The 115,343-nt window shown below is 71.5% G+C and carries 90 protein-coding genes and 1 pseudogene (1 of these 91 cut by a window edge); 39 read left to right on the forward strand and 52 right to left on the reverse strand.

The features are described from left to right. Window positions 1-45: 45 nt before the first annotated feature. The 8 genes from AC5P1C_RS10415 (at window position 46) to AC5P1C_RS10450 (ending at window position 27,774) form a co-directional block, all read left to right on the forward strand. Window positions 46-15,012 carry a non-ribosomal peptide synthetase gene (locus tag AC5P1C_RS10415; protein ID WP_493865436.1) on the forward strand — a complete coding sequence of 4,989 codons (14,967 nt, stop codon included), beginning with the start codon at window positions 46-48 and terminating at the stop codon, window positions 15,010-15,012. Then, window positions 15,009-22,067 carry an amino acid adenylation domain-containing protein gene (locus AC5P1C_RS10420; RefSeq protein WP_493865437.1) on the forward strand — a complete coding sequence of 2,353 codons (7,059 nt, stop codon included), beginning with the start codon at window positions 15,009-15,011 and terminating at the stop codon, window positions 22,065-22,067. The genes AC5P1C_RS10415 and AC5P1C_RS10420 overlap by 4 nt, the downstream gene beginning before the upstream one ends. Next, window positions 22,068-23,072, forward strand: coding sequence for a 3-oxoacyl-[acyl-carrier-protein] synthase III C-terminal domain-containing protein (locus AC5P1C_RS10425; RefSeq protein ID WP_493865438.1), 1,005 nt, complete (start codon window positions 22,068-22,070; stop codon window positions 23,070-23,072). Window positions 23,073-23,094: 22 nt separating this feature from the next. Continuing rightward, on the forward strand, window positions 23,095-23,355 hold the full coding sequence (locus AC5P1C_RS10430) for an acyl carrier protein (RefSeq protein ID WP_493865439.1): 261 nt from the start codon (window positions 23,095-23,097) through the stop codon (window positions 23,353-23,355). After that, complete coding sequence (locus AC5P1C_RS10435; protein ID WP_493865440.1) at window positions 23,352-24,530, forward strand: acyl-CoA dehydrogenase family protein; 1,179 nt, start codon at window positions 23,352-23,354, stop codon at window positions 24,528-24,530. The genes AC5P1C_RS10430 and AC5P1C_RS10435 overlap by 4 nt, the downstream gene beginning before the upstream one ends. Beyond that, window positions 24,527-25,612 carry an HAD-IIIC family phosphatase gene (locus AC5P1C_RS10440; RefSeq protein WP_493865441.1) on the forward strand — a complete coding sequence of 362 codons (1,086 nt, stop codon included), beginning with the start codon at window positions 24,527-24,529 and terminating at the stop codon, window positions 25,610-25,612. Before AC5P1C_RS10435 ends, AC5P1C_RS10440 begins: the two co-directional genes overlap by 4 nt. A 56-nt stretch (window positions 25,613-25,668) precedes the next feature. Beyond that, complete coding sequence (locus tag AC5P1C_RS10445; protein ID WP_493865442.1) at window positions 25,669-26,556, forward strand: 3-hydroxyacyl-CoA dehydrogenase family protein; 888 nt, start codon at window positions 25,669-25,671, stop codon at window positions 26,554-26,556. Window positions 26,557-26,715: 159 nt separating this feature from the next. Then, window positions 26,716-27,774, forward strand: coding sequence for a vWA domain-containing protein (locus tag AC5P1C_RS10450; RefSeq protein ID WP_493865443.1), 1,059 nt, complete (start codon window positions 26,716-26,718; stop codon window positions 27,772-27,774). Between the two features lie 132 nt (window positions 27,775-27,906). Here the strand turns inward: AC5P1C_RS10450 and tpg are convergent, their stop codons facing one another. The 3 genes from tpg to AC5P1C_RS10465 all read right to left on the reverse strand — a co-directional run bounded on the left by tpg (window position 27,907) and on the right by AC5P1C_RS10465 (window position 31,680). Further along, window positions 27,907-28,464 carry a telomere-protecting terminal protein Tpg gene (tpg, locus tag AC5P1C_RS10455; RefSeq protein WP_493865444.1) on the reverse strand — a complete coding sequence of 186 codons (558 nt, stop codon included), beginning with the start codon at window positions 28,462-28,464 and terminating at the stop codon, window positions 27,907-27,909. 10 nt (window positions 28,465-28,474) lie between these two features. Further along, entirely contained in the window at window positions 28,475-30,748 is a 2,274-nt protein-coding gene (tap, locus tag AC5P1C_RS10460; RefSeq protein ID WP_493865445.1) for a telomere-associated protein Tap, read from the reverse strand. A gap of 230 nt (window positions 30,749-30,978) precedes the next feature. After that, the gene (locus AC5P1C_RS10465) at window positions 30,979-31,680 is read right to left on the reverse strand and encodes a haloacid dehalogenase type II (RefSeq protein ID WP_493865446.1); all 702 of its coding nucleotides are present in this window, start codon (window positions 31,678-31,680) and stop codon (window positions 30,979-30,981) included. Between the two features lie 94 nt (window positions 31,681-31,774). On the opposite strand from AC5P1C_RS10465, the gene AC5P1C_RS10470 reads away from it, so the two are divergent. Further along, window positions 31,775-32,305 (forward strand): CGNR zinc finger domain-containing protein, encoded by a 531-nt coding sequence (locus AC5P1C_RS10470; RefSeq protein ID WP_493865447.1) that lies wholly within the window; start codon window positions 31,775-31,777, stop codon window positions 32,303-32,305. Window positions 32,306-32,373: 68 nt separating this feature from the next. Then, window positions 32,374-33,081, forward strand: a complete 708-nt coding sequence (gene thpR, locus AC5P1C_RS10475; RefSeq protein WP_493865448.1) for an RNA 2',3'-cyclic phosphodiesterase — start codon at window positions 32,374-32,376, stop codon at window positions 33,079-33,081. On the opposite strand, the gene AC5P1C_RS10480 is transcribed toward thpR, so the two are convergent. Further along, window positions 33,045-33,665 carry a CGNR zinc finger domain-containing protein gene (locus AC5P1C_RS10480; RefSeq protein WP_493865449.1) on the reverse strand — a complete coding sequence of 207 codons (621 nt, stop codon included), beginning with the start codon at window positions 33,663-33,665 and terminating at the stop codon, window positions 33,045-33,047. The genes thpR and AC5P1C_RS10480 overlap by 37 nt on opposite strands. A 150-nt stretch (window positions 33,666-33,815) precedes the next feature. On the opposite strand from AC5P1C_RS10480, the gene AC5P1C_RS10485 reads away from it, so the two are divergent. Further along, the gene (locus AC5P1C_RS10485) at window positions 33,816-34,559 is read left to right on the forward strand and encodes a metallophosphoesterase (protein ID WP_493865450.1); all 744 of its coding nucleotides are present in this window, start codon (window positions 33,816-33,818) and stop codon (window positions 34,557-34,559) included. A 149-nt stretch (window positions 34,560-34,708) separates the two neighbouring features. Here the strand turns inward: AC5P1C_RS10485 and AC5P1C_RS10490 are convergent, their stop codons facing one another. Then, the gene (locus AC5P1C_RS10490) at window positions 34,709-34,897 is read right to left on the reverse strand and encodes an antitoxin (protein WP_493865451.1); all 189 of its coding nucleotides are present in this window, start codon (window positions 34,895-34,897) and stop codon (window positions 34,709-34,711) included. Between the two features lie 190 nt (window positions 34,898-35,087). On the opposite strand from AC5P1C_RS10490, the gene AC5P1C_RS10495 reads away from it, so the two are divergent. Beyond that, a complete protein-coding gene (locus AC5P1C_RS10495) occupies window positions 35,088-36,653 on the forward strand; it encodes an oleate hydratase (protein WP_493865452.1) in 1,566 nt (521 codons plus the stop codon). 237 nt (window positions 36,654-36,890) lie between these two features. Here the strand turns inward: AC5P1C_RS10495 and AC5P1C_RS10500 are convergent, their stop codons facing one another. Both AC5P1C_RS10500 and AC5P1C_RS10505 read right to left on the reverse strand, forming a co-directional pair. Further along, window positions 36,891-37,199 (reverse strand): hypothetical protein, encoded by a 309-nt coding sequence (locus AC5P1C_RS10500; RefSeq protein WP_493865453.1) that lies wholly within the window; start codon window positions 37,197-37,199, stop codon window positions 36,891-36,893. A gap of 100 nt (window positions 37,200-37,299) precedes the next feature. After that, window positions 37,300-37,530, reverse strand: a complete 231-nt coding sequence (locus tag AC5P1C_RS10505) for a hypothetical protein (RefSeq protein ID WP_493865454.1) — start codon at window positions 37,528-37,530, stop codon at window positions 37,300-37,302. Between the two features lie 115 nt (window positions 37,531-37,645). Here AC5P1C_RS10505 and AC5P1C_RS10510 point away from each other — a divergent pair, with 115 nt between their 5' ends. Beyond that, window positions 37,646-38,665: a YdcF family protein gene (locus AC5P1C_RS10510; protein ID WP_493865455.1), complete on the forward strand. Its 1,020-nt coding sequence runs from the start codon at window positions 37,646-37,648 to the stop codon at window positions 38,663-38,665. Window positions 38,666-38,703: 38 nt separating this feature from the next. Here the strand turns inward: AC5P1C_RS10510 and AC5P1C_RS10515 are convergent, their stop codons facing one another. Continuing rightward, a complete protein-coding gene (locus tag AC5P1C_RS10515) occupies window positions 38,704-39,504 on the reverse strand; it encodes a LysR family substrate-binding domain-containing protein (RefSeq protein ID WP_493865456.1) in 801 nt (266 codons plus the stop codon). Between the two features lie 58 nt (window positions 39,505-39,562). Here AC5P1C_RS10515 and AC5P1C_RS10520 point away from each other — a divergent pair, with 58 nt between their 5' ends. Both AC5P1C_RS10520 and AC5P1C_RS10525 read left to right on the forward strand, forming a co-directional pair. Then, on the forward strand, window positions 39,563-39,955 hold the full coding sequence (locus AC5P1C_RS10520) for a DUF5997 family protein (protein WP_493865457.1): 393 nt from the start codon (window positions 39,563-39,565) through the stop codon (window positions 39,953-39,955). A 101-nt stretch (window positions 39,956-40,056) separates the two neighbouring features. After that, the gene (locus AC5P1C_RS10525; RefSeq protein ID WP_493865458.1) at window positions 40,057-40,821 is read left to right on the forward strand and encodes a YqjF family protein; all 765 of its coding nucleotides are present in this window, start codon (window positions 40,057-40,059) and stop codon (window positions 40,819-40,821) included. 255 nt (window positions 40,822-41,076) lie between these two features. Here AC5P1C_RS10525 and AC5P1C_RS10530 read toward each other — a convergent pair whose 3' ends face one another. From AC5P1C_RS10530 to AC5P1C_RS10545, 4 genes are read right to left on the reverse strand one after another with little or no spacing between them, the layout of a single operon-like run. Then, window positions 41,077-42,228 (reverse strand): XdhC family protein, encoded by a 1,152-nt coding sequence (locus tag AC5P1C_RS10530; RefSeq protein WP_493865459.1) that lies wholly within the window; start codon window positions 42,226-42,228, stop codon window positions 41,077-41,079. After that, the gene (locus AC5P1C_RS10535; protein WP_493865460.1) at window positions 42,221-44,356 is read right to left on the reverse strand and encodes a xanthine dehydrogenase family protein molybdopterin-binding subunit; all 2,136 of its coding nucleotides are present in this window, start codon (window positions 44,354-44,356) and stop codon (window positions 42,221-42,223) included. Before AC5P1C_RS10535 ends, AC5P1C_RS10530 begins: the two co-directional genes overlap by 8 nt. After that, complete coding sequence (locus tag AC5P1C_RS10540) at window positions 44,353-45,345, reverse strand: FAD binding domain-containing protein (RefSeq protein WP_493865461.1); 993 nt, start codon at window positions 45,343-45,345, stop codon at window positions 44,353-44,355. Before AC5P1C_RS10540 ends, AC5P1C_RS10535 begins: the two co-directional genes overlap by 4 nt. Next, entirely contained in the window at window positions 45,342-45,896 is a 555-nt protein-coding gene (locus AC5P1C_RS10545; protein ID WP_493865462.1) for a 2Fe-2S iron-sulfur cluster-binding protein, read from the reverse strand. Before AC5P1C_RS10545 ends, AC5P1C_RS10540 begins: the two co-directional genes overlap by 4 nt. A gap of 222 nt (window positions 45,897-46,118) precedes the next feature. On the opposite strand from AC5P1C_RS10545, the gene AC5P1C_RS10550 reads away from it, so the two are divergent. Beyond that, window positions 46,119-46,709, forward strand: a complete 591-nt coding sequence (locus AC5P1C_RS10550) for a TetR/AcrR family transcriptional regulator (RefSeq protein WP_493865463.1) — start codon at window positions 46,119-46,121, stop codon at window positions 46,707-46,709. Here the strand turns inward: AC5P1C_RS10550 and AC5P1C_RS10555 are convergent. After that, the gene (locus tag AC5P1C_RS10555; RefSeq protein WP_493865464.1) at window positions 46,660-48,156 is read right to left on the reverse strand and encodes an MFS transporter; all 1,497 of its coding nucleotides are present in this window, start codon (window positions 48,154-48,156) and stop codon (window positions 46,660-46,662) included. The genes AC5P1C_RS10550 and AC5P1C_RS10555 overlap by 50 nt on opposite strands. 106 nt (window positions 48,157-48,262) lie before the next feature. On the opposite strand from AC5P1C_RS10555, the gene AC5P1C_RS10560 reads away from it, so the two are divergent. Beyond that, complete coding sequence (locus AC5P1C_RS10560) at window positions 48,263-50,578, forward strand: FUSC family protein (RefSeq protein ID WP_493865465.1); 2,316 nt, start codon at window positions 48,263-48,265, stop codon at window positions 50,576-50,578. Window positions 50,579-50,592: 14 nt separating this feature from the next. On the opposite strand, the gene AC5P1C_RS10565 is transcribed toward AC5P1C_RS10560, so the two are convergent. After that, a complete protein-coding gene (locus AC5P1C_RS10565) occupies window positions 50,593-51,291 on the reverse strand; it encodes a TetR/AcrR family transcriptional regulator (protein WP_493865466.1) in 699 nt (232 codons plus the stop codon). Between the two features lie 106 nt (window positions 51,292-51,397). Between AC5P1C_RS10565 and AC5P1C_RS10570 the strand changes: the two genes are divergently transcribed. Continuing rightward, the gene (locus AC5P1C_RS10570) at window positions 51,398-52,387 is read left to right on the forward strand and encodes an NAD(P)-dependent alcohol dehydrogenase (RefSeq protein ID WP_493865467.1); all 990 of its coding nucleotides are present in this window, start codon (window positions 51,398-51,400) and stop codon (window positions 52,385-52,387) included. Here AC5P1C_RS10570 and AC5P1C_RS10575 read toward each other — a convergent pair. Together AC5P1C_RS10575 and AC5P1C_RS10580 are read right to left on the reverse strand one after the other, a co-directional pair. Beyond that, entirely contained in the window at window positions 52,361-53,275 is a 915-nt protein-coding gene (locus tag AC5P1C_RS10575) for an NsdA family TPR-like regulatory protein (RefSeq protein ID WP_493865468.1), read from the reverse strand. The genes AC5P1C_RS10570 and AC5P1C_RS10575 overlap by 27 nt on opposite strands. Before the next feature lie 50 nt (window positions 53,276-53,325). Further along, complete coding sequence (locus AC5P1C_RS10580) at window positions 53,326-54,690, reverse strand: NAD(P)-binding domain-containing protein (RefSeq protein WP_493865469.1); 1,365 nt, start codon at window positions 54,688-54,690, stop codon at window positions 53,326-53,328. 150 nt (window positions 54,691-54,840) lie between these two features. Here AC5P1C_RS10580 and AC5P1C_RS10585 point away from each other — a divergent pair, with 150 nt between their 5' ends. Next, the gene (locus AC5P1C_RS10585) at window positions 54,841-55,242 is read left to right on the forward strand and encodes an ArsR/SmtB family transcription factor (RefSeq protein WP_493865470.1); all 402 of its coding nucleotides are present in this window, start codon (window positions 54,841-54,843) and stop codon (window positions 55,240-55,242) included. Between the two features lie 91 nt (window positions 55,243-55,333). Here AC5P1C_RS10585 and AC5P1C_RS10590 read toward each other — a convergent pair whose 3' ends face one another. From AC5P1C_RS10590 to AC5P1C_RS10605, 4 genes are all read right to left on the reverse strand, one after another. Then, a complete protein-coding gene (locus tag AC5P1C_RS10590) occupies window positions 55,334-56,092 on the reverse strand; it encodes a hypothetical protein (RefSeq protein ID WP_493865471.1) in 759 nt (252 codons plus the stop codon). Between the two features lie 119 nt (window positions 56,093-56,211). Beyond that, window positions 56,212-56,877 carry a thioredoxin-like domain-containing protein gene (locus AC5P1C_RS10595; protein ID WP_493865472.1) on the reverse strand — a complete coding sequence of 222 codons (666 nt, stop codon included), beginning with the start codon at window positions 56,875-56,877 and terminating at the stop codon, window positions 56,212-56,214. Window positions 56,878-57,018: 141 nt separating this feature from the next. Continuing rightward, on the reverse strand, window positions 57,019-57,417 hold the full coding sequence (locus AC5P1C_RS10600) for a hypothetical protein (protein WP_493865473.1): 399 nt from the start codon (window positions 57,415-57,417) through the stop codon (window positions 57,019-57,021). 64 nt (window positions 57,418-57,481) lie between these two features. Next, a complete protein-coding gene (locus tag AC5P1C_RS10605) occupies window positions 57,482-58,561 on the reverse strand; it encodes a cation diffusion facilitator family transporter (protein WP_493865474.1) in 1,080 nt (359 codons plus the stop codon). Between the two features lie 67 nt (window positions 58,562-58,628). Between AC5P1C_RS10605 and AC5P1C_RS10610 the strand changes: the two genes are divergently transcribed. Then, window positions 58,629-58,988 (forward strand): ArsR/SmtB family transcription factor, encoded by a 360-nt coding sequence (locus tag AC5P1C_RS10610; RefSeq protein ID WP_493865475.1) that lies wholly within the window; start codon window positions 58,629-58,631, stop codon window positions 58,986-58,988. Between the two features lie 6 nt (window positions 58,989-58,994). Here AC5P1C_RS10610 and AC5P1C_RS10615 read toward each other — a convergent pair whose 3' ends face one another. Next, entirely contained in the window at window positions 58,995-60,404 is a 1,410-nt protein-coding gene (locus AC5P1C_RS10615; protein WP_493865476.1) for a PepSY-associated TM helix domain-containing protein, read from the reverse strand. A gap of 397 nt (window positions 60,405-60,801) precedes the next feature. Here AC5P1C_RS10615 and AC5P1C_RS10620 point away from each other — a divergent pair, with 397 nt between their 5' ends. Continuing rightward, window positions 60,802-61,095 carry a hypothetical protein gene (locus tag AC5P1C_RS10620; protein ID WP_493865477.1) on the forward strand — a complete coding sequence of 98 codons (294 nt, stop codon included), beginning with the start codon at window positions 60,802-60,804 and terminating at the stop codon, window positions 61,093-61,095. Window positions 61,096-61,270: 175 nt separating this feature from the next. After that, window positions 61,271-62,164, forward strand: a complete 894-nt coding sequence (locus AC5P1C_RS10625; protein WP_493865478.1) for an SAM-dependent methyltransferase — start codon at window positions 61,271-61,273, stop codon at window positions 62,162-62,164. 33 nt (window positions 62,165-62,197) lie between these two features. On the opposite strand, the gene AC5P1C_RS10630 is transcribed toward AC5P1C_RS10625, so the two are convergent. The 4 genes from AC5P1C_RS10630 to AC5P1C_RS10645 form a co-directional block, all read right to left on the reverse strand. Beyond that, window positions 62,198-62,617: a hypothetical protein gene (locus tag AC5P1C_RS10630; RefSeq protein WP_493865479.1), complete on the reverse strand. Its 420-nt coding sequence runs from the start codon at window positions 62,615-62,617 to the stop codon at window positions 62,198-62,200. A gap of 174 nt (window positions 62,618-62,791) precedes the next feature. Further along, complete coding sequence (mgtE, locus tag AC5P1C_RS10635) at window positions 62,792-64,159, reverse strand: magnesium transporter (RefSeq protein WP_493865480.1); 1,368 nt, start codon at window positions 64,157-64,159, stop codon at window positions 62,792-62,794. 102 nt (window positions 64,160-64,261) lie between these two features. Further along, window positions 64,262-64,681, reverse strand: coding sequence for a DUF6010 family protein (locus tag AC5P1C_RS10640; RefSeq protein WP_493865706.1), 420 nt, complete (start codon window positions 64,679-64,681; stop codon window positions 64,262-64,264). Window positions 64,682-64,837: 156 nt separating this feature from the next. Beyond that, window positions 64,838-65,962, reverse strand: a complete 1,125-nt coding sequence (locus AC5P1C_RS10645) for an NAD(P)/FAD-dependent oxidoreductase (RefSeq protein WP_493865481.1) — start codon at window positions 65,960-65,962, stop codon at window positions 64,838-64,840. A gap of 276 nt (window positions 65,963-66,238) precedes the next feature. Here AC5P1C_RS10645 and AC5P1C_RS10650 point away from each other — a divergent pair, with 276 nt between their 5' ends. Continuing rightward, on the forward strand, window positions 66,239-66,550 hold the full coding sequence (locus AC5P1C_RS10650) for a GH36 C-terminal domain-containing protein (protein ID WP_493865482.1): 312 nt from the start codon (window positions 66,239-66,241) through the stop codon (window positions 66,548-66,550). A gap of 22 nt (window positions 66,551-66,572) precedes the next feature. Here the strand turns inward: AC5P1C_RS10650 and AC5P1C_RS10655 are convergent, their stop codons facing one another. Both AC5P1C_RS10655 and AC5P1C_RS10660 read right to left on the reverse strand, forming a co-directional pair. Then, window positions 66,573-67,712, reverse strand: coding sequence for an FAD-dependent oxidoreductase (locus AC5P1C_RS10655; protein ID WP_493865483.1), 1,140 nt, complete (start codon window positions 67,710-67,712; stop codon window positions 66,573-66,575). A gap of 138 nt (window positions 67,713-67,850) precedes the next feature. After that, complete coding sequence (locus AC5P1C_RS10660) at window positions 67,851-68,438, reverse strand: TetR/AcrR family transcriptional regulator (protein WP_493865484.1); 588 nt, start codon at window positions 68,436-68,438, stop codon at window positions 67,851-67,853. 98 nt (window positions 68,439-68,536) lie between these two features. Between AC5P1C_RS10660 and AC5P1C_RS10665 the strand changes: the two genes are divergently transcribed. The 3 genes from AC5P1C_RS10665 to AC5P1C_RS10675 all read left to right on the forward strand — a co-directional run bounded on the left by AC5P1C_RS10665 (window position 68,537) and on the right by AC5P1C_RS10675 (window position 71,971). Continuing rightward, complete coding sequence (locus AC5P1C_RS10665) at window positions 68,537-69,586, forward strand: NAD(P)-dependent alcohol dehydrogenase (protein WP_493865485.1); 1,050 nt, start codon at window positions 68,537-68,539, stop codon at window positions 69,584-69,586. Window positions 69,587-69,771: 185 nt separating this feature from the next. After that, entirely contained in the window at window positions 69,772-70,863 is a 1,092-nt protein-coding gene (locus AC5P1C_RS10670) for a lytic polysaccharide monooxygenase auxiliary activity family 9 protein (RefSeq protein WP_493865486.1), read from the forward strand. A gap of 196 nt (window positions 70,864-71,059) precedes the next feature. After that, entirely contained in the window at window positions 71,060-71,971 is a 912-nt protein-coding gene (locus AC5P1C_RS10675; RefSeq protein WP_493865487.1) for a calcium-binding protein, read from the forward strand. Between the two features lie 231 nt (window positions 71,972-72,202). Here AC5P1C_RS10675 and AC5P1C_RS10680 read toward each other — a convergent pair whose 3' ends face one another. Further along, window positions 72,203-72,829, reverse strand: coding sequence for a TetR/AcrR family transcriptional regulator (locus tag AC5P1C_RS10680; RefSeq protein WP_493865488.1), 627 nt, complete (start codon window positions 72,827-72,829; stop codon window positions 72,203-72,205). A gap of 404 nt (window positions 72,830-73,233) precedes the next feature. Here AC5P1C_RS10680 and AC5P1C_RS10685 point away from each other — a divergent pair, with 404 nt between their 5' ends. Then, complete coding sequence (locus tag AC5P1C_RS10685) at window positions 73,234-74,412, forward strand: alanine--tRNA ligase-related protein (protein WP_493865489.1); 1,179 nt, start codon at window positions 73,234-73,236, stop codon at window positions 74,410-74,412. 57 nt (window positions 74,413-74,469) lie between these two features. Here AC5P1C_RS10685 and AC5P1C_RS10690 read toward each other — a convergent pair whose 3' ends face one another. Then, the gene (locus AC5P1C_RS10690; RefSeq protein WP_493865490.1) at window positions 74,470-75,384 is read right to left on the reverse strand and encodes a LysR family transcriptional regulator; all 915 of its coding nucleotides are present in this window, start codon (window positions 75,382-75,384) and stop codon (window positions 74,470-74,472) included. Window positions 75,385-75,600: 216 nt separating this feature from the next. Between AC5P1C_RS10690 and AC5P1C_RS10695 the strand changes: the two genes are divergently transcribed. From AC5P1C_RS10695 to amaB, 3 genes are read left to right on the forward strand one after another with little or no spacing between them, the layout of a single operon-like run. Then, a complete protein-coding gene (locus AC5P1C_RS10695; protein WP_493865491.1) occupies window positions 75,601-76,800 on the forward strand; it encodes an NAD(P)/FAD-dependent oxidoreductase in 1,200 nt (399 codons plus the stop codon). A gap of 40 nt (window positions 76,801-76,840) precedes the next feature. Continuing rightward, entirely contained in the window at window positions 76,841-78,238 is a 1,398-nt protein-coding gene (gene hglS, locus AC5P1C_RS10700) for a 2-oxoadipate dioxygenase/decarboxylase (protein ID WP_493865492.1), read from the forward strand. A 35-nt stretch (window positions 78,239-78,273) separates the two neighbouring features. After that, window positions 78,274-79,806: an L-piperidine-6-carboxylate dehydrogenase gene (amaB, locus tag AC5P1C_RS10705; protein ID WP_493865493.1), complete on the forward strand. Its 1,533-nt coding sequence runs from the start codon at window positions 78,274-78,276 to the stop codon at window positions 79,804-79,806. Between the two features lie 95 nt (window positions 79,807-79,901). Here the strand turns inward: amaB and AC5P1C_RS10710 are convergent, their stop codons facing one another. After that, a complete protein-coding gene (locus AC5P1C_RS10710; protein ID WP_493865494.1) occupies window positions 79,902-80,027 on the reverse strand; it encodes a hypothetical protein in 126 nt (41 codons plus the stop codon). Window positions 80,028-80,408: 381 nt separating this feature from the next. Between AC5P1C_RS10710 and AC5P1C_RS10715 the strand changes: the two genes are divergently transcribed. Continuing rightward, complete coding sequence (locus AC5P1C_RS10715; protein WP_493865495.1) at window positions 80,409-81,761, forward strand: ABC transporter substrate-binding protein; 1,353 nt, start codon at window positions 80,409-80,411, stop codon at window positions 81,759-81,761. A 24-nt stretch (window positions 81,762-81,785) separates the two neighbouring features. Here AC5P1C_RS10715 and AC5P1C_RS10720 read toward each other — a convergent pair whose 3' ends face one another. Continuing rightward, window positions 81,786-82,856 carry an endonuclease/exonuclease/phosphatase family protein gene (locus tag AC5P1C_RS10720; RefSeq protein ID WP_493865496.1) on the reverse strand — a complete coding sequence of 357 codons (1,071 nt, stop codon included), beginning with the start codon at window positions 82,854-82,856 and terminating at the stop codon, window positions 81,786-81,788. 137 nt (window positions 82,857-82,993) lie between these two features. On the opposite strand from AC5P1C_RS10720, the gene AC5P1C_RS10725 reads away from it, so the two are divergent. Then, window positions 82,994-83,314 carry a cupin domain-containing protein gene (locus AC5P1C_RS10725; protein ID WP_493865497.1) on the forward strand — a complete coding sequence of 107 codons (321 nt, stop codon included), beginning with the start codon at window positions 82,994-82,996 and terminating at the stop codon, window positions 83,312-83,314. Between the two features lie 26 nt (window positions 83,315-83,340). Here the strand turns inward: AC5P1C_RS10725 and AC5P1C_RS10730 are convergent, their stop codons facing one another. Beyond that, a complete protein-coding gene (locus AC5P1C_RS10730; protein ID WP_493865498.1) occupies window positions 83,341-83,913 on the reverse strand; it encodes a cysteine hydrolase family protein in 573 nt (190 codons plus the stop codon). A gap of 17 nt (window positions 83,914-83,930) precedes the next feature. Beyond that, a complete protein-coding gene (locus AC5P1C_RS10735) occupies window positions 83,931-84,335 on the reverse strand; it encodes a RidA family protein (protein ID WP_493865499.1) in 405 nt (134 codons plus the stop codon). A 79-nt stretch (window positions 84,336-84,414) separates the two neighbouring features. On the opposite strand from AC5P1C_RS10735, the gene AC5P1C_RS10740 reads away from it, so the two are divergent. Further along, window positions 84,415-84,975, forward strand: a complete 561-nt coding sequence (locus AC5P1C_RS10740; RefSeq protein WP_493865500.1) for a 2'-5' RNA ligase family protein — start codon at window positions 84,415-84,417, stop codon at window positions 84,973-84,975. Window positions 84,976-84,985: 10 nt separating this feature from the next. On the opposite strand, the gene AC5P1C_RS10745 is transcribed toward AC5P1C_RS10740, so the two are convergent. The 9 genes from AC5P1C_RS10745 to AC5P1C_RS10785 all read right to left on the reverse strand — a co-directional run bounded on the left by AC5P1C_RS10745 (window position 84,986) and on the right by AC5P1C_RS10785 (window position 96,727). Then, complete coding sequence (locus AC5P1C_RS10745; RefSeq protein WP_493865501.1) at window positions 84,986-86,236, reverse strand: cytochrome P450 family protein; 1,251 nt, start codon at window positions 86,234-86,236, stop codon at window positions 84,986-84,988. 70 nt (window positions 86,237-86,306) lie between these two features. After that, window positions 86,307-87,608, reverse strand: coding sequence for a cytochrome P450 (locus AC5P1C_RS10750; protein ID WP_493865502.1), 1,302 nt, complete (start codon window positions 87,606-87,608; stop codon window positions 86,307-86,309). After that, window positions 87,605-88,261, reverse strand: coding sequence for a GTP-binding protein (locus AC5P1C_RS10755; RefSeq protein WP_493865503.1), 657 nt, complete (start codon window positions 88,259-88,261; stop codon window positions 87,605-87,607). Before AC5P1C_RS10755 ends, AC5P1C_RS10750 begins: the two co-directional genes overlap by 4 nt. Further along, complete coding sequence (locus AC5P1C_RS10760) at window positions 88,239-88,601, reverse strand: DUF742 domain-containing protein (RefSeq protein WP_493865504.1); 363 nt, start codon at window positions 88,599-88,601, stop codon at window positions 88,239-88,241. The genes AC5P1C_RS10755 and AC5P1C_RS10760 overlap by 23 nt, the downstream gene beginning before the upstream one ends. Then, a complete protein-coding gene (locus AC5P1C_RS10765) occupies window positions 88,598-89,044 on the reverse strand; it encodes a roadblock/LC7 domain-containing protein (protein WP_493865505.1) in 447 nt (148 codons plus the stop codon). Before AC5P1C_RS10765 ends, AC5P1C_RS10760 begins: the two co-directional genes overlap by 4 nt. Beyond that, on the reverse strand, window positions 89,041-90,606 hold the full coding sequence (locus tag AC5P1C_RS10770) for an ATP-binding protein (RefSeq protein WP_493865506.1): 1,566 nt from the start codon (window positions 90,604-90,606) through the stop codon (window positions 89,041-89,043). The genes AC5P1C_RS10765 and AC5P1C_RS10770 overlap by 4 nt, the downstream gene beginning before the upstream one ends. A 276-nt stretch (window positions 90,607-90,882) precedes the next feature. Continuing rightward, window positions 90,883-91,548, reverse strand: coding sequence for a M15 family metallopeptidase (locus AC5P1C_RS10775; RefSeq protein WP_493865507.1), 666 nt, complete (start codon window positions 91,546-91,548; stop codon window positions 90,883-90,885). Between the two features lie 323 nt (window positions 91,549-91,871). Next, a complete protein-coding gene (locus AC5P1C_RS10780; RefSeq protein ID WP_493865508.1) occupies window positions 91,872-94,937 on the reverse strand; it encodes an AfsR/SARP family transcriptional regulator in 3,066 nt (1,021 codons plus the stop codon). 164 nt (window positions 94,938-95,101) lie between these two features. After that, entirely contained in the window at window positions 95,102-96,727 is a 1,626-nt protein-coding gene (locus AC5P1C_RS10785; protein WP_493865509.1) for an MFS transporter, read from the reverse strand. A gap of 206 nt (window positions 96,728-96,933) precedes the next feature. On the opposite strand from AC5P1C_RS10785, the gene AC5P1C_RS10790 reads away from it, so the two are divergent. Beyond that, entirely contained in the window at window positions 96,934-97,146 is a 213-nt protein-coding gene (locus tag AC5P1C_RS10790; RefSeq protein ID WP_493865510.1) for a DUF4287 domain-containing protein, read from the forward strand. 5 nt (window positions 97,147-97,151) lie between these two features. Here AC5P1C_RS10790 and AC5P1C_RS10795 read toward each other — a convergent pair whose 3' ends face one another. Both AC5P1C_RS10795 and AC5P1C_RS10800 read right to left on the reverse strand, forming a co-directional pair. After that, window positions 97,152-98,693 carry an FAD-dependent oxidoreductase gene (locus AC5P1C_RS10795; RefSeq protein WP_493865511.1) on the reverse strand — a complete coding sequence of 514 codons (1,542 nt, stop codon included), beginning with the start codon at window positions 98,691-98,693 and terminating at the stop codon, window positions 97,152-97,154. A gap of 72 nt (window positions 98,694-98,765) precedes the next feature. Continuing rightward, the gene (locus AC5P1C_RS10800) at window positions 98,766-99,680 is read right to left on the reverse strand and encodes an AurF N-oxygenase family protein (protein WP_493865512.1); all 915 of its coding nucleotides are present in this window, start codon (window positions 99,678-99,680) and stop codon (window positions 98,766-98,768) included. Window positions 99,681-100,269: 589 nt separating this feature from the next. Here AC5P1C_RS10800 and AC5P1C_RS10805 point away from each other — a divergent pair. Further along, a complete protein-coding gene (locus AC5P1C_RS10805; protein ID WP_493865513.1) occupies window positions 100,270-101,649 on the forward strand; it encodes an alpha-amylase in 1,380 nt (459 codons plus the stop codon). Between the two features lie 2 nt (window positions 101,650-101,651). On the opposite strand, the gene AC5P1C_RS10810 is transcribed toward AC5P1C_RS10805, so the two are convergent. Further along, entirely contained in the window at window positions 101,652-102,080 is a 429-nt protein-coding gene (locus AC5P1C_RS10810; protein WP_493865514.1) for a nitroreductase/quinone reductase family protein, read from the reverse strand. Between the two features lie 173 nt (window positions 102,081-102,253). Here AC5P1C_RS10810 and AC5P1C_RS10815 point away from each other — a divergent pair, with 173 nt between their 5' ends. After that, window positions 102,254-102,721 carry a nuclear transport factor 2 family protein gene (locus AC5P1C_RS10815; protein WP_493865515.1) on the forward strand — a complete coding sequence of 156 codons (468 nt, stop codon included), beginning with the start codon at window positions 102,254-102,256 and terminating at the stop codon, window positions 102,719-102,721. Here AC5P1C_RS10815 and AC5P1C_RS10820 read toward each other — a convergent pair. Next, on the reverse strand, window positions 102,702-103,952 hold the full coding sequence (locus tag AC5P1C_RS10820; RefSeq protein ID WP_493865516.1) for an MFS transporter: 1,251 nt from the start codon (window positions 103,950-103,952) through the stop codon (window positions 102,702-102,704). The two genes, AC5P1C_RS10815 and AC5P1C_RS10820, sit on opposite strands and share 20 nt — an antisense overlap. Then, window positions 103,949-104,545: pseudogene (locus tag AC5P1C_RS10825) on the reverse strand (ATP-grasp domain-containing protein); the annotation flags it as partial. The gene AC5P1C_RS10820 and the pseudogene AC5P1C_RS10825, both read right to left, overlap by 4 nt. On the opposite strand from AC5P1C_RS10825, the gene AC5P1C_RS10830 reads away from it, so the two are divergent. Beyond that, complete coding sequence (locus AC5P1C_RS10830) at window positions 104,480-105,700, forward strand: acyl-CoA dehydrogenase family protein (RefSeq protein ID WP_493865517.1); 1,221 nt, start codon at window positions 104,480-104,482, stop codon at window positions 105,698-105,700. The pseudogene AC5P1C_RS10825 and the gene AC5P1C_RS10830 sit on opposite strands and share 66 nt — an antisense overlap. A 131-nt stretch (window positions 105,701-105,831) precedes the next feature. Here AC5P1C_RS10830 and AC5P1C_RS10835 read toward each other — a convergent pair whose 3' ends face one another. Continuing rightward, complete coding sequence (locus AC5P1C_RS10835; RefSeq protein WP_493865518.1) at window positions 105,832-107,196, reverse strand: FAD-dependent oxidoreductase; 1,365 nt, start codon at window positions 107,194-107,196, stop codon at window positions 105,832-105,834. Between the two features lie 317 nt (window positions 107,197-107,513). Between AC5P1C_RS10835 and AC5P1C_RS10840 the strand changes: the two genes are divergently transcribed. Both AC5P1C_RS10840 and AC5P1C_RS10845 read left to right on the forward strand, forming a co-directional pair. Continuing rightward, the gene (locus AC5P1C_RS10840) at window positions 107,514-108,473 is read left to right on the forward strand and encodes an SMP-30/gluconolactonase/LRE family protein (protein WP_493865519.1); all 960 of its coding nucleotides are present in this window, start codon (window positions 107,514-107,516) and stop codon (window positions 108,471-108,473) included. Window positions 108,474-108,568: 95 nt separating this feature from the next. Beyond that, on the forward strand, window positions 108,569-110,014 hold the full coding sequence (locus AC5P1C_RS10845; protein ID WP_493865520.1) for a glyceraldehyde-3-phosphate dehydrogenase: 1,446 nt from the start codon (window positions 108,569-108,571) through the stop codon (window positions 110,012-110,014). 73 nt (window positions 110,015-110,087) lie between these two features. On the opposite strand, the gene AC5P1C_RS10850 is transcribed toward AC5P1C_RS10845, so the two are convergent. From AC5P1C_RS10850 to AC5P1C_RS10865, 4 genes are all read right to left on the reverse strand, one after another. Then, window positions 110,088-111,350 carry a PucR family transcriptional regulator gene (locus tag AC5P1C_RS10850; protein WP_493865521.1) on the reverse strand — a complete coding sequence of 421 codons (1,263 nt, stop codon included), beginning with the start codon at window positions 111,348-111,350 and terminating at the stop codon, window positions 110,088-110,090. 74 nt (window positions 111,351-111,424) lie between these two features. Further along, a complete protein-coding gene (locus AC5P1C_RS10855; protein WP_493865522.1) occupies window positions 111,425-114,031 on the reverse strand; it encodes a helix-turn-helix transcriptional regulator in 2,607 nt (868 codons plus the stop codon). A gap of 183 nt (window positions 114,032-114,214) precedes the next feature. Next, window positions 114,215-115,111, reverse strand: a complete 897-nt coding sequence (bdeA, locus tag AC5P1C_RS10860) for a bis(hydroxyethyl) terephthalate hydrolase (protein ID WP_493865523.1) — start codon at window positions 115,109-115,111, stop codon at window positions 114,215-114,217. 145 nt (window positions 115,112-115,256) lie between these two features. After that, a protein-coding gene (locus AC5P1C_RS10865) for a collagenase (protein WP_493865524.1) crosses the window boundary here: on the reverse strand, window positions 115,257-115,343 show its 3' portion. Its footprint extends 2,256 nt past the window's final position; 87 of the gene's 2,343 nt are visible here — the last part of the coding sequence; its start codon lies beyond the right edge, outside the window; the stop codon is at window positions 115,257-115,259.

Genomic DNA, 115,343 nt, shown 5'->3' on the forward strand with positions numbered 1-115,343 from the left:
GGGGCGTCTCGCTTTTGCCCCCACTAGATGGGAGTGCGGTTCTCCGTGGCTACCTCTCTGAACGAACTCGGCCGCTTCGCCTCGTCGCACTGGTCCGGCTCGGATGAGCCGGGAGACCCCCGGTCCGTTGGTGACTCGGTGGAGTTTCACCTCGACCGCGACCTCCTGCGCATGGTCGAGGAGTTGGCCGACGAGCGTGACACCACGGCGACTTTGGTGCTGCAGGCGGCGTTCACGGTCCTGCTGCACCGCCTCGGCGTGCCGTCAGTGATTCCGGCGGGCGACGAGTCGTCGTTCGCCGCGCTGGTGACGCGTATGCGGGATCGGGTCGCGAGCCCGATGCCCTCTGAGGACTCCCACTCCGGGCTCGGCCCTCTGTCTGTCGCCCCCGGAGAAGCCCTCGGAGAAGGGCTGGTCGGCACAATCCGGTACGACGGTGACATGTACGGCCGGGCGGCTGCTGAGTCGCTCGCGGAGCGGTTCGTGCAGATCATTCGCCAGGTGGTGGCGGATCCCGGCCTGCGGAGCGGAGCGGCCGGGGTGTCGCCGGCGCCAGTTGGTCGGCGCGAGATCGAGATGTGGGAGCGTCGGTACCCGGGTTTCGCTGAGGTGTGGCCACTGACGGCGCTGCAAGAGGGGCTGCTCTTCCACACGCTCCTCGACGACGCGTCGCAGGGGACCTACCAGATGCAGTTCGTCATCGCGCTGCGCGGACCGGTGGCGGCCAAGCGCATGCGGGCGGCAGGGCAGGCACTGCTCGACCGGTACGCGAATCTGCGGACGGCATTCGTGCCGGGATCCGGCGGGGAATCGGTGCAGGTGGTCGTCGACGGGGTGGAGCTGCCGTGGCGTGAGGTGGACCTGGCGGCCGTAGGGACGCAGACGGAGATCGCCGCGGGCGCGGCTGTGCCGGGTCCGGCGGTCGCCGCCTTCCTCGCACAGGACTTGCGCAGCCACTTCGATGTGACGGAGCCGCCGTTGCTGCGAATGGCGCTGGTGAAGGTGGGCGCCGAGCGCTTCGAGTTGGCACTGACGGCACATCATCTGCTGTTCGACGGTGGATCGCTGCCGCTCCTTGTGCAGGATCTTCTCCACCTCTACGCGGCTGCCGGGGACGCTTCCGCGCTGCCGCCCGTGGCCGAGTACCGGGACTTCCTGGTGTGGTCGTCAGGGCAGGACCGGGAAGCGGCGGCTCGTGTGTGGGCCGAGGAGCTTGCGGGGGTGGAAGACCCGACCCTGCTGGCTCCAGTGATCGAGGCCCGCTCCGGATCCGGATCCGAAGCGAGCGGGGACGCGTCCGCAGGGGTCAGTGAAGTCGAAGTCCCCCTGACCTCGGCCGAAGCGCGTCGACTTCACCTGCACGCCGCCGAGTTGCATGTGCCGTTGGACACCGTCGTACAGGGCGCCTGGGCGCTGCTCCTCGCCGGGCTCACCGGGCAGCGGGACGTGGTGTTCGGGACTACCGTGCCCGGACGTCCGCAAGCGGTGCCCGGCGTGGCCTCGATGGCCGGGTTGTTCGTCAACACGCTCCCGGTGCGGGTCCGGCTCACACCCGCAGACACCGTGGCCGATCTGCTGCGTGGCATGCGGCAGCGGCAGGAGGCGCTCTCCGGCCACTACTGCGGCCTCGCCGACATCCATCGGGCCACGGGCAAGAGCGTCCTGTTCGACACGCTGGTGACGTCCGAGTCGTACGCGGTGGGCATCCGCGGCGTGGACCTCCAGGGCGATGGCGACGAAGGCTTCGAGATCACCGGTGTTCGTTCGTCCGCCGGTACCCACTATCCGCTGACGGTCACCGTCGACACCGAGCCACACCTCCAGGTGGCCGTGCAGTACCAGCGCCACCTCTTCGACCACAGCGGCGTCGAGACCGTCGCCGAGCGGCTGGCCCGCCTCCTGCGGCAGATCGCCGCCGACCCCGAACTGCCCCTCGCCCACCTCGACCTGCTCGGCCCCGCCGAGCGGGATCTGCTGCTGCACGGGCACAACGCCACCGCCGTGCCCGTCGAGGCGGCCACCGTCCCCGGACTCTTCGAGCAGCATGCCGCCGCGACACCCGACGCGGTCACGGTCGAGTACGGCGACACGTCGCTGACGTACCGCGACCTGGACGCGCGCGCGAACCGGCTCGCACGCGAACTGATCCTGCACGGCGTGGCGGCGGAGACCGTGGTGGCGGTGTCGCTGCCGCGCTCCCCCGACCTGGTGGTGGCGTTCCTCGCCGTGATGAAGGCGGGCGGCACCTATCTGCCGGTGGACTCCGCGTACCCCGCGGACCGGATCGCCTACATGGTGGAGGACTCCCGCACCCTGCTGGTCCTGGCGGCAGGGGCCACGGTGGACGCGCTGCCCGAACTCGCCGTGCCCGTACTGCGGTTGGACGAGCCCGCCACCGCCGCGGCGATCGCGCGGCACGACGGCACTCCGGTCACCGATGAGGAGCGGCCGGGCGGACCGGTGTCCGTCGCGAACGCCGCGTACGTGATCTACACGTCGGGTTCGACCGGGCGGCCGAAGGGCGTGGCCGTCACTCACTCCGGGGTGGCCAGTCTGGTCGCGACGCAGCAGACGCGGCTCGGCCTGACGGCCGCGAGCCGCGTGCTGCAGTTCGCATCGCCGAGCTTCGACGTCTCGGTCTACGAGGTGTGCATGGCTCTCTTCACGGAGGCCACCCTCGTGCTCGCCCCGCAGGAGCAACTCGCCCCGGGCGGGCCGCTGATCGACACGATCGCCGGTCGGCACGTGACCCATGTGTTCCTGCCGCCCGCCGTTCTCGGGGCGCTGCCGTCCGGCTCTCTGCCCGGGGTGGTCTCCCTCGCCGTGGGTGGCGACGCGGCCACGCCGGAGCTGGCGACGGGCTGGTCGCAGGGCCGGGACCTGGTCAACGCCTATGGGCCGACCGAGACCACGGCGATCGTGACCTTCAGCGATCTCCTTACGGCCGACGGCCGCACTCCCCCCATCGGCCGACCGGTCGCCAACACCCAGGTGTACGTCCTTGATGACGCGCTGCGGCCAGTGCCACCCGGTGTGGCGGGCGAGATGTACGTGGCGGGCGAGGCGCTCGCGCGCGGCTACCTCGGCCGCCCGGGTCTGACCGCCGGACGCTTCGTGGCCTGTCCGTTCGGCGCGTCCGGCCGCCGGATGTACCGCACCGGCGACGTCGTCACTTGGGCCCCCGACGGCCAGCTCGTCTTCCACGGTCGCGCGGACGACCAGGTCAAGATCCGCGGATTCCGCATCGAACTCGGCGAGGTCCAGGCCGTGTTGGCCACGCACCCGGGCGTGGACCGGGCCGTCGTCGTCCGTCACGAGCGGGACGGCGACCGGCGCCTGGTGGGCTATGCGGTGCCCGCCGATGCCACCACCGTGCCGACCTCCGCCGAGCTGCGCGCCCATGTGGCGGCGCGGCTGCCCGAGTACATGGTGCCGTCGACCGTGCTGACCCTCGCCGAGGTGCCGCTGAATCCGAACGGAAAGCTGGACCGGCGCGCGCTGCCCGCGCCCGACTACATGGCGGGGGCGAGCACCGGGCGCGCGCCTCGCACGCCCCAGGAGGAGTCCCTGTGCGAGCTGTTCGGGGACATCCTGGGGGTCGAGCGGGTCGGGATCGACGACAGCTTCTTCGATCTGGGCGGACACTCGCTCCTCGCCACCCGGCTGGCGAACCGGATGCGCTCGGCCCTCGGGGTGGAGCTGCCGCTTCGGGTGGTGTTCGAGTCGCCGACCGTGGCGTTGCTCGCGGAGCACCTGGGTTCGGGGAAGCGGTCGTCGCGTCCGGCGCTGCGGCGGGCCCAGGTGACGCCGGAGCGGGTGCCCCTGTCGTACGCGCAGAGCCGGCTGTGGTTCCTGGACCGCTACGAGGGGCCTTCGGCCACGTACAACTTGTCCTACACGCTGCGGCTGAGCGGTGAACTCGACGCGGAAGCACTCGTGTCGGCGGTGCGGGACGTGGTGGTGCGGCACGAGAGCCTGCGGACCCTGTTCGTGGCGGATGGCCAGGGGGTCGCGTCGCAGGTGGTCGTGGAGGAGGGCGACCTCGTCCTCGATGTGCCGGTGCGCCATGTGGCGCCGGACGCCGTGACCGCCTCGGTGGCGGGAGAGGTCGCCCATCGGTTCGATCTGTCGGCGGAGATACCCGTGCGGGCGTGTGTGCTGCGGTCGGGTGCGGACGAGCACGTACTTGTCCTGGTGCTGCACCACATCGCCGCCGACGGCGCGTCGATGCGGCCGCTTGCCCGGGATCTGGCCACGGCGTACGACGCGCGTGAGCGCGGTGAGGCGCCCGCATGGGCCGACCTTCCGGTGCGGTACACGGACTACGCCTTGTGGCAGCGGGAGCTGCTGGGGCAGGAGACTGACCCCGAGAGCCTCGCGACCGCCCAGCTGGCGTACTGGCGCGCGGAACTCGCGGGAGTGCCGCAGCCGCTGCGGCTTCCGCTCGACCGGCCACGGCCGCCGGTGGCGAGCCACCGGGGTGACACGGTCGCCTTCGCCCTGGACCCCGACGTACTCGCACAGCTCCAGGAGTTGGCGCTCGCTCAGGGCGCCACCGTGCCGATGGTGCTGCAGTCCGCGCTCGCGGTGCTGCTGCACCTGATGGGCGGGGGTGACGACCTGACGATCGGCGCGCCGATCGCCGGGCGCACCGATGAGGGGCTCGCCGATCTGGTCGGGTTCTTCGTCAACACGTGGGTGCTGCGGGCCGACCTCTCGGACAACCCGCCGTTCGAGTCCCTGGTGCGGCAGGTGCGGGACAAGGCCGTCAGCGCCTACGACCACCAGGATGTGCCCTTCGAGCGGCTCGTCGAGGCCCTCAATCCCGAGCGCTCCACCGCCCACCACCCGCTGTTCCAGGTCATGTTCGCCTGGCAGGGCAATGGCCGCGAGAACGTCGAACTGGGCGGCCACCAGGCCCTGTTCGCGCCCGTCCCGACCGCGACCGCCAAGTTCGACCTCCTCTTCAGCATGTCCGAGGGGTCCGGGGGCGGGATCTCGGGCGAGGTCGAGTACGCCACCGACCTCTTCGACCGGAGCACGGCTGAGGCGCTGGCGGCGCGGTTCGTGCGGATGGCAGGGAAGTTGGCCGCCGAACCCGGGCTGCGGGTCGGGGCCGTGGACGCACTTGGGGTCGGTGAGCGGGAGCGGCTGCTGCACGCGTTCAACGACACGGCCGCTGTCACGCCGGACCTCACGGTGCCCGGCCTCTTCGAGCAGCACGTGATGGCCACGCCGGACGCTGTCGCGGTCGTGTGCGGCGACGTGACGTTGACGTACGGGGAGTTGAACTCCCGCGCGAACCGGCTCGCCCGGGAACTGGTCCGCCACGGTGCGGGTCCGGAGCAGCTGGTGGCGCTCGCCCTGCCCCGCTCGGCCGACCTGGTGGTGGGGCTGCTCGGCATCTGGAAGGCCGGCGCGGGGCACCTGCCCGTCGACCCCCGCTATCCGAGCCGTCGGCTCGGCCACGTCCTGGCCGACGCACGCCCCCGGTGCCTCCTGACCGACTCGGCGACGCAGGGCATCCTGCCCACGGACGCCTCGGACGCCACGGACGCCGACGGGCCCGTCCGGCTGCTCGTCGACGAGCTGGACCTCGACTCCGGTGACGGCGCGGACCTGCGGGACGACGAACGCGCGGGCCCGTTGTCGCCGCAGAACCTCGCCTACGTCATGTACACCTCCGGCTCCACCGGCGCCCCGAAGGGCGTCGCGATCACCCACCACGGCGTCGTGAACGGCGTACTGCGCCTCGCGGGGCCGGCCGGCGTCACGGCCGGGACGCGGGTCCTCGCCGGGACATCGGTCGCCTTCGACGTGTCGGTGTTCGAGATCGTGACGGCGCTGTCGACCGGCGGCTCGGTCGAGGTGGTCCGGGACGTCCTGGAGCTCGGCGAGCGTGCCGAGTGGACCGGCGCGGTGATCAGCACCGTGCCTTCGGTCTTCGCGGAGCTCCTCGACGACATCGCCGACCGTATCGACGTGGCCACCCTGGTCTTCGCGGGCGAGGCGCTGCCCACCGCGCTGGTGGCTCGGGTCCAGGCCGCCCTGCCGGGGGTGCGCGTGGTCAACTCCTATGGGCAGAGCGAGAGTTTCTACGCGACCGTGGCCGAGCTACCGGCCGGGCACGAGGGCGTGGACCCGGTCGCGGGCGGCGGCGCGCCGATCGGCCGCCCGTTGGGGAACATGCGCACCTACGTCCTCGGGCCCGGCCTGGAGCCGGTGCCGGTGGGCGTGGTCGGCGAGCTGTACGTCGCGGGCGCGGTGGGCCGCGGCTATCACGGGCGCCCCGCGCTCACCGCGGAACGGTTCCTGGCCGACCCGTACGCTCCCGAGCCGGGCGCGCGGATGTACCGCACCGGCGATCTGGCGAGCTGGGACGAGCAGGGTCAGCTGCACTACGCGGGTCGCGCCGACGCACAGCTGAAGATCCGCGGGCTGCGCATCGAGCCCGGCGAGGTCGAGGCCGCCCTGGCCGCCCACCCCGGTGTGGCGCAGGCCGCGGTGGCCGCGCGCGCGGGCCGTGGGACCGGCAAGCAGCTCGTCGCGTACCTGGTGCCCGCACTCGGCGCGGGCGCGGGCGGGGGCGACATCGCCCTCACCCCCGGGGTGTCTGCCGGCGAGGTGCGCAGGTTCGCGGCACAGCGGCTGCCGGAGTTCATGGTCCCGGCCGCGTTCGTCGTCCTGGACCGGCTGCCGCTGGCTCCCAACGGGAAGCTGGACCGGGCGGCTCTGCCCGACCCCGAGTTCGGCGGCGGCAGCTACCGTGCCCCGCAGTCGCCGGTGGAGGAGATCCTGGCATCGGTGTACGCCGAGGTGCTCGGCGTGGACCGGGTGGGCGCCGACGACGACTTCTTCACCGTGGGCGGGGACAGCATCCGCTCCATCCAGGTGGTGTCCCGGGCTCGGGCCCGCGGCGTCGAGGTCACACCGCGCCAGATCTTCGAGGCCCGCACGGTGGCCGGTCTCGCCCGACTCGCCTCGCAGCGACGATGGGGCGCGGCGGATACGGCGGGGACGGCGCTCGATGAGTTCGACGGCGGCGGTGTCGGCCCGATGCCGCTGCCGCCGATCGCCCATCACATCCGCGAACTCGGCGGCAGCTGGGACCGGTTCACCATGTCGGCGTTGGTCGAGCTGCCCGAGGGAATCGACCTGGCGGGCCTTGCGGCCACGCTGGGCGCGGTCCTCGACCACCACGACGTACTGCGATCACGCCTGGAGTCCGCCGGTGACGGGAGCCTGAGCGTCGCGCCACCCGGCTCGGTGGACCCCGCGGCGCTGATCCTCCGCGTCACGTGCGACGGCCGCTGGGGCGAGGAGTGGCAGCGGGACGCGCAGGCCGAACTCGACGCCGCCACCCGGCGGTTGAACGCCGCTGCAGGGATCATGATGCAGGCCCTGTGGTTCGACCCGGCGCCCGGCGGAGCGGGCCGGCTCGTCCTTGTCCTGCACCACCTGGTGGTGGACGGGGTGTCGTGGCGCATTCTGCTGCCGGACCTCGCCGCCGCGTGGTCCGGGGTCCGCGAAGGCCGGGCCCCGGTCCTGCCGCGGGTGGCGACCTCCGCGCGGCGCTGGAAGCACGCGCTCGCGGCGGAGGCGACCGACGAGGCCAGGGTCGCGGAGCTGGAGCTGTGGCGGTCCGTCCTGGACGCGCCGGACCCGGTCCTCGGCTCCAGGCCGCTCGACGCCGCCGTGGACCGCATGGACACCGTGGACACCGTGCGGGTGCGGCTCTCGGCCCCGGTCACCGAGGCGCTGCTCACCGCGCTGCCCGCCGCGTTCCGCTGCGGCGTCCAGGACGGACTGCTCGCGGCCCTTGCGGTGGCCGTCGCGCGCAGGGAGGCGGCACGCGGCGACGGCGTACCGGCCGATCCACCCGATCCGGCGCGACCAGCCCAGTCGGCAGAGTCGGCAGCACGACCCGTCCCGTCCGTGCTGATCGGTGTAGAAGGGCACGGCCGCGAGGAGGGCGCCGTACCCGGCGCGGACCTGTCCCGCACGGTCGGCTGGTTCACGAGTCTGTTCCCGGTCCGCGTGCACCTCGCCGGATGCGATCTCGACGAGGTGCTCGCGGGCGGACCGGCCGCCGGATCCCTCCTGAAGACCGTCAAGGAACACCTCCTGGCCATCCCCGACCACGGCCTCGGCTTCGGCTTGCTGCGTCACCTGAACCCGCGGACGGCCGCCGAACTACGGCAGTACCCCGCGCCGCAGATCGAGCTCAACTACCTGGGCCGCTTCTCCGCCGCCGACATGCCGGAGGGCCTGCGAGGCCTCGGCTTCCACCAGGTCTCCGGAGCCGTCGAGCCGGTCCCCGCGCCGGACAGCGGCATGCCCGCACTGGCCGCACTGCACATCGAGGCGCTCGCCACCGACACCGCTGAAGGACCGGTCCTGGAGGCCGAGTTCGCCTTCGCCTCCGGAGTGCTGGCGCGCGAAGAAGCCCAGGATCTCGCGGAACAGTGGCAGGCGGCTCTGGAAGGACTGGCCCGGCACGTCACCGCTGCGGGCACCGCTGGCGGGCTCACGCCCTCGGACCTGCCGTTGGTGGCGGTGGGGCAGCGCGAGATCGAGCAGTGGGAGGGCGCCTACCGGGGCCTTGCCGACGTCTGGCCGCTGACGCCGCTGCAGTCGGGCTTCGTGTTCCATTCTCTCCTGGCCGACGCGTCGTTCGACGCGTATCACATGCAGCTGGTGTTCCACCTGAGCGGGCACGTGGATCCGGAGCGGATGCGCACGGCCGGTCAGGCACTTCTCGACCGGTACGCCGCGCTGCGGGCGGCCTTCGTGCCCGGCGAGAGCGGCGATCCGGTGCAGCTGGTGGCCACCGGCGTGACGCTGCCGTGGCGGCACATCGACGCGAGCGGCCTGGACGAGACGGGGCGCGCCGCGGCCGTCGAACGGTTCCTTGCCGATGACCTGAGCAGCCCCTTCGATGTGACCGCGCCGCCGCTGCTGCGGATCGGTCTGGTGAGCCTGGGCGCGGACCGCTCCGAACTGATCCTCACTGCCCATCACCTGCTGTTCGACGGCTGGTCGTTCCCGCTCCTGATCGAGGACCTGCTGCGGTTGTACGCCTCCGAGGGCGACGTCTCGGTGCTGCCGCGGGCCCCCGAGTACCGGGACTTCCTGCGGTGGCTCTCCCAGCAGGACCAGGACGCGGCCGCGCGCGCCTGGGCCCGGGAACTCGATGGCGTGGACGGCCCGACCCTGCTGGTGTCACCGGGCGCTGCCGCACCCGAGAAGCCGGACGATTCCCCGGCGAGCGCGGTCCGCCACGGGCAGGTGGAGGTGGCGCTGCCCGCGGACACCGCCCGGGAGCTGTCCCGGCGGGCGGCCGGGCTCGGGATCACCCTCAACACCGTGGTGCAGGGGGCCTGGGCCATGCTGCTCGCCCGTCTCACCGGGCGCCAGGACGTGGTGTTCGGCGCTACGGTGTCCGGCCGTCCCGCCCAAGTGCCCGACGTGGACACGATGGTGGGCCTCTTCGCCAACACCCTTCCCGTACGCGTGCGGTGTGCCCCCGGCGCTCCCCTCGCCCAGCTCCTCACCGACCTGCAGCAGCGTCAGGCCGCGCTGCTCGACCATCACCACTACGGCCTGAGCGAGATCCACCGGGCGACCGGCACGAGCGAACTGTTCGACACGCTCGTGGTGTTCGACTCCTATCCCGTGGACAGCCTCGGCCTGAGCGAGGCCCACACCGCGTCGGGCATCGAGGTCACCGGCCTGCGCCCGCTGGCCGGCACGCACTACCCACTGACGGTGAACGCCGCCGTCGATCCCCACCTGCGGCTGACGCTACAGCACCAACCGGACGTCCTCGACCGGGACACCGTGCGACGGATCGCGGACCGATTCCAGCGGGTGCTCGCCCAACTGGCTACTGATCCAGGCCTGTTGGCCGGGCAACTGGACGTGCTCGACCGGGACGAGCGGGAGTGGGTACTGCACGGCTTCAACGACACCGAGGCACCCACCCCCGACGCGACGGTCCCCGACCTCATCGCGCGGCAGGCGGTGCGCACCCCGGACGCTCCGGCCATCGAGCACGGCGACCTCACGCTGTCCTACCGGGAGCTGGAGGCGCGCACCAACCGGCTGGCCCACGAACTGATCGCGCGCGGGGTAGGCCCGGAGACCGTCGTGGCCCTGTCCCTGCCCCGGTCCGCGGACCTGTGGGTCGCCCTGCTCGCGGTACTCAAGGCGGGCGGCGCCTACCTGCCGATCGACCCGCGCTACCCCAGCGCACGCCTGGCCCACATCCTGGCCGACGCGCGGCCGGTCCTGCTGCTCACCGACACCGGGACCCGCGACACCCTGCCCCAGAGCGACATCGACGTACCGCAACTTCTGCTCGACGAGCTGCCGTTGCCCACGGGGGGCGGCGCCTCACGGCCCGAGGTCGCGCTGCACGGCGACAACGCGGCGTACGTGATGTACACCTCCGGCTCGACCGGTACACCCAAGGGCGTCACGGTCACCCACACCAACATCGTCAACGGAGTGCTCCGGCTCGCCGAACGCACCGGCATCACGAAAGGCACCCGCACCCTGTCGGGCACGTCGGTCAACTTCGACGTCTCCGTGTACGAGACCGTGACCACCCTCGCCCACGGCGGCACCGTCGAGGTCGTCCGTGATGTGCTCGCCATCGGCGAGGGCGGCGGATGGAGCGGCGGCGTGCTCTCCACCGTGCCCTCGGTCTTCGCCGAGTTGCTCGACACGGCCGAGGGCAAGGTCACCGCAGACACGGTGGTGTTCGCCGGCGAGGCGCTGCCCGGGGCCCTGGTGCGCCGGGTACGTGAGGCCCTGCCCGGCACCCGCGTCGTCAACGCGTACGGCCAGACCGAGTCGTTCTACGCCACCACCCACTGCGTGGAACCCGGCGAGGAGCCCACGGTCGCCGCGCCGATCGGCTCCCCGCTCGGCAACATGCGCACCTACGTCCTGGGGCCGGGCCTGGAGCCGGTGCCGGTGGGCGTGGTCGGTGAGCTGTACGTCGGGGGCAGGGTCAGCCGCGGCTACCGCGGGCGTCCGGACCTGACGGCCGAGCGTTACGTGGCCGACCCCTACGCTCCCCGGCCGGGCGCACGGATGTACCGCACCGGCGATCTGGCTCGCTGGAACGACCAAGGCCTGTTGGAGTACGCGGGCCGCGGCGACTCCCAGGTGAAGATCCGCGGCTTCCGTGTCGAGCCCGGCGAGATCGAGGCCGTCCTGACCGCCCATGAGGGCGTCGACCAGGCCGCCGTACTGGTCCATGCCCCTCAAGTCCGTGCCCCTCAAGAGGCCGACGGCGCACACCTGTTGGTCGGCTACGTCGTGCCCTTCGAGGGGGTGCGGGAGCCGACCTCAGCGGAGCTGTGGGATTTCGTCGCCGAGCGGCTTCCCGCGTACATGGTCCCGGCCGCCTTCGTGGCACTCGACCGCCTGCCTCTGGCCCCCAACGGAAAACTCGACCGCCAGGCGCTCCCGGCCCCCGAGTTGACCGGCACGGCTCCCTACCGGGCGCCGCGCACCCCGCGGGAGGAGCTCCTGTGCGAGCTGTTCGCGCAGGTCCTCGGGGTCGAGAAGGCGGGGATGGACGACAACTTCTTCGCATTGGGCGGGCATTCGCTGCTGGTCACGCGGTTGGTCAACCGGATGCGTTCGGTCTTCGGCGCCGAGGTCTCCGTGCGGGCGGTGTTCGAGTCGGCGACAGTGGCGCAGCTGGCGCGGCACATGGACGCGGGAGTGCGGCCGTCCCGCCCGGTGCTGCGGCGGGCCACGGCGCGACCGGAGCGGGTCCCGCTGTCGTTCGCGCAGCGCCGCCTGCGGTTCCTGGACGAGCTGGAGCCCCTGTCGACGTACCACCTGCCGCTCGTGGTGCGCCTGAGCGGTCAACTGGACGTACACGCGCTGTCGTCGGCGGTCCGTGACGTGGTCGCGCGGCACGAGAGCCTGCGCACGCTCTTCGTGGCGGACGCCAGGGGTGTGGCGGCCCAGGTGGTGGTGCCCGCGGACGACTTCGTGCTCGACGTTCCGGTGCGCGACGTGCCGCCCGGTGCGATGACGGACGCGGTGTCCCAGGAGGTGGGCCGTCCCTTCGACTTGGCGGCGGAGATACCCGTGCGGGCAAGCGTGCTGCGGTGCGGCGCCCGAGAGCATGTGTTCGTCCTGTCGATGCACCACATCGCGGCCGACGGGGAGTCGATGGCCCCGCTGGCACGGGACTTCACGGCCGCGTACACCGCGCGCCTGCGCGGCCAGGTGCCGCGGTGGGCGGACCTGCCGGTGCAGTACGCGGACTACGCGCTGTGGCAGCGGGAGCTGCTGGGAGAGGCGGACGACCCCGACAGCCGCATCGCGGGTCAACTGGCGTACTGGCACAAGGAACTCGCCGGGGCTCCGCAACTGCTCCAGCTTCCCCTCGACCGGCCGCGGCCGCCGGTGGCGAGCCATCGGGGGGACACGGTCTCCTTCGCCATCGAGGCCGACGTACACGCCCGGATCGAGGAGCTGGCGCGGGCGCAGGGCGCCACGGTGCCGATGGTGCTGCAGTCCGCCCTGGCGGTGCTGCTGCATCTGATGGGCGGCGGCGATGACGTGACCCTCGGCGCGCCGATCGCCGGGCGCACCGACGAGGGGCTGGCCGATCTGGTGGGATTCTTCGTCAATACGTGGGTGCTGCGGGCCGCGCTCGCGGGCGACGCGTCGTTCGAGTCCGTGGTGCGGCAGGTGCGGGACAAGGCGGTGAGCGCCTTCGACCACCAGGACGTGCCGTTCGAGCGGCTCGTGGAGTCACTCAATCCCGAGCGGTCCACCGCCTACCACCCGCTGTTCCAGGTGGCGTTCTTCTGGCAGAACGAATGGGCCGGTCTGGAACTGCCCGGTCTGCGGGCCGTCCCCGAACCGGTCGTCACCGGCACCGCCAAGTTCGACCTGCTGTTCCAGGTCGAGGAGCCGGCCGCGCCGGACGGCTCCGCCGGACAGCCCGGACACGGGCTGCGCGGGCTCGTCGAGTACGCCACCGACCTGTTCGACCGCGGTACGGCGGACGCCTTGGCCGCACGGTTCGTGCGCCTGGTCCGGGAGTTGGCGGCCGACCCGCTGACGCGCCTCGACGCGCTGGACGCGCTGGTGCCCGCCGAGCGGGACCTGCTGCTGCGCGAGGTCAACGAGACGGCCGTGGACACGCCGCGGACGACGGTGTCCGCGCTGTTCGAGCAGCGGGCCGCGGAAGCACCGGACGAGCTCGCGGTCGTGAGCGGCGAGGAGTCACTGACCTACCGGGAGCTGAACGAGCGCGCCAACCGGCTCGCCCGGGAGCTGGTGCGGCGGGGCGTGGGACCCGAGTCGGCGGTGGCCGTGGCGGTGCCCCGGTCGGCCCCGTACGTGGTGGCGGTGCTTGCCACCCTGAAGGCGGGCGGTGCCTACGTCCCCTTGGCGCACGACCACCCCGCCCAGCGGCTGGAGTTCATGCTCCGCGACGCCTCCCCGGCACTGGTGCTCACCACCTCCGCCGCGGCGTCCGCGCTGCCGCAGGGTGCCTGCCCGCGGCTGGTCGTCGACGACCCGGACACCGCCGCTGCCGTTGCCGCCCACCCGTGCGGCGACCTCCCCGACGCGGGCGGCCCGGACCGGCTGGCGTACGTCATCTACACGTCGGGGTCGACCGGGGTGCCCAAGGGCACGGGGGTCAGCCATGGTGCCGCGGTGGACCTCGCCGTGGATCGGCGCTGGCGCGGCGGGGCCCAGGACCGGGTGCTGATGCACTCGGCGACGACGTTCGACATCTCCGGCTACGAGATATGGGTGCCGCTCCTGAACGGCGGCCGGATCGTGGTGGCCCCGCCCGGGAAGCTGGACGTCGACGCGCTCGCCACGGTCATCGCCGAGCAGCGGGTGACCGCACTGACCATGTCCGCCGGGCACTTCTCGGTCATCGCCCATGAACGCCCGGACAGCTTCGCCGGAGTGCGGGAGGTCCTGCCCTGTGGCGAGCCGGTGCCCCCACAAGCGGTGACACGGGTCCTTGCGGCCTGCCCTGGTGTCACGGTCACCAACGCCTACGGACCGACCGAGGCGACGATCTTCGCCACCACGCACAGCGTCACCGCCGCCGACCGGGTCGGTACGGCCTTTCCGGTGGGGCGACCCATGGACAACACGCGCGCCTACGTCCTGGACGAGCGTCTGCGGCCCGTCACACCGGGCGTCGAGGGCGAGTTGTACCTCGCGGGTTCGGGCCTTGCGCGGGGCTATGCGCACCGGCCGGGGCTCACGGCCGGGCGCTTCGTGGCCTGCCCGTACGGCGGCGCGGGTGAGCGCATGTACCGGACGGGGGACGTGGTGGTGTGGACGGCGGACGGCGAGCTGGTGTTCAAGGCCCGTGCGGACGACCAGGTGAAGATACGCGGCTTCCGGGTCGAGCCCGGCGAGGTGGAGTCCGCGCTGCTGGCTCATCCAGCCGTGGCCGGGGCGGCCGTGATCGCACGGCCTGCCCCGGGCGGCACCGGGGGCCTGCAACTGATCGCCTACGTCGTGGCGGCCGACGCTCCGGACTCGCCCGTCGGTCCCGAGGAACTGCGCGGGCACCTGGCACGCGGCCTGCCGGATTACATGGTGCCGTCCGCCTTCGTCCAGCTCGACGACCTGCCGCTCACCCGGCACGGCAAGGTGGACCGTCACGCCCTGCCGAGTCCCCCGAGTCCCGGGGCCCGGCCCCGGGCCGCCGTGGTCCTGCCCCGTACGGCGACCGAGCAAGCTGTCGCAGCGATCTGGGCCGACCTGCTCGACAGGGACGAGATCGGCGTACACGAGAAGTTCTTCGAGGCCGGCGGATCCTCCCTCTCCCTCCTCGCGCTGAGCAGCCGCCTGGCCGAACTGAACCTGAACACGGTGCCGTTGAGCGCCTACTTCGAGCACACCACGGTCGAGGCGATGGCCCGCCTGCTCGACGCGGCCGACGAGCCCGACGGCACGACCGCCCGCGAAACCACTGACGAATTGGGGTATGAACTATGACGCACCCGAGCCCGACCCCGACTCCGTCCGGGGGCGCGCCCCTCGGCCAGGAGGCCGTGGCGATCATCGGTGTCGCCATGACCCTGCCCGAGGCCGACGACCTGGACACCCTGCACCAGAACCTGCTCGGCGGGCGGATCAGCGTGCGGGCACCGGGCAAGGACCGGATCCACTACGCCGCGGGGCGCACCGACGTCGACTACGTGAAGATGGGCTACCTGAACCGGATCGACCTCTTCGACCACCGGTTCTTCGGCCTCTCGCGGCGCGAAGCGGAGTTGATGGACCCGCATCAGCGCCTGACCGCCCAGCTCGCCCACCGGGCGATCGAGAACGCCTGTTACGCGCCCGGCGACCTGAAGGGCTCCAACACCGCGGTCGTCCTCAGCGCACCCGAACCCCACTACGCGAGCCTCTACACCGATGAGGACCCGCAGCAGATCCTCGGCTCGCACCCGTCGGCGGCGGCCGGGCGCATCGCCTACCTCCTCGACCTGGCCGGGCCCACGCTGGTCCTGGACACCGCGTGCAGCGGCAGCCTCACCGCGATCGCGGTCGCCGTGGACCAGCTGCGCAACGGACAGGCGGACCTGGCGCTCGCGGGCGGGGTCAGCGTCTTCCCGGTCATCGCGCCCGAGCACGAGCGCGTGCCCACGCCCGGCCTGGAGTCTCTTGAGGGCGTGTGCCGCCCCTTCGACGCACGGGCGGACGGCGCCACCGGGGGTGAGGGCGGCGGGCTCGTCCTCCTCAAGCGGCTGAGCGACGCGATCACCGACGAGGACCACATTCACGGCGTGCTGCGCGGCATCGCCGTCAACCACAACGGCTTCCGCGCCACCAGCATGAGCGCGCCGAGCGCCCGCGGTCAGGCCCAGGTACTCGTCGAGGCGTGGCGGCAGGCCGGACCCGGCGCGCTGGACTACATCGAGTGCCACGGATCGGGCACCCGGCTGGGCGACGTGATCGAGGCCGAAGGGCTGCGGCAGGCCTTCGGCGAGGTGGACACGGACGGCCCGTGCGGGATCAGCGGGGTCAAGGGCAACATCGGCCATCTCAACCACGCGGCCGGCATCGCCGGGCTCTTCAAGGTCCTGGCCGGGCTGCGGTACGAGACCCGATATCAGAACCCCAACTTCGAGACGCCCAACCCGCTGATCGACTTCACGGGCCCGGTCCAGGTCGACACGCAGGCCACCGCCTGGGAGCGCACGACGGACAGCGCCCGCCGGGCCGGTCTGAGCTCCTTCGGCCTCACCGGCACGAACGTGCACGCCGTCGTCGAGGAGCCGCCCGCCGTGGCCCAGGCCTCGGCACGGCGCGACGGCGTCGCCGAACTGGTCACCCTCTCCGCCAAGTCGCCCCACGCCCTGCAGGCCTACGCCCAGCGCGTCGCCGACTTCCTCGACCGGTCCGGGCAGCACCTGCCCGATGTGGCACACGCGTTGAACCGTGGCCGCGACGACCACCCCTACCGCTGGGCCGCCACCGCCCACGACACCGAGGAGCTGGCCGCCCGACTGCGCACGCCGCACCCCGGCGATCGCGAGCAGACCACCCAGGCGCCCGTGGTGCTGCTCTTCTCCGGTGACGCCGAGCTCGGCGAGGAGACCTGGACGGGCCTGCGCGCGGCCTTCCCCGAGCGGGCCGACGAGGTGGACACCGCCGGGGACACCGACGACGCCTCACCCGGCGCCCGGCTGCTCGCCCGCCAGCACGCGGCGTACCGCCTGGCGCGCTCCCTCGGGCTGACCGAGGCACGCCTGGTCGGCAACGGCATCGGCAATCTCGTGGTGCGGTCCGTCCAGGACCCGGCGACGGCGGCCGAGGCACGGAGCAAGGCGCTGGACGCACCGCTCACCAGTCAGGTCAACAAGGAGGGGCTGAGCCGTGCGGTGCGCAGCCTCGCCGACGAGGGCGCCGTCCTGGTCGAACTGGCCGCGGACGGCACGCTGTCGCGCGAGATCGCACGGATCGCGCCGGAGCTGCCGGTCGTCCGTCTCTTCGCGGACCCCACGCGGGAGGGCGTGCTCTCCGCGCTCGGCCGGCTGTACTCGCTCGGCGCGGACCTCGACTGGAACCGCTACTACGAGGACACCGACGCACACCGCATCGAGGTGCCGACCTACCCCTTCGACGTCGACGAGGTGTCCTGCTGGTGCCGTCCGCCCGGTGCCCCGGCGCTGCCCGCACGCACGAGTGCGACGGCTACCTCCGAGCAGCCCACGCCCCAGCAGGGTGGTGCCGAACCAGCGGAAACCGAACGGGAGTTGGCGGAGATCTGGGGTGGCGTCCTCAAGGCCGGCGAGGTGACGGCGGACTCCAACTACTTCGAGCTCGGGGGCACGTCGATCGCGGGCATCATGGTGCTGCGCAAGGCGCAGGACCTGTTCGGCGTGCGCCTTTCCTTCGCCGACCTGCACGAGTACCCCACGCTGCGCGAACTGGCCACGCGGATCGACGTGCTGCGCGCTGCGGGCCCGGAGCGCGACGACTGGACGATCACGCCGATAGCGCGCCCCGGCCGGCTGCCGCTCTCGTTCAACCAGGAGCAGCTGTGGTACCTCGACCAGCTGAAGCCGGGCACCGCGCTCTACAACATCCCCGTCAACCTCCGCTACATCGGCCCCTTCGACCTCGACGCGTTCCGGGGCGCGCTGTGTGACGTGGTGACCCGGCAGGAGGTCCTGCGCACACGCATCCTGGACGAGGACGGCAGGCCGTACGCGCTCGCCGACCTGCCCGAGCCGCAACTGACCTTCCGCGATCTGACGGCGCTGCCGGACGCGGAGCGCCGCGCCGAGGTGACACGGGCGATGACGGCGGAGGCGACGGAGCCGTTCGACATGGCGCGTGGACCGCTCTTCCGCACCGTGGTGATCAAGTTCGACGAGCAGGACCACGTGGTGGCGCACACGTGGCACCACATCGCCTTCGACGGCTGGACCCCGGCCGTCTTCTACCGCGAGCTCGCGGCCTGCTACGCGGCCCGCCGCGGCCTCCCGGGGCCCGAGCTGCCCGAACTACCCGTCCAGTACGCGGACTTCGCGGCCTGGCAGCGGAGGTGGCTGGACGCGGAGCGCATGGAGCGCGGCCTCGACTACTGGCGTACGCAGCTGCGCGGCCTGGACGCCCCCGAGCTGCCGCTCGACCGTCCGCGCCCCGCGGTGCAGTCCTTCGCGGGCGACAGCGTGCGCTTCTGCCTCGACGACGAACTCGCCCGGCAGCTGCGCGCCTTCAGCGTCCGCGAGAGCACCACGAGCTTCGTCACCATGCTCGCCGTGATCGACGCGGTCCTGCACCTGTGGGCGGGCCACCGGGACGTGGTGGTGGGGGCGGCGACCACGGGCCGGTTCAACGCCGCCACGCACGACCTGATCGGCTACTTCAACAACCTCCTGCCGTTCCGTACGCGGGTGGACGAGGGCCTGAGCTTCCGCGAGCTGGTGGCGCGCTGCGCGACCACGGCGACCGGCGTCCTTGACCACGAGGAGATCCCCTTCGCGAAGATCGTCGCCGACACGGACCATCGCGATCCCTCGCGCCACCCGGTCTTCACCGTCTGCTACACCCACCAGAACACCGCCACGGCCCCCTTCGACCTGGCGGATCTCACCGCAGAGCGCGTCGGGGAAGAGCTCTCCACGGTCTCCGGGATCGCCCCCGGGACGTCCAAGTTCGACCTCACGTTTGGCCTGTACGACCAGGACGGCGGTCCGATGGACGGCTACCTGGAGTACGCGGTCGACCTGTTCGACCCCGCCACCGCGCGCCGCCTGGTCGACCTCTTCCAGGAGATCGCCGCGGCGGCGATGCGCGAGCCCGACCGGCCCCTGGCCGAACTCCTGGAGGACCGCGGGCCCTCGCTCCTGGCCGGGCAGCCGTTCGCGTCGCCCGACGAGCGGCTGATCAGCGACGTCTTCGCGGAGCACGCCGCGCGGCGCCCGGACGAGACCGCCGTCGTCGACGCGGTGGGCGAGCACACCTTCGCGGAGATCGACCGGCGGGCGAACCGGGTGGCGCGACGCCTCGTCGAGCGCGGCGTCGGCCCGGACGTCGCCGTCCCCGTGATCGCCGAACGTGGCGCGGACCTGGTCGTCGGCTGGCTCGCCGCCCTCAAGGCGGGCGGCGCGTTCGCGTCGGTGGACCCGAGCGTGCCGGAGCGCCGGGTGCGCTCCGTCCTCGCCGGGATCACCGCGCCCGTCCTGCTCATGGGCACGGGCATGGAGGGCTACGAGGACGCCGGCTTCCCGGCGCTGCGGATCGCCGACGTGGACGCCGAGGACGCGGGCGCGGACAACGACGCCGCGCCGCCGCAGCGGGCGGGGACCGCCAACCTGGCCTACGTCGTGCACACTTCGGGCTCCACCGGCCACCCGCAGGGCTGCGAGGTCGAGCACCGCGTCCTGATCAACCTGCTGCGCTGGTTCGGCGAGGAGGCGGAGCTCACCACCGACGACCGGATGGTGCAGCTGGCCGCCGCCGGGTTCGACCTGGCCGCGTTCGAAGTCCTGTGCGCCCTCTACCACGGGGTGACCCTGTGCTTCGTACAGGACCGGTTGCAGACCCCGGAGAACCTCCTCGCCGACTTCGCCCGGCTCGGCGTCACCGTGGCCGGAGTGCCGACCCCGCTCGCCGAGCTGATCCTGACCGAACTCCCCGATGTGCCGGGCCTCAAGCTGCGCTTCATGCTCACCGGCGGCGACGCGCTGCGGCTGCGTCCGCCCCGCCGGACGCCGTTCACCCTGCTCAACGTCTACGGGCCCACCGAGTGCGGGCTCTGCGCGACCGCGGGCCGGGTGGCCGTCGCCGAGTCCGGAGCCGAAGGGCTGCCGGACATCGGGCGGACGCTGCCGGGCGCCCACGTGTACCTCTTGGACTCCCGGGGGCGGCCGGTGAAGCGGGGCGAGCGGGGCGAGGTCTACCTCGGCGGCGTCAACGTCGGCCGCGGTTACCACGGCAAGCCCGGCGTGACCGCGGTCCGGTTCGTGGCCAACCCCTTCACTGACGAGCCCGGCGCCCGGATGTACCGCACCGGCGATCTGGCCCTGATCCGCGACGACGGGACCCTCGAGTTCCAGGGGCGCCAGGACCACCAGCTCGAACTGCGCGGCCAGCGCGTGGAGCCCGCCGAGATCGAGCGGACCCTGATGGACCATCCGCGGGTCCGCGACGCGGTGGTCGTCGCCGAGCGACAGCCCTCCGGCGCCCTGCTCCTGGTGGCCCATGTCGCGGGTGAGGACGCCCCTGAAGAGGCCGAGTTGACGCAGTGGGTGGCCCGCGCGCTGCCGGAGTACATGGTGCCCGGCCGGGTCGAGCGCCATGCCGACCTGCCCAAGACAAGCAACGGAAAGCTCGACCGCACATCGATGAAGGAGACCAACGTGCCCGACCACGACACGATCGACGAGCTGACCTCGGTGACCACGGCGGCGACCCCAGGGGCGTTCATCGGCGCGGCCGGGCGTGAGGCCGAGCGGATCCTCGGTGACATCTGGACCGATCTCCTGGGCATCGACCGGGTGGCACCGGGCGACAACTTCTTCAAGATCGGCGGCGACTCGCTGCTCAGCGTGGCCATCGCATCGCGCGCCACGCGAGCCGGACTGCGCCTCACCCCGCACGACGTGCTCGAACACCCGACCCTGCGCGAACTCGCCGCGTACGCCGGGCAGGTCTCCCCGCCCAGCACCGCACCCGCGACGGCCGCGACGGCCGCCGCACCCGCGTCATCGGTGACCGAGCCGGTGCCGCCGAGCCCGCTGGTGCAGGCCATGCTCGCCACGTCGGGCTACGCGGCACAGGACTTCATCAGGCCCGTGATCCTGGAGACCGCCCCGGGCATCCGCGGTGACGCGGTGCGCGCCGCCTTCGAGCGCCTCGTCGAGGTCCAGGAGCCGCTGCGCTACCGGTTCCGCCACAACAGCCTCGGCTGGCGCATCGAATGCGCCGAGCGCGAGACCGCCCCGGTCGTCGACGTCAGGGTGCTCCCGCCGCTGGACGAGGAGCAGCTCGACGCCTATCTGCGGGCCGACCTGGACGAGCTCCTCGCGGGCGTCGACCTCGGCCGGGGTCCGCTGCTGCGGGCCAGGTTCTACGACCGCGGCGCCGACCTGCCGGGGGTGATCCTGTTCGTCATCCACCACTTCGTCTACGACGCCCTGTCGTTCGTGCCGCTGATCGACGACCTGAACGCGGCGTTCGACGGCCAGGCCCCGGCCATCGCCCGCCCGGCCGCCTGGCGGCAGTGGACGCGCCAGCTGCGGTCGATGTCCGCGTCCGACGAGGTGGCCGGTGAACTTCCGTACTGGGAGGGCATCCTGAGCGCCGGGGCCGGGACGGAACCGGTGGCCGAGAACGGCACGGCGGGCCAGCCGCCGAGCCTGGTCAGCCGCACGGTCGAGGGCCGGGTCGCGTCGCAGCTGTCCGACAGCGGGCCCGCCGGCCAGCAGGCCGCGCTCGCCGCGGTCGCCGTGGCCTGGTCCCGGTGGCGCGGCAGGCCCGACGCCTTCCTGAGCGCGCTGGGCATGGGCGCCGCGCCCAACGCGCTGTGGCACGGCGACCGGAGCGTGTCCTTCGGCTGGTTCACCCATCTCTTCCCGGCCTTCCTGCGGGTCGGGCCCGATGCCGGGCCAGCCGATCTCCTGCCCGCGGCCGGCACCGCTCTGGCCGTTCCCAACGACGGCATCGGGTATGGCGTCCTGCGCCACCTCAGCCCGCACACCTCCCAGGTCGCGCGGCTGCGCGACCTGGCCGAGCCGCAGCTCCTCGTCGAGCACCTGGCCAACGCCAACAACGGGCTCGCCAAGCTGGCCGGGGCCTCGATCCGGATGCGGTCGATGGCCCTGTCCACCCTGCCGGAGTCGCTGCTCGCGCAGGTGCCGATCGTGGTCGAGAGCCATGTGATCGACGGGACACTCGAGATCGGTGTGGTGTCGCGGGGGTCGGTGGCCGACGCCGACATGGAGAAGTTCGCCGACCACTTGGTCGAGGCATTCACCGAGCTCGCCGCCGCGGAAGGCACCGAAGGCGCGGGCGACACGGGCAGGAGCCGCTGAATGGCCCCGGCAACGGCACTCAACGCGGTGGCCCTGCACCAGCCGGACGGTGTGCTGCCCGTCGCGGAGCTGCCCGGCCTCGACCAGCTCGGCGAGGCCGAGCGGGTGACCTGCGCACAGCTCGGCATCGACGAGGTCCGCGCGGACGACTCACTGTCCGCGTTCGACCTCGCCGCCCACGCCGCCCAGCGGGCCCTGGCGGATGCCGGGCTCGCGGCGGACGACCTGGGCGCCCTGATCCTGATCGACGCGCGTGCCCCCGAGAGGCTGATGAGCTCATCGGCCACCCGGTTGCAGGCTCTGCTCGGCGCCCGGCGGGCGGTGACGTTCTCCGTCGGCGGCCTGGGCTGCGTCTCGCTCACTCCGGCGCTGCTCGCGGCCCGCGGACTGCTCGCCGCGGACCCGGACCTGGAGCACGTCCTGGTGGCACACGGCAGCAAGCCGCCCACCCCGCAGCGCTACCGGCATCCGGTGACCGTGAGCGGCGACGGCGGCGCGGCCGTGGTGATCTCCCGCAGCGGACGGGTCCGCGTCCTCGACATCGTCCAGGAGACCAACGGCGATTACTGGGACCTCTTCCACGTCGACTACCGGGACCGGCCCACCGGCCAATGGCGCGAGAAGTGCGGCGACCTTCCCACGTACTCCTTCAAGCTCGCGGTGGAGACCCGCAACCGTCTGCGCGCCCTGCACCAGCGCCTCCTGGAACGCAACGGGCTCACGACGGCGGACATCGACTGCTATCTCAGCCACAACCTCTCCACGGGCGGCTTCCGGTTCACCGAGGAGGCACTCGACATCAAGATCAGCACGACGTGCTCCGACAACCTCCGGCGGTACGGGCATCTCGGCCCGAACGACGTCCTGTTGAACCTCCACACGGAGCTCGAACGCGGCGGACTCCAGGACGGACAGCGCGCCGTCCTGCTCAGCGCGAGCCCGGCCGCCGCGTGGAGCCTGCTGCTCGTGGAGATCGGCGACGCCGCGGCAACCCACTACTTGTGAGACCAGAGGAGAGAGATCACCCATGACGACAGCACCCGCGACGACCACGATCGAGGACGTCCTGTCCTTCCTGGCTGCCGCACTCGGCACCGAAGTCGGCCCGGACGAGGACTACTTCGCCTCCGGACTCGCCGACTCGCTCTTCGCGCTGGAACTGGTCACCTTCGTGGAGCACCGCTTCCGGCTGACCGTGGAGGTCGAGGACCTGTCCATCGACAACTTCCGTACGGCCGCGCGCATCATGAGCTTCGCTCAGGCGCAGGGCGGTGCGGCGGCATCATGACGTTCGCCGCCGAGCCGACCGGCGTCCCCGACGCGGGGGAGTTCGCCGCCGCCGTCCGGGGCGAGGCCGCCGACTGGGACCGCTCGGGCGCCCTTCCCGAGCGGGTACGCAAGGCCGTCGCGCGGGCCGGGCTCTTCGGGGTCGGGCTGCCCGAGCGCTACGGCGGCGCCGGAGGCGACCCCGGCGAACTCGGCGCGGTCTGCGCCGAGATCGGCGGGGTCTGCAGTGCGCTGCGCGGCCTGCTCACGGTGCAGGAGATGGTCGCGGCGGCGCTGCTGCGCTGGGGCACGGCCGCCCAGCGCGAGCAGTGGCTGCCCCAGCTGGCCCGCGGCGACCGCTTCGCCGCCTTCGCCGCGACCGAGGCGGGGGCGGGCACGGACCTCGCCGGCGTAGGGACACGCATCGACGAGGACGGCGACCACCTGCTCGTCACCGGCCGCAAACTGTGGATCACCTTCGGCAGGACCGCCGATGTGTTCCTGGTCCTGGGCCAGATCGCCGGACGCCTCTCGGCGGTGCTCGTCGACGGAGACCGCGCCGGTGTGCACCGCGAGCCCGTCGAGGGCCAACTGGGCATGCGCGCCGCCGAGATCGCCCACGTCGGCTTCGACGCGGTACGGGTCCCGCGGGACCGCCTGGTCGGTCCGCCCGGCATGGGGCTCTCTCATGTCGTGGGCACGGCCCTCGACCACGGGCGCTACACCGTGGCCTGGGGCTGCGTCGGGATGGCCGAAGCCTGCATCGACACCGCGGCCGACCATGCGGTGCACCGCCTGCAGCGGGGCGTCGCCCTGGCCGAGCACCAGCTCGTACGCGCCGAGCTCGCCCGCGCCGCCGTCCGATCAGTCGCCGCCCGTGAACTGTGCGCCAGGGCGGGCCGGTTGCGCGGGCAGGGCGATCCGTCGGCGGTGGCGGAGACCGTGGTCGCCAAGTACGCGGCGGCCGGCGCCGCCACCGATGTCGCCGGGGCGGCCGTGCAGACCCTGGGCGCCGCGGGGATCGCGCCGGACAGCCTGGCGGGCCGGTTCTTCCGGGACGCCAAGGTGATGGAGCTCATCGAGGGCTCGCAGTTCGTGTCGGAACTCCACATCGGGGACCGGCTGTTGCGCCGCCACGGATATCGGCCCGCACCCACCGCACGTACCCGCACAGTGATCCAGGAAGGACCGCGATGACCACCCAGGCCCACCCGACCGACACCTCCACCCACACCGAGGGGCCCACGCCCGCGCCGACCGTGAAGTGCCTGGTGTGGGACCTCGACGACACCGTATGGAACGGCACCGTCCTGGAGGGCGACGCCCCCCAGCCCTTCCCCGAGGTCCTCGCCACGCTTCACGCCCTGGACGAGCGCGGCATCCTGCACGCCGCCGCGAGCCGCGGCGACCACGACACCGCCACCGCCCACCTCAAGGCACTGGGCATCGAGGAGCTGTTCACGGTCCTGGAGATCGGCTGGGGCGCCAAGTCCGATGCCGTACGCCGCGTCGCCGAGGCCCTCAACATCGGCATCGACACCGTGGCGTTCATCGACAACGACGCGGTGGAACGCGCGGAGGTGGCTGCCGCCCACCCCTCCGTCCGCGTCCACCCGGCCGAGCAGGCTGCCACGCTGCCCGAACTGACCGCCTTCCAGCCTCCGTTCGTCACCGACGAGAGCCGCGGCCGCCGCCACCTCTACCGCGGAGAGCTGCGCCGCAAGCGCGCCCAGGACAGCCACACCGGGCCCGCCAAGGACTTCCTGGCCACCCTGGGTCTGGTCCTCACCGTGCGCCCGGCGACCGAGACGGACCTCGAGCGCGCCCATGAGCTCACCGTCCGCACCCACCAGCTCAACACCACGGGCCGCACCTACGACCTGGACGAGCTGCGCGAGCTGACCTCCTCACCCTCACACCAGGTCCTGGTGGCGAGCCTGGAGGACCGCTTCGGGTCGTACGGCACGATCGGCCTCGCCCTCACCGAACTCACGGACACCGACAGCATGTTGAAGCTGCTCCTGCTTTCCTGCCGGGTCATGTCACGCGGTGTCGGCCCTGCCCTGATCGGCCACATCGTCCGGGACGCGCTCGCCGGCGGCCGCCGCCCGGTCGCGGAGTTCGTGCCCACCGAGGTGAACCGGGTGATGCTGGTCAACCTGCGCTTCAGCGGCTTCGACGTCGTCGAGCGCACCGGCGACCGGGTCCTCCTCGGCTTCGACACCGAGCAGCCGCCACCCGCCCAGGACCGTGCGGTACGCGTCGTCACCACGGCCTGATCCCACCCTTCCCACCGCCCCTCCCGACCTTTCCTCCCGCCGCCCCAGGAGATTCCGTGTCCCACGCCACCCCTCCCCCCATCCCGAGCCGTACGGTCGGCGTCGTCGGCGCAGGCACGATGGGCGTCGGCGTCGCCCACTGCCTGGCGGCCGCAGGCCATGAAGTGACCGTCGTGGACCCCGTGCCGGAGGCGCTGGCCTCCGCCCCCGAGCGGCTGCGCGCCGGACTGCGCATGGCCACCCTGCTGCGCCGCGCACCGGCCGACGGGTCCGGGCCCACGCTGCAGCGGGTGCGCTTCAGCGCCGACCTGACCGAGCTGCGCACCGCTTCATTCGTCGTCGAATGCGCCCGCGAGAGCATCCCCGTCAAGCAGGAGGTCTTCCGCTCCCTCAACGCCGTGCTGCCGGCCACCACAGTCATCGCGACCTGTACGTCCGCGATCCCGGTCGGCCTGCTCGCCGAGCACATCGACGAACCGGGCCGGGTCCTGGGCATGCACTTCATGAACCCGGCCTACGCCAAGGACTCCCTGGAGATGATCCGCGGCGACCACACCAGCGAGCAGACCCTCGACGACGCCCATGACCTGCTGCGGAGCATGAACAAGGAGGGCATCGTGGTCGGTGACGCACCCGGCTTCGTCTCCAACCGCCTGTCGCACGGCACGTACAACGACGCGGCCGGTGTGGTCCAAGCGGGCACCGCCGACGCGGCCACCGTGGACCGGCTCTTCCAGGAGTGCTTCGGCCACACCATGGGCCCGCTGCGCACCGCCGACCTGATCGGCCTGGACACCGTCGTGGACACCCTGCACGTCCTGCACGAACTCACCCGCGACGCCCGCTTCATTCCGTGCACGTTGCTCACCGACCTGGTGGCTGCGGGCCGACTCGGCCGCAAGAGCGGGCAGGGCTTCCACACGTACGCGACGGCGAAGGGCTGACGCCAACAGGCAGGCCATGGATCATCGTGGCTCACTCGCCCGTAGGTGCCGGCACCAGCCGCTCTCCGAGCCTGCGGGTGATGGCGCGTCAAAGGCCATTGTCAGTGCCTCCGCATAGAGTGAAATCACTCGGGAAGCCCTCGGAGAAGGAGCACAAACATGTCCGCCAACAGGATCCAGCACAAGGTGAATCACGTCGCGCTGGTAGTGGACTGCTCGGGATCCATGCGTCCGCACGAGAATCAACTCATCCGCGTTGTGGACGAGTTCGTAGCGGGTTTGAAGGCCGAGTCGGACAGCCTCGGCCACGAGACCCGGATAAGCCTCTACTCCTTCGACCACCGGGTGGAGAACCTGGTGTGGGACATGGACGTGAAGCACCTGCCGTCCATGCGAGGCCTCTATCAGGTCAACAATGGCGCTACGGCACTCATTGAGGCTTCAGTGAAGTCCCTGGACGACCTGGGACACATATGGGAGGAGTACGGCGAGCACAGCTTCCTCCAGATCGTCGTGACGGACGGCGAGGAGAACGCCTCCGGCGGAGACAGGCGGCACGACGGCGACATGACCATCCTCGGCCCCTGGCTCGACAGGATCGCCGCGAAGATGGGCGGGCTTCCGGGCCACTGGACCTCCGCGATCCTCGTCCCGAACTCCCTGGCCAAGCGCACCGCCCAGAACTACGGCTTCCCGGCCGGGAACATCGCCATCTGGGACGCGGATTCGCAGGAGGGCGTCGAGGAGGCGATAGGCACGGTGCGCGCTGCCGCCACGAGCTTCCTCCGGGCCCGCGAGCAGGGTGTGCGCGGAACGAAGAATCTGTTCGCCGTCGGCCAGGACATATCGGTCGACGAGGTGCGTGCGAATCTCGAACCGATTCCGGCCGACAGGTACCGACTCCTGAAGGTCGACAAAGAGGCCGAGATCCGCCCCTTCGTGGATTCACATCCGGGTGTGACGTACGAACGTGGGGCGTGCTACTACCAGTTGGGCGCACGGGCACAAGTCCAGGCGAACAAAGAAGTCATCGTGGTCGAGAAGGACACCGACCGCGCCTATACGGGCGACGCGGCGCGCAGCCTTCTGTTCGGCTCGGGAATCCAGGGAACCGTCTCCGTGAAGGCGGGAAACAATCCCAAGTTGGAGGTCTATGTGCAGAGCCGTTCGGTGAACAGGAAACTCAAGCCGAAGACGCGCCTCCTCATCATGCTCTGAGCGAAGGTCTGCATTAGCGGTTCGATCCCTACGACCCCGCTTGGGCTTGCTCCCGGCTCGACCTCTGGGCCGGGAACCGGCTCGTCCTCGTCAACTTCTCACCGCTGCTGGGCTGTCGAAGCATCGATGGGATCACAGGTCGAACTCGAGGTGTTCGATGTCCGTGAAGCGCACCTCCTCCAGGGAGCCGGCGCGGCGGCCGCTGTCCTGGAAGTAGATGTCCTTGAGTGCTTCGGCGGCGATCTCCCGGAGTTCCTGTTCGCCGGCGCCTGCTTCCTGGGCCGCGAAGAGGCGGGCCGCGTACTGCGGGGGGAGGGCCACGGTCAGGTGGCGGATACGGTCCTGGTCGGTGGAGCCGATCGGGGCGGTGTAGCCGAGGCGGGCGCGGGTGTCGATGACGATGCCGGTGGTGCTTGCCGCCTTCGCGCGGGCCTTTGCCCTCACCTGTGGCTGCCACCGTGCCTTCACTTCGCGCTCCAAGCGGGCCGCCAGGTCCGGGCGCGGCTTTTTGATCTGGTCCTTCACATACCGTTCGACGGTGCGCTGGGAGACCCGCAGCATCTGCGCGACCGCCCGGGTGCCCTTGTACTGCTTGACCAGGTAGCGCATCTGGGCACCCGCGCTCTTGGGCACAGGGCGGGTGAACACCTTCTGCACCGCCTCGTCCAGGCCATCCCCGAACAGACTCATCGAGGTCTACCTACTCTCCGTTGTCCTGGCCGGTGACGGTCCCGTCCTTGATGTACCGCGCGAGGTTGAGCTCCGGGGCCTCGAACTGCTCGCGGACGCCCTCGCCCCACAACACGCTCTGGGTACCCTCCCACTTGACCAGGCCGGGGTTCACCCCGAGCTTGAAGCCGCCCGGCAGCGGCTTGCCCTCCCGATAGGGCAGGAAGTCCAGTGGCGAGGGTCCGTCCGCCGCGTACACGGCGCAGTCGGACAGGACTGCGACCGGGTACTGGCCGGTGAACGCCGCGTGCTTGACGATCTTGCGGTGCATGTTGATCCGCGTACGGGAGATGACCGCGGCGCGGATGTCGGGGCGCCAGGTCGGGCGGGACAGGGCCCGCCACGGCTGGCCCGGCTTCCAGCCCTCACCGCGCGGGCGCTCGCGCAGCTTGCCGAGGCCGCCCTTCACGGTGGCCTTGATCGCGGACACCACGACGGCCAGCTCCGGGTCGCGCTTCCGGTAGCCGTCCATCGCCGCCAGGAACTCCTCGGGGCTCAGGTCGGCGCCCACTCCGAGGTCGGCCATCGTCGCGAGGTAGGCATCGCGCAGGCGGCTGTACCAGCCGTCCAGGTAGCGGCCGTTGTCATACCGCACATACGCCTCGAGCGGAGCGACGTCGTAGCCCAGCTCCTGGGCGTAGGCGATGGTCGGCGTCGCATACCAGGCCGGGCCCTCCGGGCGGGTGCCCTTCGGCGTGAACGGGCTGGGCAGGAGGCCCCCGTCCAACTCCACCCATTCCTTGCCCGACTTCACGCGGGACAGGTCGACGTGGGACAAGTCGACCAGCCAGCTCCCCGGCAGCTTCGGGTCGAACACCGGCTGGCTGACGTGGGTCGGCGCACCGAGGCCGACGATCAGTCCGTTGGCTCCGGCGGCGAAGGCCATGTTCACGTCGATGCCCACCAAGTGGCGGCGCAGGCACTCGTCGTCCGTGAGCGGACGCGCCCAGTCGTACGCCTCCTCGAAGATCTTCTCCTCCGGACCGCGGACGTGGAAACGGGGCAGCTCGGCGAGCATCGGATGCCCGTCGGGTGCCTCGCACGGCGCCGGGTCGACCGGTTCCTTCCCCAGGGAGCCGGGGTTGCGCTCCGAGTGGCGCTTGCCGTCCGGGCCCGGCGCGGACGCGCGGGTCGGCGGGTGCAGGGCTGTCATCAGTTCCAGCCCCGTGACGGCGGTGGAGCCGCGGGGCGTCATCACCCGGGTTGCGTACGTGCCGAGGAGCTGGGCGAGGTCCGCCGGTGGGAGCTGCTCCGTATGGGCCCAGTGCCGGGTGTCCAGCGCGCCCCAGGACGGGATGCACAGCTGCACGCAGTGGCGTTCCTGACCCTGCGCGGGCCGGTAGATGCGCGCCCACGGCCCGAACCCGCGCTTGGTCAACTGCCAATCGGCGCGGGCCAGTTGCCGGATGACCTTGTGCCCCTCCGGGATCCTCCCCGCGAGCCTCTCCTCGTCGGTGAGCGTGGCGGGCAGGCCGTAGCGCTCCAAGGCGGCTTCGGTGAGCACGAGCAGCGGGTCGGCGTCCTTGCCCGGACCGGCGAGCTTGGGCTGGCCCAGCCTGGCTTCCTTGAGCGTCCATTCGATCAGGGCCGGGACGGACTTGGCCGGCACGGTCTGGACCAGGCCGTCGACGCAGTACGCGTGCGCCTCGCCGTCCTCGACATCAACGACCGCCAGCGGCCCGTTCTCGAAGCGGGGGTCGGCAGCGTCAGGTCGAGGGCTCTTCGCGATCTGACGCGCGGTCTCCTTCGCCGTCTTCTTCGCCGTCGTCTTCGCAGCCGGGCGATGCGGCGCCTGCCGGGCGCGACCTGTTTCGGGGCGCGGCTCGGCGGCAGGGGTGGTGTCGGGCCGGACGTCCTGCGGCTCTGCTGCCGGCGCGGGAGCGGACGTCGGTTCGGCGATCGCGCCTTCCTGCGTCGGTGCCGCCTGGCCGGGAGAACCGGTGGACGTGGCCGACGCCGCCTCGGGCGCAGGCGTCGGCGCGACCTCGGACGGGGCCGGGGCCGGATAGAGCTCCGCGAGCTGGTTCAGCAGCCGCGCGTACGCGTCGCGTTCCGGTCCGCGCGGCTCGGTGCGCGTCTTGCTCGACTCCCAGCCGCTCACCGTCGCACGGCGCACCTGGAGTGCCGAGGCCACTTGCTCCAGGGTCAGACCGTGTGCCTGGCGCAGCCGCTTGCGCTCCGACGGCGACGGCAGTGAAGCACGGGATGCGATCAGCGCATCAACCGCGTCGAACAGCTCGGACATCAAGCACCTCCTGGGGCCACCCTAGCCCCCGAACCGTACAGTTCACGTACACGACACCGTACAGATGGCGCACGAAGACGTACAAAGGTCCCACCACCACGCCCCGCGGGCCACCTCATCCTGACCCGACACCGACGAAAGGATCCCACCAGCACCAACCGGCCCTCGCCCCACAGCACCGGCGAGCGAGCGCCCGCCCCGGACGGCACTGGCATTGAGCGCACCGGCGCCTATACCGCCAGTGCGGCAGCCAGCTCATCCAGACTCTCCACCCGCCAGTTGAACGCATCGGTGGAGCTCGGCGGGTCCCCAACCGGACGCTGAACGTAGGCCGTTCGCATGCCCACCGCCTGAGCCCCCCTCAGATCCCAGGCATGGGCGGCGACCATCAGCACGCGCTCGGAGGGGCATCCCGCTGCCTCGACGGCAAGGCGGTACACCTCCGCGGCAGGCTTGTAGGCCCGCACATCCTCGCCCGAGAGCGCCTCGTGCCACCGCAGTCCCGCATAGGCGTTCACACGCAACAGGCTCGCGCGGCTGGCATGCGAGAGCCCGAGCACAGGGAAGTGCCGCGCCACGCGCGCGAGTCCGGCAACGGAGTCGCCCCAGGGGCTGAGGCGCTGTGCGGCGGCGGCCAGCCGTCCGACCGCCGCCGGATCACGCAGACCGGCGCACTCGGCCACCCGTTGGGCCGCCTCCCGGTCGAGGACCTCACTGTTGGCGTACGCCCGGTCCCCCTCCCCCATACGCCGCTGCTCACGCTCCACATGCCGGTACCACACCGCGAGCAGTTCATCCACGGACATCCCGCCGGACGCGTCGTCAGACGCGGCCAACGCCTCACCGAAGGCGGCCCGCAGCCCACCCGACTCGTCCACCATCGTTCCCAGCACATCGAAGACGACCACTTCGACTCCGCACACACCAGACATCAGCTCTCCTCCTCGTGGCGGCCGGACAAATGCGTCACCGGTTAAACCGGTGACGAGTCTTGCCCACCGCTCCGTCACCGGTCAAGATGGTGACGTGCACTTCGCCTTTGTGAGCGGCAACCCCGCCCTGGACCTCGTCGCCACCGTGGAATCACGCCACGACCAGCCCCACGACCTCCTGGCCACCCCCTCCGACGTCGAGCAATGGGTCCTGGCCTGCGACGAACTGCCCGACCAGGTGACCGCCGACCCCGCCGGCCTCGCCTCCGCCCTGCGTCTGCGCGAAGCCATCCACCGGCTCGCCCTCGACCGCATGCACGCCCGCCGCTACACGCCCGCCGACCTGGCCACCCTTCATCACGCCGCCGACGGGCCGCCGCTCACCCTGCGCCTCAGCGATACCGGCCTCCACCTCACCGGAGACCTCCCAGCCGCGCTGGCCCACGTCGCCCGCAGCGCGATCACCCTGCTCGCCGACCACGACGCGTGCCTCAAGGAATGCGGCCGCCCCAGCTGCACCCGCCTCTACGTCGACCGCTCCCGCGGCACACGCCGGACCTGGTGCGGCATGCAGGCTTGCGGCAACCGCGTCAAAGCAGCCGCCTACCGAGCCCGCAAGCGCTGACGCCACGACAGGAGGCGGAAGGCACCCCCGACCGAAGCCCGGCGTGGGGTGGATAAACATCCACCTGGATGCGGGTCCTCCCAGCTGGATGCGGTACGAAGGCTTCTGTGGACGTACAGATTCAGCCCGCGACCGTTCGCGTGTTCATCGCTCTCGCCCCGCCCGACGACGCGAAGCAGGAACTGGCGGCGGCCCTTTCCCCCGCCTACCAAGCCCACCCACGGATGCGGTGGAACCGCATCGAGGACTGGCACATCACCCTGGCGTTCCTCGGCGAGGTCTCCGTCGCGGCGGTTCCGCTCCTGCGTACGCCGCTCGCGCGCCTCGCGGGCGCCCGCGGCCCTCTCACCTTGGCCCTGCGCGGTGGCGGGCACTTCGACGAGCGTGTGCTGTGGAGCGGGATCGACGGAGACCTCGACGAGTTGCGTCTGCTCGCCACCGAGGTGCGTGCCGTGGCCGACGACTGCGGGATCGCTCATGCGAGTCGGCCGTTCCGTCCGCATCTGACGCTGGCCCGCGCCCGCCGGGACACCCCGTCGTGCGTGGTGGAAGCCGCCGCCGGGCTCACCGGGTTCACCGGCCGCCCGTGGCAGGCCGAGCGCCTGCACCTGGTCGCCAGCAACATCGGCCGCGGCCCCGGGCCCATCCACTACCGCGACGTCGGCGCCTGGAAGTTCGCCGGCCCGGACTCGTCCACGCTTGCCGGGGACAGCCAGCACCGCGGCGACGCCGAGCAGCGTCACGACGGCGCGGAGCCGCCCTCAGGTGCCGCGTGATGGCGCCGGTAGTGGCGGGCCGCGCGAGCCCGGTTGCCGCATGAGGCCTTGCACCACTCCTGCCGGCCGTGGCTCTTGACGAAATAGCGCACACATCGAGGTGCCGTGCAGGCGCGCAGCTGCTCGCGCTGCGGGCCGGTCAGAAAGTCGACCGCGGCTCGGGCCAGGGTCGCGACGAGACCGATACGCGGATCGCTCTGCGCCGATAGGAGCCGTGCAGCGGGGGCTCCTTCGTGGGGCCACTCCAACTGCGGGGCGACGAGTTCCCGGGCGGCGACCGTGTTCAGGCGGGCGAGCGCGTCGGCTGCGGGCATCAGGTGGCGGGCGTCCGCCGGGCTGGGCGGCGCGGGGCTCACCGCGCGCGCGAACAACGCCCGTACCGCGCCCCGCAGTTCGATGATCTCCTGCCTGAGGACGTCGTCCGCCGTGAGCTTCCCTGCCGCCCGGATGTGGAGGGGGAGCAGGCCGTCCTGCGCATGGATCCAGCGGGTGACGTCCTCGACGGTGGTCAGGTCGTCGGCGACGCCGCCGTCCCCGTCATGGCGGATCGTGCTCGCCAGTTCCAGTGCCAGCCAGCGCTCCACAGCGTGTCTCCTTCGCCCTCCGCGCCCTTCCGGACCCGCCGTCAACCTCTTGATCGCATCCTCGGGACACTCTAGGGTCCCTAACGGAAAACCGAGAATTTCCGTTAGAGACACGAGGCGGGGATCCCGCCGCCCGAAGGAGACCGAGCGATGACCGCGCTGCTTGCCCACATCAGCGACCTGCACCTGGACGGCAGCGACAGGTCGACCCGGCGCGCCACACAGGTCATGGACCATCTGCGCGCCATGCCCCATCCCGTCGACGCGGTGCTCGTCACCGGAGACATCGCCGACCACGGGGACGAGGCCGAGTACGAGGAGGCGGCCCAGATCCTGGCCGCCCCCTTCCCGGTCCTCTCCTGCCCCGGCAACCACGACGCGCGTGCCGCCTACCGCAAGGCCCTGCTCGGCCAGGCGTCCGACGACAGCCCCATCAACCAGGTCCACCACGTCGCAGGCACCGCCATCCTGATGTGCGACTCCACGATTCCCGGCCGCGACGAAGGGCACCTCGACGAGGCGACACTCGCGTGGATGGACTCCACCCTGGCCGCGCTGCCCCGCGACACCCCCGCGCTGATCGCCTTCCACCAGCCGCCCGTCGACCTGCACCACCCGCTGCCCGACGCTCACCGCCTCCAGCACCCCGACCAGCTCGCCGCCCTGCTCGAAGCGCACCCGCAGGTGGCCGCCGTCCTCACCGGCCACGCCCACACCGCGGCCGCCACGACCTTCGCCGCGCGCCCCCTGATCGTCGGACCCGCCATCACCTGGACGCTGCGCATGCCCTGGGAGGGAGACAAGCCCGCGGACCGTGACCAGCCCCCGGGCCTCGCCTTCCACCTCCTGGACGACGACCACCGCCTGACGACCCATTTCCGGGTCGTTCTCTGAACGGCTCGTTGCATCCGAAGCCCTTGCCAAGCGTGCTGAAAGCAGAGTGCCCCGCCCCCGGCATCAACGGGGGCGGGGCAGCAGCGCTGCAGCCACAGCGCGGATGGAAGTGCCCAGGCTAGCCGCGGGCACTGACAATCACAGGCCGCTCACGGCTGCGGAGGCCGGTCCTGATCCCGGCCGAGCTGGTCCTTCAGCTTGTCCTGGGCGGTGTCGACCTGGCCGGAGTACTTCCCCTGGGTCTTCCCGTCGACGAAGTCGCCCGCCTTGTCGATTCCCTGCCCGGCCTTGTCCTCGTGGCCCTTGAGCATCTGCTTGAGCTTGTCCATGACTGACATGGGCAACCGCCTCTCTGTGTCGCCCCCACCAACCAGGCTCACACCACAGGGCGTGATCCGCATCCGCTGGCCCGCCCCACCGCCTCTAGCTGCGGTAACCCGTTCGATCGCCCCCGGCTGCACCGGCCGGTGCATGGCCCGAAGCTGAGGGCGCGGGGACCCCGGCGTACGAATCGGAAAGAAGGCGTTCATGGCGAAGGCGTATCTGGTGGGCAGCGGAATCGCTTCCCTGTCGGCGGCGGCGTTCCTGATCCGCGAGGGCGGATTCGTGGGATCGGACATCGTCGTGCTGGAGGAGCAGGACCGTAAGGGCGGCAGTCTCGACGCCTCCGGATCACCCGAGACCGGATACACCATGCGCGGCGGCCGAATGTTCGAGATCCACTTCGACTGCACCTATGACCTGCTCGGCTCGATCCCTTCCCTCGACGATCCCTCCAAGTCGGTCACCGAGGACACCTTCGCCTTCCACGAGGACTTCGCCTGGGACGACCACGCCCGGCTCGTCGACGCATCGGGCAAGGTGATCGACTCGCACTCGATGGGCTTCTCGGAACGTGACCGTCTCGAACTGGTCAAGTGCGTCGGCACCCCCGAGAAGCTCCTCGACGGAAAGCGCATCACCGACTGCTTCAGCCCAGAGTTCTTCCACACGAACTTCTGGTGGATGTGGTGCACCACCTTCGCCTTCGAACCGTGGCACAGCGCGATCGAGTTCCGCCGCTATCTCAACCGCTTCGTCCACCTCTTCAAGACCTTCGACTCCATGTCCGGGATCTACCGGACCCGCTTCAACCAGTACGACTCCATCGTTCGCCCGCTGCTGAAGTGGCTGACCGACCAGGGCGTGACCGTGCAACTCGGCACGACCGTCACCGATTTGGCGCTGGCCGACGGCGACGGGCTCACCGTCGAGGCCCTCAGCTGCACGCGGGGCGGTCGGACCGAGGAGATCACACTCGCCCCCGACGACCTCGTCATGGTCACCAACGGCTCGATGACGGCCGGTTCGACCCTCGGGTCCACCGACTCCGTGCCCGATCTGGACACCTCGGGAGGCGATGGGGCCTGGCGCCTGTGGGAGAGCCTCGCGGCCAAGCGGTCGGGGCTCGGCAGGCCGGGGGTCTTCAACTCATCGATCCCGCAGTCCACTTGGGAGTCCTTCACGGTGACGATCAAGGACCCCACCTTCTTCAAGCTGATGGAGAAGTTCAGCGGCAGTGAGGCAGGCAAGGGCGGTCTCATCACCTTCAAGGACTCCAAGTGGCTGCTCACCATCGTCCTCAACCACCAGCCGCACTTCCATGACCAGCCCGAGGACACGTACGTCTGGTGGGGCTACGCCCTCTTCCCGGACGAGCAGGGCGACTTCGTCCGCAAGCCGATGCGCGAGTGCACCGGCCGGGAGATCCTCGACGAGGTCCTGCACCACCTGCGCTTCGAGGAGGGTCCGCAGATCCTCGACCACTCGATCGTCCTTCCGGCCCTGATGCCGTACATCACCAGCCAGTTCCTGGTCCGCAGTGCGGGCGACCGGCCCCCGGTCGTGCCGGAGGGCTCCACCAACCTCGCCTTCATCGGGCAGTACGCCGAGGTTCCCGACGACGTGGTGTTCACGGTCGAATACTCCGTACGCACCGCGTGGACGGCCGTCGCGCAGTTGCTCGGGCTCGAGAAGCAGCCCCCGCCCGTCTACAAGGGCGGGCACGACCCGAAGGTACTGGTCGAGGCGTTGCAGACCATGCACAGGCACTGACGCCGCCCGACACGCACCGTCGAGCGACGACGGGGATGTAGAGCTGCCGGTCAAGCTCGCGGACGCGGTCGAGCAGATCCTTGGGGCCGGTCGGGCGCCACAGGGTCGTCGTCGCGGGCCGGCTGGTCATGAGGAACCCCCCGCTGCGTCGGAGGCCGCCGAAGCGGCTGGTCAGGAGGTGGACGGTAGCGGCCCGCCAAGCGTGCGGGCCGAGGCGTTTCGTGGGTGCGGTCGGCGTCAGCCGCCGTCGCACCTGAGGTCGGCGGGCCGCATGTAGCCGAGCTGCTGGCCGTTGTCGGTGCGCGAGACCTGCCACAGGGCGTCCGCGCCCTGGCGGGTGCCGTTCACCGGGATGCCGGGATCGAGATGGCCGACGATCTCGGTCCATGGGTTGTCCCCGGCGTAGATCGGGGCGTCGGCGTGAGTGGCGAAGCACGTGCCGCCGGCTGAGGCGGTGGAGCCGAACAGCGGGAGGCTCAGCAGGCTCAAGGTCAGCAGGGCACCGAGGCGGGCCAGGTTCCTGCGGAACTGTCGGGCACGGAACATGTGGGTCCTCCGAGTGTGGGCGAGTGCTCCACGTGTTCCTCCGGGGCGTGTGATGGCCGCGGGGCCGGCACGTAGCTGTTCCGGCCCCGCTGCCTTCGCCTCAGAGCGACTGGGTGCTGGAGATGTCAGGGGCGACCACACCGACACCGGCACCCGGCGTCTGCGGAGGGCTGTCGACCCACTGTTCGGCGGCGCCGATCTCGTCCAGCGCCGCCGCGGCGTGAGCGGGCTCCCTGGTGTCCGCGGTGTCCGCTCCCGGGGGCGGGCTGATCGCGGCGATGACAGCCCCGGCGGCGAGTGAGGCAACGGCCAGTACGCTTCGCTTCTTCATACCGGGGTCAACTCCCCGCCGCCCGAAAGGGCACGGCCTGATCACGGAGATCACCGCAGCGGAGGGCCTCACATCCCGGTCCGAAGCGCGGGCTCACGGCGCCTACGCTGTCCGAATGTTGGTCTACGCCCCGGCCGCTCTCCTCCTCCTCGTCTTCTGTGTGCGCGTGGTGCGCGAGCGCAGGAAGTTCAGCAATGCCGTGATCCTGGGACTCGCCATGCTCTGTGCCCTCGCGGCCTGGGTCTCCCAACTGGTCAGGTCCGGCTCGGCATCGGGTCAGACCGTGGGGTGGGCGCTGGTGGTGCTGGGGGGTCTGGGCATCCTCGTACTGACGTGCCTGCTGGTCCTCAACGGCCTGCAGATGGTGCGCAAGGAAGGCAGGAGCCCCACCAATCTGCTCTCCCTGCTGGCCGCGTTGTGCATCCTGGCCGTCGTGGCACTGGTGGTCACGGCCGTGGTGGTGCGGACGCCGGTGTGGATCGGGGTGGGCACGGCGGCCGGTGGGCTTGCCGCCTATCTCTCGTTCCTGTTCCTGTGTTTCGCGTTCTACGCGTTCCTGTACGGGCGGCTGCGGGTGCGCCGCAAGGCCGACTACGTGGTCGTACTCGGCTCGGGGCTCGTCGGTGGTTCCACCGTGCCGCCGCTCCTGGTCAGCCGGCTCAAAAGGGCTCAGGCGGTGCACGCGCGCCTCGCCAAGCGCGGCGGCTCGCCGGTGATCATCACCTCAGGGGGCCAGGGGCCGGACGAGGACGTGCCGGAGTCCCACGCCATGGCCGACTATCTGATCGACCGTGGATTTCCCGCCGACCTGATCGAGCGGGAGGACCGCTCTACGACGACGGACGAGAACCTGCGGTTCAGCAGGGCGATCATGGAGAAGTCGAAGCCGGACTACCAGTGCGTGGTCGTCACGAACAACTACCACGCCTTCCGCGCCGCCCTCACCGCTCGGCGGACCGGCATCAGGGGCCAGGTGGTGGGCTCCCCCACCGCCGCGTACTTCTGGCCCACCGCGACGATCCGTGAGTTCACCGCGGTCCTCGTCGCCTACAAGCGGACCAATGCGGCCATCTGCCTGCTGCTCGTTCTCGGTGGGGTGCTCGCCTGGTGGGCCCGGCAGAACACCTCGGGGTGAGGCCCTGCCGGTGGCCGCCGCCTGGGCGGTGAGACGGGCTACGGCCGACGGCGGGGCTTGCCCCGCTTGCCGCCCTTGGACGCGCCGCCGCCGGAACCGCTGCGTGCGTTCTTGCCCGTCTTCCCGGTCGGCTTGCCCGCCGTCGGCTTGCGCCGGGCGCCGCCCTTGTCGGGGCTCTTGGCCGGGCTCTTGCGCTTCGGCTGATCCGTGGCAGAAGCGGGGGTCTGGGCGCGGCCCCGCGAACTGTTGACGGTGCGGCCCCGGACGATCCCGATGAAGTCCTCCACCAGGTCCGTGGTCGCGTCCTCGGGCCACGACAGCGCGACCCGCGATTCGGGGGCATCCGAGAGCGGCCGGTAGGTGAGGTCCTTGCGGTGGTGCAGGCGGGCGAGTGACTGGGGGACGACGAGGACGCCGATGCCCGCCGCCACGAGTTCGACGGCGTCCGTGGTCGTGGCGGGGCGCTCGTTCGCGGGCTGTCCCGGCAGGTTCTCCCACGGGAGGGTGTCGTCGAGGGGGTGCAGCACGATCTCGTCGGCCAGGTCCTCGGGGGACACTTCGTCGACCGCCGCGATCACGTGGTCCTTGGGGATCACCACGACCGTCGTCTCGGTGTAGAGAGGGATCGCGCTGAGGTCCGTACCGTCGACCGGCAGCCGGACGAATCCCGCGTCGGCGCCGCCGCCGCGCAGCAGCTCGAACGCCTCGCCGGGAGACACCGCGACGAGGGTAAGCGGCACGTCGGTCCGCCGCTCGTTCCAGATCCGCACCCACTTGGTGGGCGTCACCCCCGGGACATACGCGAGCCTGAACGAAGGGGTTACTTGCGAGTCTGTCACTCCGCCAGGTTACCGGTCGTGGTCGGCGGTAGCTCACATGCTCGATACCCTGGGGACCATGACGTCGCACCAGACCACCCAGACCATGAAGCCCGCGACCGCGGCGAAGAAACTGGGTGTGTACCTCGAGGCCACCCCCGCCGAGTTCCAGGAGGGTGTCGTCTCGCGCACCGAGCTGAACGCCCTGCAGACCGACCCGCCCGCGTGGCTGCAGGAGCTGCGGCGCAACGGCCCGCACCCCCGGCCGGTCGTCGCGTCGAAGCTCGGCGTGTCCATCGCCGGTCTGGCGCGCGGCGGGGTCACCGAGGCCCTGACCACGGAGCAGATCGACGCGCTGAAGACGGACAACCCTGAGTGGCTGCAGAAGGAGCGCGCCACGCAGGCCGAGGTCCGCAAGGAAGCGGTACGCATCAAGGAGAAGAACGCGGAGCGGGCCGACCAGGAGCGCTAGTCGCGTTCCTGAACACCGCTCGCACCCGAGCCGTCGGGCCTGAGCCCCCGGACACCTGGCCCTGTGGCGGGCGCGGCCGGGGCTCCTGCCATGCTGGTCCCGTGGTCCTCACCCCCGGTGTCCCGGAGCCCATCACCGCCGATCCGCCCGTGTCGGCGGAGAACCCGCTGCTCACGCAGTCGTGGCTGGACCTGGCCTTCGTGCACTGGGCCGTGGATCCCGCGGACGTGGCGCCGCTGCTTCCGGCCGGGACGGTTCCCGACCTGCACGACGGGGCCACCTATGTGGGTCTCGTCGCGTTCCGCATGCACCGCGTCGGCTGGTTCCGGCTGCCCGGCATCCCCTACCTGGGGACGTTTCCCGAGACCAACGTCCGCCTCTACTCGGTGGACGCGCACGGACGCCGCGGGGTCGTCTTCCGCTCCCTCGACGCCTCGCGCCTCATTCCGGTGGCGGTCGCGCGCGGCGCCTTCCGGCTGCCGTACCAGTGGTCGCGGATGAGCATCCGGCACAGCGGTGACACCGTCACATATACGAGTGCCAGGCGCTGGCCGGGGCCGCGCGGCGCGCACAGCCGCATCGCCGTCCGAGTGGGCGAGCGGGTCGAGGAGCCGACCGATTTCGAGCACTTCCTGACCGCCCGGTGGGGCATGCACAACACGTTCTTCGGGCGGCAGATGTTCCTGCCGAACGCGCATCCGCGCTGGCCGCTGCACCGGGCCGATCTGATCGAGTGCGACGAGGACCTGATCGCGGCAGCGGGGCTGCCGCGGCCGGTCGGTGCCCCGGTGAGCGTCCTGTACTCGCCGGGCGTCCCGGTCCGTTTCGGGCGACCCGCGCGGCCAGGCGGCATCCCCACTCCCTGACAGGCTCCAGGTGGCGAGGGGGCCGAGCACGGCGATGTCGAGCCCCCAGGCCAGAGGCGGCGGACGACGAAGGGACGCCGACACTGTCGTGGGCGCCACGGGTGTCTCCTGCCGGCAGCAGACCTTCCACGGGACCGAGCGGAACGCATGGCATCCGGTGCAGCTGCTGTGGGAGGCGGTGGAACCGGCCTGAGCGCGGGGGCGGCAGCGGTGACCGAGCACCGCTGCCGCCCACGCTCCCTGCGTGCAGCCAGGTCACGCCGCCGCGTGAGAGCCGCCCACCCCCGCGGAACCCGCTTCGTGATGGATCGGCATCCCGGAGTCGGTCAGCGGAACGCCCGTCCCGCCCCGCCGCGCCGCGACGATCTCCGCAGCGATGGACAAGGCGGTCTCCTCCGGAGTGCGCGCACCGAGGTCGAGACCGATCGGGGAGTGCAGCAACGCCAACTCCTCGTTGGTGACGCCGACTTCGCGCAGGCGCCGGTTGCGGTCCTCGTGGGTGCGGCGCGAGCCCATCGCGCCGACGAACGCGACCGGAAGTCGCAGGGCCACCTCCAGCAAGGGGATGTCGAACTTGGCGTCATGGGTCAGGACGCACAAGGCCGTGCGGCCGTCGGTCGCGGTGTCCCGGAGGTAGCGGTGCGGCCAGTCGACCACGATGTCGTCCGCCTCGGGGAAGCGGGCCCGCGTGGCGAAGACCGGACGGGCGTCGCACACGGTCACGTGGTAACCGAGGAACTTGCCCGTGCGCACCAGGGCCGCGGCGAAGTCGATCGCACCGAAGACGATCATGCGGGGCGGCGGCACGCGCGACTCGACGAACAGGGTCAGCGGCTCACCGCAGCGCGATCCGCTCTCGCCCACCACGAATTCGCCGGTGCGGCCCGCGTCCAGCATGGCGCGGGTCTCCCCCACCACCGTCCGGTCGAGGTCCGGATGACCCTCCAGACCTCCTTCGTACGATCCGTCGGGGTGGACGAGCACGACCCTGCCCAGGAGTTCGGCCGGGCCCTGGGCGACGCGGGCGATCGCCGCCGCCTCCCCGCGGGCGGCGGCCGAGAGCGCAGCCGCGAAGACCTGCCTGGCCGGCGCGCCCGCGCCCAGCGGTGTCACCAGGACCTCGATGACGCCGCCGCAGGTCAGGCCGACCGCGAAGGCGTCCTCGTCGCTGTAGCCGAACCGCTCGCGCACGGCCGTTCCGTCCTGGAGCGCCTGGACGCACAGGTCGTACACCGCCCCTTCCACACAGCCGCCGGAGACCGAGCCGATGGCCGTGCCCTCGCTGTCGACGGCGAGGGCCGCGCCGGGCGCGCGCGGCGCGCTGCCGCCCACCGTCACGACGGTGGCGACGGCGAAGGCCCGGCCCTCCTCGACCCAGCGGTTCAGCTCAGCGGCGATGTCAAGCACCCCGGGCTCCTCCCCCGGTAAGGACGCGGTCGGGTCGGATCGGCAGGTTCCGGTGACGTACGCCGGTCGCGTGCCACACCGCGTTGGCGATCGCCGCGGCGGCGCCCACGATGCCGATCTCACCGATGCCCTTGATGCCGATCGGGTCGTCCGCGTCCGTGTCCTCCACCCAGTCCGCCTCGATGACCGGCACGTCGGCGTTGGCGGCGAAGTGGTAGCCCGCGAAGTCGGCGCCCACATGGCCGCCCGACGCCTGGTCCCGGTGGGCCTCCTCGTGCAGGGCCATGGACAGGCCCCAGGTCATCCCGCCGACGAACTGGCTGCGCGCGGTCAGCGGGTTGACGATCCGGCCCGCGGCGAACATGCCGAGCATGCGCCGCACGCGCACCTCGCCGGTGGTGACATCGACGGCGACCTCGGCGAACTGCGCGCCGAAGGAGTGCCGTTCCTTCTGCGCGAGGGCCCCGATGGCGGCGCTGGTGTCGGAGCGCACGGTGATGCCCTGCGGCGGAATGTCGCCGCCCAGGGCCAGTTGCTCCCGCAGTTCACCCACCGCTGCCGTGACCGCCCAGCCCCAGGAGCGCGTGCCCATCGAGCCGCCCGAGATCGCGGCCGGGCCGAAGTCGCTGTCGCCGATGCGCACATGGACGCGGTCCTGGGGCACTTCGAGCGCTTCCGCGGCGATGAGGCTCAGCGCGGTGCGCGCGCCCGTGCCGACGTCCGCGGCGCTGATCCGCACCGTGAAGGTACCGTCGGCCTGGGCCGTCACGGCCGCCGTGGACGGCGCGACGATCACCGGGAAGGTGGCCGCCGCCGTGCCGGAGCCCAGCAGCCAGCGCCCTTCGCGCCGCAGGCCGGGGCGTGGGTCCCGGTCCGCCCAGCCGAACCTGCGGGCACCCTCCTGGAAAGCGGCCACCAGGTTGCGGCTGGCGAACGGCAGCCCGGAGAGGGGGCCCACCTCCGGTTCGTTGCGCACGCGCAGCGCGATGGGGTCCACACCGCACCGCTCGGCGAGTTCATCGAGCGCGGACTCCAGGGCGAACGAGCCAGGAGCCTCGCCGGGCGCGCGCACAAAGGTCGGCGTCGGCACGTCGAGGCGCACGACGCGATTGACGCTGCGGTGGGCGTCGGAGGCGTACATGGGCCGTCCGAACCCGGCGCTCGCCTCGACGAACTCATGGACCGTCGAGGTGAGGCTGTGCGCCTGGTGGTCGACGGCGCGCAGCCGCCCGTCGGCCTCGGCGCCCAGCCTGACGCGCTGGATGGTGGGGCTGCGGTAGCCGGTCAGCGAGAACAGCTGGCGACGGGTCATGATGACCCTGACCGGGCGGTCGAGTTGCGTCGCCGCCATCACGGCGAGGATCTGGTGCACGCGTACGCCCTTGGACCCGAAGGCGCCGCCGACGTGCTCGGACCGCACCCGTACCGAGGCCGGGTCGAGCGAGAACAGCTTCGCCAGCTCGTCCGCGACCCAGGTGCTGCCCTGGTTGGAGTCGACGACTTCGAGCCGTCCGCTGTCCCAGCGCGCCATCGCCGCGTGCGGTTCCATCGACCCGTGGTGCTCTTCGGGGGTGGTGTACTCCTCGTCCACCACATGGGTGGACGCGGCGAGTTCGGCCTCCAGGTCGCCCTTCTCCATCAGATGGCCGTCGCCGTCCGGCGTGTACGTCCCTGGGTGCTGGGCGGAGAACGCGACGTCGTGCGGCTCCTCCTCGTACCGCACGATCAGCGCCTCGGCGGCCTCTCGCGCCTGCTCGGAGGTCTCGGCGACGACCATCGCCACCGGCCAGCCGACGAAGGGCACCCGGTCGTGCTGGAAGACCTCGACGATCGGGTCCGGCTTGCCGAGCATGCTCACGTAGTCCCCGTCGACGCGCGGCGCGTTGCCGTGGTGCAGGACGGCGAGGACTCCGGGCATCGCGCGGACGGGGTCCGCCTCGACCGAGAGGATCCGGCCGCGCGCGATCGTGGACAGCACCAGCCAGCCGTGGGCGAGTTCGGCGAAGGGGATGTCCCCCGCGTACCGGGCCGCGCCGGTGACCTTGTCCGGGCCCTCCACGCGGCTGTACGAAACGCCGGTGGCGCTCGTCGCCGCGGGGGACGTGGTCGTCGTGGTCCGCGCCGTCATCGGGTCGCCTCCTCGGTGAGCTCGGTCAGCAGGGCGACGACGAGGTTGCGCATCAGCGTCACCTTGTAGCCGTTGTGGGGCAGGGTCTGCGCGGCGGCCAGTTCGGCATCCGCGGCGGCGGCGAACGCTTCGGCGGTCGCGGGGCCCCCCGTCAGGACCCGCTCGGCCTCCCGTGCGCGCCACGGCCGGGACGCCACCGCGCCGAAGGCCAGGCGTACTTCACGTACGACACCGTCCTGGACGTCGAGGGCTGCGGCGATCGAGCCGATCGCGAAGGCGTACGAGGCACGCTCGCGCACCTTGCGGTAGCGGGAGTGGGCGGCGACCGGGGCCGGCGGCAAGGTGATGCCGGTGATCAGCGCGCCGGACGGCAGCGCGGTCTCCAGGTGCGGGGTGCTGCCCACGGACAGGTAGAAGTCTGCGAGCGGCAATTCGCCGACGCCTTCCGCCGTTTCGTACGAGATGACGGCGTCGAAGGCGGCGAGCGCCACTCCCATGTCGGAGGGGTGCACCGCGACGCAGTGCTCGGTGGCGCCGAGGATGGCGTGGTTGTGGTGTTCACCCTCGATGGCGGGGCAACCGGTGCCGGGCTCGCGTTTGTTGCAGGGTTTGGAGAGGTCGGCGAAGTAGCCGCAGCGGGTGCGCTGGAGCAGGTTTCCGCCGACGGTGGCCATGTTGCGCAGCTGGCCCGAGGCGCCGGCCAGGACGGCCTCGGCCAACGCCGGGTAGCGGCGCCGCACTTCGGGGTCGGCCGCCAGGTCGCTGTTGGTGACGGTCGCGCCGATCCGCAGACCGCCTTCGTCCGTCGCCTCGATCCGGTCGAGGGGCAACTCGCGTACGTCGATGAGCAGTCCGGGCCGCTCCACGCCGGTCTTCATCAGGTCGACGAGGTTCGTGCCGCCGCCCAGGACGCGTGCGTCGGGGTCGTTGCCCAGGAGGGCGACCGTGCCGGGGACGTCGAACGCCCGCTGATAGCCGAATTCCCTCATGCCACGGCCTCCGTACCCTCGGTCTCGGCGGCTGCCGCCTGCGCGACCGCCTGGACGATCGACACATACGCGCCGCAGCGGCACAGGTTGCCGCTCATGCGCTCCCGGATCTCGTCGGCGCTCAGTTGGGGCACGCCCGCTTCGGGGCGTACGTCGGTGGTGGCGGCGCTGGGCCAGCCCGCCGCGTGCTCCTCGATGACCGCGATGGCCGAACAGATCTGGCCGGGTGTGCAGTAGCCGCACTGGAAGCCGTCGAGGTCGAGGAACGCCTGCTGCACCGGGTGCAGCTGGTCCCCTTCGGCCACGCCTTCGATGGTGGTGATCTCGCGCCCCTCGGAGGCGACGGCGAGTTGCAGGCAGGAGACCGCCCGGCGGCCGTCGATCAGCACCGTGCAGGCGCCGCACTGCCCTTGGTCGCAGCCCTTCTTCGTGCCGGTCAGATCGAGGCGCTCGCGCAGGGCGTCGAGCAGGGTGGTGCGGTGGTCGACGGGCAGCGTGTGCTTTTCGCCGTTGATGTTCAGCGTGATGGCGCTGGACGTCGATAGGGCCACGATCAGCCTTCTTTCGGTTCTGTCAGCTTCTGTCACGTGCGAGCGGGAGCGTCGTGCGAGGCGGTCCCGCGGGAGACTCCGGGAGGAGATGGCGCTGTGCGTGAGGGGGGTCTGCCGGTATGGTGACCCTAAGCGGACAGCTGTCCGTTAGCTTCAAAACTTAACGGACAGCTGTCCGCTTAGCAAGAGTGGTCCGGGACGCGATCCTCGGGAGGAGGACGAGTGCACCCGAAGAAGGACCCGCAGCTGCGCTCGGACGCACAACGTAATCGCGAGCGCATCCTGGAAGTGGCCCTGGTCGAACTGACGCACTCGGCGGACGCCCCGCTCAGCGCGATCGCGAAGAAGGCGTGCGTCGGGCAGGGGACGTTCTACCGCAACTTCCCCAACCGCGAGGCCCTCGTCCTCGAGGTCTACCGGTACGAGGTCCAGCAGGTCGCCGACACCGCCTGCCAGCTCCTCCAGACCCGCGCCCCCGACCAGGCGCTGCGGGAGTGGATGGACCGCCTCGCGCAGTACGCCATGGCCAAGGCGGGCCTCGCCGACGCGATGCGCAAGGCCACCAGCGTGAAGGGCAGCTTCGCCGGAGTGGGGCACGGTCCTGTGACGTCGGCCGTCACGCTCCTCCTGAAGGCGAACGAGGAGGCCGGCACCATCCGCCCCGGCCTCACTCCCGACGACTTCCTGCTCGCCATCGCGGGCCTCTGGCAGATCGATCCGCACGGCGACTGGCAGTCGCGCGCCGGACGCCTGCTGGACCTGGTCATGGACGGACTGCGCGCGGGAGCGCGCGGCGGAGCAGCGCCGCGGTGACGCAGGCCGCGGCCAGCAGGACGACGAAGGCGACCATCAGGGCCGTCGTGTAGCCGTGCACGGAGGCCGCCGTGGGCGTGGCGTCCGCGGTGGACACCAGGTACGACGCCGTGGCGCCGGCCGCGACCGTGTTGAGCAGCGCCGTACCCAGCGCCGCTCCGAGTTGCTGGGACGCGTTGTACGCAGCGGCCGCGGCTCCGATGTCGTGCGGCGGCATGTCCGCTGTGGCCAGGCTCGCGGTGGGCGGCAGGACGCAGCCAAGACCGAGACCGGTCAGGATCAGCGCCGGCACCAGGTAGAGCGGGAAGACATCCGTGCTCTGCGACGTCAGGCGGGTGAGCAGGAACATCCCCGCCGCCGCACAGAGCAGCCCCGGCACGATCAGTGCCGCGGGCGCGACCCGTCCGTGCAGCTTCCCGGCGATCAGGGTCGCGCCGGCCAACGCGGCCACGGCGTTGATGATCAGCGTCAGGCCCGCCTCGACGGGTGAGTAGCCCAGGACCGTCTGCGTGTAGTAGCTCATGAACAGGTAGAAGCCGAACATCGCGACGAACAGCAGGGTGATCGAGGCGAACGCACCGGCGCGGGCACGGTGCACGAGGACGCCCGGCGGAAGGAGCGGCCTCGGTGCCCGCACCTCGACGGCGGCGAACGCGGCGAGCAGCAGGACACCCCCCGCGAGCAGGGCGAGCACCTTCGCTGAACCCCACCCGAGCGGCTCGGCCTCGTTGAAGGCGTACACGATCGCGGCGAAACCCGTGGCACTGAGCAGGGCGCCCGCCACATCGAGCCGCCCCTCGCCCCGCACCGGCCGGTCCCGCGGCACGAACGTCGCGCCGAGCACGGCGAGCAGGGCCACGGACACGTTGACGTAAAGACACCAGCGCCAGCCGGCGTACTCGGTCAACAGTCCCCCGGCGACCAGGCCGACCGCCGATCCCGCGGCGCCCACCGCGGCGAACACGCCGAAGGCACGGCCGCGTTCGCCCGGCTCGGCGAAGGTGATGGTCAGCAACGAAAGTCCCGCGGGCGCCAGGATCGCGGCGAACACCCCTTGCAGGGCCCGCGCCCCGAAGAACATCTCGGGGTTCACGGCGGCCCCGCCGAGCGCCGACGCGGCGGCGAAGCCGATCAGGCCGATGAGGAACGTACGCCGGTGGCCGAGCACGCTGCTGACCCGGCCGCCGATCAGCAACAGCCCGCCGAAGGCCAGCGCGTACGCGGTGATGGCCCATTGCCTGCTCGCGTCGGACATGCCGAGCGCGCTCTGCGCGGAGGGCAGCGCGATATTCACGATGGTGCCGTCCAGGACCACGAGGAGCTGGGCCGCGCTCACGGCGAGGAGGGTCCACCAGCGCCGCCGGGCGGGCCCATCGGTCGTGTCCTGGGATTCGGGGGTCTCGGCGCACAGCCGTGACCCGGTGAGTTCGTCGTCTGCTGGATTCATGACTTCAAGTCTTTCGTTGAAGTCACCCCGGAGACTTCGCCCCGATCCCGGTCGGCGCACCGGGCGTATCACGCTGTGAACCCTCAAGCCCCGGTTGCACCCCGCCATGACAGAATCCGGCCTGAACAGCGGCGATGAGGGTGTGAGCGCAGTGAGACGGCGGACCAGGACCGGCACATGGGACCGCTTCGTGGCGTCGGACCCCGGACTCCTGCGCCTGATGGCGGGGCTGCGGACGGTCGGCGCGATCGCCCTCACCCTCGTCGTCCTCGCGCTGCTCGGCACGGACGTCACGCACATGGTCGCCGGCGCCATGACCGCGATGGTCTCCACCTTCGCCATCAAGGAGAAGGAGGTGCGCGGCCAGGCGATCACGCTCGCGCTCGGACTGCCCGTCGCGCTCACGGCGATCATCCTGGGCGCGCTGCTGCACGACCAGGTCGTCGCGGGTGACATCTTCTTCGTCGCGCTGATCTTCGGCGCCGTCTACAGCCGCCGGTTCGGCGACCGGGGCACCGCCCTTGGCCTGATGGGTTTTCAGGTCTACTTCGTCTCGCTGTTCGTGGGCGCCACCACCGCCGCCCTGCCCGGCCTCTGCCTGTCCCTCGCTGTCGCCTTCGTATGCAGCGCCGTCGTACGGTTCGCTGTCGTGCCGGAGACTCCCGGGCGCGATCTGGCGCGGCTGCGGGTCGCGTTCCGAGCGCGGCTCGCGCAGCTGGTGGCCACGCAGACGGAGCTGCTCGACGCCGCGCCGGAGCAGTTGGAGAAGGTCCTCGACGAGCTGCGCCGCGGCACCGCGCGACTGCACGAGACGGCCCTGATGATCCAGGACCGCCTCGAGGAGGGCACCCCCGACGCGGCCACGGCGACGTTGGTCCAACGCCGCGTGGCGGACGCGGAGATCGCGGCCGAGCGTCTCGGCGTACTCCTCCTGAACGCGCGCAGCGCCGAACGCGCGGACACCCTCACTCTGCACCTGCCGCACGCGCCCGTCCCCGCGACGGGCACGCGCATCCGCGCCGAGGACGACGCGACGGTCACCCTGCGCCGTGACCTCAACGCGCTGCACCTGCTCGTCGGCCGCCCGGTCGCCGACAACCGCGGCACGGGCCTGGCCCACGTGCGCAACAGGCTGCTCGGCTACCGCGACGAGGACAATCTGCCCCGCGCATCGGCGGCGGTCCAGGACGTCTTCCGCGGAATCGGTGAGGCCGCACGCGCCATCCTCGGCCTGCGACTCGCCCTCGACGGCCCCCAGGACGAGTCCGACGACTCACCGGCCACGACCCGCTCCCGCGAGGAGTTCGACGCCGAGGACATCGCGATCGCCGGAGCCGAGGAGGCCGCCGAAGCCGGCGCGGACGACCGCACCGGGCTGCGGCGCCCCACCACCAGGGCCGCGTTCCAGGTCTCGGTGGGCTCGACGCTTGCCATCATCGGCGGCGAGTTCCTCTCCACGCAGCGCTGGTACTGGGCGGTGCTCACCTGCTGGGTGGTGTTCCTCAACACCGCGTCCACCGGCGAGATCCTGGTCAAGGGCTATCGACGGCTGCTCGGCACGGTGCTCGGGGTGGTCGCCGGTGTGGCCCTGGCGGGTCTGGTCGGCAACCACACCTGGGTCGCGTTCGCGCTCGTCCTGGTCTTCATCTTCGCGATGTTCTTCACCGCTCCCCTGTCGTACGCCCTGATGTCCTTCTTCGTCACGGCGATGCTGGGCCTGCTCTACACGCTCCTGAACACCTACAGCCTGGCCGTGCTCTGGCTGCGCATCGAGGAGACGGCGCTCGGGGCCGCCTGCGGCATCATCGCGGCGGTCCTCGTGCTTCCGGTGCGCACCGACCATCGCACCGACGAACTCCTGAACACGGTCCTGACCCGGCTCGCGGACGTCATCTCCGCCTCGGTCGAGCAGCTCAGTGGCGGCCCGGCGGCCGATCTCCTGGACAAGGCACGGGACTTGGACACCGCGCTCGACGATCTGCGCGCCTCCGTCCAGCCGTTGACCCACCCGATCACCCCGCTGCGCGGCCGCCGCAGGACCGCCCGCTATCTCGTGGCGCTCCTGGAGACCTGCGCCTACCACGCCCGTTCCCTGGCGGCGACGGCCGAGCTCGTGCCGTACAGCAAGAACGTCGCGGCCGATCCCCGTCTGGAGCGGGCCGGCCTGCGTATCGCCCGCAACATCGAGGTCATCGCCGGGTACGTGGACGACGACAAGGCCACGGGCGAGGTCGAGTCGGGAGCCAGCATCGCCTCGATGCTGGAGGCCGAGGGCTCCGGCGCCCCCCGCTCGGGCACCGTCACCTACCGCGTCCTGCGCCATCTGCAGCGCCTGGACGAAGGAGTGGTCGGCCTCGCCCGCCCGCTCGACGTGCCGGTCGCCGGCCGGGACCGGTCGGCGAGCAGGGCCCCGCAGACCTGACCACCAGAGCCGTCTCAGCCCCGGGACCCCATGTGCCGGAAGTCCAGGGGAACCGGCGACGGCAAGGGTTCCGCGGGGGCGCTGCGGTCGGCGCGGAAGGAGTCGAGCAGGTAGGCGACGAATCTGCGGGACGCGGCCGGCGCCGAGTCGGTGGAGCATGCGGAGATGCCGCTGTTGGCCATGAGGAGAAGCGGCAGGTCCGCGGGATCGAAGTCGGCCCGCAGGCGTCCGGCCTCCTGCGCGCGGCGCACCAGCCGCGCGAAACCCCGCTCGGCGCGTACGCGTTCACGCTCGAAGTCGATCGCGTCCGGGAACGCCGTCAGGAACGCCGCGGTGAATCCGCGGTCGGCCACATGCATGGCGCACACCTTCTCGATGACCGTGCGGAACCCGTGCCAGGGGTCGGGGTCCACGAGGGCGTCGTCGACGACCGCCACGCACGTCGCGAGCTGGTCCGCGAAGACTTCTGTGACCAGGGAGTCCCGCGTGGGAAACCGGCGGTAGAGCGTGGCCACGCCGACGCCTGCCCGGCGGGCGATGGCGGCGATCGGCACGTCGAGGCCGCGCGCGGCGAACAGTTCGCGGGCGGCCTCCAGGACCCGTCGGCGGTTGTGGAGCGCGTCCGCGCGCAGCCCCGCGCCCGCCTCCGCGGCCGGGGCGATGTCCGTGGTGGGCCGCGTCCGAGGCCGCATGCGAGAGGAATCAGCAGGCATGTTTCTCACATTAGCTCAAGTGGACGGCCCTCTCCGTTTAGCGCGTTAGCGTCGCTGACAGTGATGTCCGGCGGCCACAGATGGAGACAGGGAAACGATGAGTGACATGCGCGCGGCACTGTACGACAGGTACGGCTCGCCGGAGGTCCTGTACGCGGGCACGCTGCCGAAGCCGGTCGCGGGGCCGGGTGAGGTGCTGGTGCGCGTCCACGCCGCCAGCGTGAACGGCGGTGAGCTGCTGGGCAGGTCAGGGAGGGTCCGGCTGGTGACGGGACTGGCCGGGCGCGGGTTCCCCAAGCGCACGGGGATCGACTTCGCCGGTGAGGTGGCTTCCGTGGGCTCGCCGATGCCCGCCCTCTCGGCGGGCGACCGGGTGTGGGGGGCCTTGGCGCGGTCCCAAGGCTTCGGCAGCGCGGCGGAGTTCGTGATCGTACGCCCGCGGCAGCTGGCTTTCGCACCGGCCGGTCTCGATCCGGTGCGGGCCGCGGCCCTGCCCGGCGTCGGCACGACGGTGATCACGGCGCTGCGCGACAAGGCCCGTCTCGCGGCGGGTGAGCGGTTGCTGGTACGCGGCGCGAGCGGCGGCGTCGGGAGCGTGGCCGTCCAGCTCGGGCGGGCCTACGGCGCGCACGTCACCGCGCTCGCGGGGGCCAAGAACCTCGACCTCGCCCGGGAGCTCGGAGCCGACGAGGCCTTCGACTACGCGACCACCGGGGCGGCCGACCTCGGCCCCTTCGACGTCGTACTCGACACGGTCGGCACGGAGCTCGGCGCGTACCGCCGGCTGCTGGCGCCGGGCGGCCGCATGGTGTCGGTGACCTTCGACGCCGGCCGCATGGCCGCGTCGCTCTCCTACATCGTCGGGTCCGCGGTGTTCGGTCCGCGACGCGTGCGGTTCTTCAGCGGCAACCCGGGCCATCAACTGTTCGCGGAACTGACCCGGTTGACGGAGAGCGGAGCGATCCGGCCGGTCGTGGACTCGGTGTACCCGCTGGCGGACGTCGCCGGTGCGCACCGGGCGCTGGAGGCGGGCGGAGTCCGCGGAAAGATCGTGGTCGACGTCAGGGCGTCACAGACCGTGGAGGAGAGCGGGTGACTCCCGCGCGGGCAGGGACTCCAGCAGGAACGCTGCCGCCTCCCGCAGCGGCGCCGGGGTTCCGGGACTCCCGAGCAGGTAGGACGCCGTCCGCCCGAGGGTCTGGGTCGCCCGTACGGAGCCGATGCGGTCGGCGCGGGGAGCGACCTCGGCGATGAGGTCCGCCGTCTCCCTCCACGCTCCGGCACGGGACAGGGCCGCGAGGAGCTGTGCGGTGAACAGGTTCCGGTAGGCGGGGCCGGGTGCGGTGGCCGCCTCGTGCAGGAGGGCGATGGCCTCGTCCCATCGGTGCAGCCGGGCGAGGACCCAGCCCTGGTGGCCGAGCAGCTCGGTCCGGTCGATCCACCAGGCCCAGGGCGGATCGTGGCGCGAGACGCCGTCCAGGAACCGGCTCTGGGCGCGGGCCATCAGATCCGTGGACTCCCGGTGGCCACCCAGCATGGCGGTCGCGTGGGCCTGACGGATCAGGACGAGACTGCTGACCCTGGCCGGGAGCGCTCGCGCCCCGCCCACGCGGTCCGCGGACTCCAGGGCGGTGCGCGGCGCCCCCGTGTGCGCCTTGAGCATGCTGTCGTTCAGGAGGACGAAGCGGGCCGTCCAGCGGTCACCGCACAGCTCGGCCAGGGCCAGCGCCCGTGCGTTCATCCGGCGGGCCCCGCGGTAGAAGCCCGCGTCGAAGAGGATCCACCCGATGACCTCGCACAGTTCGGCCAGTTCCGCGAGCCGGTCGGTGCCATGGCCGAGCAGAGCCCCCATGGTCCGGGGGTCGGCGGACAGTTCCGGGACGCTCCGCATGGCCTCGCGCACCGCGGGCATCGCGGAGGCCGCGCCGGACGTGGCGTCGAGGGCCACGAGGTGCTCGATGGTGCGGACGGCCGAGGGGTTCACCCCGCCATGATCCGCCATCCGTCAGCGCCGGGGCGAAGCGACCTCCGGGGTCAGCAGCCCCCAGCGGCTGCGCCGACCTGAAGGGTTGCCGGGGCGCCGCAACAGCCGCCGCCCTCCTCGGACTCGGCGGCATCCGGCTCGTCGAACAGGCCCGCTCCACCGCAGACTCCGGTCTCCGGCAGGGTCAACTCCACGCGCTCGGCGGCCTCCTGGTCACCGGCGAGGGCGGCGGCGATGGAGCGCACCTGTTCGTAGCCGGTCATGGCGAGGAACGTCGGGGCGCGGCCGTAGGACTTCATGCCGACGAGGTAGAGGTCGCGCTCCGGGTGGGAGAGCTCTCCCACGCCGTGCGGATAGACGGTGCCGCAGGAGTGGACGTTGGGGTCGATCAGCGGGGCGAGGGCGACCGGGGCCTGGAGACGCTCGTCCAGGCCGATGCGCAGCTCGGCGAGGAAGGAGAGGTCCGGGCGGAAGCCGGTGAGGACGATGGCCTCGTCGACCGGTGCCAGGCGGCGGCCGTCCTCCGCCACCAGGACCAGCCGCTCGCCGTCCTTCTCGATCGCCGCCGTACGGAATCCGGTGACGGCGTCGGCGTGCCCCTCGTCGACGGCCGCCTTGGCCGCGAGGCCGAGCGCCCCGCGGGCGGGCAGCTGGTCGGCCTCTCCGCCGCCGAAGGTGGAGCCGCCGATCCCGCGCCGCAGGATCCATGCCACGTGCGTGCCGGGCGCCTCCTTCGCCAGGTCCGCGAGGGACGCGAGCGCCGTGAACGCGGAGGCCCCGGAGCCGATGACCGCGGTGCGCCTGCCCGCGTAACGGGCGCGTACGGACGGGTCCTTGAGGTCGGGGACGCGATACGAGACGCGAGGGACCGCGGCCCGCTCGCCGAGGGCGGGGAGTCCGTCGCCGCCGATGGGGCCGGGCGTCGACCAGGTGCCGGACGCGTCGATGACGGCGCGGGTGGTGAGCCGCTCCTCGGTGCCGTCTGCGTACGTGACGTGGACGGTGAAGGGCTGCCGCTCCCGGTCGGCGTCCACGACGCGGTCACGCCCGAGCCGGGACACACCGGTGACCCGCGCCCCGAAGCGGACCCTCTCCCCCAGCACGTCCGCGAGCGGTTCCAGGTAGGCACCGGCCCAGTCGCCGCCGGTGGGGTAGGTCGTGCCGTCCGGCTTCCCCCAGCCGGTGGGAGCCAGGAGCTTCTCTGCTGCGGGGTCGACGACTTCGGCCCAGGGGGAGAAGAGGCGGACGTGGCTCCACTCGCGGACGGCGCTGCCCGCGGCCGGTCCGGCTTCAAGGACCAGGGGTTCGATGCCGCGCTCGACGAGGTGGGCGGCGGCGGCCAGACCGATCGGGCCGGCTCCGATGACCACGGCGGGCAGGACGGTGGGCGGCACCTCGGCCGTAGGCACAGTCACAGCGACTCCTCATTGATTCGACATCCATCGATGACTTTCACGACCAGCATCCCACCTGTTTCGACGGGCGTCAACATAGACATCCATCGATACAGAGGACGGCCATTAGCTCCACTGGGAGTCTGCTTAGACATGTGTCAACATAGATGCATGTCGAATACGAAGGTGCGTGTGCAGCCGGCCGACATGACAACGGCCGTGGCTCCGTGCTGCCCGCCGCTCGCCGAGCGCCCCCTCTCCGCCGAGGAAGCGGTCCGTACCGCCGCGATGTTCAAGGCGCTGGGCGACCCGGTCCGGCTGCGCCTGTTCTCACTGGTCGCCTCGCACGAGGGCGGCGAGGCCTGCGTGTGCGACATCTCCGACGTGGGTGTCTCCCAGCCCACCGTCAGCCATCACCTCAAGAAGCTCAAGGAAGCGGGCCTGCTGGCCTCCGAGCGGCGGGGGACCTGGGTGTACTACCGCGTCGAGCCGTCCGTGGTGGCCGCCATGGGGCAGATGCTGGAGCAGATGCTGGGGCAGCAGCCGGGTAAGCCGACCGCCTCCAAGCGGTAGCCGAGCCTCCGCACCCTGTCGGCCGGCCGTCGGCTGCCGCAGCCCGAGCCGGTCGGTCAGGTCAGGTCAGGTCAGGTCAGGTCAGGTCAGGTCACCGGTACACCTCGGCGGAATGCGAGCGGCCGACATCCCGGACGACCTCCAGACCGAGTACGCGGTCGAGGTGGGCGAACGTCTCGAACTTCGCACCGCCCGGCACGTCGACGGCCGCTGCCAGATCGTCGAGGAGCCGCAGCACCGCCGGGGTGTCGAGCCCCTTCTCCAAGGCGGAGCGTGCCCGGTCAACGAAGCCGGAGGGCATCGCCTTGGACGGCTCATCGGCCCAAGCGGCCACCGCCTTACGCCAGTTGGCGAGCCGCTCGGCGGCGGCGCCGACGGCTTCCCTGGTGACGACGACGGGTTCGTGGTGCGGGTGGCCGAGCAGGAGCAACCGCAGGGCGAGCGCGTCCCCCTCTTCGGACCCGCCCTCGTCCCGGTTCTCGTCGTCGTCCGCGACTCCCGTGGCGGCGGCTGCGCCGATGTGCAGGGACAGGCCGCCCGCCCCCGCGTACGTACTGCTGGTGAGGTGCACCGCCGGGGGCCCGCCGAGAGCTTCGGCGATCTCGTCGGGGCTGCCGTGGGCGTCGGCCGGACGGATACCGGCGGCGTCGGCCGACGCCGCCGGTGGGCAGGTCCACCCGATGAGGACGGTCCGGCCGCGCAGCTCGACGACGCGGGCCAGAACGTCCGCGACAAGGAGCACGCGCAGACCGGTCAGGTCGTCGGAGTCGTCGGGACCGTCGGCCGACGGCGCGTGGGCGCACATCCGCAGCGGTCCGAACCCGGCCAGATCGTCAACGATGCTCAGCACACCAGAGAGACTAGGCGTACCGCTCTTCGATGGCACCCGACCGGAGCGGCCGAGTGGTCGACTTCTCCCGACCCGCCCGGTCGCTCACGCTCAAGCGCTCGCCCCTCAGCGGCTCTCCCTCACGCCGGTCCGACCCCACCCGTGCAGGCCGCACCAGGCTCGGGAGTCTGCTCGCCCTGGACGTACTTGCCAAGGAACTGCTCGACCCGGGGGTCGGACGCCTTGGTCACGGTGAGCTGTCGGCCCCACGCGGTGAGCGTGAGGGCGCCCTTCTGCTCCTTCACGGGGCTCATCAGGGTGTAGGGCGTCGTGCTGACCTTCCGGCTCAGCGTCTTTATGTCGGCTGCCGACGCCTTGTCGTTGTACGTGATCCAGACGGCGCCGTGCTCCAGCGAGTGGACGGCGTTCTCCTCGCCCAGCGGCTTGTCGTACACATCGCCCTGACAGTTGGCCCACGCCTGGCTGTGGTCGCCACCCGCTGCCGGGGTCATCGGGTAGTCGACCTTCTTCGCGACATGGTTGCGCCCCAGCTTCTTCGCGTCCCAGGTCTTCTCTCCCCTGACCGGCGCCTGGGCGACAGCCTTCTCCTTGTCCTTCTTCTCCGACGCGTCGAGCAGGACGTACGAGCCGAATCCGGCGAGCCCGGCCAGTACCGCCACGCCCGCGGCGATGGCGATGACGCGGTTGCGCCGGTCGCGCGCCTGCTCGGCACGGCGCAATTCCTGGATGCGGGCCTTGCGTTCGGCGGAGACCGCGGCCTTCTTGCCTGTCTTGGAGGTGACCATGTCCGGGGATGTCCTTGTCCCCGCCAGGCCCGGGGCCCGGCGGTGGTGAGGGGGATGGTGTGTGAGGTGATCGGCCCATGCGCGCGACCGCGGGAGGACATGTCCGTGACCGGACGGGTGCGGGGCGCGCGGAGGTGTGGCCTAGGTCCTCTGCACCTGAAGGACGTGGAGATCCGGGGCGTGACGGTGAACGGGCTCCCGCGCCACGGGATGTGGCGTGGCCGGGGCCGCGGGCAGTCCCGCCTCCCCCAGCGTGGTCGGCACCGACGGTTCAGGTGCCGGGAGCGCGATGGCCGCGGCGTGCGTGGCCGAGGCGCACCGGTCGCCGGGCGGACAGCTGTGGCCCAAGGAGGCTTTTTCAGCGGAGACCGAGACCGAGACGGAGACCATGTTGCGGGCGAACGCGTCGTCATGATGGGCCGCGGAGCCGAAGCACACGCACAGGACCGCAAGGAGGGTGGCCAGGCCGATCCCGAACACGGCCCAGCGCGCGGCGGTCCGCCGCTCTCCGTGCACCGTGTCCCGCAGACCTGACGCCATGGCCGCAGATAGTAGCCGCTGCCGGATCAGCGCCGGAGCGCGCACTCCTGCGGCTTGCCTCCGCTCACACCCCGTGATGCGCAAGGACCCGGTGCGGGTCCGGGACTCCGGGCACGGCCGCCGGGTCGGCGTGCACCAGCGCGGCGGTCAGCTTCGGCACCGCGTGCAGCAGGGCATGCTCCGCGTCGACCGCGAGCTCGTGTGCCTCCCGCACGGACAACTCCCCGTCGACGACGACCGCCACCTCGGCGCGCAGGCGGTGCCCGATCCAGCGCAGGCGCAACTCGCCCACACCGCGTACACCACGAACCGTCAGGAGCGCCTCCTCCGCCACGTCGACCAGGGCCGGGTCGACGGCGTCCATCACCCGGCGGAAGACTTCGCGCGCCGCGTCGCGCAGGACCACCAGGATCGCCGCGGTGATCAGCAGGCCCACGATCGGGTCGGCGAGCCGCCAGCCAAGGGCCGCGCCGCCCGCGCTGAACAGGACGGCGAGAGAGGTGAATCCGTCCGTACGGGCATGCAGGCCGTCGGCCACCAGAGCGGCCGAGCCGATCTCGCGGCCGACACGGATGCGGTAGCGGGCGACCCACTCATTGCCGACGAAGCCGATGACGGCAGCGGCGGCCACCGCCCACAGGTGGTCCAGGGCGCGGGGGTCGAGCAGCCGGTCGACCGCCGCCCAGGCTGCGAAGGCCGCGGACGCGGCGATCGTCAGGAGGATGACGATCCCCGCGAGATCCTCGGCGCGGCCGTAGCCGTACGTGAAGCGGCGGGTGGCGGCCCGCCGGCCCAGGACGAAGGCGATGCCGAGGGGGATCGCGGTCAGCGCGTCCGCCGCGTTGTGCACGGTGTCGCCGAGGAGCGCGACCGAGCCGGTGAGGACCACGATCGCCGCCTGAGCCACTGCCGTCACGCCCAGGACGGCCAGCGAGATCCACAGAGCGCGCATGCCGCGCGCGGACGATTCCAGCGCCGGGTCGACCTTGTCCGCGGCCCCGTGCGAGTGCGGCTTCAGTACGTGCCCGGCCGTGTGCCGCCACCGGGCCGACCGCCCCGCGCCGCCGGGCTCATGAACAGGGGCGTGGCCATGATGGTGGTGGTGCTCGTGCGGAGGGTGCGGGTGTCCGTGCTGCTCACTCACGAGTACGGCCTTCCGACGCGGGACGGGCAAGTGGACACCGCGAGGCGCCCGCACCCATTATGTGCGTATGAGCGCACGCATGCACCTATCACCTGCGCACGATGCGCACCCGCGAGATCCGAGCGCCGAGCACTTCTCCCACGCGGCCGAGGTACTCGGCCTTCTCGCCGACCGCACCCGGCTCGCCCTGCTGCACACCCTCGGCAAGGGCGAGGCCGACGTCACGACACTGACGGCCGCGTGCGGCGCGGCCCGCCCGGCGGTCAGTCAGCATCTGGCCAAACTACGCCTCGCCGGGCTCGTGTCCGTACGCAAGGAAGGGCGACGGATGATCTACGGCCCGCCCGAAGGGCACCTGCGCCGCGTGGTCGGCGAGATCCTCGATCTCGCCGACCACCGCCTCAGCGGCGCGGCCACCCACGACTGAACGGGCTCAGGCGTAGGTGCGCCTGCCGCGCCGGTAGGCGATCTCCCCCAACGCGATGTCCACGGCGAGGAATGCCGCCAGCGGAATGCCGAGCAGCGGCACGAAGTAGCCGAGCACCGCGACCGCCGCCATCAGCGGGACCAGGACGTACGCCGGTACGTGTCGCCACGCCCCGCGCGGCATCGGCCGCCCGAAGGAGCTGCCGCGCCCGCGCTGCCACCACATGCGGTAGCCCCACACGATCATCAGGATCACGCCGAGGGTGAGAACGGCGAGGGCGATCTGGTTGACGAGCCCGAACAGCGTGCCGGTGTGCGCGTCGATGCCCCAGCGGGTCAGCTTGGCGAGCACGGGGTAGTCGGCGAACCGCAGCACTTCGGTGACCTCACCGGTGGCCGGGTCGACGGCGACGGAATCCTGCTTCTCGGGCCAGCTGCGCTGGATCTGCCGGACGACGTACGCGGACGACGCGTCGGCGGGCGGCACGACCTCCACCGGGTTGGAGAGCCCCTCGGCACGGGCCGCCTTCAGGACGGCATCCAGCCCGACACCGTCGCCACCCGCTTCTCCCGCCGAGCCCGATCCGCCGTGGCCCGCGTGCTCCCCGCCGCCCGCGACGGCCGTCAGGACGGGCGTCGTCTGCCCGATGGCCTCGCGCAGGTCGCCGACGCTCTTGCCCGCGTACGTCGACCAGGTCAGCCCCGTCGCCGACAGGAAGATCAGTCCGACGGCGGCCCACACACCCACCGAACCGTGCAGCGAGAGCGTGCGACGACGGCCGGTGGCCCCGCGCAGCTTGCGCTGGGAACGCCGCCGCCCGAACCACAGCACCAGACCGCCGCCCGCGATCACCCACAGCCAGCTCGCGGCGAGTTCGCTGTAGAGCCGACCGGTCTCACCCAGGTGCAGATCGCGGTGGAGCTCGTCGATCCACGTACGCAGCGGCAGCGCGCCGGTGGAGCCGTACTGCTCCAGCGCGCCGCGCACCTCGCCGTTGTATGGGTTCACGAACACGGCCAGGGTGTGGTCCGCGTCGACGCCCGGCGTTCCGGCCAGGAGCACCCGGGTCGTCGCGCCGTCCTCCGGCGAGGGCCGCACCGCGCTGACCGTGCCCTCGGGGTGTGCCTTGCGGGCGGCCGCCACCTGTTTCGAGATCGGCAGCTCCGCCTTGTTCTCGCCCACGGGGACGCGCAGTTCGTGGGAGTACACGATCTTCTCGGCCTGGTACGAGCAGGCGTACAGGAGACCCGTGGCGGCGGCGATCAGGATGAAGGGGGCGATGAGTACCCCGGCGTAGAAGTGCAGTCGCAGTACGAGCGGACGCAGCGACGCCCATCCGGTCCGTCCTGCGGAGGGCGGCGCTCCCTGGGTCTCCTGCCCGTCGTCCGGGGCGAGGAGTGTGGGTTCGGCGGACATGAGCTGCTCTCCTGGATGAACTGGGCGAAGTGTGGTGCGGGACGGCCACAGCGGGCCGGTGCAGGAGTCGGCCGGCGGGGCGGAAGAGTTCCCGGCGATGCGCAAAAGCCGTGTGATGCGCACCACATGATGGGCGTGGGAGGTCCGGGTCCACCGGGACGATTCGGCGGACGGCCGTGCGCCGCGATCGCCTCACCCCGCGCCCTTCACGCACGAGCACTGCCGCCTGTGCTCCGAGGCCACCGACCGCGCGGCGATCGCCTGCCGTGAAGTCCTGCCGAGCCCGCGGGACCAGCGCGCCGGGTCCTGCGCCTCAGCCGGGCGGCTGCTCGGAGGGGTGGGGCCTTGGTGACCGCCGCGGTTCGCTCCGCCGTCCGCGATCCGGCAAACTGCCCCGATGGACTATGAGTTCTGGAACGACATCCATCACCGCGGCGGCATCCCCGCGGTCAAGAGCGCACTGGAGGAGCTGGCGGAGCACGGTTCCGCCGAGGATGTGGACACCGCGATGGATCTGGCCTGCCAGGTCATCGCCGACGACACGGCCCGCCTCCAGGCCCGCGCCGATCAGGCCGAGGCCAGGCTGCGGATGCTGACCGACGAGGCACGTGAGGTGGGACGGCAGGTCGACGCGCACGCCGAGGCCGAGAACACCGCCGCCCGGCCACAGGCACCCGCAGAGCGTGAATGAACGCCTCGGGGGCGCGCTCGCCGTCGCAGGCGCCGGGCAGCTGCGCCACGGGTCTACTGAACACCTGAGCTGCTTGGCGCTTTCGGGGCTCCACCCTTGACTCCGCCCGGTGCTAGCGTCCGAGCTTCTCGAACGCGATTCCTTGACCGACCACCGTCGCCGAAAGGGATGCACCATGACCGTGGAAGACCGAGACGCACGCGGCACGACGGCCCCCACCCCCGAAGAAGTCGGGGCGATGTACGACCAGTTCGGCGACATGCTCGCCATGACGCTCGGCTCGACCGCCCTCCACATCGGCATGTACGCGCCGCACGGCGAGCGCCCGCCCGTCACCACACTGACCGCGCTGGCCGACCTCGCCCAGGACCGGCAGACCGAATTCCTCGTCGACACCATCGACTTGGCACCCCACGAGCATCTTCTCGACATCGGCTGCGGCACCGGCGGGCCGGCCGTCCGCCTCGCCGAGCGCACCGGCGCCCGCGTCACCGGCATCAACGTCAGCAAAAGCCAGCTCGCGCGGTGTCAGGACCGTCTCACCACCCGGGGCCACGCGGTCCAGGGCCTCACCGAGCGCGTGGACTTCGCCTACGGCAACGCCATGCGACTGGACTACGCGGACGGGGCGTTCGACGCCGCGTGGTCCATCGACTGCATCCCCCATCTCTCGGACCGACCCGCAGGGCTGGCTGAGGCCCTGCGGGTGCTGCGTCCCGGCGGGCGGCTCCTGTTCACGGAGTTCACCCTGCGTGGCAGCCCCACCGCCGAGGAGGTGGCGGCCTATACGCGGATGTGGTCCTGCCCCCCGCTCACCTCCTTCGCCACCCTCGCCGACGAGCTCCGACAGACCGGCTTCCACCTCGAGTCCGTACGGGACATGACCGCGAACGCCGCGCTGTGCGGCGAGCTCATGTGCGTGCTCTACGAGGATCGGCGCGGCGAGATGGAGGAGCGGTTCGGCAAGGAGGCCCTGGCCCACACCGATCCGCTCATGGCCCCCTACCGCTCCTTCTGCCGCAACCACATGGACTACCACCTGCTCGTCGTTCGCGCGCCGGAGGCCTGACACGCCAAACCCTGGGACACAGGCCGCCCCAGGTCAGCTGACGGTCACCGTCACGACCGGCGAGACCGTGGCGCCACTGGCCACACGCAGTTCGTTCTTGCCCTTGAGGCCGAGCTTGGCGCGCAGGCCGTAGCTCCCGGACGCGTTGGTGACCGTGCTGGCGGGCAGCGACTTCCATGCACCGTGCTGCTTCTGCTGCAGGGTCACCTTGCTCCCGGCCTTGAGCCCGGTCGCCTTGCCCGTGATGCGCAGCTCCTGCCAGGCACGGACATGGGGGACGGAAGCCTTCGCCGTGAGTGTGGCGGGGGCGGGCTTGGCCGCGGCCTGCGCCGGGACGGGCTCGGGGCCGTGCCCGTCGGCGAGCGCGGCGGTGGCGGGAATCAGCAGGACCGCTCCGACGAGAGCGGTGACGGCGGCGGCGCGCGGAAGGCTGTGGCGGCGGGTGTTTCGCATGACGGCAGTGATCCCCTTGGGTGTCGGTCAGTACGCGGTCCACACGGTGCGACGAGTCGCCCCATGAGGAACATAAACGTATGCACCCGACATTGCGATCACCCGGAGAGCGCGTAACGGAATCCGGTAAGACCGGTCACGGCGCCACAACTGCCCTGGTGGAGCGCTCGCAGTTCAGATCCCCAGAACGGCCTTCGCCGTCATGAAGTAGATGATCAAACCGGTGGCGTCGACCAGTGTGGTGACCATCGGCGCCGACACCACCGCCGGGTCGATCCGCAGCCGCTTGGCGAGCAGCGGCATCGTGCCGCCGATGGTCGCCGCCCAGCCGCAGATGACCACCAGGGTGATCCCGACCACCAGGGCGATCTTCGCGCTGACGAACAGCGCGCCCACAACCATGCCGACGACCGCGAGCAACGAGCCCAGGACCAGGCCGACGCGGCACTCCCGCCATATGACCTTCAGCAGGTCCGAGCCGCGCACCTCGCCGACGGCAAGGGCCCGTACGCACGCGGTCGCGGCCTGGGCGCCTGCGTTGCCGCCCGCGCCGATGAGCATCGGGATGAACATGGCGAGCTGCGCGGCCTTCTCCAGGGTGCCCTCGAAGGACTGCGTCACGCTGACGGTCAGGGTCGCCGCGACGAGCAGCAGGCTCAGCCACAGCGCCCGGTAGCGCGCGAGCTGCCAGACCGTCGCGGCCATGTAGTGCCCGGCCCACGGCGCCGCGCCCGACTGCCGGGCCATGTCCTCGGAGTCGGCGGCCTCGATGACTTCGAGCGCGTCGTCGATGGTGAGCAGCCCGACGAGCCGGTTCTCGCTGTCGACGACCGGCAGGTTCAGGTCGTTGGTCTCGCGCATCAGCCGGGCCGCCCGCTCGGCCGAGTCGTTGGCGTACGCGGATGCCGGTTCGGTGACGACCAGCGCGGAGACCATCGTCTCCGGCGGGCTGAGCACCAGCTCGCGTAGCTCGGCGATGCCGGTGAGGCGTCTGCCGTGGTCCACGACCGGCAGCGTGTAGACCGTCTCGGCCTGACCGCCCTTCTCGCGTACGACGTCCAACGCCTGCTGCACGGTGAGGTCCTGGCCGAGCGCCACGACTTCGGGGGTCATGTAGCGGCCGACGGAGCCTTCCGGATAGCCGAGCAGCGCGGAGGTCATCCGCCGCTCGTGCGGGCTCAGTCCCGCGAGCACCCGCTTGGCGACCTTGGCGGGGGCTTCTCGCAGCATCCTGGCCCGGTCGTCGGGGTCCATGCCCTCGACGAGCTCCAGGAAGGTGTGATCGCGCAGCCCCTCCAGGATCTGCTGCTGGTCGACCGGCTCCAGCTCCTCGAAGACGGTCAGCGCCCGGTCCTTGTCGAGGAGCCGGAAGGCCATGCCCGCGTCGACCGCGTCCATCCGGCCGAGCTCATCGGCGATGACGTGCGGCGGATTGGTCTCCAACCACTCGAGAGCGGCGTGCAGTTGCTGACGGTCGAGTATGTCCTGCAACGACTCGGGGAGTTCCGGATGCAGCTCTTCGGGCAGGTTCGTCTGAGGCATGGGACAAGTCCTCGGCGCAGCGGTGAGACACAACGGGGCACCCAGGGGCAGAGCGCGCCGGTGAAGGCTACATGGACTCGATGAACGCGGCGGCGGCGCCTCTCACGGCTGCGCCACCGGTCGCCGCGCCCGCGCGGCCCGGTCGCGGACGAGGCTGATCAGGGAGGGTCCGCCGCGCAGGCACCACAGCGCGATGACCGGGTCGCAGATGGCGCAGCCCAGGGACGAGTCGTGGGCGAAGGGGATGATCGGGTTGCCCTTGACGTGGTGGAGCAGGTCCCAGCCGGTGTGGAGCAGCCAGCCGATGCCGATGAAGGTCCAGGACTCGAGGCCCCGGTAGGCGCAGAAGGTGACGGCGGCCGCGAAGAGGAACTCCCAACCTCCCAGGCCGCCGCCACTCAGATAGGCCGCGCCTGCCCCGGCCACCATGATGGCGTTGAATCGGCGCCGGTTCGGTTCGCGGATGAGGGACATCACGAGGGCGTAGAGGACGCCGATCAGTATCGGCGCGACATAGGTCATGGTGGCCTGCATGAGATTCCTTCAGCGGTGGTGCGCGCCCGGTCCGTGCCGGGATCACCGCCGAAGCTATCCGTGCCTGCCGTCGCCTCCCAGTGGCATTCATGACAGCCTTCAACGGGATAGCGCCACCGCCCTTGCGGTCCCCGTCCGGGCCCCTCACTCCCCCCTGTTGCCGCGACGGCGCGCCTCTCCTCCGGCCAGGACGGACTCGAGACCGTGCCGCCGTTCCCCCAGCACCTGGCGGCAGTTGGCCGACTCCGCCGCCGGTCCGAAGACCTCCGGGGCGCGCCGGACCGACACCGCCGCCACGGTGTCGGCGGTCACGAGATCGGCATTGATCGCGATCGCGGCCTTCATACCGGCGGCGGCGGCCACCACGACTCCGGCCATCGGGTCGGTGACATTTCCCGCCGCCCACACCCCCTCGACCCCGGTGAATCCGGCCGCGTCCGCCTCCACGTAACTCCCCACGCCCATCGGGTGGTTCACGCTCGTCAGGCCGAGCCCCGCGAGCATCGTGCCGCGTGCCTCGAACCGCGGGGCCACGGCGAGAGCCCGCACGGGGACGCGGCTGCCCGAGGCCAGCCGTACCCCGGAGAGCCGATCATCCTCGACGTCGAGGCCGGCCACCTCACCGTCGACGACAGCGATGCCACGGGCGGCCAATTGCTCCCACTGCTCCTCGGTCAGCTCACCCTCGGTGTGCAGGAACAAGGTCACATCCGGCGACCACTGACGGAACAGCAGCGCCTGGTGCACCGCCATCGGACCGGTCGCCAGGACGCCGATCGGCTCGTCGCGCACCTCCCAGCCATGGCAGTACGGGCAGTGCAGCACGTCACGGCCCCACCGCTCGCGTACGCCGGGGACATCGGGGAGCTCGTCGACGAGCCCCGTCGTCACCAGCAGGCGTCGCGCGCCGTGGCTGCGACCGCCCGCGGTGTCCACGACGAAACGCTCGCCGACCCGGCGGACACCCGTGACCCGGTCCGACGCGATCCGCCCGCCGTACCCGGCGACCTCGTCGCGGCCGATCTCAAGGAGCTCGCCCGGCGGGAGACCCTCGCGGGAGAGGAACCCGTGCACCCCGTCGGCGGGAGCGTTGCGCGGCTCCCCGGAGTCGACCACCAGCACCGAGCGCCTGGCCCGGGACAGGGTCGACGCGGCCGACAGACCGGCCGCGCCGCCCCCGACCACCAGTACATCCACGTCTGCGTCGACATCCGCGCCGGCACCTGCGTGCGGGGCGGTGGCGATGTCTCTCTTCTTCGTCTCAGTCATGCGGACACCGTGCGCCAGGCACTAGCAGTTCGGCAAGCGCCCTTGCCGTTTCAGCAACACGACCGTGCACCGCTCACACGCGTACGACGCCTGCAGGGCCATGCCGCGCCTCGTCACCTGGCCCGCGGCCTGTGCCACGTACAGGCTGACGACCAGGTCACTCTGTGCGCACGGCGTCCGGGCAACGGATCGCGCGTGACGACCTGATGCCGGGACGACCCACCCACACCCGATGCCGCTGTCGCCGGTCAACACAGCGCGAGCACGAGCCCGCAGATGGCTGGCCGACCGGGCGGCGCTCTCGACCTGCTTCGACGCGTACGCCGACTACTGCCTGGCCCGGCCGCGGTGCAGTACACGGCGGCGGACGGCAGCGAGGCGCTGCTCCTCGTCTGGCAGCGGGCCCCCCGGCATGGTGCCGCACGCCCGTCTCTGCGTCTCGCCGGGCTCGATCCCTCCGCCCGCTACCGCGACGCCCGCACGGGTGCGGTGCATTCCGCGGCGGTGCTGAGCGGCTACGGGTTGCGGCCCGAACTGCCGCCCGGCGACTGGGCGAGCGCGGCGGTGCACCTGGTGCGCGTCCCCTGACGGGGCCGCACACGGTTCGGGCTCACGTCGCCGGCCGACCCTCCTCGGCGATCATCTTGAGCATGGCCTGGGCCGTGTTGTTCTCGGAGTCGATCCCGTGGATCTCCGCGCCTCCAAAGGTGACGGGCTCCGCACTGCGGGCGAACATGGCCTGCTCGTACTCGGTGAGCGCGGTCTCGATGTCGTCGGGACGTGCGGCGAGGGCCTTGCCGAGTTCGGCCCCGTCGAGCATGGCCAGGTTGGCGCCCTCGCCGTTCGGGGCCGCGAGGTGGGCGGCGTCGCCGAGCAGGGTCACCCCCGGTACCCGGTTCCACCGGTGCTCGTCCGGCAGGGCGTAGAGGGTACGCAGAATGGGCGGGACATCGGTGTCCGTGATGAGCGAGGTGAGTTCCGGCGCCCAGCCCTCGAACTCCTTCGCGATCCGCGCGGTGGCCGCGGCGGCATCGGTGAAATCGATGGCGGCGAACCACTCCCGCGGCTCGAACAGGCCCACGTAGGCATGCAGCGTGTCGCCCCTCTCCCGGTGAGCGAAGATCTCCCTGCCCGGCGTGGGCGCGATCATCGCCCCGCCGCCGACCGTCTGCGCGGCGACGGGGTGCCGGGTGTCAGCCTCGAACAGGTAGGTCTCGACGACCGACTTGCCGATGTACGCGGGTGTGGCGGTGGAGAGTAGCGGTCGGACCCGTGACCAAGCGCCGTCCGCGCCGACCAGCAGGCCCGTGACGACGGTGCTGCCGTCGGCGAACGTCACCTCGTGGCGGCCGTCGCCGACGGTGCGGGCGCCGCTGACCTTGTGTCCCCACCTGACGGTGTGCGCCGGGAGCGAGTCGAGCAGGACCTGCCGCAGCTCGCCGCGTTGCACCTCGGGGCGTCCGCCCGTGCCGTCGTCGGCCATCTCGTGCAGGAGCGTGCCGTCCGGGTCGAAGAGCCGCATGGCCTGGCGGCCCTCCAGGATCAGGCCACGGAACTCGTCCATCAAGTCGGCTGCCACAAGGGCGAGTTGTCCGTTGTAGTCGTGGATGTCGAGCATCCCGCCCTGCGCGCGCGCCGCGGGGGACGCCTCGGCCTCGTAGACCGTGGCCGGGATTCCATGGACGTGCAGTACGCGGGCCAGCGTGAGGCCGCCGAGTCCGGCGCCGATGATCGTGACGGGGGTGTGCATGGTGACTCCTCCGGGTCGAGCCGTCCGGTGAGCCCCGGCGGCCGTTCCTCGGAAGGTGTCAGGCACCGCCGACAGGTCACCGACAGCGGTCCGACAATCCCCGACAGCCCCGACAGGGGTCCGACAGCCCCCGGCCGGCTAGTCGTCGACCATGGCGCGCCGGACACTCTCGTGGAGCAGCGCGCGACGCTGCTCGTGCAGTTCCGCCGGCTCATCGACGGTCGCGGCGTAGACATTGCTGACCGGGGACCACGCCATCGACATGGCGATGACCATGGCCATCACGTCGAACGGGTCCCCTGCGCGCACCAGGCCCGCGGCCTGCGCCTCGGCGATGGCGCGCAGCTTGCGGTCGCCCAGGCGGTCGGGGTCGTCGACGAGGTGACCCGTCGGCCGGCGCTCCAGGCGCGCCCAGGTGGCGAGCCGGATGAGATCGGGGCGGCGCAGATACTCGTCGTAGAGGCGCACCGCCCAGTCCGCGAGGTCCGTGGCGTCGATCGGGACGACGTTCACGATTCGCTCCAGCGAACCGAAGAAGATGGCGTCGAAGAGCCCTTCCTTGTTGCCGAAATAGGCATAGAGCTGCGCCTTGTTCGTGCGCGCGGCGGCCACGATCCGCTCGATGCGCGCCCCGGCGATCCCGTGCTCGGCGAATTCCTGGGTCGCCACATCGAGAAGGCGCTGGTAGGTCGCGGCTCCGCGCGTGGTCAGGGGCTGATCGGCCATGCCCGCCAGGCTACCGAACAGAACAGTTGGTTTGCCTGGCGGCCCGCAGAGGCCTACTCTCCAAATAGACCGAACAGTCTGTCTGAGGAGGAACTCCCGTGAGGACCACTGTGAGCCTGCAAGCCGACGGGCCGTCCGAGGGACCGGCGGCGACGCTGCGGCGGATGCCGCTGAAGCGGCGCGACCTGCGCCCGGACGACCTCGCGGTCCGGGTGGACTACTGCGGGGTCTGCCACACCGACCTGCACTCCCTCCAGGCCCGCGAAGACGGCCAACCCCTGGTACCGGGCCATGAGTTCACGGGCGTGGTGACCGAGACGGGGCCCGAGGTCACGGGCTTCGCCGTCGGCGACGCGGTCGCCGTGGGCAACATCGTCGACTCGTGCGGCACGTGCGCCATGTGCCGGGCCGGCCAGGAAAACTTCTGCCACGCGTTCCCGACCCTGACCTACGGCGGCCTCGACCGCCACGACGGTTCGACCACCCAGGGCGGCTACGCCCGCGAGTACGTCGTACGAGCGGGGTTCGCCCACCCGCTTCCCCCGGGCCTGGACCCGGCCGCCGCAGCTCCCCTGCTCTGCGCCGGGATCACCGTCTGGGAACCGCTGCGGTCGCTCGGCGTGGGTCCTGGCACCCGCGTCGCGGTAGCGGGCCTGGGCGGTCTGGGCCATCTCGCCGTCAAGATCGCCGTGGCGCTCGGCGCCGAGACCTCGGTCATCAGCCGCTCGCCCGACAAGGCCGACGACGCACGCCGCCTCGGGGCCCGCGAGGTGATCGTCTCCACCGATCCCGACCGCATGGCCGCCGCCCGTGACCGGTTCGACGTCGTCATCGACACGATCGCCGCCCCGCACGACCTCGGCCCCTACCTGCGCCTGGTCGCGATGGACGGGACGCTCAGCCACCTCGGGCACCTCGGCCCCGTCACCGTGGAGACCATGGACCTGCTCGTCGGACGCAAGCGGCTGAGCTCCGCGGGCAGCGGCGGAAGGCCGGCGACGGCCGCCATGCTGGCCTTCTGCGCCGAGCACGGCATCACCGCCGACATCGAACTGCTCCCGTCGGCCCGCGTGAACGAGGCCCTCGACCGGCTCGGGCGCAATGACGTCCGGTACCGCTTCGTGCTCGACATGTCCGACCTGGACTGAGGGGGTGTGACGACGGGGGCAGGTCGCGGATCGCGGGGGCCGCCCAGGTCGTCGGCCCGGCGCGGCAACCTTTCCGGGCCCGGCAGCGACCACGGGGCGAGCCACTCATCGGAAACTCCCGAATCGGACCCCCGAATCGGACCCCCCGAATCGGCACCCCCGAAGGACCCGAAGGAGACGTTCCCATGGCCGCCATCCCCCGCTCCCCTGTGCCCTGCCGAGTCCGGTCCCGCTTACGGAACTCGGTGCGCGTCAGACGCCTGGCCTCTCTCGCAGGCGCCACCGGAATCGCCGCCGCGGCCGTGCTGGCCGTCCCGGGCACCGCCGCCGCACATGGCGTGGCCATGGTGCCCGGGTCGCGCACCTACCTGTGCTACAAGGATCTGCTCGCCAACTCCTCCACCCAGATGCCGACGAACCCCGCCTGCAGGGCGGCGGTGGAGGAAGCGGGCACCACGCCGCTGTACAACTGGTTCGCGGTACTCGACTCGAACGCGGGTGGCCGCGGCGAGGGCTATGTCGAGGACGGCACGCTGTGCAGCGCGGGCGACCGCAGCCCCTACGACTTCTCCCCGTACAACGCCACCCGCATCGACTGGCCCGTCACCCATCTCACCGCCGGCGCCACCATCGAGGTGAACTACAGCAACTGGGCCCATCACCCGGGCAAGTTCGAGGTCTACATCACCAAGGAGGGCTTCGACCCGGCACAGCCGCTGGGCTGGTCGGACCTGGAGAACGTCCGGACCGTCCAGGACCCGCCGCAGGAAGGCGGACCGGGCAGCGAGGCGGGCCACTACTACTGGGACCTGCAACTGCCCGAACGTACCGGTCAGCACATCCTGTTCGTCCAGTGGATCCGCTCCGACAGCCAGGAGAACTTCTTCTCCTGCTCGGACGTGGTCTTCGACGGCGGCAACGGCGAGGTGACCGGACTGACCGGTGGTGAACGGTCCGGCGCCGAGGTGAGCGGGCTGGGCGCGGGCGAGGAGAACACCGAGGCGGAAGCGGTCCACAAGGGCCACGAAAGCCAAGACGGCCATGACGGCCACGAGGGCCACGAGGGCCACGAGGGCCACGACAAGCACGGTGGCGAGCCGTCAACCGGCGCTCGTTCCGCGGCCGACGCCACCCCGAACATCGAGAACGCGGCCGCCTCGCCCACGGACGCCCCCGGTCTCGGTCTGCTCGGCGCTCTCACGGGCACCGGGGTCGTGGTCCTGGCGGGCGGCACGGTCCTGTACGTGCGACGCCGCGAAGCCGCATCGCCATCATGAATTTCAACCCAACTGAGCCGTACTTCGAATTGCCGCCGCACTGATGAGCAGTCAAACTCCGCTGGTCAGTGGCGAGTTCAGAATGCGGATCGGGAATTCGCGCATTCCTCCCCCGCGATCCGCGTTACAACCAACCGCAAACCCCGTCGGTCACACGTAATTGCAAGCACCACATACGTCGCACGGAGGTTTTGCCATGCCCTCTCACCCCATCAGCCGCCGGGTCGTCCGCACCGCGTCGGCAGTGACGCTGGCTCTCGGTACGGGGCTGGCCGCTCCGTTCGTCCTCGCGGGGACCGCCGGTGCCGTGGCGCCGGAGGCGACCGCCGCGTTCAGCGCGAGCGATCACGGCATCCTCTACACGGCAGCCCTCGGCCAGACCAACGAGGTGACCGTCACCGCGTCGATGTCCGACGGATCCGAAGAGGTCACCTACGTGATCGACGACGCCGTCGCGATCAGCGCGGGCGAGGGCTGCTCCTACCCCGACAGCGCGGACCGCACCAAGGTCTCCTGCACGGTCGCCACGCTGGAGACCCAGGATCCGTACGCCACCTTGAAGTTGGCTCTCGGCGACGGTGACGACGCCGTCGCCTATGCCAACAACACCGACCAGGCGTACTACTTCACCTCGGCCGACCTGGGTGAGGGCAAGGACACCTGGACCCACACGGGCGGCGTCGACGGCAACTCCGTCCGCGGAGGGACGGGCGACGACGACCTCACGGTGGGTGAGGCGGGCGTGGTGGGCGGCGGTGACGGCGACGACACGCTCCACGCCTCGGACGGCAGCATCGCGCAGGGCGGCAACGACGACGACACGATCTACTCGGAGGGTGACGACAGCTCTGTCGACGGCGGCGCGGGCGACGACGTGATCCAGGGCGGCGCCGAGAGGCAGAGCCTGTCCGGCGGTGACGGCGACGACACGATCCGCGGCGGAGCCGGCGACGACTTCATGTACGGCGGCAAGGGCAACGACGTCCTATACGGCAACAGCGGTAACGACACGATCTACGGGAACAGCGGCAACGACGAGCTGTACGGCGGCGCGGGCCAGGACACCCTCTCCGGCGGTCCCGGCACGAACATCGTCCACCAGGACTGACGCCGTTCCACACCGCCGGGGGTAGCGCGCGAACGGCCGCACGGTGCCCCCGGTGCGATCGGCGTGCGTAGGCCGTCTCCGGTCGTCTTGAGATCGTGGACCGCCTCAGCGGCGGGCCTGTCGACGAGCCACTTGGCGAAGGCGGCCTCACGCGGGTCGCACCCTCCATGCCGATGACGGTGGGCCCGTACGCTCCTGGGGTCGCTGATCGCCGCTCGGGGCTCGATGCCCTCAGGCGACGGGGTCGCCGACCGCTCCGCCGGTCGCCGTGCGGATCGCGTGGGCGTATCGCCGGGAGACGGCCGCCACGTCCGTGAACTCCGTGACGTCGGCTCCGGCGAGGATGGCAGCGCCGATGTGCTCGTCCAGGACGCGCACGACCGCAGCGGCGGCCGCGGCGTGCGTCCGCACGCCCAGATCGTCGGCCGGCCGCTCGAGACGGCCGCCGATGATCGCGCACAACTCCCGTTCCGTCTGGTCACAGGCCATCAGCCACGCCGTGCGCAGGGCCGGTTCGGTGTCGGCGAGCCGGATCATCTTCATCGCGAGCATCTCGTCGGCGAGGGTGACGGGCGCCTTGTCGCCGAGTCCGGCCAGTTCCTCGGTCAAGTAGTCCTCGAGGGAGCTCTGCCGGGGCCACCTGCGCAGCACACTCAGCAGGGTGACGACTCCCTGCATGACGATCGGCTCGGCGCAGCTCTCCTTGCTTCGGAAGTGCCGCCAGATGGTGCGCGTGGACAGGCCCACGGCCTCCGCGATCTGGTCACCGCTCGTGCCGGCCACTCCCTGCTCCCAGAAAAGCCGCGCCGCCTCCCGGGAGATCTCAAGACGCAGCCGCGCACGCCGCTGGTCACTCATCCCTCCCCCGCTGCGCTTCTCCGTCGCCATGACGCCTCGCCGCCCTTCCCTTCCGGTGTCTCCGTTGTCCTGACGAGACCCTATGTCACCAAGTGACGCACTGCGCGCGCGTGTGCGACCGCCCGTGAGGCCGATGGTGCCCTTGGCCCGCTCCCGGAAAATCATGTGCGCCCGAGATCCGCGCGCGTTATCGTCAGCCGCATGAAGAACGTCACCGGCCCCATCACCACCGCGACCGCGCGAGCGACCAGCTCGCCGGTTGCCGCCGCCTGACGTAACTCCCCACTTTCCACCGGCGACCGGACACGGTCCGCCGGTGTTTTTCTGTGGCGTTTCCCGCCCGGATCCGGTGTGCGGACCCGTCGTCCGGTGCCTCCCCGCTGAGTTCGCGAAGGAGCCATCCCATGGACAGCAAACTGACCACCGAAGACGTCGTCCGCACGTTCGTCGAGTACTTCGAGGAGCGAGGGCACCGTCGGATCACCGGCTCGACGCTGTTGCCGCCGCCCGGTGACCCGGTGCTGTTCACCAGCTCGGGCATGCATCCGATCACCCCGTACCTGGAGGGACGGCCGCATCCGCTCGGCAGGCGTCTGGTCAATGTGCAGCGCTGTCTGCGCACCACAGACCTGGAAGAGGTCGGTGACTCCACCCATCTGACCGTCTTCGAGATGCTCGGCACCTGGTCGCTCGGCGACTACGAAGGTCCGCAGAGCCTCGACTGGGGCTACCAGCTGCTCACCGACGGGTTCGGCATCGACCCGAGCCTGCTGCACGCCACCGTCTTCGGTGGCGACGAGCAGGTCGGGCCCGACACCACCTCCCTGGAGCTGTGGCAGGACCGCGGCATGCCGGTGGAGTTCACGGTCGAGGACAACTGGTGGTCCAACGGGCCCACCGGCCCCTGCGGCCCCGACTCGGAGATCTTTCTCTGGTCCGGCGACACCCCACCGGAGTCGACGCCGACCGGTGACGACCGCTGGGTGGAGGTGTGGAACCACGTGATGATGCGCCACCGTCGGCTGCCGGACGGTTCCCTCGTGCCGCTCCCCCAGCGCAACATCGACACCGGCCTCGGCCTGGAGCGGCTGGCCTCGCTGCTGCAGGGGCGGACGTCGGTCTTCGAGGGGGACCTCTTCGACCCTTGGCGTCGGCTCGTGCCGGGCCTGTGGCCCTTGGACGTGCCGTCGCTGCGGGTGGTCTGCGACCACCTGCGTTCGGCCATCGTGGTGATCGGCGACGGGGTACGCCCGGCCAACACCGGCCGCGGCTACGTGCTGCGCCGTCTCGTCCGACGCCTGCTCACCGTGCTGTGGCGGGACGACCCCTCGCGCGAACTCGTGGACCTTCCGGACGAGTTGGTGCGCCACACCCTGGACCACTTCCATCAGGACGTGGATCCCGGCGATGTGCGCCGCGTGCTGCTCGACGAGGAGCAGCGTTTCAGGAAGCTCCTGCAGCGAGGCCGACAGGTGCTGGCCAGGCCCCGGTTCCAGGGTCCGCTGGACGGTGAGGACTTCCACTATCTCCACGACACCCACGGCCTGCCGCGTGAACTGGTCGTGGCCTTGCGAGAGGAGTGACGGGGGCGCGACGACCCGAGTCACCAGGGTGCCCGTACGCGCGTACCCCCGCGACCCCTACGTACGTGCCCCGCGGCGCTGGTCGGTCACCGTCCGCAAGACGTCGACCAGCGCCGCGACCGCCGGGCGGCGTTCGGCGTTGGCGCGGCACACGACGACGACGTGCCGCTCGACGCGCTCCCGCAGCCGCACCACGTCGAAGCGCGAGGCACGCAGACCGAGCATCAGCTCGGTCACCGTGCTCACCCCGATGCCCGCCTCCACCAGGGCCAGGGTCGCCGCCGTGTCGGTCACTTCGTGCTGCACGTCCGGCTCCAGGCCCGCACGGCGGCAGGCGGTGCGCACGGCGCGTCCGTAGTAGCTGTCGGCCGACGGCAGGATCCACGCCAGGTCGCGGGTGTCGGCCAGGGCGGCGCGGTCGCGGCCCTCCATCCAGCCGGTGGGCACCGCCAGGGCGAAGCGCTCGCGGTAGAGCCGGGTCACCCGCAAAGCGGCGTCGCGCGGGATGGGTACGTCCGGGTAGTCCAGGCCGAGCGCCAGGTCGACGCCTCCCGAGGCGACGGCGTCGTACACCTCGTCCACGTCCATGTCGCGGCTGTGCACGGCCAGTTCGGGGTGAGCGGCGTGGACCTCGCGCAGGGCGGGCGGCAGGATCTCGGCGGCGGCCGTGGCGAACAGGCCGACGAGCAGGGTGCCGGAGACCGCGCCGCAGCCGCGCTCCAGCTCCTCGACGGCCTCGGCCTCCGTGGCCAGGATCCGCTCGGCGTGCCGGGCCAGCGTGACCCCGGCGTCGGTCAGCTCCACGCGGCGGCCCACCCGTCGCAGCAGCGGTGTGCCCGCGGCCTTCTCCAGCGCGGCGATCTGCTGGGAGACGCCGCCCGGGGTGTACCCGAGAGCCTGGGCGACGGCGGTGATGGTGCCGCGCCGGGTCAGTTCGACCAAGGACCGCAGCTGGGAACTCGTCCAGTCCATGGAATGACCCTATAGAGATCCTCAAAGATCAGGAGCAGGAATTGTTCATGGACGTCAACGGTCGAATTGCGTCACCATGACGGGCAGTCAGCTGATCAGCGCCCCGCACGCCACTGAGCAAGTACCGAGCACGTACTGACGGCCATGCCCCGCCCGGGAACTGACGCCTTCTCAGGCCGTCGCCCCGGGCGCCGGCCTCTGGAAGGGATCGGCAACTTGTCCTCCTCGTCGCGTCCGTCCACCGCTTCCTCCCCCGTGTTCCATGCCCTTCCTCGGACCGCCGATGTCGTGATCGTCGGCGGGGGCGTGATGGGGGCCTCCATCGCCTTCCACCTCGCCGAGGCCGACGTGCGCGACATCGTCGTCGTCGAACGCGGCGAACTCGCCTGCGGCAGCTCCGGCAAACCGATCGGCGGCGTGCGCGCCCACTTCTCCGACCCGCTCAACATCGAGCTCGGGCAGCGCAGTCTGCGCGCCTTCCGGGATTTCGAGCACCGGCCCGGCGCCGGCATCCGCCTGGACACCGTGGGCTATCTCTTCCTGCTCACCAGCGATCGGCAGGCCGCCGAGTTCACCGAGAGCGTGCGCCTCCAGAACAGCCTGGGCGTGCCAAGCCGCATGGTCGACGCCGACGAGGCCCGGCGCCTGTGCCCGTATGTGAGCGCCGACGGCCTCGTGGCCGCCGTCCACTCCCCCACCGACGGACACGCACGCCCCGGCCTGGTCGTGCACGGCTACGCCGACGCCGCGGCCGCAGCGGGCGTCCGCTTCGCCACGCACACCCGCGTGACCGGCATGGACACCACCGGCGACCGCGTCAGCGCCGTGCACACCGACCGCGGGGCCATCGCCTGCTCGACCGTGATCTGCACGGCGGGTGCCTGGAGCGGGCCCATAGGCGCCATGGTCGGGGCCGACCTTCCCGTCCGGCCGGTGCGCCGCCAGCTGGCCTTCACCGACAGGCTTTCGCCACGGGCCCCGCGGATCCCCTTCACCATCGACTTCACCTCGTCGGCGTACTTCCACAACAGTGACGACGGGCTGCTGTTCGGCCTCGCCGATCCCCGCCAGCCCGAGGGCTTCGACACCACGTGGACCCCGGAGTGGCTCGACCTGTTCCAGGACGTCGTACGCGACCGCGCCCCCGACCTCGCCGCAATGCCGATCGCCGGCGGGTGGGCGGGCCTGTACGAGGTCACGCCCGACCACAACGCCCTGATCGGCCGCTGCGGCGAACTGCCCAACTTCCTGTACGCCACCGGCTTCTCGGGCCACGGTTTCCTCCAGGCCCCCGCCGTCGGCGAGGTCGTGCGCGACCTGCACCTGGAACGCGAACCGTGCGTCGACATCGCACCGATGAGCGCCGACCGCTTCCGATCCGGAGCCGCGATCCGCCCGGAGGCCCACGTCGTATGACCCCTCTCCCGAACTCGCCCCTTCGAAAGGCAGACCTTCCATGATCAGCCAGTGGCAGCTGCGGGCCGCCTTCGCCGCACGGCTCTCGGAGATGTACGGGCGAGAAGTCCCCGCCTACAACACGCTCGTGGATGTATCACGCGAGGTCAACGAGGACATCCTCCGGGCGCGGGGCGCGGACGCCGAGCGGCTCGGCTCCATCGGCCGGGTCACCGCGGAGCGGCACGGCGCCATCCGCGTGGGCACCCCCGCCGAACTGCGCGACGTCGCCCGGATCTTCGGCGCCCTCGGCATGCGCCCGGTCGGCTTCTACGACCTGCGGGAGGCGGCCGCGAGCGCGGTGCCGGTCGTGTCCACGGCGTTCCGCCCGGTGGACACCGAGGAGTTGGCGCGCAATCCCTTCCGCGTGTTCACCTCGCTGCTCACGCCCGCTGACCCGCGCTTCTTCGATGCCGACCTGCGCTCTCGCCTGGAGGCGTTCCTCGCCGGGCGTGAGCTGTTCCCGCCCGAGTTGCTCACCCTGGCCGACCGGGCCGAGGCGGGACACGAGCTGCCCGATCCCGAGGCCGAGCGCTTCCTCCATCTCGCCGTGCGGGCCTTCGAGTTGTCCTCGGAGCCCATCGACCAGAGCTGGTACGAGGAGCTGGCGAGGGTCTCCGCGGTCGCCGCGGACATCGGCGGTGTCCGCTCCACCCACATCAACCACCTCACCCCGCGCGTCCTGGACATCGACGAGCTCTACCGGCGGATGACCGACCGCGGCATCGAGATGATCGACACCATCCAGGGACCGCCCGGCTGGAAGGGCCCCGACCTGCTGCTGCGCCAGACGTCGTTCCGTGCCCTGGCCGAGCCGCGCGCCCTGCGTCTGGCCGACGGCAGCGTCACCCGCGGCGCCCTGCGGGTGCGGTTCGGCGAGGTCGAGGCCCGCGGCATCGCCCTCACCTCCACGGGCCGCGCGCTCTACGACCGGCTGCTCACCCTCGTCGACGACGAGGCCGCCCGGCGCCCCGCGGCCGACCGCGGCGAACTGGCCCGCGCCCTGTGGTCCGCACACGTCCCCGCCACCGAGCGCGAACTCGCCTCGCGGGAGCTGGCCTACTTCACCTACCGCACCGCACCCGGCCGACCGCACGACGGCACTCGACCACCCGCCACCCTCGCCGAGTTGGAGAGCCGAGGCTGGGTGCACGCCGAACCCGTCGTCTACGAGGATTTCCTGCCGCGCTCCGCCGCCGGGATCTTCCAGTCCAACCTCAGCGGCGAGGGCTCCCGCGACACGGAGCAGGAAGGCGCCGCGTACGACAGCGACTGGCTCTCCGGCGCCATCGGCCGCGAGGTCCTCGACCCGTACGCCCTGTACCAGCACCAGCAGAGCTCCTCGATCACCCGGGTCGGCCGCGAACTGGGCCTCGACCTCGACGGCACGCACCGCTGACCCCTCCCACCCGCACACCTCACCCAGGGAGCACCATGACCGCCACCACCGCCCTGCCCACCACCGACGACCTGCGCGCCCGTGCCCGCACGAGCCTGGCGCGCATCGGCGTAACGGTCCCGGAGGGCAGCGACTTCCGGGCGCGTACGCCCATCACCGGCGAGGACCTGTTCGGCCTGACCGCGGCGACCGCCGCCGACGCCGAGGACGCCGTCGCCGCGGCCGGCGATGCGTTCCGCGCCTGGCGCACCACCCCGGCACCGCGACGGGGTGAACTCGTGCGTCGTCTGGGCGAGTTGCTGCGGGACCACAAGAGCGACCTCGCCGACCTGATCACCGTCGAGGCGGGCAAGATCCGCTCGGAGGCGCTTGGCGAGGTCCAGGAGATGATCGACATCTGTGACTTCGCGGTCGGTCTCTCGCGCCAGCTCTACGGCCGCACCATCGCATCCGAGCGCCCCGGCCACCGGCTCGCCGAGTCCTGGCATCCGCTGGGCGTGGTCGGGGTGATCTCCGCGTTCAACTTCCCGGCCGCGGTGTGGTCGTGGAACACCGCGGTGGCGCTGGCCTGCGGCGACACGGTGGTCTGGAAGCCGTCCGAGCTGACCCCGCTGATCTCGCTGGCCTGCGACCGGCTCCTCGCTCGGGCCGCGGAGGAGGTCGGCGCGCCCCGCGACGTGCACCGTCTCCTGCTCGGCGACCGCACCGTGGGCGAGCACCTGGTCGACGACCCGCGCGTCGCGCTCGTCAGCGCCACCGGCTCCACCCGCATGGGCCGCGAGGTCGGCCCGCGCGTGGCCGCCCGGTTCGGGCGCAGCCTGCTCGAACTAGGCGGCAACAACGCCGCCGTCGTGGCGCCTTCGGCCGACCTCGACCTCGCCGTGCAGGGCATCGTGTTCGCCGCCGCGGGCACGGCAGGCCAGCGCTGCACCACGCTGCGCCGTCTGATCGTCCACCGCGACATCGCCGACACGCTCGTCGCGCGCCTGACGGCCGCGTTCACCAAGCTCCCCATCGGCGACCCGTTCGACGAGGGCACCCTGGTCGGCCCCCTCATCTCGCCCGCCGCCCTCGACGGCATGCAGGACGCGCTCGCCCGCGTACAGGCACAGGGCGGCAAGATCCTGGCGGGCGGCAACCGGCGCCTCGCGGACACGGCTCCGCGGGCCGCGTACGCCGAACCGGTCGTCGTGCGCGTCGACGAACAGAGCGACGTCGTACGTCAGGAGACCTTCGCGCCCATCCTGTACGTCCTCACGTACGACACCCTGGAGGAGGCCATCGCGCTGCACAACGATGTCCCGCAGGGCCTGTCCTCCAGCATCTTCACCCGCGACCAGCAGGAAGCCGAGTTCTTCCTGTCATCCGAGGGCTCCGACTGCGGCATCGCCAACGTCAACATCGGCACGTCCGGCGCCGAGATCGGCGGCGCGTTCGGCGGCGAGAAGGAGACCGGCGGCGGCCGCGAGTCCGGATCGGATGCCTGGCGCGCGTACATGCGTCCGGCGACCAACACCATCAACTACTCCGGCCGCCTCGCCCTCGCCCAGAACGTCAGCTTCCTCTAGACGACGGGCCGGGCGCGCCGGGCGGACAGTGCGGCGCCCTTTGGACTGGGGACACCAAGGGGCGCCGCTGAACGCTGCCGTGGGCCTTGCGGCCCTCAAAGATCGCGGCGGAAAAACTCGACGATCACCGCCCAAAGGGCGCGGCCCGCAAGGGCCGCCGTGATGCGCGTCGCGAGATCCCGACCCACCTCTGTCCGCTTGGACGACTTGCGCTCGGCCATATCTCCTCCTCTCGGTGATGGGGCGCCCGGCCGGCCGCCTGATGACGGCCGACCCCCCGGGCGCCCCTTCCCCCAGCGCGAGGAAGAGACGGGAGCAACATACCTACGGCGGAGGAGGTTCGGAAGGTCGCCGTCGTGCCGTGACGGTGGGCCGTCGCGGTGCGCAACACCGCGCCGCCCAGCACTGCTTGTAGGTCGGAGCCCATCCCGGGATCTCCCCAGAGCAAGTTCGTCAGATGCGTTGACGAACCAACTACCTGCTCCTAGCTTCGAGTCGCACACTTCGTATGTCATATACGAGACGCGGTATGCCATACGCGGTGTACGCAACCCCTGCGTCGGCGTACCCAGAGCCAGAGTTCAGAGGAGAAGAGCCCACCCATGAGTTCCCGCATCCGCAAGGGCCCACGTCGATCCGCCCCAGCAGTGACAGCCCTGTCACTCCTGCTCGGCATCACCGCGACCGCCTGTGGAGACGACGGATCCGGCATCGCGGGCGAGGAGGGCAGCGAGGGCACCGGCAAGGGGACCATCACCTTCTGGGACAACAACACGGCCGTCCGGCGCGGCATTTGGATGGAGATCATCAAGGACTTCGAGAAGAAGTACCCCGACATCAAGGTCGAGTACGTCGGTGTTCCCGCCGAGAACGCCCAGTCGAAGTACGACAACTCCATCCAGGGCGGCGGCCTCCCGGACGTCGGCAGCGTCGGTGCGGCCATGCTCGCCGCGATCGCCGCCCAGGGCGCACTGGAGCCGCTGCAGGACCGGCTGGCCGAGAGTCCGCTGGACGGCGAACTGAGCAAGAGCATGCTGGAGTCGACGACTTCGGCGGGCGGCACGTCGCAGCTGCTCATGGTCCCGACCTCGGCGAACAACGGCGTCCAGTACTACCGGACGGACCTCTTCAAGGCCGCCGGTCTGGACGCGCCGACCACGTGGAGCAAGTTCTACGAAGCGGCACACCGACTCACCGCCAAGGACAAGAACCAGTTCGGCTACACCATCCGCGGCGGCGTGGGGTCGATCGCCCAGGCCCTGGACGCGATGTACGGGCAGAGCGGCATCAAGTCCTTCTGGAACGCCGACGAGACCAGGACGACGGTGAACGACCCGAAGAACGTCGCCGCCCTGGAGAAGTACACGGACCTCTACAAGAAGACGACCCCGGCCGCCGACCTCAACAACAACTTCACGCAGATGGTCGCCCAGTGGGACGGCGGCCGGATCGGCATGCTCAGCCACAACCTGGGCTCCTACCAGGACCACGTGAAGGCACTCGGCACCGGCAAGTTCCGCGGCCTGCCGAACCCGAAGACGGCGGGCGGCAAGCGCGTCCAGGTGTCCAACCCGATCGACGGGCTCTCGATCTTCAAGACCAGCACCAAGAAGAAGGCCGCCTGGAAGTTCATCGAGTTCGCCTCCTCGCACGAGGCGAGCTCCAAGTTCAACGAATCCGCAGGGCTGATCCCGGCCAACAACAAAGCGGTGAAGGACGTCTGGGTGAAGAAGTCCGAGCCGACACGCCTGGCGGCCGAGGCCCTCAACTCCCCTGCCACCACGATCGTTCAGCTGCCGTACTACCTGCCGGACTGGAACACGATCTCCAAGGCCGAGAACGAACCCGCCTTCCAGAAGGTCATGCTCGGGAAGACCAGCGCGCAGGACTTCCTGGACGACCTCGCCGACCAGCTCAACACGGCGCAGGCGGACTGGCAGCGGCAGAACTCCTGATCAGAGGTCCATTCAGAGGTCCATTCAGGGGTCCATGCTGATACCGGCGGCGACGGGCAGGTGGTCGCTGCCGGTGGCGGGCAGCGTCCGGACGTGGGTGACGGTCGCCGCACGGGTCATGACGTGGTCGATCCGGGACACGGGGAAGGCCGTGGGCCAGCTGAACGCGAAGTCCCCTACCACCGAGTCCAGTTGCGCGATGACCGGGTCAAGGCCCCGGTCGTCCACCGTGCTGTTGAGGTCGCCCAGCAGGATCACCCGGTCCAGGTTCTCGGCGGCCAGCTCCTCGCCCAGCAGGGCGGCGCTCTCGTCCCGCCGCCCGGAACTGAAGCCGTTCCCCTGCACGCGGACCGAGGGCAGGTGGGCGACGTACACCGCGACGTCGCCCCATGGCGTTCGGGCCTGCGCCCGCATCCCGCGGTTCCAGTCCTTCCCGACCCCCTCCGGCCTGATGTCCACCGCCCGGACGTCCGTGAGCGGATGCTTCGACCAGAGTCCGACGGTGCCCCGCACGGCCCGGTAGGGATAGCGCGGCGACAGTTCCCTCTCATACGCCGGGAGCGCGGAGGGCGTCAGTTCCTCCAGGGCGATGAGGTCCGGCCCGGCGTCGAGCAGGGCGCGGGCGGTGCCCGCGGGGTCCGCGTTCACGTCGCTGACGTTGTGCTGGACGGCCGTCATGTCGTGGGCGCGGGTGTCCCCGACCCCCATCCGCCCGCCGAAGGTAGCGCCCCAGACGGCGGCGGGCAGCAGCAGAGCCACGAGCGCGAGGGCCGAGCGGCGCAGCAGGGCCAGGGCCAGCAGCAGGGGAACCGCCAGGCCGAGCCAGGGCAGGAAGGTCTCCAGGAGACTGCCGAAGCGGCCCACGGTGTTGGGCACGGCGGAGTGGAAAGCCAGCAGTCCCGCGGTCAGCACGGCGAGCGCGGCCAGAACCCGGCCCCGCGCCCAGGGAGAGCGGCCCGCCGCGTCCGCGCCCCACCGCAGCCGGTCACCGCGCCGCCGCAGCCACCGCCGCGGTCCCTCGGTCCGCGTCCGCGGCACCGCCATGCTGTCCACCCGCTCCACCCGGTTCCCCCATCGCCTCCGCTCCCCGGCCATGAGCGCAACGTGCCCGGTAGGACGCCACCATCGGGTGATCAGGTTCCGCTCGCCGGATGCGGCCCGCGCGGGCAGCGGGAACACTGGGAGACGCATGCCCGCACACGCCCACACGCTCTCCGTCGAAGGGACACACCGTGGCCGATCTCTACGCGCTGGTCGGAGAGCACCTCGAGAAGGCCCGCACCGCCGCGCACGGACGCAGCGCCGAGCTGCTCCTGCACGACGGTCCGCTGCGGCAGAGCCTCATCGTGCTCATCACCGGACACGAGCTGGGTGAGCACGAGGCGCCGACGGCCGCGACCCTGTTCGTCCTGCGCGGGCGGGTCCAGCTCACCACGGCGAGCGACACGCTCGAGCTGGGCGAGGGCGAGTTCGCGCCGGTCCCGCACGAGCGCCACGGCCTGACCGCGCTTGACGACTCGGCCGTCGTCCTGACGGCCGTCACCGAGGTCTGAGCGGGAAGAGCTCTGGGCAAAAGGCGCTACCGCGGGGCGACAGCCTTGAGCCACTCCTCCACGGGGACGACCTCCGCCCACTGCGGGAACAGCTTCTCGGTCAGGAGCGCGTGCACTTCGGGGTCCAGGTCGAGGCAGCCGTCCGACAGGACGGTGAGACCGAGATCCCGGTCGTTCGCGTGACACGCGGTGTGCAGTACTACGCCGCTGGTGGCGATGCCGGTGAGAACCAGTCTTGTGATGTCGCGCGCCCTGAGCACCAGGTCGAGGTCGCTGCCCGAGAACGCGCTCCCGCGCCGCTTGGTGACCACGACGTCGCCCGGCAGGGGCGCGATGTCCGGGTGGATCTCGGTGCCGGGCTCGCCCTCGGTGTGCAGGCCCGCCCGTACGACGGCCGTGAGCGCCTTGTTGCGGATGCTCACGCTCTCGGCGCCCGGCCGCAACGCGATGGCCACGTAGATCACAGGGATGTCCGCCGCGCGGGCGCCGTCGATCGCCCGGCGCAGGCGCGGCAGATATCCCGAGCCGTCGTCGGCGAGGTCGACGATCTCGCGCTGGACGTCCATCACGAGCAGGGCACTGTTCTCGCTGTTCGCCATGGCTTTCGTCCCTTCGTTCACGGCCGCACCGCCACGGCGTCCACCTCGAACCGCATCCCCGGGAGCGCGAGAGCCGCCACGCCGCTGAGCGTCTGCGCCGGGAGCCGTTCGCTGAAGCGGGCGTGCAGCGCCTTGCCCAGGACCTCCAGCTTGTCCCGGTCGTGATCGACGATGAAGGTGCCGAGCCGGACCACGTGCTCGTATCCGAGACCGACACCCTCCAGGGCCGACCGCAACCTGTCGAAGGCCAGGTCCACCTGGGCGGCGAAGGCGCCGGGCACAGGGGCACCGGTGGTGTCGGAGGCGTACTGGCCGCCGATGAAGACGAGTTCGCCGGGGGCCGACGCGGCGTGGCTGTAGCCGAATGGATGCGGGTCGTGGAGAGTGCCCGGGTCGGTGATCGTGCGCCGATCGGTCGTCATGTCTCGTCGAACATCCGGCGGGGGCCCGGCCATTCCGCGGGTGCGGAACTGTTCCCCGCCCCTGAGATCATGGCCGGTGATGAACGCCGACGAAGAGTGCACCGAGCGCGAGCCCGCGGTGGAGGGGTGGCCGGACGTACCGGGTGACACCGCGCTCACCATCAAGGTCCCCGAAGCCGACCCGCTGGTCCGAGCGGGGTTCCCGGCCCACGTGACCGTGCTCTACCCCTTCGTGCACGAGAGCCGCCTCGACGCCGTGGACCACCGCGAACTGTCGGCTCTCTTCGCCGCGCACGACGCCTTCGACCTGACCTTCGCCGAGTTCGCCCGCTATCCCGGCGTGCTCTACCTCGACCCGTGGCCGCACGCCCCGGTCACGGCCCTGGCCAAGTGCCTCACCCGACGCTGGCCCGATGCGGTGCCCTACCGGGGGATATTCGACCCCCCGCTCGCCCCGCATCTGACCGTCGCGAACAGTGAGGGCCCCGCGACCCAGGACGCCGCGTACGACGCGTTGCAGGCCGAGCTGGCGCCCCTCCTGCCACTGAACTGTCGCGTCCGCGCCGTCCACCTCATCGTCCGGGACGGCACACGCTGGCAGGACCGCGCCGAGTACCCGCTCGGTCGGCCGGTCGGCTGAGGCCGCCGCGTCAGCGCAGGCGCACGGGGAGCTTCTGCACGCTGTTGCCGACGAAGGAAGCGTGCCGGGGCAGCTCGGGCTCCGGGACCGCCAGGTCCAGGTCGGGGAAACGGCCGAACAACTGCTCCAGGGCGATGGTGGCCTCCATGCGGGCCAGGGGGGCGCCCATGCAGAAGTGTGCGCCGTGGCCCAGGGACAGGTGCCGGGTGGTGGCGTTGTCGCGGGTGATGTCGAAGCGGTCGGCGTCGGGGCCGTGGGCCTGTTTGTCGCGGCCCGCCGCGGAGTATCCGGCCAGTACGGGGGTGCCCTGGGGGATGACGGTGCCGTCGAGCGTGAGGTCACGGGTCGGGTACCGGAAGGGGAAGTAGCTGACGGGGCTGTCCCAGCGCAGGGTCTCTTCCACCACGTCCGCCCAGCTGACCTTGCCGGTCTGGGCCAGGGCGAGCTGCTCGCGATGGGTGCACAGGGCGCGTACGGCATTGGTGATCAGATTGAGCGTGGTCTCGTGCCCGGCGATGATCGTGAGCATCAGGGTGCCCAGGAGCTCATGCGGGCTCAGCCGGTCGCCGTTCTCCTCCCGGGCCGCGATCAGGGCGGTGGTGAGGTCGTCTCCCGGGTTCTCGGCGCGCGACGCGGCGACCGCGCCGAGGACTGCCACCATCTCCTTGTTGGCCGCCATCGCCTCCGCGGGGCCGATGTCGGTGGCGACGATCTGGTTCGACAGGTGGTGGAGGCGGTCGTGGTACTCGGCGTCCACGCCCAGGAGTTCGCAGATGACGCCCATCGGCAGCGGCAGCGCGAAATGCTTCCGCAGGTCCGCGACGCCGTCACCCTCGGCGGCGGCCCGGTCCAGGTTTTCGAGCAGCTGGGTCGTCAGGGCCGTGATCCGCGGCTGGAGCTCCGCCACCCGGCGCGCGGTGAACGCCTTGCCCATCAGGGAGCGCAGCCTGCGGTGGTCGGTACCGTCGGCAGTGGTCATGCCCTGCACCGTCGCGAACGTCTTCAGCGGCCAGCCGTCGGCTATCTCGCCCGCCTGCAGCGCGGCGAAGTGCTGGGCGTTCTTGGCGACATCGGGGTGCGCGAGGAACTCCTTGAGCGCGTCGTGGCCGAGGACCGCCATGCCCTGTACGTCACCGGGCAGGACCACCGGGGCGACGGCGCCGCGGGCGAGGAGCCGGGCGTTGTCCGCGTGCGGGCAGCCGCCGGCCGGGTCGAAGCGGTGCGGCTGGTCGGCTGCGGTGTTCTCCGGTGACGTGTTCAACGGGCTCTCCTGGTCGCGGGGCGGGACGGCTGCGGTCTGGGCGCGGTGCGGGGGCTTGCGGTGTGTCCGGTCACTGCACGGTCTTGTGGTCCGGCAAAGCGCCGGGATGCTGGGCGAGGACGGGGGCGGTGAAACGGACCGGGAGCGCGGCGAGCCCCCTGCTCCAGGGTGACTTGATCCACTCCAACTCGCTCTGCGGTATGGCCAGTTCGAGGTCGGGCAGCCGGTGGCGGATCGTGTCCACGGCGGTACGGGTGATGAGCCGGGCGGGGTCCTGGGCGGGGCAGATGTGCGGGCCCGCGCCGAAGGCCAGGTGCGAGCGGTTGCCCACCACCGGTACGCCGTCGTCCGGGAGGATCTGCGGATCGGCGTTGGCCCCGGCCAGACCGAGGATGAGCATGTCGCCGGTGCGGATGCTCTGACCGCCGAAGGTCATGTCGCGGGTGGCGTAGCGGGCGGGGAAGTTCTGTGTGGGCGGGAAGCGCCACAGGACCAGGTCGAGTGCGTCGTCGACGCTGAGATGGCCGCCGGTCAGCGAGGAGCGGAACTGCGGGTCGCACAGCAGGATGCGCAGGGTGGTGGCGATCCAGTTGACCGTGGTCTGGTTGCCCGCGACGAACATGACGACGAGGTTGTGCAGGACCTCTTCGTCGGTGAGCCGGGCCGGGTGGTGCAACAGGGCCGAGGTGATGTCGTTGCCGCGGCGGCGCCGCTTCTCCTCGATCAACTGGAGCAGGATCGCGCCCATGCGCTTGCTGGCGTCGGCGGAGTCGGCGGTGGCGGCGACCGTTCCCGCGACGGCCTCCACCAGGTGACGGCCGGTCTGTTCGTCCACGCCGAGCAGCGCGGTGATGACGCGCATCGGCAGCTTGCGCGCGTAGTCGGCCACCAGGTCGGCCTCGCTGCGCTCCGCGAACGACACGATCACCTGCTCGGCCGCGGCCCGCACGGAGCGGCGCAGTTCGTGGCCGTTGATGCCGGCAAGGGCGGCGGAGACGGCGGCGCGCATCCTGCGGTGCTGCTGTCCGTCGGCGAACAGCAGGGCGGGCCGCCAGCCGACCATGGGCAGGATGGGCGAGTCGGCGGGCACCCGGCCCTCCCTGAGCAGGCTCCAGCGGCGTGGATCGTGCGAGAAGTCCTGCTCGTCGCGGGTCAGTTGGAGCAGTTCACGGTGGCCGATGACGAGCCAGGCGTCGACGCCGGGAGCGATGGCGACGGGCGCCACCGGTCCATGGGCGCCACGCAGCCGCTCGTACAGGGCGGGCAACGCGTCGCCGTCGAGATCGGGGCCGTACAGCGCGGTCACCGGCGCCGCGGTTCCGGTGACGGGGCAGCGTGCGGGCGGCCCGGATGCGGCGTGGGGCGAGGTCATGGGGTCTCCGTGGCGACATCGATGAGGTGGCTGACGAGGGCGATGAGCGCCCGGACCGAGGACGCGGGGTCGCGTGCGTCGCAGGTCACCACGGGGGTCTCGGGGAGCAGGTCGAGGGCCGCGCGCAGCTCGTCCGCGCTGTGCCGGGGGCTGCCGGGAAAGACGTTGACGGCCACCGCGAAGGGCAGTCCTAGCTCCTCCAGGTTGCCCAGCGCGTCGAAGGACGCCTCCAGGTCACGCGTGTCCACCAGGGCCAGGGCGCCGAGCGAGCCCTTGGCCAGATCCCGCCACGCGGGCAGGAACCGCTGTTGGCCGGGGGTGCCGAACAGGTAGAGCACCAGCTCCCCGTCGATGGTCATCCGGCCGAAGTCGAGGGCCACGGTGGTGGTCGTCTTGCCGCCCGGCACGACGGTGTCGACCCGGGCTCCCGCCTGGGTCATGACGGCTTCGGTGGACAGGGGTTTGATCTCCGAGACGGTGCCGATCAGGGTGGTCTTGCCGACCCCCAGCGGTCCGACGACCAGGATCTTGGCGGCGCCCGCGACGCTGGAGGTGAGGTACTTCCCGGATCCGGGCCCGGTCTCCGCAGCGGCGCCGGGTCCGGATGGCCGCGCGGCCCGGGACGGCGCGTCAGAGGCGGCTTTCGAGACCATGGAGGACCTTTCTGAGCATGGTCACATCGGTGTGTTCGGCCGGCGGCACGGGCGGTCGGGTCACGATGAGCCCCCATTCGAGGAGATCGCAGAGCAACACCTGTACGACCGAGGGGGGCTGGCCGATGTGGGCAGCCACCTCGGCCACCGAGAGGAGTCCCTGGCAGTGCGCCAGGATGGTCTGGTGCTCGGGCTGGAGCGAGGCGGGGAACGCCGCGTCCGTCGCCATCACCAGGGACTCCCAGGCCAGCGCCTCCGTGTCGGACGCCGCACGCCCGCGAGTGATCACGTACGGGCGGATCGCCGAGGCGGTGGGCTCCTCCGGCCGCGCGTCCGTCATGACGCCGTGGCGGCCGGATCCCGCGGCTGACTGCTCAGGTGCGAGCCGATCTTCACCACGAGCAACTGCATCTGCTGGGCCACCAGGCCGACGTCCGCGTCCAGGTCGGTGGCGACCCCCAGGTGCGCACCCACACCGGCGTGCGTGAACAGTACGAACCCGTGGTCGGACTCCAGCATCAACTGCCGTACGCCGGTGGCGGACCCGAACAGCAGCGCGGTCGTGGACCGGCCCGTCATGGTCATCGCCGCGCAGGCCGCGGAGAGGGACTCGGCCTCGGCGACGCTCAGGTCGGACACCGGCCCGGAGAGGTTCTCCGCGGAGGCGTGCCCGAGCCGCAGCCCGTCCTCGGAGACCACCACGCTGTGCCGGACCCCGGGGATCTCGATCAGCGGGCGGAGCATCCAGCCCAGGTCGGGAAGGGGGGTGATGATTCCGGTCACTGCCGGCCTCCGTCATGCTCGTCAGGGGTGGGGGGTTGTGGCGGTGTCCCGGTCGGCGATGGCCCGGCCGACCGGTTCGCCTCCCGCGCCGCGGCCTGCTCGGCGTCGAGGGCCGCGCGGCCACGCAGCGAACCGGACACCACGCTGGCGATCGACGCACGCGCCGCCTCCGGCGTCCAGGGGGCCGCGGGTGCGGCGGCGGGCGCCTGCCGTTGCTCGGGACCCGGGCGGCGGGCCACGTCCGGGGCCGCTTGGCGCCGGTTGCGCCGCCGGGGCAGACCGACCGCTGTCTCGCTCGCGGGTGCCGTACCGCGTGCGGTGCGGACGGGCAACTCCGTCTGCTCGGCGGGGTCGTGCTGTTCGTGCACGTGGGCGGCACCGGGTTCCTGTGGTTCGCCCGGGGCCGACGTCTGCGGCGCGGGAACGGCCGCGGGCTCGGGCCCGGCTGCCTGCTGCGGCGCGGTCGTCCTGGCGTTCGCCCGATGGGATCCCGTGAGGTGCGCGGGGGGTTCGGTCAGCAGCCGGAACGGAACGAACGTCACCGCGCGCGTGCCGCCGTAGGCCGAGGCCCCGCTCAGCTCCACGTTGAAGCCGAGCTCCCGGCTCCAGCGGCCCACGCAGGCCAGGCCGAGCCGGGGCACCGCGCCCAGACGCGCCAGGTCCTGGTCGTCGCGGAGCTGGCCCATCGCCCGGTGCAGCACGTCCGGCGGCATGCCGAGCCCCGCGTCGTCGATCTCCAGGACCGCTCCGGCGCCCACCTCACGGATGGTGACGACGACTTGGGAGCGCGACGGCGAGAACACCGTGGCGTTCTCCAGGAGTTCGGCGATGGCGTGCATCAGGCCCTCCACCGCGGGCGGCACCGCGTAGAGGGTCTGTCCACCGTGCACCTCGATCCGGCTGTACTCCACGATGCGCGACTGTGCGCCGCGTACGCAGTCGTACAGCGAGACCGGCCGGGTCTCCCTGCGGGCGGGCCAGATCCCGCACATCACCAGGAGCGTCTGCGCCTTGCGGGTCATCTGGGCAGCCGCGTGGTCGGCCTTCATCACCTCGCCCATGAGGTGCGGGTCGTCGATGGAACGCTCGACCCGGTCGAGCACCTGCTGCTGCACCGTGGCCATCGCGTGCATGGTGCGCGCGACGGACTCGAAGGCAGCCTGCACCGAGTCCCGCAGGCCCCGCTCGCGGCGTACCGCCTCGTCCGATCCCAGCGCGACGGTCACGGCGGACAAGGCCCGCGCGAACTCCTCGCCGGTCTCCCCCGGCGCCGCCAACGGCCCCGGCACACCCTCCAGTCGCTGCCCGGCCCGCACTCGCTCCGCGATCGCCGGGAGCCGCACGCCTGCGAGGTGCGCCACCTCGGCTCCCCGGGCCGCGGCGAGCCGCTCCTGGCGGGCACGGTCGGCCCGCTCGGCGGACAGCTGCCGGACCAGTACGAGCACCCAGGCGAGCAGCAGCACCGCGACCGCGGCGCAGCCGCCCGCCAGGACCTGGCGCCACTCGGCCGCCGCGTCGAGGGCGGCGAGCACCGCCCCTGCGATCGCAAGGACAACGGCCATCAGCCAGACCACGGCCTCCCGGCCCACTGACCCGCGCTTGAGACGACTCACCATGGCGCACGTGCCCCGGCGATCGCGCACACCTTCACCACAACGAACAAACCCTCCCCGTAATCTCCGAACTCCCTTACGAACGGGGAGCGTGGTGATCTTAGGTCAACCGGGGAATTTTGGCTGGCCGTTGAGGAAGCCGACCTTCCAGGACACGGGCGCTCTTCGGCGCTCGGCCGAAATCGCGACGCGGCAAGGGGATACGGCGTCGCGGGCCGGCGGGCCTCAGTTCGCCGACGTGTCCAGCGTCATCGGACCGTACCGCGCTGCGGAGGCCTCGGTCGTCAGGGCCCAGTAGCGGTCGCCGTAGGACCAGTGCCACCACTCCGTGGGGTAGTTGACCAGGCCGGCCGTGGCCAGGGCCGCGGTGAGGGTGCGGCGGTTGCGGCGGGCGGTCGGTGAGATGTGGTCGCTGTCCATGTAGCAGGCGCCGTCGCTCTCCTCCGGGCTGGCGTTCACGGGTGTGCCGAGGTCCAGTTCGGTGCCGGAGGCCGTGCACAGGGTGAGGTCGACCGCCGCGCCCGCGACGTGCGGGCCCACCTCGGGCGGCGAGAGGGAACGGCTCGTCTGATTCTGGAGATAGTCGTCCGACCAGTCGGGGTTGGCCTTCCGCAACTCGGCGGCGTACTCCTCGAAGTACTGGATCTGGAGCGCCAGTGGGCGGTACCCCTCGGTGACCAGGAGGCGCAGCCCCTCGGGCAACAGCCGGGCGGCGCGGGCCAGGCGCCAGGCGACGCCCTCCCGCAGCTGGGCGTAGGCACCCGCGGCGTCGGCGAGGCGTTCGTCGACATCCACGAAGGGCAGTTGGCGCAGGTCGACGAGGGCTTCCCCGCATTCGTGGACCGGTATGCCGACGACTCTGGGGTCGTTCATGAGGATGATCGGCGACATGTCTGCCCCTTCGTGGCGACGGTGGCGGGCACAGCTCCGGGGGCGGGCTGCCGCCCGCCCCCGGAGTCCCCTCCGTGCCCTGGCAGCAGGGGCTCTACGCGACGAGCGGCCCACACGACCGACGGTGCCGGCTGTGTGGGCCGTACGAGGCATCAGTGGCCTCCCCCGTGCTTCCCCCGAGTTCCGCTGAGTCCCCCGTTGTTTTCTGCGATCCCCCGTTGCCGTGGGCGTATTCACCCGCCGACACACCAGAGCATGACGCAGGTCGCTGCAAATTCTCTGCAAGTCCGCGCCAAGCGGACTGCAGGCCTCGGGCACTGGGCTCAGAGCCCTGGCTCGTTCCGTTCGCGTGCCTCGTACGCCGTGAAGACCTCCCGCGCCTCGGCGCGCAGCGCACCTGCCCCCGCCCGGTCGCCCGCCGCCTCGCGTGCCGCGGCGAGATCGCGCAAGGTGCGGGCGCGGGGCAGCGGCAGCCCCAGGTCGTTCCAGAGCGCGGCGGCCGAGGTCAGGTGCTGCTCGGCGGTGTCGAGGCGTCCCGCGGCGAGCTCGCACTCCCCCAGGGTGCGCAGGCCGAGCGCCTCGCCGAAGCGGTCGCGCTGGCCGCGGCAGACGTCGAGGACGTCACGGATCTCGGCCGCCGCCTCGGGCCACCGCCCCATCCTGATACGGGACTTGGCCCTGGCCTGCATGGCGTACGCGAGCATGAGCGGGTCCCCCAGGGTACTCAGGAGGTCCACCGCACGGCTGGAGAGTTCCTCCGCCGCCGTGTACTCGCCGAGGGCACGGTGCACCAGGCCGAGCGAGCGCAGCGTGAGGGACTCTCCGCGGCGGCTGCCGAGCCTGCGGTAGGCCCGCAGCGACTCGTCGAGGAAGGCGCGCGCCGACCCGAAGTCGCCGAGTTCGAGCTGGACGGACCCGGCGTACCGGCAGGACAGGCCGAGGCCCGGGTCGTCGCCGAGCCCGCGGAAGCCGTCGACGGCGCGGACGAGAGTCTCTTGCGCGGCGCGCAGCCGTCCCGCTTCCCGCAGCGCGCTGCCGAGCCCGGCGAAGGCGGCGGCCCGACCGCGTATGTCGCCGAGTTCGGCACAGAGGTCGGCCGCCTGCTTGAAGTAGCCCTGCGACTCGGTGAACCGGTCCTGTTCGTAGCGGAGTTGACCCAAGCCGATGAGCAACAAGGCCTCTCCCGCCCTGTCCTCGGCCCGGCGGGCCGCTGCCAGCGCCGCGTCGTGGGTACGCCACCAGGCCTCGAAGCGGTTGCCGACGGTGTACGCGGACGAGCACAGGGCGGCTGCCGCCTCGCAGGAGAGGGTGTGCAGGTCGAGGGCTGCCGCGCGCTCGACGGCGGCGGCGATCGCGTCGGCCTCGGCCTCGAACCACGCGGCCGGGTCGGCGAGCGCCCGCTGGGTGGCCTCAGGTCCGACGGGCCGCACGAGCCGACGCAGGTCGGCGGCCGCGGATCGGCCCGAACCGCCGGAGTCCAGGAGCCCGCGGTGCAGTTCGACGGCGCCGGAGGGAGTCGCGGACGCGGCGAGGCCGGTGAGCCAGAGCCAGGCGCCCAGGGCGCGGCCGACGGCGGCGGCCCGTTCGGCGGGCGGGTCCTCGGCGTCGGCGCGTTCCGCGGCATACACACGCACCAGGTCGTGGGGCCGGTAGCGGGGCTGGCCGGCACGGTCGACGCCGGTGCAGTGCAGGAGCTGGGCGTCGATGAGCTGTTCCACGACGCGGTCGGCCTCGGCCTCCGGCACGTCGAGCAGCGCGGTCACCACCCACGCGGCCACGTCGGGCGCGGCCAGCAGGCCCAGGCGGCGCAGGGCGGTGCGGGCGGGGGCGTCCAGGGCCCGATAGCTCAGGCCGAGGCCGGCCCGCACCTCCAGGTCGCCGACGGCGAGTTCGTCCAGGCGGTGGTGTTCGTCGGCGAGCCGGTCGGCGAGCATGCGCGCGGTCCAGTGCCTCCGGGTGGCGAGGCGGGCGCCCGCGATGCGGATGGCGAGCGGGAGCCCGCCGCACAGCTCGACGATGCGCCGGGCGGCGTCCGGTTCGTCGCTGACGCGCCGCTCCCCCGCGACGCGGCCCAGGAGTTCGGCCCCCGGCTCCGTGTCGAGCACGTCGAGATCGGCGCGGTGCGTGCAGGGCAGGGCGCCGAGGCGGGCCCGCGCGGTGATCAGCACCCCGCAGGTGGCGCTCCCCGGAAGCAGCGGGCGCACCTGGGACTCGCTGGCCGCGTCGTCGAGCACGAGGAGGACGCGGCGCCCCGCGACCAGACTGCGGAAGAGGTCGCGCCGCTCGGCGTCCCCGTCGGGCGGGTCGGCCCCCAAGGCGTACAGGAGCCGACCGAGCACCTCGCCGGGCGCAACGGGGTCGGTGGCGCCCCGCAGTTCGGCGTACAGCTGCCCGTCCGGGTACGCGTCGGCGACCTGGTGCGCCGCCCGGACGCCCAGGGTGGACTTGCCGACGCCGCCGGGCCCGGACAGCACGACGACCGGCATGGCATCGCGGGGCCCCGACAACGCACGGCGGACCTCGGCGAGTTGGAGTTCACGTCCGGTGAAGTCGCCGATGGTGGGCGGCAGGAGGGCGGCCACCGGAACGGCGGCGGACTCCCTGTTCCTGGGGGCGGGATCGGGGGCATCCGACGCCGCGGTCAGCAGTGCTTCGTCCGCCCGCAGGATCGCCTCGTGCATCCGCTTGAGTTCGGGACCGGGATCGATCCCGAGCTCTTCGGCGAGTACGTCGCGCCCGTCCACGTAGACCGTGAGCGCGTCGGCCTGACGCCCCAACCGGTAGAGGACGAGCATCAGTTGGCCGCGCAACCGCTCGCGGGTGGGATGTGTGGCGACCAGCGCGGTGAGCTCGGCCACCAGCTCCTGCTCGCGGCCCCGCTGCGCGAGTTCCGCGCCGATCCTTTCCTCCAGCGCCGCCTGCCGCGCCTCGTCCAGCTGATCGGCCATGGTCCGCAGCGTCTCGCCGATCCCGCCGAGGGCGGGGCCGCGCCACAGAGCGAGGGCGTCCCCCAACAGGTGGGCGGCCGTGGCGTGATCGCCTGCGGCTGCCGCGTGCCTGCCCTGCACAGCGAGGCGCTCGAACTCGACACGGTCGACGAGGGAGGCGTCCGCGTGGATCAGATATCCGGGCGGCCGGGTCTCGATGACATCGGCGGGCAGCGCGCGGCGCAGCGCGGAGATGTACGACTGGATCAGGGAACGCGCCGTGTCCGGAGGCCTCCCGTCCCAGATGGCGTCGATCAGCGCGTCGACGGACACCACGCGCCCCGGCTCCAGGAGCAGGGCGGCGAGCAGGGCCCGGGGCTTGGGTCCGCCCAGGGCGAGGCGACGGCCCGCGCGCCACGCTTCGACCGGGCCCAGCAAGCGGTAGTCGGTGTCCGTGTTCAAGCCCGTCTCCATGGGTCCTCGCCCCGCGCCGCCCCCACCGGCCCCCGAGCCCCCGATCGGCTGGTCATTCTACGTCTGCCCGGTCTCAACTCGTGGACACACCAGGAGAATCAGGCCATGCGACAGCCGGGCATCGGGGTACTGCGGTCGCGGCTTCAGCCACGTCAGCCGGGGGGAGGAGCCGCGCCGCGGGGAGGAGGAGCGTCACTCGCGCCCGGGTCCGGCGCGTCGGCGGCGGGCGCGAGCGGAACGGCGTCGGCGCCGGAGCCCTGCAGTCGCTCCAGGTCGGCGGGCCGCACCTGGATGACGATCAGCGCGATGAGTGCGGCGACGACGGCGAAGACGGCAGCGGCGACGAAGGAGCCGGAGATGCCCGATGCGAGGACCTGGTCGCCCCAGCGCCCCGGCAGCTCCTGCGTCCTGCGGAACTCCGCCAGCTCGGCCGGGCTCGCCTCCGCCATGAAGCGGGGTACCTGGTCGGTGGCTTCGTTGCGGCTTGCCGTGCCGAAGACGGTGACCAGGACGGACAGGCCGAGCGAACCGCCGACCTGCTGGGTGGCGTTGAGGATCCCGGAGGCCGCCCCGGCGTTCTCCGGCTCGACACCCGACACCGCCATCAGCGTCAGGGAGACGAACTGCATGCCCATGCCGAAGCCGAAGACCAGCACGGGGCCGAGCAGACTGCCCATGTACGTGCTGTCGACGTCGGTCAGCGTCAGCCAGCCGAGCCCCACCGCGGCCAGTGTCGCACCCACCACCATGAAGGGCTTGGGCCCCCACTTGGGCAGCAGTTGGGAGGCGAGTCCCGCGCCGACCGCGATGATCGCACTCACCGGCAGGAAGGCGAGACCGGCCCGCAGGGGGCTGAAGTCCAGGATGTTCTGCACGAAGAGCGTCAGGAAGAAGAACATCCCGAACATGGCCGCGGCCAGGCACAGCATCATCCCGTAGACACCGGCTCGATTGCGGTCGCGGAACATCCACAGGGGGGTGATGGGCTGCCGAGAGCGGCGCTCGACGGTGAGGAACAGACCCAGGAGCACGACGGCCGCTACGAAGGACGCGATGGTCAGGCTGTCGCTCCAGCCGTCCTCGGAGGCGCGGATGAAGCCGTAGACGAGCAGCACCATGCCGACCGTGGAGGTGAGCGCGCCGAGGAGGTCGAAGTGGCCCGGGTGGCGCTCGGACTCGCGGATGTAGCGGGGTGTGGCGAAGGCGATGAGCAGGCCGATGGGGATGTTCACGAAGAGGACCCAGCGCCAGTCCAGCCACTCCACGAGCAGTCCGCCCGCGAGCAGTCCGATCGCGCTGCCACCGGCCGAGACGGCCGCGAACACGCCGAACGCCCTGTTGCGCTCGGGTCCTTCGCGGAACGTCGTGGTGATCAGCGAGAGAGCGGTGGGCGACGCGATGGCGCCGCCGACGCCCTGCAGCGAGCGGGCGGCGAGCAACTGCCAGGATTCCTGGGAGAGTCCACCGAGCAGCGAGGCGAACACGAAGAGCAGGACGCCGAACATGAAGACTCTGCGGCGCCCGAGGATGTCACCCAGGCGCCCGCCGAGCAGGAGCAGACCGCCGAAGGTCAGCGTGTACGCGTTGATCACCCAGGACAGGGTCTCGGTGGAGAAGCCGAGCGAGGTCTGGATGTGCGGAAGCGCGATGTTCACGATGGTGATGTCGAGGACCACCATCAGCTGGCACGAGGCGATGACGAGGAGTGCGATACCGCTGCCGCTGCCCCGCTTCGGGGAGGCGGCAGAATCCGAGGGTGTCGTCCGAGAGCCCGTCATGGGATTGCTGGCGTGTCAGGCAGGCAGTGAACGGGGGCGTTCACTGGTCCAAGGCTAAGCCCGTCCGCGCGGCCCCGCCATTCGTTCGCGGGGCCCGGCCGGGGCGGCGTGTGGTGTGACCCACGACACCCCGGCCGGCCGATGACTTGATCGAACTCCACCCGTCCTACTGGCAACAACACTCCGCGAGACGGGACGGCGTCACCATGACCGAAGCCACCAAGGGCCCTGCCAGCTACTTCCCTTCGATCGAGAAGAAGTACGGGCGCCCGATCGCGGAGTGGAAGGACCTCATCCATGCCGCACCGCTGACCAAGCACGGTGAACTGGTGGGCTGGCTCAAGACCGAGCACGGACTCGGGCACGGACACGCGAACGCCCTGGTCGCACACACCTTGGCCGAGACGCGCGCCGAGTGAGCCACCTAGCGGCTCAGCGCGGCACCGCCCCCGCGGTTGCGGCGCCGGGCGAGCCGGTGGAAGGCCTTCGGCGCGCGCCGGGGCGCGGGCAGGGCGCCGGCGACCGCGTCGGCCAGCAGCGTGGTGACCGTCTCGGCGGCGCAGGTGCGGTTGGCGCCGATGCCGCCGCTGGGACCCCGCTTGATCCAGCCCACCACGTAGGTGCCCGGCTTTCCGGTCACCCGGCCGCCCTCGTGCGGCACGGTGCCGGTGGTCTCGTCGAAGGGCAGTCCGGCGACCGGCACCCCGCGGTAACCGATCGCGCGCAGCACCATGTCCGTCCGTATCGTCCGCTCCCCCGACGCCTCCACGACGCGCACACCCCGGACGGCTTCCTCGCCGACCATCTCCACCGGAGCACTGTGGAAGCGCAGCACGATGCGCTTCCCGGGAGCGGGCGGCTGCGCCCAGTCGATCCGCTCGCGCGTGACGCCGCGCAGGAGGGCCGCTCTGCCCTTCGCGTCGGTGGTGGCGTCCGCCTCGTCGATGGCGGGCGCGGTCCGGGGGTCGTGGTCGTCGACCACCAGGTCCAGGCCCGGGACGTGCTTGAGGGCGAGCAGTTCGGACGTGGTGTACGCGGCGTCCTCCGGGCCCCGCCGTCCGAGCAGGACCACTTCGCGCACCTTCTCCGCGCGCAACGCCGCAAGCGCGTGGTCGGCGATGTCGGTGCGGGCGAGGCTGTCGGGGTCCGCGAGCAGGATGCGGGCGACGTCGAGGGCTACGTTGCCGTTGCCGACGACGACCACGCGCTCCGCGGAGAGGTCGATCGCGTCCGGCGCCACGTCCGGGTGGCCGTTGTACCAGGCGACGAAGGCCCGCGCGGAGACGCTGCCGGGCAGGTCCTCGCCCGGGACGGCCAGTGTGCGGTCGGCCGACGCGCCCACGGCGTAGATGACGGCGTCATGGTGGGCGGCCAGGTCCTCTCCGGTGACGTCGGCTCCCACGTCGAGCCCGAGGTGCATGCGCACCCTGGGATGCGTGTGGAAACGGGCGAACGTGTCGCCGACCTTCTTGGTCGCGGGATGGTCGGGTGCTACTCCGAAGCGTACGAGTCCGCCGCTGACCGGCAGCCGGTCGATCAGTGTCACTTCGGCGCTGGTGTGCAGGAGCAGGTCCTGGACCGCGTACATCCCGGCCGGTCCGGTGCCGACGACGGCGACTTTGAGCGGCGCGAAGTCCGAGGGAAGGACGCGCGGGAAGGTCGGCTCGTCCCAGGCGTGGAAGTTCGGCCCGTCCGGGGCGGGTTCGGGTTCCTGGTCCGCGTAGTACGCCGCGTTGATCGCCGCGTACTCCCGCTGTGCGGCGGGCAGGCTGTCCACCGGGAAGATCGCCTCGACCGGGCAGGCGTCGGCGCAGGCGCCGCAGCCTATGCAGGTGGTCGGGTCGATGTGCAGCATCTCCGTGCTGCCGAACGCCCGTTCCTGCGGCGTCGGGTGGATGCAGTTGACCGGGCATACGGCGACGCAGGTGGCGTCGCTGCAGCAGGTCTGGGTGATGGCGTAGGTCATGGCGTCGGCTCGACTCGCTCGGCTTGGATCAGCTTGGATCGACGTGGATCGGCTTGGATCGATCGGATCGGCTCAGATGAGGTGGGCGCGCTTGTAGAAGGCCAGGGCGGGCTTGGTGAGCAGGCGGGACGAGGCCAGAAACTCCATCAGACCCGAACAGCTGGACCGCATCATGGACTTGTGGTGTTCGTTGGCCTTCGCCTCGGCGAGCGCGCGCTTCTCGTCGAGCCCGGCGTTCGCGTACACCTTGGGGTTCACCATGCTGGTGACGATGTAGTACGAGGCGATCGCGACGACGAACGCGTTGATCTGGCGGCGCAGCCGGCCCGCTCCGGAGAGGCGCTTGCTCGTCTGGTCGCGGGCGAATTTCATGTGCCGCGATTCCTCGACGACGTGGATGTTGTTGATCGTGCGGACGAACGGCACGACACGCTCGTCCCGCATCCAGTCGCGCTGCATGACGTCGAGCACCTCTTCGGCCACGAGGATCGCGGCGTAGGCCGCCTCCCCGAAGGCCACCGTCTTGAACGCCCGGCCCAGTTCCATCGCGAACCGCTTCGGCCGGTAGGCGGGAGCGCCCAGCTTCTCGGCGCCGCGGGCGAACATGATCGAGTGCCGGCACTCCTCGGCGATCTCGGTGAGCGCCCACTGCACTTCGGCGCTGGTCGGGTCCTTCATGTACACATCGCGAAGAACCATTTGCTGGAGGATCATCTCGAACCAGATGCCCGTGCTGGCCACCGATGCGGCTTCCTGCCGCGTCAGTTCCTTGCGCTGGGCGTCGGTGAGTTCGTTCCAGTACGGCGTGCCGTACAGCGAGCACCATTCCGGGCTCGCCCCGTGGAAGTCCCGGTCGAGGGGGGTCTCCCAGTCCACTTCGGTGGCCGGGTCGTAGGCCAACACGGCGGCCGAGCCGAGCAATCGCCGGGCCACGTCGTCCTCTTCGGGGCGGTCCTGGGGTGTCGGCCGAACAGTGCTGCTTGCCATGCTGCGGCTCCTTGACTCTGATGCGTACGTTGTCGTGTTCGCTCAGGCAACGGACCGGGGCGTCGTCCCGCGACGCCCCGCGGCCCGCTTGTTAGACGGAATGTATAACAAGGATCCCGGCAGGCCTACCCCCCAGTAAGAACTAGGAATCGGCCTGTCCGCGGCGACCCTCGGCCCCCAGGGCGAGCGGCGCGCACAGCGTGGCGCCGCCTGCGTGGCGAAGGCCCACGGCACGCTCACCGGACGGCCGGGACCCGTGGTCATCGGCCTGCCCGAGGACCGACATGGCAGCCCACGCCGGCCCCTGATGACCGATGTATCGGCGTGATCCACGTGCTCGGCGTGCAAGTTCTTGCATGTAGCGCCGACAGGGCATTTCCCGCCCCGTCAGCGCCACTTGTCGTATCTACCGGCCACGCCGGGCAACGGGGACGCATCCATCATCAGTAGTTGAAATCTCTTGCAGAAAGTATTGACGCGTACATGCGTGCACGGCAGGCTCCCAACCGGAATCCCCCCACGGCAGCCTCCCCCACGAGCAACTGCCCTTCTTGGGCACAGCCGTGCCCGGTCCCGAAGGAGCCGCACCATGCAGCACCGTCACCGCCTCCTTGCCACCACGTCGGCCGGGGTCCTGGCCGCTGCCGGTCTCGCGACGTTCGCGCCCTCGCAGTCGCAGGCGACACCGCCCGGCGACAAGACCGTCACCGCCACCATGTTCGAGCGGCAGTTCGCGGACGTCGGCAAGGCCTGCACCGACCAACTCGGCCCGGCAGGCTACGGCTACGTCCAGGTGTCGCCCGCCTCTGAGCACATCCAGGGCGACCAGTGGTGGACCTCGTACCAGCCCGTCAGTTACAAGATCGCGGGCCGTCTCGGCGACCGCGCCGCCTTCAAGAGCATGGTCGACGCCTGCCATCAGGCGGGCGTCAAGGTGATCGCGGACGCCGTCATCAACCACATGGCGGCCGGAGCGGGCACGGGCACGGGCGGCACGGCGTACGGCAAGTACGAGTACCCCGGCTACTTCCAGGACGCGGACTTCCACACCTGCCGCACGAGCATCAACGACTACACCAACCGCGACAACGTCCAGAACTGTGAACTGGTGGGCCTAGCCGACCTGGACACGGGCAGCGACGCGGTGCGCACCACCATCGCCGCCTACCTCGACGATTTGCGCTCCCTGGGCGTGGACGGCTTCCGCATCGATGCCGCCAAGCACATGGCCGCCGACGACGTGGCCGCCATCAAGGGCAAGATGAGCGACCCCGGCTTCTGGGTGTCCGAAGTCATCCACGGGGGCGGGGAGGCCGTTCAGCCCGACGAGTACACCGGCGTGGGCGACGTCGACGAGTTCCGCTACGGCGGCCACCTCAAGAGCGCCTTCCAGGGTGGGAACATCGCGCAGTTGAAGACGGTCGCGGACGGCAAGCTGGGCAGCGGCTCGGCCCGTACGTTCGTCGACAACTGGGACACCGAGCGCAACGGCTCGACCCTCACCTACAAGGACGGCGCGGCCTACACCCTGGCCAATGTCTTCATGCTCGCGTCCCCCTACGGCTCACCGAATGTGTACTCCGGCTACGAGTGGTCCGAAAAGGACGCGGGCCCGCCCAGCGGAGCAGACGGCTGGACGAACACACACGCCCAGCAGGCGATCACCGGCCTGGTCGGGTTCCGCAACGAGGTGGGCACCGCGGAGCTGACCGACTGGTGGGACAACGGCGGCGGCGCCCTCGCCTTCGGCCGTGGCGCCAAGGGGTTCGTCGCCCTCAACAACGGAGACGGTGAGCTGGCCCAGACGTTCGCGACGTCGCTGCCCGGCGGCACGTACTGCAATGTCGCCAAGGCATCGCCGGACAGCTGCGACGGCAACACGGTCGCCGTCGGCGACGACGGGAAGATCGAGACCACCCTGCCCGCACGCGGCGCCCTCGCGCTGCACACCGGGGCGAAGACCGGCTGAACCTAGGCCAGGCGGAAAACCGGATGACGTACCGACTCGGCGGCGAACTCCTCGTCCGTCGAGTCGGCCGTCACGTCGAAGTAGGCCCGGGTGACGGGCACTTCTCGCCAGTACTGGCGAAGGACAGGAACGCTCTCCTCGGGACCGAGCTCGACCACCCGCACGGTCCGCGACCTGCCGCCCCTGCTGAGCTCGATCTGCCCGGCCGCACGGGCGTTGCGCACCCAGTTGCTCACCCCGTAGGCGCCGACGACCCACCGCTCCCCGCCGGCCGACATCACGTCGACGGGAGTGGACAGCAGGCGGCCCGACTTCCTGCCGCGCACGGTCAGGATGTACCGGTAGCTCTTGCCGATCCCGAACCTGGTCATCGTGCGGAACACGCCGTTGATCACGCGCGTGCCGAATCCGATGCGATACGTCTTGGCCATCAGCCTTCTTCCTGTCGTGCGACCGGGCCAGTCTGCCCCGACTCCCGCCGCGGCGGCCACACGTCCCGCCATGTGTACGAGACACGGAAGACGGAAGCCGGCTTCCGCTGCCGGGTGATCCATGGCAGTTTCAGGACGATCACTGCCGCAGTCGCGACGTCCAGGAGAGAGCCATGACCGCACGACCCCCTGTTCCCCCGTTCACGCGGGAGACCGCGGCCGAGAAGGTCCGCCTCGCCGAGGACGGCTGGAACACACGTGATCCCCAAAGGGTGGCCCTTGCCTACACCGAGGACTCCCGCTGGCGGAACCGGGCGGAGTTCGTGGCGGGGCGCGACGCGATCGTCGCCTTCCTGTCCCGCAAGTGGGACCGGGAGCTCGACTACCGCCTCATCAAGGAACTGTGGGCGCACGACGGCAACCGCATCGCGGTGCGCTTCGCCTACGAATGGCACGACGACTCGGGCCACTGGTACCGCTCGTACGGCAACGAGAACTGGGAGTTCGCCGACGACGGCCTGATGCGCGTGCGGCACGCGTGCATCAACGACCTGCCCATCAAGGAGTCCGACCGCAAGTATCACTGGCCATTGGGCCGCCGCCCCGACGACCACCCCGGCCTCAGCGACCTCGGTCTGTGAGCGCGGTCCGCCCCCTCAGAAGCAGCGGCAGCAGCGCGCACTGGGCGGCGACCGCCGCCCAGAACCACCCCGCGCCGCCGGTCCGTTCGGCCAGCTGATATCCCTCGCCGCCGACGACTCCGCTCGCGAAGGCGCCGATTCCTGCCGCGAGCCGCTGGTGGCCGAACACGACGGCGGGTGCGCGGGGCGACCGGGCGAGGGCTTCGAGATCGTTCCTGAAGAAGAGAACGATCTCGCCGAGGCACACGAGCAGGGCTCCGGCGAGGATCGCGGAGTGACCCCCGATGGCCAGCGTGGCCGTGCCGGCGGCTATCGCGCCGAACCCGAACCACAGGGCCCGGACATAGGGCAGCCGCGCGATCCGGTCCGAGAGGAGGGGTTGCGCGACGACGAGCAGAAGGGCGTAGAGCGCGAGGACCAGGCCGTAGTACGTCGGCGACGTGCGGGGCACCGCGTACAGCGCGAGGTAGTGCTGGAAGAACATGAAGACGTACAGGCTCAGCACGGTGGCCGCGAAAGGCAGGACGGCCAGACCGGCGAACGCCCGCTCCCTGGAGGCAGGTTGCCCCTGCTCTTCTCCCTCCTCTTGTCCCTCCCCTTGTCCCCGCTCTGCCCCGATGGCCTGCCCGTGGTGGCTCTCCGTGGGCAGCAACGCATGACCCACGGTGATCGCCGCGAACAGCGCGGTGACCGCGCTGAAGAGTCCGGCCGACGCGCTGAGGACGAAGGGCGCCGCCGCCAGCGGCCCCAGGGCGATGCCCGCGTTCAGGGCGGAGCCGCTCGCGGAGAGCAGCACGGGGCGCTGCTCCTCGTCGACCCGGTGTATCAAGTAGGCCTTGTTCGCGGGCAGGTAGAGCGCGGCGCCGATGGAGACCAGGAAGAGGGCGAAGACGGCGGCGGCCGGATGGCGCAGCCCCGGTAGGAAGCAGGCGAACCCCGTCGTGCGGATCACCAGGGCGACCAGCATCGTGCTCCGCAGACCGATGCGTTCGGCGATCGCGCCACCCGCCACACTGCCCGAGAACTGCACGAGCGACGCGACGGCGAGTACCACGCCGACCGTGCCGAGTCCCATGCCGAGCCGCTCGTGCAGCAGCACCGACATGAAGGGCAGGACGGCGAAGCTGCCCAGCGGGATCAGGAACGATCCGGCCAGGAGGAACCGCTGCGGTCCGGTGAGCCGCGCGAGGCCGGACCGCAGGCGCCCGCGCGGCTTGCCGAGCAGTGTCACTCCGGGGCGTCGGCGGCGACGAGCGGCCGTATGCTCCCGGCCGCGCTCAGCGCGCGGTGCAGGGCGAGTTCAGCGGTGGCGCCCTCGGTCAGGACGATCCCGGTGCAGCCGCGCTGGTCGCTCACGTGCTCCAGGCGGTCGCCTGGGGCCGCGGTGGGAAACCACTCGGGCGAGCCGGGGAAGGCGGCAAGGCCGTTCACGCCGGTCCATCCGGTGAGGGTGCCCGGCCGGTCGGGGTAGACGAGGACGAATCCCGTGGCGGGGCCCGCGTCGTGGCCCGCGGCCTTCAGGACGCGCCCCACCCAGTCCTGGGTCAGGGCGAGTTCGGTGTCCGCAAGGGCGACGGGAAAGGCGGCGGCCTCCTCCCGCACGGACGGTTCCGGAGACATCTGGCGGCTGAGCACGCCCAGGAGCTTCGTCTCCCCCGACCAACTGAGCGTCTCGGCACTGTAGACGGGGCCTGCGAAGAGGGGCTCCGCGAACAGGTGCCCGGAGAAGGGGCGTTGGGCGGCTTCATGGAGAGCGGCGTGCAACTGCCGCTCGTCGCGGACCAGCCAAACGTTGCGGGAGGAGGTGCCCGCCGAGTCCTTGACCTCGTCGACCGGCTGCGCGACTACCTCGACGGCGAACTCGCCGACCACGAGCGCGAGCTCGGCCTCACCCACGAAAGCCGACTGAGGCGCGCCGACCTCGAACCCATCTGGCGCCGTAGCCGCGAACTCGGCTTCTACGGCATCCACCTACCCGAGGAGTACGGCGGCCAGGACCTCACCTTCACCCGACTCGCCGCGCTCAAGGAGGAGATCGGAGCCAGCGGCCGTGTACTCGCCCACAGCGTCCTGGGCGACATGGGCGGCCTACTGCGCGCCGGGGACATCCTCAAGCACGCCACCAACCACCAACTCGCCACGTACCTGCTGCCCCTGGTCCGCGGCGAGCGGGCCTGCTGCTTCTCCCTCACGGAGACCGACGCGGGCTCGGACGTCCGCTCCATGCGGACCACCGCCGTCCGCGATCCTGACGGCGACGGCTACCGGCTGACCGGCCACAAGGTGTTCTCGTCGGCCGGGCCCTTCGCCGACTTCGCCATCGTGGTGGCCCACATGGCCGGGACAGGTGAGGCGGAGGGCGACAAGCCGCTGTTCTCCGCCTTCCTCGTCGACCTGGACAGCCCCGGGTGCCGCGTCGAAGACGGCGCGACCCCGATGTCCGGCGAGCACATCGAGAGCGACATCATCCTGGACGACTGCCACGTCCCCGCCGCCAACCTCCTGGGCGAGGAGGGCAAGGGCATGCGCATCGCGCTGGGCCGCGTCACCACCAACCGGCTACTGCACTGCCCCACCGTCATCGGCGCCACCCGCCGCGCCATCGACCTGACGCTGGACCGCACCCGGAACCGCAAGGTCGCGGGCGGCAAGCCGCTGCTCGCGCTGCAGGCCATCCAGCACAAGGTGGCCGACATGGCCACGGAGTTCTACGCGGCCCGCTCCATGACGTACGCGGCGTTGGCGGCGCTGGACCAGGGCGACGACGTGCACACCGAGGCCTTCATGTGCAAGCTGTTCGTCGCCGAGTCCGCCTTCCGGATCCTCGACGAGGCCGTCCAGATCCACGGCAAGGAAGGCCTCAGCCAGGGCAACGAGATCGAGTTCCTGTTCCGCAAGATCCGTATGTTCCGCATCCTGACCGGGACGTCGGAGATCCAGCGCAACGCCATCGCCAAGCTCCTCGCCTTCCAGGTCTGACGATGGAGTCCCCGCACCCGAGAGCCGAGCCGGATCACCCGGCCCGGCGTCCGCATCGGTGACATGGCAGGGCGAGGCACGCCGCCATCGCCCTGCCGCTGCTCGATGCCTGCTCGGGGTACTCGGGAGGGCTAGGCCCCGCTCGCCTTGAGCATGTCCTCACGCTCGACGATCTTCACGCGCTCACGGTCCTCCGCCTCGCCGAGCGCCTTCTCCGCGGCGTCGAGGCGGTACCAGCCCTCCCACGTGGTGAAGCGGACGTTCCGCTCGTCGAGGAAGGCGTCCACGGCCGACGGCTCGGGGGCCGTGGGGGTGTGCAGACGGGCGTTCGCGTGGTCGTCCAGGAGGCTGGCGACCGTCTCGTTGGCGTCGCCCTTGGTGTGGCCGATCAGGCCCACGGGGCCGCGGCGGATCCAGCCGGTGACGTACGTCGACTGCAGGTGCTCGCCGGTCTCCTCGATGACCCGGCCGCCCTTGTCCGGCACCGTGCCCGACGCGACATCCCAGGGCAGCTTGGGCAGTTCGTCGGAGAGGTAGCCCACGGCGCGGTAGACGGCGCCGAGGTCCCAGTCCTTGAACTCGCCGGTGCCCTTGACGTTGCCGGTGCCGTCGAGGACCGTGCGCTCGGTGCGCAGGCCGACGACCCGACCGTCCTCGCCGAGGATCTCGGTGGGCGACTCGAAGAAGTGCAGGAACAGCTTGTGCGGGCGGTCGCCGACGTCGCGGATGGCCCAGTTCTCGAGGGTCTTGGCGACCATGTCGGCCTGCTTGTTGCCGCGCCGGGTCGCGATCGAGCCGTCGTCGTAGTCGATGTCCTCAGGGTCGACGATGACCTCGATGTTCGGCGAGTGGCCCAGCTCCCGCAGCTCCATCGGGCTGAACTTGGCCTGCGCGGGGCCGCGGCGCCCGAAGACGTGGACCTCGCGCGCCTTGTTGGCCTTGAGGCCCTCGTGCACGTTCGGCGGGATCTCGGTCGACAGGAGCTCGTCCGCGGTCTTGGCCAGGATGCGGGCCACGTCGAGCGCCACGTTGCCGACGCCGAGGACGGCGACCTGCTCCGCGTCGAGCGGCCAGGTGCGCGGCACGTCCGGGTGCCCGTCGTACCAGGAGACGAAGTCCGCGGCGCCGTGCGAACCGTCGAGGCCGATGCCGGGGACGTCCAGGGCGCGGTCGGCCGTCGCGCCGGTGGAGAAGATCACCGCGTCGTAGAACGCGCGCAGGTCGTCCAGGTCGATGTCGCCCGGGTAGTCGACGTTGCCGAAGAAGCGGATCTGAGGCTTGTCGAGGACCTGGTGCAGGGCCGTGACGATGCCCTTGATCCGGGGGTGGTCGGGGGCGACGCCGTAGCGGATGAGGCCGAAGGGCGCGGGCATCCGCTCGAAGAGGTCGATCGACACACCGGGCTCGACCGCCACTGCGGATTTCAGCAGCGCGTCAGCGGCGTAGATGCCGGCCGGACCGGCTCCGACAACGGCTACCCGCAGAGGGCGAGACATGATCAGGTTTCCCTTCGAGCGAAGACGTGGGGCTCGTGGGGAAGCCTAAACTAAGGCAATCCTAAGTTAGTACGCGGGCTGGACCTATGACCCCATAAGGACAGCTTATGGGGTGCCGTAGGAAGGGTTTGAGCTGAGCCGCCGCGCGCGAGGGAACTCCCGCGGATGACGCCACGTTCTCAACTCGCTGGGCTCGCACCAGAGTTGGGTCCGAGTTCGCCGCTGCACCCAGTCCGTCGCGTCGTCGAGTTGTGTCGAGTTGTTGCGTTGTCCCGTTCGCAGACTCCCATCCCCGCTCTTCACGGAGGCCCGGAACCATGACCCGCAGTCCCGATAACCACCCCCAGCCGTCCAGACGCACCCTCCTCGGCGGCGCCACTCTCGCGGCCCTAGCGGTGGCGACCGGCGCCGGAACGGCCGGCGCCGCCACTGCCGCGCAGGGCGCGACGTGGCCGACCGAGTTCCCGCTCCCCGACGGCTTCCTGCCCGAGGGGATCGCCATCGGCAGAAAGCCCTACGCCTACATGGGCTCGCGCGCCAACGGCGCCATCTACCGCACCGACCTGCGCACCGGCCGGGGCGAGGTCTTCTACGCGGGCGCTCCCGGCACGGTGGCGGTCGGCCTGAAGGTGGACGACGACGGCCTGCTCTATGTCGCAGGGAACACCGGAGTCGCACGGGTCATCGACACCCGCAACGGCAGGCTGGTGACCACGTACCGCCTGAGCGAGGCAGCAGGGCACTTCATCAACGACGTCACGCTCCTGGGCGACCGCGCCTGGTTCACCGACTCGCGCGACGCCGCCCTGTACAGCGTGCCGCGCGGCCGCAAGGGCGAGGTGCGCGCGTTGCCGCTCGGCGGCGACTGGGTGCAGACACCGGACGTGATCAACGCCAACGGCATCGTCGGCACCCCCGACGGCCGGGGGCTGATCGTCGTGAGCAGCACGCCGGGCAAGCTCTACCGCGTGCACCTCAGGACCGGACACGCCACGGAGATCACGCTGGTCGGCACGGACACCGTGGTCAACGGCGACGGCCTGCTGCGCATCGGCCGCACCCTGTACGTCGTACAGAACCGGCTGAACCTCATCAGCGTGTTCGCCCTCGACGCCGAGGCCGGCACCGCCACCCTGCGCCGCACGATCACCGACCCCCGCTTCGACGTCCCCACCACCGCGGCCCGCCGGGGCGATCGCCTCTACCTCGTCAACGCCCGCTTCACCAGCCCGCAAGAGCCCGGGACGACGTTCAACGCCGTCGCCGTTCCCCTCTGAACCCGCTCCGCGGCCAGGGCGGGCGGCACCCATTGCAAGATCAAAGACGGCATCGGGTTAGCATATGAGCGCCGCCTAGCTCGAAAGATAAGCCTGTGACTGTCAATGACGACTCGTTCACCAATTGGAAGCACCGCGAGGAGATCGCGGAGTCGATGATCCCGATCATCGGGAAGCTGCACCGGGAGCGGGACGTCACCGTCCTGCTCCACAGCCGCTCCTTGGTGAACAAGTCGGTGGTCAGCCTCCTCAAGACCCACCGATTCGCCCGGCAGATAGCCGGTGAGGAACTCTCCGTCACCGAGACGCTGCCGTTCCTCCAGGCCCTCACCACACTCGACCTCGGCCCTTCGCAGATCGACATCGGTCTGCTCGCCGCGGACTACCGGTCCGACGACCGCGGTCTGACGGTGGCGGAGTTCACCGCCGGGGCCGTCGCCGGCGCCACGGGTGAGAACAAGATCGAGAGCCGCGAGGGACGCGACGTCGTCCTCTACGGCTTCGGCCGCATCGGCCGCCTCGTCGCCCGCCTCCTCATCGAGAAGGCCGGCTCCGGCAACGGGCTGCGCCTGCGCGCCGTGGTCGTTCGCCAGGGCGGTGAGCAGGACATCGTCAAGCGTGCCTCGCTGCTGCGCCGCGACTCCATCCACGGCCAGTTCCAGGGCACGATCACCGTCGACGAGGCGAACAGCACGATCATCGCCAACGGCAACGAGATCAAGGTGATCTACGCCAACGACCCCTCCGAGGTCGACTACACGGCGTACGGCATCAAGGACGCCATCCTCATCGACAACACCGGCAAGTGGCGCGACCGCGAGGGGCTCTCCAAGCACCTGCGCCCCGGTGTCGACAAGGTCGTCCTGACCGCGCCGGGCAAGGGCGACATCCCGAACATCGTGCACGGCGTCAACCACGACACGATCAAGCCGGACGAGCAGATCCTGTCCTGCGCCTCCTGCACCACCAACGCGATCGTCCCGCCGCTCAAGGCGATGGCGGACGAGTACGGCGTCACGCGCGGTCACGTGGAGACCGTCCACTCGTTCACCAACGACCAGAACCTCCTGGACAACTTCCACAAGGCCGACCGCCGCGGCCGCTCGGCCCCGCTCAACATGGTGATCACCGAGACCGGTGCGGCATCAGCCGTCGCCAAGGCGCTGCCCGATCTCAAGGCGCCGATCACCGGCAGCTCGATCCGCGTCCCCGTCCCGGACGTCTCGATCGCCATCCTGAGCCTGCGCCTGGGCCGCGAGACCACCCGCGAAGAGGTCCTCGACTACCTCCGCGACGTCTCGCTGCACTCGCCGCTGAAGCGTCAGATCGACTTCACGACCGCTCCCGACGCCGTCTCCATGGACTTCGTCGGCTCGCGCCACTCGTCGATCGTCGACGCGGGCGCCACGAAGGTCGACGGCGACAACGCGATCCTCTACCTCTGGTACGACAACGAGTTCGGCTACTCGTGCCAGGTGATCCGCGTCGTCCAGCACGTCTCCGGGGTGGAGTACCCGACGTACCCGGTGCCGGTGGTCTGAGCCCGGCAGCAGGGCGGGGCAGTTGGATGCCGGTCGGCGTCCGACTGCCCCGCCTTCGTCGTTCCCTCCTCGCTCACCCGCCGAGCAGCCTGCGGGCGCCCAGGGCGAGCGAGATCTCCACGAGGTCGCCGACCCGCGTGAGGCTGCGGCCGGTCAACTGCTCGACGCGTCGCAGCCGGTTGAGGACGGTGTTGCGGTGGCAGTAGAGGCGGGCCCCCGCGCGCTGCGCCGAGCCGTCGGTCTCCAGCCAGACGACGAGGGTGTCGATGAGGAGATCCCGGTCGGCCGGGTCGATCGAGCGCAGCGGGCCGAGGACGCGCTCGGCGAGCGCCTCCGCGAGTTCCGGCGACGAGACGACGAGGGCGTCGGGCAGGCGTTCGTCCAGGAGTACGGTGCCGCCGTCGCGGGGACAGGCGCGCAGCGCCGTGTCGGCGAGGCGGCGGGCGTAGGGGACGGCGGCCAGGCCCTCCACGGGTGAGCCGATGCCCGCGCGGGCTCCGGTCGGCAGGGCGAGACGGGCGCCGAGCGCGGACAGTTCGGCCGCCGGGTCGCCTTCGGCGTCGCCGAGCAGTACCAGGGCGTACTGGACCCCGGAGGCGGAGTGGCGCAGTGCCCGCGTCCCTTCCGGGAGAGCGAGGCCGCTGCCCTCTCCCGCCAGGGCGATCACGGCGTACCAGCCGTCATCGGGCAGTCCCAGGACGTCGGCCGCGGTGGGCAGGTCGGTGAGGCGGGCGCTGCCGTCGAGGAGACCCGCGGTAAGGAGACGCAGCCGGTTCTCGTGCTGCCAGGCCATGCGACGCTCGGTGCGGCGGTAGGCGTCGGCGACCACGCCGCAGTGTTCGTCGACGAAGTTCCATACGTCCGTGGCGACATGGATGAGCAGCCGCATGTCGTCGGGGTTGCCGCGCGAGACCTCCTCCACCAGGCCCTGCCACACCATCGCCCCGCCGAGCCGGAAGGCGTGCAGCAACGCGTCCAGCGGCAGGCCCCGTTCGGCGCGCACCCCGGCGATCTGCATGGACGTGCGGTGGGCGGCCTCCCTGGTCTCCCCGGGCTGGAGGAGCGAGGTGACGCTGTGCCTCAGGGAGCGGTGTACCTCCTGCCACACCTCGGTGGGGCGGGCCTCGATGTCCGCGCGGTAGGCGGGCTCCTGCTCGCGCAGTTCCGCGACGAGCCGGTCGGTCATCGCGGCCAGGTCACGCAGCAGGGCGCGGGCGGCGCGGTGGAGCACGGCGACGGCCTCGGCGTCGAGGAGAGAGCGTGAGCCCGGTGCGAGCGGGGTGATGGCGGGCACTTCGTGCAGGGGCCCGACCCGTGACCGCAGGACGTGTGGCATGGGGCCTCCACGGGAGTGAGATCACCGCCGGATCTTCCTGACGCCCGAAGAATGGCATACCGCCCAGTCGGTACCTAGAGGCGTGCGGCAATCTCCTCATCACGGTCCGGCAACCCTCCGTCTCCGGCGAGCAGCCGGGACAGCTCGACGCGGGAGCGTATGCCAAGGACGGCGAACACATTGCGCAGGTGGTGGTCGACGGTGCGGTGGCTCACCGACAGGCGTACGGCCACCTCACGGTTGGTGGCGCCCTCCGCCACGTGGCGGGCGATGCGCTGCTGCTGCGGGGTCAGGGCCGCAAGCGGCCCCGGTCCCTGCTCCCCCGCCACCGCCTCGCCCGCGGCACGGAGTTCACCGCGGCTGCGGTCCGCCCAGGCACGCGCCCCGCACCGCTCGAAGCCGACCAGCGCGTCCCGCAGCGGTCCACGCGCCTCGCGCGTACGGCGCCTGCGGCGCAGCCACTGGCCGAACAGCAGCTGCGTACGGGCCCGTTCGAACTCGCCCGGCGTGCGGTCGTGGTGCGCCAGCGCGCTCTCGTACGCGGCGGCCGTCCGCTGCGGAGGCGCCAACAGAGCTCGGCAGCGGGCCAGTTGGGCCGGGGCGAGCCGGTCGGCGGTCGCACCGGTCCAGAGGGTGAACTCCGCTGTGGCCTCGCGCGCCTCCACCGTGCGCCCGGCCTGGACGGCGGCTTCCACGAAGCAGGGGACGGCCAGCATCCGGACGGCGAAGTGCCCGCGCCGCGGCCCCGGGGCGACCAGCGGCGCGAGCCGGGCCGCCGCGTCCCCCGGGCGCCCCGCGGCGAGATCCGCGCGGGCGACGGCCCACACCGCGAGGGAAGCGGCCTGGGCGAGCCCGTGCGGTCCCGCGCCCGCGGCAGCAGCCGCCGCGTGCGCCGAGCAGGCCTCCGCGTCGCCCTCCACGGACGCGGCGAGCGCGAGGACGGCGTGCAGACAGGCCGCCACGTTGGGCTGCCCGGTGCGGTGCGCGGCTCGGAGGCCTTGGAGCGCGTGCGCCCTGGCCGTGGTGTGGCGCCCCGCGCGCAGTTCTCCGTAGGCCAGGTGTTCCAGGGCGCGCGCCAGCAGGACTTCGGGGCCGTAGGCGCGTACGGCGGCGAGCGCCCTGGCGCCCGCCGCGCAGGCGGTCTCGACCTCGCCGACGACCAGGGCCGCGGCTGCGGCACGCAGCAGACCGGCCGGTTCGGTCATCGTGGGTACGTCGTCCAGGCAGCGGCGCAAGAGGGCGTGGCCCTCGGCGATGCGGCCCGCGAGGACCGCGCACATACCGGCGCGGTACGCCTCAAGGGACGGGTCGTCGGCGCAGGCGGGTAATCGCACCATGGCCTCCCGGTAGGCCGCGGCGTCGCCTGCCGCCCAGGCCCCTTCCGCCGCGCCGATCAGCGCGTGGCGGGCGGCTTCGGGCGGGAGCAGCGCCGCGGCGGTGAGCAGGTCCTCCCTCGCGTCGGCGACGGGACCGTCGGCGAGCGCGAGGAGTCCGCGCACCCGGTGGACGCCGCCGTGGGCGGGGACGGCGGCGGTGCGCGCCAGGAGAGTGCGGGCCCGAACGGGATCCCCTGCCAGCCGGGATGCCTCCGCCGCCGCGGCCAGTCGGTCGGTGCGCAATTGCGCGTCAGCGGTGAGCTCCGCGGCGTGCCCCAGGGCGGCGGAGCGCTCGGTGTGCGGGCGGGGCGCGGTCGCGGCCAGCACGAGGGCTTCGGCGAGCCGCGCGTCGTGATCGCCTGCCGCGCAGGCGAGTTGGACCAGGCGCGAGAGGCGGTCCCGGCAGACCGCGGCGAGGCGGGTGTGGGCGGCTCTGCGGCGGGCGAGCGGGGTGCGGCGCAGCACCGCGCGGCGCAGGAGTGGGTGGGTGAAGTGAACGCGCCCGCCCGCTCGGACGACCGCACCGGCCGCTTCGGCGGGCGCGAGTCCGGAGGGGGCGGCGCCGGCCCGCACCAGCAGGGCGAGGTCCGCCCCGGCACCGTCGGGTTCGTGCTCCCCGGCCGCCGCGGCGAGCAGCAGCAGGGCACGGGCAGCGGCGGGCAGCGCGTCGATGGGGGCGGCGTAGGCGTCCAGGAGTTCTTCTCCGCCCGGCAGCGGGTCGGGCAGCGGGGTGCGTCCGGCCAGTTGGTCGGGGGTCAGGGCCGCGACGAGGGCGGTGAGCAGGCGCGGGTTGCCCACGGCCTCGCGGATCAGCCACGCCGCGACGACCGGATCGGCGGAGCCCTGGGTGAGCCGGTCGAGCAGGGCGGCGGCCGCGCTGTCGTCGAGCGGCCCCAGGCGCAGCGTCGTCAGTCCGCTCAACTCGCCGGTTACTGCTCGGTGTTCGGCGAGGGTGAGCAGGACGGCCACGGGTCTCTCGGCGGGCAGGCGGCGGAGTTCCGCCACGAGGGAGGCCCGGTCCGCGGGGTGCCAGGTATGCGCGTCGTCGATACAGACGAGCAGCGGGCCCTCCTGCGGCAGCGCTGCCGCGACGGTCGCCTCGGTCGAAGGAACGGGCGCGCAGGCCGCCCGCGCGTACTCCATGAGCGCGGTGCGGCCGAGGCCGGGCCGCGCGGTCAGGACGAGGGCGCCGCCGCGACCGGCCCGCAAGCCCTCCACCAGGGATTCCACGGCGGCGATCTCCTCGCGGCGGCCGTGGAGTTCGGGAGGCCTGAGCGCGCCGGGTACGGTCGTCGAAAGGGTCACGCCCGCACGTTACTTCCGCGTAACACGGCCCGGAAGCCCCGCGTCCGCGAGGCTGGGCAGGCCACCAACGGGCGCCGCGTCGCACTGTGCTCGGGCACAGTCCCGGAGCCGGGACAGGACACACGTCGTCCGCCGCCGGATGAGCGGCGACGGACGACGGGCCCCCATGACGGGTCATCAGAGTCAGGACGTGTGGGGGCAGTTGCCCCGGTACTCCTCGATCGTGAGGCTCGGCCTCGGCAGCGGGCAGAGGAACTGCTCGTAGCGGGTGTCGTTGTCGATGAACCGCTTCAGCCAGGAGATGCTGTACTTCGCGATCGTCGTGTTGGACGAGTTCGGTGTGAAGTGGGTGGCGTTGTTCAACTCCAGGTATGCCTTGTCCAGGCTGCTCGGCAGCGACTGGTAGAACGGCTCGGAGTGGCTCGCGACGGGGGCCACCGAGTCACCGTCCGCGCCGACCACCAGTGTCGGCGTCCGCAGCTCGGGCCAGGTCTTGTCGGTGTTCCAGCCGGTCAGTGGGATCGCCGCCTTCAGCGACGTACGGCTCTTGGCGGCCTCCAGGCTGCCGCCACCGCCCATCGAGTGCCCCATCACGCCGAGCCGGGAGGCGTCGATCCGGCCCCGCACCGAGCTGCTCTTGGTCAAGTAGTCGAGTGCGGAAAGGAGTTGGCGACCGCGGCTGTCGGGCTGATCGAGGGTGGTGAGGGTGTCGATGGTGAACACCACGAAGCCCTGGGAGGCGAGCCGCGGGCCGAGCCAGGAGATGCTCGACTGGTACGCGGTGAAGCCCGGCGAGATGACGACCGCGCCGAAGGTGCCGTCGGCGGTGGACGTCGGGTAGTAGACGGTGCCGCCGCCGAAGCCGGACACGCTCAGCGACGAGACGTTGGTCTGCGAGACGGCGTACGAGCCACGCGGGGCCTCGATGCTGGAGACGGTCGGGTCGGGGCCACGTTCGTACGGGTTGTCGGCGGCGGCCTGAGCGCCGGGCGCGAGGCCGGTGCCGATGAGCCCCGCGGTGGCGACCGCGGCGGCCAGGCAGGCCCGTACCACTGGGCGGGAGAAGACGTGCAGGCGCACGGAGGGGTCCTCTCGATCGTGGCGGAGCCACTCGGGAGGAGGGAGTCGAGCCCCGGTGGAGACCGCCGTGTTCCGTTGGCGGTCCCCACCGTGGCGGTGTCGACGGTGTGTCGACATCGGCGAAATCACCGGTGTCGCGGGGACGTCACCCGCGCAGCGGACCCTCGCAGGTGTAGTCCGACGTCCCGGCGCGGCCATTGGTCCAGATGTCCACCTCGCCGAAGGCGCAGTT

The sequence above is a fragment of the Streptomyces sp. A18 genome, from assembly GCF_059026065.1.

What these genes read in the sequence shown, in the direction of transcription:
- AC5P1C_RS10420 (WP_493865437.1), top strand. Translation starts at nt 15,009, where the DNA reads ATGACGCACCCGAGCCCGACCCCGACTCCGTCCGGGGGCGCGCCCCTC.
- AC5P1C_RS10425 (WP_493865438.1), top strand. Translation starts at nt 22,068, where the DNA reads ATGGCCCCGGCAACGGCACTCAACGCGGTGGCCCTGCACCAGCCGGAC.
- AC5P1C_RS10430 (WP_493865439.1), top strand. Translation starts at nt 23,095, where the DNA reads ATGACGACAGCACCCGCGACGACCACGATCGAGGACGTCCTGTCCTTC.
- AC5P1C_RS10435 (WP_493865440.1), top strand. Translation starts at nt 23,352, where the DNA reads ATGACGTTCGCCGCCGAGCCGACCGGCGTCCCCGACGCGGGGGAGTTC.
- AC5P1C_RS10440 (WP_493865441.1), top strand. Translation starts at nt 24,527, where the DNA reads ATGACCACCCAGGCCCACCCGACCGACACCTCCACCCACACCGAGGGG.
- AC5P1C_RS10450 (WP_493865443.1), top strand. Translation starts at nt 26,716, where the DNA reads ATGTCCGCCAACAGGATCCAGCACAAGGTGAATCACGTCGCGCTGGTA.
- tpg (WP_493865444.1), bottom strand. Translation starts at nt 28,464, where the DNA reads ATGAGTCTGTTCGGGGATGGCCTGGACGAGGCGGTGCAGAAGGTGTTC.
- tap (WP_493865445.1), bottom strand. Translation starts at nt 30,748, where the DNA reads ATGTCCGAGCTGTTCGACGCGGTTGATGCGCTGATCGCATCCCGTGCT.
- AC5P1C_RS10465 (WP_493865446.1), bottom strand. Translation starts at nt 31,680, where the DNA reads ATGTCTGGTGTGTGCGGAGTCGAAGTGGTCGTCTTCGATGTGCTGGGA.
- thpR (WP_493865448.1), top strand. Translation starts at nt 32,374, where the DNA reads ATGCGGGTCCTCCCAGCTGGATGCGGTACGAAGGCTTCTGTGGACGTA.
- AC5P1C_RS10485 (WP_493865450.1), top strand. Translation starts at nt 33,816, where the DNA reads ATGACCGCGCTGCTTGCCCACATCAGCGACCTGCACCTGGACGGCAGC.
- AC5P1C_RS10490 (WP_493865451.1), bottom strand. Translation starts at nt 34,897, where the DNA reads ATGTCAGTCATGGACAAGCTCAAGCAGATGCTCAAGGGCCACGAGGAC.
- AC5P1C_RS10495 (WP_493865452.1), top strand. Translation starts at nt 35,088, where the DNA reads ATGGCGAAGGCGTATCTGGTGGGCAGCGGAATCGCTTCCCTGTCGGCG.
- AC5P1C_RS10500 (WP_493865453.1), bottom strand. Translation starts at nt 37,199, where the DNA reads ATGTTCCGTGCCCGACAGTTCCGCAGGAACCTGGCCCGCCTCGGTGCC.
- AC5P1C_RS10505 (WP_493865454.1), bottom strand. Translation starts at nt 37,530, where the DNA reads ATGAAGAAGCGAAGCGTACTGGCCGTTGCCTCACTCGCCGCCGGGGCT.
- AC5P1C_RS10510 (WP_493865455.1), top strand. Translation starts at nt 37,646, where the DNA reads ATGTTGGTCTACGCCCCGGCCGCTCTCCTCCTCCTCGTCTTCTGTGTG.
- AC5P1C_RS10520 (WP_493865457.1), top strand. Translation starts at nt 39,563, where the DNA reads ATGACGTCGCACCAGACCACCCAGACCATGAAGCCCGCGACCGCGGCG.
- AC5P1C_RS10535 (WP_493865460.1), bottom strand. Translation starts at nt 44,356, where the DNA reads ATGACGGCGCGGACCACGACGACCACGTCCCCCGCGGCGACGAGCGCC.
- AC5P1C_RS10540 (WP_493865461.1), bottom strand. Translation starts at nt 45,345, where the DNA reads ATGAGGGAATTCGGCTATCAGCGGGCGTTCGACGTCCCCGGCACGGTC.
- AC5P1C_RS10555 (WP_493865464.1), bottom strand. Translation starts at nt 48,156, where the DNA reads ATGAATCCAGCAGACGACGAACTCACCGGGTCACGGCTGTGCGCCGAG.
- AC5P1C_RS10560 (WP_493865465.1), top strand. Translation starts at nt 48,263, where the DNA reads ATGACAGAATCCGGCCTGAACAGCGGCGATGAGGGTGTGAGCGCAGTG.
- AC5P1C_RS10565 (WP_493865466.1), bottom strand. Translation starts at nt 51,291, where the DNA reads ATGCCTGCTGATTCCTCTCGCATGCGGCCTCGGACGCGGCCCACCACG.
- AC5P1C_RS10570 (WP_493865467.1), top strand. Translation starts at nt 51,398, where the DNA reads ATGCGCGCGGCACTGTACGACAGGTACGGCTCGCCGGAGGTCCTGTAC.
- AC5P1C_RS10585 (WP_493865470.1), top strand. Translation starts at nt 54,841, where the DNA reads ATGTCGAATACGAAGGTGCGTGTGCAGCCGGCCGACATGACAACGGCC.
- AC5P1C_RS10595 (WP_493865472.1), bottom strand. Translation starts at nt 56,877, where the DNA reads ATGGTCACCTCCAAGACAGGCAAGAAGGCCGCGGTCTCCGCCGAACGC.
- AC5P1C_RS10600 (WP_493865473.1), bottom strand. Translation starts at nt 57,417, where the DNA reads ATGGCGTCAGGTCTGCGGGACACGGTGCACGGAGAGCGGCGGACCGCC.
- AC5P1C_RS10610 (WP_493865475.1), top strand. Translation starts at nt 58,629, where the DNA reads ATGAGCGCACGCATGCACCTATCACCTGCGCACGATGCGCACCCGCGA.
- AC5P1C_RS10615 (WP_493865476.1), bottom strand. Translation starts at nt 60,404, where the DNA reads ATGTCCGCCGAACCCACACTCCTCGCCCCGGACGACGGGCAGGAGACC.
- AC5P1C_RS10620 (WP_493865477.1), top strand. Translation starts at nt 60,802, where the DNA reads ATGGACTATGAGTTCTGGAACGACATCCATCACCGCGGCGGCATCCCC.
- AC5P1C_RS10625 (WP_493865478.1), top strand. Translation starts at nt 61,271, where the DNA reads ATGACCGTGGAAGACCGAGACGCACGCGGCACGACGGCCCCCACCCCC.
- AC5P1C_RS10630 (WP_493865479.1), bottom strand. Translation starts at nt 62,617, where the DNA reads ATGCGAAACACCCGCCGCCACAGCCTTCCGCGCGCCGCCGCCGTCACC.
- mgtE (WP_493865480.1), bottom strand. Translation starts at nt 64,159, where the DNA reads ATGCCTCAGACGAACCTGCCCGAAGAGCTGCATCCGGAACTCCCCGAG.
- AC5P1C_RS10640 (WP_493865706.1), bottom strand. Translation starts at nt 64,681, where the DNA reads ATGACCTATGTCGCGCCGATACTGATCGGCGTCCTCTACGCCCTCGTG.
- AC5P1C_RS10645 (WP_493865481.1), bottom strand. Translation starts at nt 65,962, where the DNA reads ATGACTGAGACGAAGAAGAGAGACATCGCCACCGCCCCGCACGCAGGT.
- AC5P1C_RS10650 (WP_493865482.1), top strand. Translation starts at nt 66,239, where the DNA reads ATGGCTGGCCGACCGGGCGGCGCTCTCGACCTGCTTCGACGCGTACGC.
- AC5P1C_RS10655 (WP_493865483.1), bottom strand. Translation starts at nt 67,712, where the DNA reads ATGCACACCCCCGTCACGATCATCGGCGCCGGACTCGGCGGCCTCACG.
- AC5P1C_RS10660 (WP_493865484.1), bottom strand. Translation starts at nt 68,438, where the DNA reads ATGGCCGATCAGCCCCTGACCACGCGCGGAGCCGCGACCTACCAGCGC.
- AC5P1C_RS10670 (WP_493865486.1), top strand. Translation starts at nt 69,772, where the DNA reads ATGGCCGCCATCCCCCGCTCCCCTGTGCCCTGCCGAGTCCGGTCCCGC.
- AC5P1C_RS10675 (WP_493865487.1), top strand. Translation starts at nt 71,060, where the DNA reads ATGCCCTCTCACCCCATCAGCCGCCGGGTCGTCCGCACCGCGTCGGCA.
- AC5P1C_RS10680 (WP_493865488.1), bottom strand. Translation starts at nt 72,829, where the DNA reads ATGAGTGACCAGCGGCGTGCGCGGCTGCGTCTTGAGATCTCCCGGGAG.
- AC5P1C_RS10685 (WP_493865489.1), top strand. Translation starts at nt 73,234, where the DNA reads ATGGACAGCAAACTGACCACCGAAGACGTCGTCCGCACGTTCGTCGAG.
- AC5P1C_RS10690 (WP_493865490.1), bottom strand. Translation starts at nt 75,384, where the DNA reads ATGGACTGGACGAGTTCCCAGCTGCGGTCCTTGGTCGAACTGACCCGG.
- hglS (WP_493865492.1), top strand. Translation starts at nt 76,841, where the DNA reads ATGATCAGCCAGTGGCAGCTGCGGGCCGCCTTCGCCGCACGGCTCTCG.
- amaB (WP_493865493.1), top strand. Translation starts at nt 78,274, where the DNA reads ATGACCGCCACCACCGCCCTGCCCACCACCGACGACCTGCGCGCCCGT.
- AC5P1C_RS10710 (WP_493865494.1), bottom strand. Translation starts at nt 80,027, where the DNA reads ATGGCCGAGCGCAAGTCGTCCAAGCGGACAGAGGTGGGTCGGGATCTC.
- AC5P1C_RS10715 (WP_493865495.1), top strand. Translation starts at nt 80,409, where the DNA reads ATGAGTTCCCGCATCCGCAAGGGCCCACGTCGATCCGCCCCAGCAGTG.
- AC5P1C_RS10720 (WP_493865496.1), bottom strand. Translation starts at nt 82,856, where the DNA reads ATGGCCGGGGAGCGGAGGCGATGGGGGAACCGGGTGGAGCGGGTGGAC.
- AC5P1C_RS10730 (WP_493865498.1), bottom strand. Translation starts at nt 83,913, where the DNA reads ATGGCGAACAGCGAGAACAGTGCCCTGCTCGTGATGGACGTCCAGCGC.
- AC5P1C_RS10735 (WP_493865499.1), bottom strand. Translation starts at nt 84,335, where the DNA reads ATGACGACCGATCGGCGCACGATCACCGACCCGGGCACTCTCCACGAC.
- AC5P1C_RS10740 (WP_493865500.1), top strand. Translation starts at nt 84,415, where the DNA reads ATGAACGCCGACGAAGAGTGCACCGAGCGCGAGCCCGCGGTGGAGGGG.
- AC5P1C_RS10750 (WP_493865502.1), bottom strand. Translation starts at nt 87,608, where the DNA reads ATGACCTCGCCCCACGCCGCATCCGGGCCGCCCGCACGCTGCCCCGTC.
- AC5P1C_RS10755 (WP_493865503.1), bottom strand. Translation starts at nt 88,261, where the DNA reads ATGGTCTCGAAAGCCGCCTCTGACGCGCCGTCCCGGGCCGCGCGGCCA.
- AC5P1C_RS10760 (WP_493865504.1), bottom strand. Translation starts at nt 88,601, where the DNA reads ATGACGGACGCGCGGCCGGAGGAGCCCACCGCCTCGGCGATCCGCCCG.
- AC5P1C_RS10770 (WP_493865506.1), bottom strand. Translation starts at nt 90,606, where the DNA reads ATGGCCGTTGTCCTTGCGATCGCAGGGGCGGTGCTCGCCGCCCTCGAC.
- AC5P1C_RS10775 (WP_493865507.1), bottom strand. Translation starts at nt 91,548, where the DNA reads ATGTCGCCGATCATCCTCATGAACGACCCCAGAGTCGTCGGCATACCG.
- AC5P1C_RS10785 (WP_493865509.1), bottom strand. Translation starts at nt 96,727, where the DNA reads ATGACGGGCTCTCGGACGACACCCTCGGATTCTGCCGCCTCCCCGAAG.
- AC5P1C_RS10790 (WP_493865510.1), top strand. Translation starts at nt 96,934, where the DNA reads ATGACCGAAGCCACCAAGGGCCCTGCCAGCTACTTCCCTTCGATCGAG.
- AC5P1C_RS10795 (WP_493865511.1), bottom strand. Translation starts at nt 98,693, where the DNA reads ATGACCTACGCCATCACCCAGACCTGCTGCAGCGACGCCACCTGCGTC.
- AC5P1C_RS10800 (WP_493865512.1), bottom strand. Translation starts at nt 99,680, where the DNA reads ATGGCAAGCAGCACTGTTCGGCCGACACCCCAGGACCGCCCCGAAGAG.
- AC5P1C_RS10805 (WP_493865513.1), top strand. Translation starts at nt 100,270, where the DNA reads ATGCAGCACCGTCACCGCCTCCTTGCCACCACGTCGGCCGGGGTCCTG.
- AC5P1C_RS10810 (WP_493865514.1), bottom strand. Translation starts at nt 102,080, where the DNA reads ATGGCCAAGACGTATCGCATCGGATTCGGCACGCGCGTGATCAACGGC.
- AC5P1C_RS10815 (WP_493865515.1), top strand. Translation starts at nt 102,254, where the DNA reads ATGACCGCACGACCCCCTGTTCCCCCGTTCACGCGGGAGACCGCGGCC.
- AC5P1C_RS10835 (WP_493865518.1), bottom strand. Translation starts at nt 107,196, where the DNA reads ATGTCTCGCCCTCTGCGGGTAGCCGTTGTCGGAGCCGGTCCGGCCGGC.
- AC5P1C_RS10840 (WP_493865519.1), top strand. Translation starts at nt 107,514, where the DNA reads ATGACCCGCAGTCCCGATAACCACCCCCAGCCGTCCAGACGCACCCTC.
- AC5P1C_RS10850 (WP_493865521.1), bottom strand. Translation starts at nt 111,350, where the DNA reads ATGCCACACGTCCTGCGGTCACGGGTCGGGCCCCTGCACGAAGTGCCC.